Raw genomic sequence first — 110105 nt, 5'->3', positions numbered from 1 at the left:
CATCACGTTGAGTTAGGCGAGCCTAAATCTAAAAAGGTTTTGGTTAGCCTAAGATCGCGAGGCGAGGCGGTTCGTGCGACTGCTATCACTGGTGTGATTGCCGCCGACGACGATAGTCGACTGGGAAAGGCGATGAGACGGCGTGTTTCGCTACGCTCTCGCTCGAGCGATCCGAGTTGTCCGTGCGAGAGATGGCCACGCGAAATAGCATCTTTTTTCGGGACGGAGCGAAACGTTCGGTGTATGAGCTCACACGAGAACCGGTCACAGGGAACAATGGGCCGACACGGTCGGGACCTGATCGCTTCTCTGTTCGACATCGAGCTGGAATACGTCGAGTCGCTGAGTTGGCCGCTCGGCGATCGCGTCACCACCGGCGCGGAGGCGAATCAGCTCTTTCGGTTCGCTCATCAACGGTCTACCCGAACGGTAACAGCCTTCGAGGTGACCGACTACACCTGCGTCCTCCGGCTCCGGACGCCGGTCGGCCGCGAGAAATTCTACGGGATCGCAAACGCCGACATCGTCCCCCGACCAGTTCGGGACGACTGGGTTCGGACGGACTGAGTCGCCGACTCGCGGCGGACTCGAGGGACCCAATCGACGATCAGTTTCATTGCTCTCGATCCGGCAGTCTCGAATATGGAGTACGACGTCGTTCAGGGCGACATCGCCGCACAGTCCGCCGACGCGCTCGTCAACGCGGCCGGCACGAGCCTCCGAATGGGGTCCGGCGTCGCCGGCGCGCTCCGCCGCGGCGCGGGCGAGGCGATCAACGAGGACGCCATGGAAAACGGCCCGATCGACCTCGGCGCGGTCGCGGTCACCGACGCCTACGACCTCGACGCCGAGTATGTCATCCACGCCGCGGCGATGCCCCACTACGGGAGCGGCGAAGCGACCGCGGACAGCATCCGCGACGCGACTCACAACAGCCTCGGGCGGGCCGACGAACTGGGCTGTCGGTCGCTCGTACTGCCAGCGCTGGGCTGTGGTGTCGCCGGGTTCGACCTCGCGGCGGGTGCGGAGATTATCGGCGAGGAGATTGCAGGTTACGAGCCGGACACGCTCGAGGACGTGCGGCTCATCGCCTACAGCGACGAGGAGGAATCAGTTATATCTACACATTGTATAGACAAGTAGGGTAGTAGATCTGGATGGGGGTCTGTCTCTGAGACTAACCAAACCCATATCCACTCCATCATGGAAAGGAATGGCAGGGATCTATCCTCTACAGCAGCCACATCCATCACAACTCAATCCCGCAGTAGAGGGGGAACCAACTCAATCACCACCAATCCCTACGTCAGAGTTGTGACTATGAGGCTGTGAACGTAAGGTTGAATGAGCACCGTAAGCAGTACTGCTGTGCTGAAGTACTGCTACGGAGCGGAGTGACAACCTAAGTGATACAGCCTCACCATAGACATTACAGCAAGACATACCACTACAGCACTCCATCTTACTAACCCCCTATAGTCCCCCTTTCATCTTCCTCATTTACAATGGTTCTTCATGCCCATATCTCTGAGTTACTGAAGTCTATAGGATTGTCTGTGAGAGTTTCTTACCCTAAGACGATGAAATCCACTTAGGATAGAAAAGAATCCAATGAGGATTAAATGAAGTGCCTTAGAATAGAAACTGGAAACATATCACTGACCATTCTCTCGAGTTACATCTGATGAACAGTTACTAATGTCTCTCCATTGTCGTGATAGACCTCTGCTTTCCACCCCATATCCTGCAACTGTTCAATATCATTGCTACTGATTGAGTTGACTCTGAGTGTTAGACATGGATCTGAATACTCAGCGATATCTTGGTTAATAAGAAAATCCATGACTTGACCTTGGCTACAGGGATTTTCCGTATCGTCATTAGCAACTACTGACTGAGACATATATCTGGGTACAAGACCATTATTAATAAATCTATTCATCAATTTAATAAAGATTGTTTTTGTAACCTTTATAGATCACTGTCTCTTTGACTCACTCAGTGATCTGGAAAGGGGTTTGCACTGCTATTACCCTACCTCAAGGGGATGAAAACCACTCTCCAAAACTATCTATAGCGATCTGACGTTTAGCTTTGTAACTTAGAGGATCTGGTCAAAGTTAATTGACTGACCCTCGAGTGTCGCGAACATACGATACTCTGATAGCTCTGTATCAATCTCTTGCTGGCTTTTGGAACTAATCTGGTTATCATCAACCCGTTTCAACTCTGTCGTCTCACATGCTGATAAGTTCATCAACACATATCCGTAGAAACCCGACAGTCATAATATTTTGGACACATACAAGTAAGGGATTAATCAATGTTTCTCACATCAATTGGTAGTTTGTTACCTGACTCTGGATTACAGTGATTTCAGTTACTGCTTTGATACTTAGGAATATCTCATGGAGAGATACCACAACAGTCGTGCAATCACTCACAGAGTGATAGTACACTTGTCTATGAGCCATACTATTGTCTCGAGACAGGTGGATGAAGGTACCCCGTCAAATGTAGGTTGGAAAGGCGTTACCACGGCAGCGGGTTGAGGGGATCGACAAGTCCCTCTCTGGGTAGAATATATCTGACTCAATACACCCCGTCGCAATAGCCATAGGGTTAGATCAGATGGGTGGTTTTATTTCTAAAAATTATTTTATATATCAAGCCACGACAATTGGGGTACAGTGGTTTTGTCTCTAACTCTGCTATTGATGGGGCTCAGTGTATTATAATTACTCAGCCATGTCTGGCCTTATATTATTACAATACCTTATACAAAACTTTTAAGTATCTTGAGAATATACTAACTAATACGTTTCATATATGAAGCGGAATATTAGGAAGATTACTCGAAATCGTGATGGAAAATCTAAAGTGAATTACAGAGGGGACCAAGAAGTCTCTACTGAGGATGAAGATGATCCTATTGAGATTGAGGGATTAGGAGATCTCTCTGATATCGAAAAACCTCTAAAGGAAAAAGAAGTCCTCCACAAGCTGTACTACTCATTTGGCCTCACAAAGAAGGAAATTGCTGAGGAGCTTGATTGTAGCAAGGTAGCAGTCAGTATGCAGATGAACAAATTTGAGATAGGTCAGTAACTCAATCTAAGTCGCCAATATCAGTCATATCTGTAGTTCTATTCTATATGTTGGGTTTGTATTTTCTTTGTAGCCATATTATTTGCAGTTTTGTATAATTGACGTATCTGAGCCAAACTTGCACTCATTGGCTCATATCTCTGTATAGCAGAGATTTGTTCCTAAGCGATTCTTTGTGAATAGGTTGGATTGGTCATGGATATCCAGAAAATCCACTGAGTAAACAAAGAGATGCAGTAAGAAGCAGATTTGAGGATATTATGTGTGAAAACGCTCCTGATTGCGAAGATGATGGTTGTACAGATGAAAGTGATTCGACCAAAATCACTCACAGAGATCTTGAAGGTAACACTGTGACAGAAGAAGTTACCTCTGAGGAATAACCATGTCATATGACTATGAATATCCTTGTAATCCACCTGCAAAGGTAGTGGTCAATGGCAATGATATTCCCACCATCAATGAAGGTGTAATCTCCAAAGCAAGAATTGATGGTCCAATGGATATCAACAGGCTCACTGAAGTCTACTTTCCTGTTGAGTGGCAAGGGCATGATATCTCTGAGGCAATCAAAGCCCTTGATCTGGATAAGGAAAGTATCTGGGAACCTGTTGACGTGAAACTTCTTGACCCTGAGTCTGATCCTGATAATCCAAGATATATTACTTATCACCGTGGCTTTCCTATAGCACAGGGTGCTGGCTCTAAAGGCACTCTCGAGAGGAAATTGCGTATTGCAGATCCAGCACAACTACTTGAGGGAATACCCTTCTCTAAGAGCTACAACTATGATGCTAAAGTAGGGGATATACTCGAGGATATAGCAACAAAGGTTGAAGAGAATCAAGATATTTTCACTGATGTTGCTCATACTCAAATAGACCAAATTCTTAGTACCCAAATTGAAGAAGAGTATGAAGCATGGGGTAAGCCCATTGCAGAGCCTATTGGTGATCTCCTTGGAGCAAGTACTGTAAAGACCTTCAAAGAGAATAAGCATAGTCTGAAAGACGCTATGAAGTATGTATCTAAGCAAGTGAATGGTGAATTTTACTTCACCCCAAATGGGAGTGATCAGGGTAAAATTTCACTTGCTTACGACAAGGAAAGAGAGCGACATTTCTATGCTAATAATGCAGATGGGGATAACAACAATCCTTCACCAACTGTCTCTAAGAACAACGCTCTCTTCGAAATCCAACCTGTTAACACTATAACTGTTAATGGAAAGACCACCAAAGGCCCTATAGATAAAGTCACTGACTTTGTGAACCAAGAAGGTGGTGAATATCCAACTGCAACAGCCACATATCCACCTCTAAAGAAACTTGCTGGACAAGAGTATAAGAAGCCAACTCAAGTTGAAGATGCTTTCAATGAGGGTGAGGCACAGAATATGGCTATAGAAAAACTTGTTGACCACATTGAAGGTGGAGGGACAGGTGAGGTTGTCACAAGACTATTTCCCTACATCAATCCCCACGATAATATCTACACAAAGCCAGCTTGTGCTCACAACCTTGAGGGTGATGTACCTTCACTTGGCTACACAGTCAATGAAGTGACTCATAGGATTGGTTTTGAAGAAGATACAGAGAGGTTTTTCCAGAAAACCCACCTTAGAGTTAATAGTACAGTGTCTGAAGACGATATTGAAGTAAGTAGTAACACTAAGAGTATCTGATTATTCTCTGAGGTTATTGTCCGAAATATCCTAAAGTCAAATAACCAGTAACTCTATCTATACTGAATGTTTTGGCTTGGGTCATGGGTGACTTAGACGAAAGGGGAGTCACAAGACGCAAGTTGCTTGGTGCTGCTGGTGGTACTACTGTAGTTGGAGTAGGAGCATGGGAAGTACTTGGCTGTAACTCCAATGTTGATACTCTCGAGGAAGACGATCTGGGTAGCCAGAAAACTATCACTGGAAGTCTACAAGGGAAGGCACTTGATGGATCTTCAATCACCTTTTCTGGTGATCAAGTGTACGTGAGTGGTGAAATCCCCAGTAGATACCATCAGAAGATTGATGAAACTGAAACAGGATCTTGTCTCACTATCAGTGGTCTTGTCAATGATATCAATGATAGAGATGATAAATTGTATGTATCTATTGGAGTAACGGATATAGAATAGTCCTCACTACGTTTCCAGAGATATGTCTGATATATGTGTCTCACTTGTATGAGGACCCGCTTAGAAATCGCTATAAGGCTGTTAGATGTCAATCAAGGAAGTGGCCTTTTGCCTTAATGCTATCAGTCACATCTTTATTATCCAATCCAAGATATTTTTCCGTTGTATCTACATCTTCATGCCCAAGAGCCTCTTGAATTGTTCTTATATCATGTCCTTTCTCAAGGAGATTCATCCCAAATGAATGGCGCAGTGAGTGGGCTGTAACTTTGTAACGTGGATTTCCGCGCTTATCATGTCCAATCACTTCTTGGATACCTGCATTGTCGGCAGCTTCTTTGATTATCTCGTTTATTCTTTTGCCAGACATTTTCTCTGACTTAGTTGTGAGAAATAGGTAATCAGATCTAATAGAGGGCTTAAACCCATCTCTCTTACCATAGATAAGCCATTCTCTCAATAGAGATTTTGTAGTTGATCCAAAGGTACCCTTTCTATTTTCACCTGTCTTACTATCAGGTATCGTAACAAGGCCTTCATCAATACGTACCTTCTTTATTTTCACGTCTCGAGCCTCATGTCGGCGCATACCCGTTTCTGCCATAATCGAGATAAGAAGTTTATTCCGAGTTACTGGCTCAGGTACATTCTCTATGAGTTGGTTGATTTCCTCTGATGAAAGAGAAATATTCTCACCCCCATACTCTGCTTTCATTGATTTCTCCTTGTTGTTGAGAATATTCATCTCACTTGGTTTGATATATTCACATGGGCTTTCCCAACTATCTTTCCCTAAATTAAAATCTTCAGAGGAATTGCTATCTTGCTCTTCAATCCAACTATAGAAGGAACGAATAGCAGTATACTGTGATCTGATTGATTTGGTTCGGTACCCATCCTGAGACAAATGATAAAGATATTCTTCAATATCTGTTGTAGATACATCTATAAGTGTGCCTCTTTCAGTATTATTCATAATCCACTCTGAATATTGACTAAGTGTGGATTTGTAATTTGCATGGGTAGATTTCTTCCCACGGATCTTCTTTTTTCTCAAAAACTCATCAAGTACATTCACTGCTCATCATCTCCCTTCCAGTAGACTACAACTCCATCAACAGTGTCTTTAGAAATATCTCCCTCTTGTACTGCTATTTCAAGATAGTAGTCAACTGCTGAGCGGTTATAACCAGTTTCCTCAGCAATCATCCCTGCTGTTGAACGAGAGACTTGGTGTCCAGTGGGGGAAGATGTCTTTTTCTCATTAGGGACGTGGCTCAGAACAGTCTGATAGCGTTCTGAATCACTATCTCGAGTCTGTTGACTTTCCTCAATCAGTGCCTCATTCACCTGTCGTAGCTCATCAATTTCCTCACTCAATCCTTTGACTACATTACGAATATCCCCCATTTCATCTTTGAGTGGATCAAGATCTACGTTGATGTTCTGAGATACTCCCTTTCCTTCCTCTCGTCTCATCTGCTGGCTAACAGACACCCTGATTAGATCAGTAAGCGTCTGAAAATCGTCTGACTCACTCACATACTCTTGCCACTCGTCTTTCCTCTCTTCTTCAACCCGCAAGTTTACCTGAACTGTCTCACTCATAGATAGTCTATTGAAGCACCTTGTGTATAAATCTTATAGATAGTCCAAACCACTCCGACGAGGAGCACGACACGATTCGGGCAGCGACCGGGGAGATCGGACGCTCGAAATAATCGAAGCAAGCGAGTCGGACCGTGACTCGAGGCCCCGGTTCCGAGCCGGCCGCTCGACGACCGATGTCGGCGGGGTGGTGTGGTGGTTTCGGTCCCCATCGCCGAACGACCGGCCGATCGTCGGGGCTCGAGCCCCGAGTCAGTCGTCTCGGTGGACCAGTCCGGGCGGCACCGAACAGCCGCAGGGACTGGCCGAGGCCGTCAGGGGGCCGGTCGCGGTGACGAACCCGACCGGCTTGCCACAGCGCGGACAGTCGGGAAGCGATGACATCCCGTCGCCGTCGGCGCTCTCGTCGGGACCGCTACGCATACCGTCTCCCCCGCGAGAGTAATCGGCGCTGCAACGCTGTCGCTGGCCGTGTCGGGCGATTCTGCCGTCGTGCGGGATGTTTATATCCCGGAAGAATCAACGCAAACATGGCTTCAATCCGCTCGGATGGAAGCCACGTCTCGGGTGGCTCTAGCACCCGGGGCATTTCGAGACAGCCCCCTGATTCCGGAGCGCGGCTTCCAGTATACTCGTTGACCTGTTGTGCCTTATATCTACTGCTAGCTGTCTGAAAAGAGCCCGTCAGTTGTGAACCGTGCGCTCTCGCGTTTCCCGCTCGAGATCGAATTCGAGAGCCGCTCGATAGAGACCCCCGCTCTCAGGACAGCGAGAGCCCGCGAATCTCGACGGTGTCGCCGTCCGCGACGCGGCCGATGACCTGTCCGTCGGTTTCGGCCACGAGACTCTCGGCCTGTTCCTCGGGCAGCGCGACGACGAACCCGGTCCCCATGTTGAACGTCCGGTGCATCTCCTCGTCGGTCACGCTCCCCTCCTGCTGGACGAACTCGAAGATCGGCTGGGCCGGGAGCGGGTCCTCGATCGCGTACTCGCGGTCGCCCATCCGCAGCAGGTTCGTCCAGCCCCCGCCCGTGACGTGGGCCGCCGCGCGGACCTCGTGGTCGCGCATCGGCTCGAGCAGGTCCGTGTAGATCCGGGTCGGCCGCAGCAGTTCCTCGCCGATCGACCGCTCGGGGTCGAGCGGGAACTCGTCCGTGTACGCGTGGTCTCGCGTGACGGCCTCGCGGGCCAGCGTCAGCCCGTTCGAGTGGATGCCGTTCGAGGGGAACCCGACGAGCGCGTCGCCGACCTGCGCCTCGCCCTCGAAGATCTCGTCTTTGCCGGCGAGTCCGGCACAGGTGCCCGCCAGATCGAACCCTTTCACGACCTCGGGCATGACCGCCGTCTCGCCGCCGAGCATGGTGAGATCGGCCTGCTCGAGCCCCACCGCGAGGCCCTCGCCGATCTGGTTGGTCAGCTCCTCGTCGGGCTCGTCGATCGCGAGGTAGTCGACGAACGCGACCGGCTCGACACCCGCGGCCACGAGGTCGTTGACGTTCATCGCGATGCAGTCGATGCCGATGGTCGAGAAGTCCTCGATCGCTTCGGCGACCAGTAGCTTGGTGCCGACGCCGTCGGTCGCCAGCGCGAGATACCGGTCGCCGATGTCGATCATCCCGGCGTACTCGGTCCGTAGGCCGCTCCCGAAGGCCTCGAGCAGCGCCGCGGTTGCGTCCTCGCTCGCCTCGATGTCGACGCCGGTTTCGGCGTAGGTGAGTCCCTCCCCGTCGCCTCGCTCGTCGTCCGTCTCGGTCATACCCGAACGACCTCCCGGCGCGAGCAAAAGGTCACCGGTCCAGCGGAGTCGGCATCTCAGAACAGTCCGACACGGAAGAGCACGAAGGCGGCGAGCGCCGCGCTGGGGACGAAAACCAGCGCGAAGACGCCCTTGTGCCACTCGAGGACGGACTTCCCGTCGAGCGGGCCGAAGGGGATCATGTTGAACGCGGCCAAGAAGAGGTTGATCGCGACACCCATCTGTCCGATCATCGCGAGAACTTGGGGGAAAAACCCGGGAGTTGCGGAGAATATCAGGAGCGGGAGAAAGAGCACCGTAAGCAGGAGATTCGTCACTGGTCCGGCAATCGCGATCAAGCCGTTCTCTCGCGTCGTGATCTGGCCGCGGTGGTAGACGGCACCGGGCGCGGCGAAGAGGAAGCCGACCAGTCCACCCATGAGCGCCAGGAGGAGCATCTGATAATCGGCTCTGAACTCGGCGATCTGGCCGTGTTCGATCGCGACGACCTTGTGTGCGATCTCGTGGAGGAGGAAGCCGACACCCACCGTCAAGAAACTCACCAGAACCGAGAGGACGAACGCCCCGAAACTCGCCAGCCCTCTGTGGAATGGCGACCGTATCAACGCGAATGCGACGCTCAGTGCGGTCCACGCCACCGCGAGGTCGCGCAGTTCCGTATCGCTGAACCGCAGTTCCGGTTCGGGTTCGGATTCGTGTTGCTGTGTCGTGCGGTAGCCCATCAGAGGAGCCCCCGGAGTAACTCGAGGCTGTTTTCGGCCCCGGCGACCAGTTCGCCCATCAGCGCGTTGACGCCGCCGATTTCGGGGGCGATCCACGGCAGTACCACGAACGGGAACAGGCCCGTCGCGATCATGCTCCCGATGTTCGTGAGCGCGACGATCATGATGAGCCGGAACAGCGGCACGTCGAACATCGCGTCGAGGGCCTCGCCGACGGGGCGCTCGGTATCGCCGACGATCTCGTTGAGCGTCTGGATGTCCCGGACGTTGACCGGCCGGTGTCTGAGTTCGACGTAGCCGGCGAACCAACCGGGCGCGAGCAGCGGGTTGATGCTCGTCAACCACGCGACCGCCCCGCCGACGCCGGCACTGGACCAGCGCGCGCCGGCCAGTCGCGCCAGCGTGAACGCGAAGACGCCGTTGAACAGGAACCACGCGCCGAACAGCTTCAGCAGGAACGTGTTCCGAACGCCCGCCATGATCAGCAGGAAGAAGAAGGCGAGAAAGCCGACCGTGACGAGATAGCCGGCGATCTTCAGCGGCGAGAACCGGCGGCTCGAGGCGGTTCCCGAAATCGACTCGATCGGGGGGATTTCCTCGGGGTTCAGCAGGTGTCGTTCGATCCCGGCCTTGTGGCCGGCACCGACGACGGCGAGGACGTCGTAGCCCTGTTCGCGGAGTTCGTGGAGGTTGTGTGCGATGTAGGCGTCGCGTTCGTCGATCAGGGCGTTCGCGCCGCGGGGGCTGAACCGGCGGAACTCCTCCATCATGGCGTTGACGACATCGCCGTCGGTCAGTTCTTCCATATCGAGTTCGTCGACATCTTCGACGTCGCCGCTGACGGTGTCGAGGAAGAGCCCGAGGACGGCACCGACGGCGACGCCGACGCCGAGACCGGCCAGCGTCCCGGTCGTCCCGCGGACTGCATAGATACCGGCGCTCTCGACGGTCGAGGCCGAAAACGGGCCGACGAACGTTCCGGTCGCGACGAGCGCGAGACAGCCGCCGATACCGAGGGCGAGTCCGGCGAGGACCCGGGCCGAGAACCCGGAGAGGTAGCCGCCGGTGTACCGCCCGGCGGACTCGAGGGAGGGGAGGAAGACGAGGCCGACGAACGCGCCGACGAGCGCACCGATCACGGCGCCGCCGGCGTACTGCAGTATCGTGGGGTCGGACAGCCCGACTAACAGGAGGTCACCGAACCCGAGCAGCGGGGCGAGAAAGGCGGCGACGAGGAATCCGAAGAGCGCGCCGGCGACGGCGCCGAAGGTGAGCCCGAGCGTTCGGGGATCGGTGACCCCCAGCGCGAGGCCGCCGACCATCTTCAGTTTCTCCGTAAACGAGAGCCGGCTCCAGAACCGTTGGATCGTCACCTGAATGTCGCGGTCGACCAGGGCGACGCCGCTGCCGTTCGCTTCGGCGGCCTCGATGGCCGCCCGCATGTCCGCGCCGGGCTCGATATCGAACTGGTCGCCCAGCCGCGACTGGACGTACGACAGCATCCAGTAGGCCAGAAATTGAAAGACCGTGTTCCCGGAGAGGAGGTCGCCCGCTTCGATGTCGTCGGGCGTCCCGCCCTGCATCTGGCGGTACCGGCCTTCGTCCAGTTCGACGGCGACGACATCGGGGTCCTCGCGATCGATCGTTTCGCGAACTTCGTCAACACTCGCTTGCGAGACGTGTGCCGTCCCGAGGACCTCGACGGAGCCGCGCTCGCGGTCGGGTGGGGCTGGCGGCTCCGGCACGTCGGCCTCGCCTGCATCGCTCATTACTGGCTTCAACTCGGCGGCGACTTTTACCAGTATCGGACACGACACGGAACGAACTGGTGATCGGTTGCGCCGCGACCCGGCGGCGATTCGACCGGCCTTGAGTCCCGAACCCGATCCCGACGCGGTGAAAGCAAGACTGATTGTCGGCGTCGGGAAACGTCCGCCGATGACCGACCTCATGGAGACCGTGATCGAGAACCGGGAGATGGTCCAGCCGAACCACGCGAACATGCTCGACGTCGCCCACGGCGGCAACGTGATGAAGTGGATGGATGAAGTCGGCGCGATGAGTGCCATGCGGTTTTCGGGCGAGATGTGTGTCACCGCGCGGGTCAATCAGATGAACTTCGAGCGGCCGATTCCCGTCGGGGACACGGCCTACATCACCGCCTACGTCTACGACGCGGGCACCTCGAGCGTGCGGGTCCGGCTGGTCGCCGAGCGCGAGAACCTCCGGACACGGGAGCGCGAGCGAACCACCGAGTCGTACTTCGTCTACGTCGCGATCGACGAGGACAACGTGCCGACGACGGTTCCCGAATTAACCGTCAGCACCGCGGAGGGCGAACAACTCCGGGACGAGGCGCTCGCGGACGAGGCGGGACGTGCCGACTGAGAGGACGTGCCTCGAGCGAATAGCGTCGGTCGCGATGAACGTAGACCCCGACCGCGGCCGTACCGGCCGGTCTCACCCCTCGTTCGGCTGCCCGTCTTCGGCGATTCTGTCCTCGAGCAGTTCCGGCATCCACGCGGCGAACCCGTGGTCGCGCCCGTGAGTCCACATCGCGGTCTCGTCTTTGACTCCCGGAAGATCGCTCTCCGCGACGCCGCTTGCGAGAACCGCTCGCTCGTCCACGAGGATCAACTGGCCGGGCCACTTCTGGACGACCGTCTGTAACTCTCGCAGGCTCTCCGTTACCGTGACGCGGGCATCCGGAACGGCCCGTTCGACGCGATCTCTCACTGTGTTCGGCGGCACCTCCACGACGACCGTGACGCCGCGGTCACTGGCTGCCGCCAATCGATCGAGAGCGTCCCGTTCGAGCATCGTCTCGTCGGCGACGATGAAATGGATGCGGTCGTCCGCGCCGTCGATGAGCGTCACCAACTGGTCGGTCACGTGGTCGGTGTTCGAAATCGCCCACACGCCATCGTCCGCTTGGGTCTCGGTCGATTCGACCTTCTCGAGGGCCTCGTCCGCCGCCTCGATGCTCGAGCCGTAGTCTTGGCGCAGTTTCTCGAGTGCATCGGCCTTCGAAACGGCACGGAACTCCCGCGGATCGGACTGCTGGATATCGATGAGGCCGCGCCGATGGAGCCGGTCGACCGTATCGTAGACCCTCGACCGAGGGACCTCGGAGACCTGACTGATGTCTTTCGCCGTTCCCTGTTCGAGACGGGTGAGCGCGACGAAGCATCGCGCCTCATACTCGGTCAGTCCCAACTGCTCGAGGGCCGTGACGGCGGACTCTTCGCTGGGCATAGCGTAGCAAGGGCCTTCAGACGGTTAACCCGTTTGACGGTGACCCCGACTCGAGCGACGGGTCGTTCAGATCCGCTCTCCAGCGACCGTTAGACTGCGGTATCGGAGACCGGTTCCTGAGAGCGAGCGATGGATGCGGGTCGGTGGGAATCGACTGCCGGAACCGTGAAGTAGAACGTGGCTCCGCCGCCGGGTTCGGACTCGACCCAGATCTTCCCGCCGTGGCGTTCGACGATCCGCTCGGAGAGGGCGAGCCCGATCCCGCCCGCACTGGCGTTCCGGTCGTCGGTATCGGTGGGAAGCGTCTCGAACACCTCGAAGATCTGCTCGTGGAACTCGGGATCGATGCCGATCCCCTCGTCGGCGACCGAAAACCGCCATTCGCCGTCCGTGCGTTCGGCGTCCACGTGGATCCGCGGAGGCTCCGCCCCGCTGTATTCGAGGGCGTTGGAGAGCAGATTGCGAAACACCTGCGCGAGCTGGTCCGCGTCCCCCGTCACCGTCGGGAGTTCGTCGGCGGTAATCGTCGCGTCGGTCTCGTCGATCCGCAACTGGAGATCATCGAGCACGCCGTCGAGGACCGCTTCGGTGTCCGTCGGCTCGAGAGGCACGCCGTGGGTGGAGACTCGCGAGTACTCGAGGAGGCCGTCGACCATCGCCCGCATGCGATCGGCGCCGCCGACCGCGAAGTCAATGAACTCCCGTGCGTCCGCGTCGAGATCGTCGCGGTATCGAGACTCCAGCAACTGGAGGTAACTCGAGACCATCCGGAGCGGCTCCTGCAGGTCGTGTGAGGCGGCGTAGGCGAAGTGCTCGAGGCGCTCGTTCGCCGTTCGGAGCTGTTCGACGGTCTCCCGAAGCTCGAGTTCCCGCGTTTTGGCCCGCGCGTCGTGGATGCCGGCGGCGAACCCGGAGACGCTCCCGATCGCGGTGAGGATGAGGACGTTCTGGATCGGATCTCGGAGCCCGGCGGCCAGCGCCGTGAGGCCGAGGAGACAGAGCATCACCCCGATACCGCCGACACACCATTTGACGATGACCGAGTAGACTTCGGGTCGGATATCGTACCTCGGCAACCGGTAGCCGCCGTAGCAGAGAACGAGGCCGGGGCCGCCGACCAGAACGGCCATCACGAGGTCGGTTCCGATCGGCGTCGCCTCGATGCCCGGCAAGAGCGGGTAGCCGAGTGCGAACGCAATGTAGAGGCCCCCGAGGACGACGAGAAATTCCCTCCCGCCGAGAGCGCGGACGCCGTTCGACCGTTCCACGATCCGTCTCTGGCGGCCGAATCGTATCAAGGTGGCGCTCCCGGCGGTTCCCACCGGGTGGTCCTTACTCCGCGTGGGCGTCCTGCGACCGGGGATCCCGCTCTCTGACGTCCTCGAGCAGCGCGTCGAGGGTCCCGCGGGTGTCCGCGACGGTCGCCCCCACGAGCCCGCCGATCGCACCGCCGGTACTCGCTGCGTTTCGGCTGAACAGGCCGCCGATCGCCGCGCCGACGGCGGCACCGATCGCTGCGTATCGGGCACGGAGCAACACTGCGGTAAGACGTTCTCTCATGTGTCGACAATGGTGACTATGACGGATAAATATACCTCTCGAGCGCACGCGTTGGGACTGGTTCGGTACTGCGGACCGATCCGGGATCAGAGGAGTTCGTCGACCGCGGACAACGCCTCGAGGACGTGATCCGGTCTGGCGTCGGCGTCGGCCGCCGCGAGGTCCGCGCGGTCGGTGACGCCGGTGAGGACGAGGGCGGTTTCCATTCCCGCGCGGTTCCCGAGTTCGATGTCGGTGTCGAGCCGGTCGCCGACGACCAGCGTGTCCCGGGGATCGACGTCCAGTCGGTTCATGGCCGCCGCGGCCGCGATCGAGGACGGCTTGCCGAGGATCGCATCGGGCTCGCGGCCGGCGACGGCTTCCATCGCGGCGAGGATCGCGCCCGAGCCCGGCATCTCGCCCTCGTCGACCGGGATCGTCGTGTCTGGGTCAGTGCCGTAGAACGGCACGTCGCCCTCGAGGGCGCGCAGGGCCTCCCAGAGCGTGCCGAAGGAGAACCCCTTGTCGAACGAGCCGAGCACGACCTCGGCCGCCTCGGGCTCGGTCGTCAGGTCGACGGCCGCGTCGTCGAGGATCGCCTCGAGTCGCTCCCCGCCGACGAGGTAGACCGCCGCGTCCGGATGGGTCGCCGCGAGGTACTCCGCCGAGACGGTCGCGGACGTGAGGACGGTGCCTGGGTCGATGTCGATTCCGTGCGGCGCGAGCGTCTCTCTGTAGTGGTCGGCCCCCCGCGTCGGGTTGTTCGAGAACAGCAGCCGCAAACAGCCCGCCGCCTCGAGAGCGCGCAATCCGTCGGTCGCGCCGGGGAGCAACTCCTCGCCTCGGACGATCGTTCCGTCGACGTCGAGGATCACCGCCTCGTAGTCGGTCATCGTCTCCCGGTACGACCGGCCGGCGATTGAGTGTTTGGTTGCCCGTCGCGACGTTCCGGCGAACGCATCTGTCGGGCCGCCGCCCCCGCTCGGTCCCCGTCGGCGCTGGCGCTCGAGGGCTCGAGGCAGTTCGGACCGGTCTCTCGCCGGGAAAGCCCCATACCCTTGCCGACCGAATGAGAATGTATGTCACTCGATGTCGAGATTCCAGACCCGCCGACGCTCCACGGACCGCAGAACCCGAGCGACTACGACGCCGTCGACGAGCCCGAGGAGTGGACGGGCGACGAGGCCCGTCGCGAGGAACTGGCCGGGCTGCTGGAAGCGGGCGCGTGGGAGGACGCCTTCGAGGAGTGGGCCGCGGACACCTACCTGACCGACGGCGAGTTTCGGACCGTCCGCGAACTCGGCTTGCTCGAGTTGTTCGATTTCTACTGGAACCAGTCCGCGTCGGACGTCGGCTACCGGTCGCCGCCGGTTCCGACGGACGCGGAGGGGGCCACCGACCTCGACGACAACGATATCGAGGACATCGAGGAGGAACTGGACTCGCTCGGCCGGATCGTCAGCGACGTACTCGAGAGCGACTACATCGATAGCGACGGGAACGAGTTCGGCTATTCGTGGGAGTGAGCGCGGCGACCCGACGCCTCCGGTGACCGAGCGGTGGCGACTCCGCCCCGATCGCGGTGCCACGCAGGCTCCGGGACGAGGATTTAGTCGCCGACCGTCGAAGCGAGCCGACATGGACGACGAGCGAGACCGCGTCGGTCGGGTGTGTGCGTCTCTCGAGGAGCACCCCCGAGAACTGCTCGAAACGACCCGTCGGCTCGTAGGCGCGGACACCAGTAACCCACCGGGGAACACGCGGACGCTCGCCGAGTGGCTCGAAGACGAGTTCGCGTCGCTCGGCTTCGACTGCGAGCGGTTCGCCGTCGACCCGATGAAACCGAACCTCGTCGCGACGCTGCCGGGCGAACGCGACTTCACGCTCCTGTACAACGGCCACCTCGATACGGTTCCGTTTCGCGAGGCGGAGTGGGAGTCCGACCCGCTCGGTCAGATCGAGGGAGATCGACTGTACGGTCGAGGCGCGACGGATATGAAGGGGGCCATCGGCTCGATGATTCAGGTCGCCCGCGCGTACGATCGGACCGACACCGAGCCGCCAGTCACCCTCCAGTTCGCCCTCGTGAGCGACGAGGAAGTCGGCGGCGAGGTCGGGCTCAGCACGCGGTTACGAAGCGATCGACTGTCCCCCGACGCCTGCGTCATCGGCGAAGCGACCGGCCGACGCGAGAGCAACTCGATCGCGGTCGGCGACCGGGGATACGTCTGGCCCACGATCAGGTACGAGGGCCGCGCGGCCCACGGCTCGCGGCCGATGTTCGGCGAGAACGCGATCGACGCCCTCTACGAACTGGTCGAGACGTGTCGGCGGCGGCTGCGGCGGTTCGACGCGCCGACCGACGGCATCGACGAGGCGATCCTCGAGGAGAGCATCGAGTACTACGCGACCCACCTCGATCGAGAGACCGCGACGGCCCTGTTTCGTTCCCCGACGGTCAACCTCGGCACGTTCAGCGGCGGCAACGCGGTCAACACCGTTCCCTCGAGCGCCGAGGCCACGCTCGACGTTCGCGCGTTGCCGTCGGTCGACGCCGCGGCGATCGTGTCGCTGATCCGGGACTGCCTCGCGGAGCGAGACGGCGCGACGCTCGCGAACGTCACGAGCAAGGCGGGCTCGTACACGGCCCCCGAGTCCGCAATCGTCCGGGCGGTGACGTCCGTCGCCGAGGACGTCCTCCCGACGCCGGTGTACCGGCGGTTCGCGACCGGGAGCGGCGACGCGCAGGTCTTCCGGGACAACGGGGTGCCGACCGTCGAATTCGCGACCGGAACCGGGACGGCACACGCGGTCGACGAGTACACGACCGTCGACAAGCTCCGCCGGAACGCGCTCGTCTACGCTCGGCTCCCCTTCGAGATTGCGCGGGTACGTGGCGACTGACCGGTACTGCCCGGCACTGCCCGCTGCGAGGTGGGAATTCTTATCCGGGAACCCGACCTACGACCGACCATGACACTCGAGGTCGAACCCCCCGAGCCGCCGGAGCTGGAGTTCGTCGACCCGAACGAGTACGAGGACGCGACCGTCAGCGCCGACGGTGCCGAGGAGATCGACTACCGCCGCGAGGAGCTACAGGCGTTCCTCGAGGAGGGCGCGTGGGCGGAAGCGTTCGACGAGTGGCGAGACGACACGGACCTCGAGGAAAACGAGTACGGGATCGCTCGCGACCTTGATCTCTTCGCCGGCTTCGACTTTTTCTGGGACGATTTTGCCGATCGCGTCGGCTACCACGCGCCCGGCATCCCGGAGGACTGGCAGGCTCGCGAGTACCACCCCGACCTCGACACGTGGGGGACGGTCTCCTCGATCAACGCCGAACTCACCGAGTTCGGCCAGATCGTCTCGGTCACGCTCAAAGAGGAGTACGTCGACTGGGAGGCCCAGTACGAACCGCCCGAGGACCTGCCCGATTTCGACTGATCGGTAGCTATCGGCGGGTCGTGCGGGCGACCGCACGACGGAGCGTTATTCTCGAGGGACCGCGATGTTCCGCGTTCGACCGCCGCAGTCGGGACAGGACTCGAGGGACTCCGCTCGCTCCCTGTGGCCACAGTCCAGACACTCGTAGTACGACTGCTCGGGCGTGTACGGATCTTGGTACACCATATCACACATTGGGCCAGCATCGCGAAAAAGCGTTACGGAGAGCCAAACCTGACTATTCATACAACAATAAGTAGCCATATTCGATTAAATACTGGACATTCGTACACTACCTGTCGTCGGGTGAGTTCACCGAGTCGCGACGACCGCGAACGTTTCCGGCCGCTCGCGGGCGAATTCGATATCGAAGCCGACTGACTCGAGCCGGGCCGTCGCCGTCGCGAGGTCGAACCGCTCCTCGAGCGGCGGGCCGGCTGCCGACTCGCCGTCGGCGGACCAGTCGACCGTGACCAGTCGGCCACCGGGCCGGACGACCCGCGCGAGTTCGGCGAGCGCGCCGTCGGTCTCGGCGGCCGGAGCCCTCTCCGCGTCGTCGGTCGTCTGCGGCGCGTACTCGTGGTGAGTCATCGTCGAGTACGCGCCGTCGAGTTGTCCATCGTCGACCGGTAGCGACGACACCTCGGCCGTGACGAACTCGACGGCGTCGGGGACGCCTTTCTCCCGATAGCGGTCGTGCATCGCCGACTGCACGTCCACCGCGTACAGGGTGTCGACGAACGGGGCGACGTCGTCCGCGTAGAACCCCGTCCCGGAGCCGAGGTCCGCTACGACGCCGTCCGCCGCCGGCTCGAGCATCTCGAGTAGTTCCTCGCGGGAACAGTACCGGTAGCGAGACGGGTCCTCGAGGGCGTCGGCGCGGTCGACGGGATACGTGTGAAATCCCATACGACCGCTCCGGACCGCTCGGCCTTCCGCGTTGTGTTACCCTCGGTCGCCGCCTGACTGTGCCACCGTACCACCGCGCCCGTTGACCCACGGACCCGATTGCTTTCCCTGCGTCTGCTACCGGCGGACGGAGACGGGATCGGTGGATACTCGGTCGTCCGGTCGCGACCCACGGACCGAACGAATGTCGGTTCGACGAACGGCCGGACGGCTCGCGCGCTACGACGCCCTTGTCCTGACCGCCGCGATCTGGTTTCTCGCGAAATTTCTCCGCTACGCCTTTCCGCCGCTGTTCGACTCGTTTCAGGCGAGTTACGGCGTCTCCGACGCGGTCCTCGGTACCGCGTTCTCCGGACTGTTGCTCGTCTACGCGGCTATGCAGTTTCCCTCCGGCGTGCTCGCAGACCGGCTCGGCTCGGTGACCGTCATCACGGCGGGCGCAGCCGTCGCGGCTGCCGCCGCGCTCGCGCTGGTCGTCGACTCGCCCTTTGTCGTCCTCGTCGGCGCGATGCTCGTGATCGGAGCCGGCACCGGCGCGCACAAGACCGTCGCCGTCCGCCTCCTCTCTCGAGCCTACCCCGCCCGGACGGGGCGAGCGCTCGGCGTCTTGGACACGTTCGGCGCGCTCAGCGGCGTCGTCGCCCCGGCCGTCGTCGTCGGCGTCGCGTCGCTGGCCCTCGGCCCCGTTGCGGGCTGGCGGCTGCTCTTTCTGGGCGGCGGGCTGGTCGGGGTGGCGCTCGCGGCGGCGTTCCGGGTTCGGGTTCCCAGCCGACTCCCGGACGAATCGAGTGGGGTCGAACCGACCTCGAGCGGGCGCGGCGGCGGAATCGCACAGTACGCGTCGCTCTTCCGCGATTGGCGGTTCTCGACGTTCGCCATGGTGACGATCCTGTTCTCGTTTACCTACAACGGGTTGGTCGCGTTCGCGCCGCGATACCTCACCGCGGAAGCGGGGCTCACGACGGCGACCGCGAGCCTGCTCTACAGTAGCCTCTTCCTCGCGAGTCTGGTACAGCTGGTGACCGGCAACCTCAGCGACCGGGTGGGGCGACTGCCTATCATCGTCGCGACGCTCGGGTTCGCATCGGTCGCGCTGGTCGCGTTCGTTTCGCTGACCGGGACGAGCGACCCGGTCCTACTCGGCGGACTGCTCGTCGCCGTCGGGATCGGCTCGCACGGCTTCCGGCCCGTCAGGGGCGCGTACCTGATGTCCGCCATCCCGGACGATGTCGCCGGCGGGGGACTGGGCGTCGTCCGCACGCTGTTGATGGGTGCCGGCGCGATCGCGCCCGCGATCGTCGGCGCGCTCTCGGAAACCGCCGGCTTCAGGGCCGCGTTCTGGCTGCTCGCGTCGGCCATCGTCGGTGCCACGCTCCTCGCCGGCCTGCTCCTGCTTTCCGAACGAGAGTGATCCCGCTGGGGCGGCGATTTACCGCGTAGCCGTACCCCTCGCCACGACGCCACCCCGCTGCGACGGAATCCTGTGAACAACCATGCAAAGAGTTAACACACTCTCGAGAGTATGGTATCATATGACACTCGAGGAGCGACGCGAGTACGTCTGCGTCCAGTGCGGGCGGCGGGAGACCGTCGGGGACGCCCTCCTCAGCACCTGTCAGCAGTGTGGGGGCGAGATGCGAAACGCCGAGTTGGTCCGCGACTAACGGCCTCCGGAATCGGCCACACCAGTAGCCGCTCCCTCGAGCGGTCGCGCCGTTCCGCCAGCACCCCGGGCGAGGTCGTACCAGACCGCAGTGACTCAGCGAGCGAGCACCACTGTGACTCCGAGCAGCACGAGGCCAACGAGGGCCGCGCTGCCACCGATCACCACATCGCCCGCGAGCGCGGCGACGCTTCCGGCCACGACGCCCGCGCCGCCACCGCCCGCGACGACCGCCTGCGGAAGCGACGGCTCGGCGGTTGCGTCCGCCCGAACGGCCTCGAGGTCTGCCCGGATCGCCTCGAGTTCTTCGGCTTGTTCCGCCCCATCCTCGACATCGTCGACTCGATTCTCGATCGCCTCGATCTGCTGCTCGAGCCCCGAAAGCTGCTCGGCGACCGTCGTCACGCGCTCGTCCATCGAGTCGATATCGTCATCGGCCGCCTGTACGTCGCCACGGAGCGTCTGGACCTCGCCGTCGAGGGTCCGGACGTCGCTATCGAGCGTCTCGATCGCCGAGTCGTCGGGGAGCGAGTCGACGGCCCCAGCGAGGTCGTCGTGATCCGTTCGAAGCGACTCGAGGCGATCGGCGAGTCCCGAGACGTCGTCCTCGATCGCCACGAGGTCCTCGTCACTCGCGGCTGTGTCGGCGATTTCGGCGGCCTCGTCGACCCGATCCGCGAGCGTCGCGAGGTCGTCGCTCACGCCGTCGATATCGGTTTCGACGGCCTCGAGCGTCGACGTGACCGCCTCGAACCGGTCGTCGTGTTCGTCCAGCCGCCGGTCGTTGTCGGCGGCTCGGTCGCCGGTCTCCGAGACCGTCTCGGTGAGCGATTCAGTCTCGCGCTCGAGGTCGGCTTGGAGGGTCTCGATATCGTCCTCGAGCGTCGTTCGGGCCGTCGTCACGCGCTTGTCGAGCGTCGCCTCCACGTCATCAATCCGGCCGGAAACGGTTTCCTCGACCTCGTCGACATCCTCGGAGACCGTCGATCGAACGTCGCTCACCCGGTCATCGAGGGCCGTCCGGATCTCGCTCACTTCCGCCTCGAGCGCGTCGTCGAGGTCGTCCACCTCGTCCGCGACGGCCTCGAGGTCCGTCGCAACGGTATCCACGGACGCGGCCACCGCATCGATCTCGTCGGTCGCGTCGGCAAGCGAGTCGTACACCTCGTCGAGTTCGTCGCCTGCGACCGTTTCGTCCTCGAGCCGTTCGACGGTCGCCTCGAGTCCCGCGAGATCGTCGTCGATCGCGTCCGTCACGGTCTCGATCCGACTCTCGAGGTCCGCGGCCGTCTCGTCGAGTCGCTGCTCGAGCGTTTCCTCGAGTGACCCTAGCTCCGACTCGAGGGAGTCGAGGTCCTCGTCGGTGTCCTCGAGATCGGCCGCCAGTCCGTCGACGGTCTCCACGGCGGCCGTCCGCGACTCGAGGTCATCCAGCATTTCCGAGACGCCCGCGATCGAATCGTCGAGGTCCGACACCGCCGCCTCGAGGTCCGTTAGATCGTCGCTGATCCCATCGACTCGCTCGTCGTCCGCTGCCGTTTCCTCGAGGTCGTCGATCACGTCCCGAACGGCCTCGAGGGCCGCAGCGCGGTCGTCTACCGTCTCGCGGACGGTCTCCAGTTCGTCATCGACGGCCGCGATCTCCTCGTCGACGGTCGATTCGACCGCGTCGAACCGGGCGTCGGTCCGCTCGGATTGCTCCTCGAGCCGGCCGGACACGCTGTCGATCCGCGTGCTCAGTTCCTCGAGTCGGCCGGAGACGCCGTCGATTCGCGTTTCGGCGCGATCGACGGCCGCTTCGAGATCGTCGAGGTCGCCGGTCAGTTCGGAGACGCGGTCGGTCACCTCCTCGAGGGCCGCTTCGGTCGCGGCGGTCTCCTCGAGATCGGTGAGAGTCGTCCGAATCTCGTCGAGGTCCGTCCGGACGGCGTCGAGCCCGTCTTCGACCGCATCCGTCCGCTCGGCGACGGTCTCGAGGTCGGCCGTCGCGTCTGTGAGCCGCTCGTCGAGGGCCCCTCGCTCGTCGGCCGCGGCGGTCTCGACGGCCTCGAGTTCGGCGTCGAGATCGCCCACCTCGTCCGTTAGCGCCGCGAGCGACTCCGAGAGCTCCCCGAGGTCGTCGTCGAGATCCTCGAGATCGTCACCGAGGTCGTCGACCGCGTCGTCGCTCGCGTGGGTTTCGCTCTCGGCCTCGAGATCGGTCAGGTCGTCTGCGAACGACTCGAGGCGCTCGTCGAGTTCGTCGACCGTTTCGGCCGCGGCCGTTCGTTCCTCGATGTACTCGAGGTCGTCGAACAGGGCCTCGAGGTCCTCGCGGACGGACTCGATCTCGGCGTCGCGGTTCGCGAGCCGGTCGAACAACTGGTCGATGGCGTCGTCGGTGCGCTCGGTCGCCCGGTCGGCGGCCGATCCGTCGTCGAACGCGAATTCGGTCGCCCCGCTCGCCGGGGCCGCCTCGTCCGCGCTCGAGGGTTCGTTGGTGCCGTCGGCGTCGCTTTCGGAACCTGCGGCTGACCGGGTGATCGTCACATCGGCCTCGACATCGTCTCGAGCCGCCGCGAGCGCGCCGGTGGCAGCGCTCGTCGCGGGGCCGTCCGCGAGTCGTACACCCCGGACCGAGAACGGGAGCGTCGCCGCGTCGAACCGACCGCCGATCAGGTACTCGACGCCCTCGATCGCGCCCTCGCCGGCGATCGCGATCGGGACGGACAGCCCCTGTTGGACGTCGCTCTCGTCGGCCTCGTCCCGGATCGCGTCGATCAACGCGGCGAGCAGGTCGTCGTAGGCCGCCGCGAGCGCGCTCTCGATCCCGCCCGCGGCCGCGTCCGGGTCGAGCGTGAACTCCTCGAGCACGCCGGCGACCTGCGACGGGGCGTGACCGGTGTCGCTCGCCGCGCGCTCGACGATCCACTCGCGGCCCTTCGGGATCGAAACGGCCATCGCCGGAACGCCGTAGTACGCGAGCGCGGCGCTCGTCGTCTGGGACTCGAGACAGATGCCGAGGCCGGTGTAGTTGTCGGCCGCGAGTTGGTCGTAGACGACGGCGAACCCTTTACTGATCGGCGTCGCATCGACCCCACGGTCGGCGAGGGCCGACTCGACGGCCTCGCGGTGGGCGTCGGTCGACGCCGACGCGTCGGCGAACGGGCCCGGCGTCGTGTAACAGAGTCGGCCATCCGTCGCGTCCGACAGGATGTCGTCAATGAGCGCGTCCAAGACCGCCGTCGCGGACGGTGTCGTCCCCGTCGCGAGTACCCCGTTCTCGAACAGCGATCTGGGCGTTTCCGCCGCTTCCTCAGCGGCCGCTCGAGCGTCCGAGCCGACCGCGTACGTCGTTCCGTCCTCCTCGATCGTGTGGCCCTCCCCCGAGAGCGCCGCGTCGTCGACCGGTATCGCGACCGGCGGGACCGATTCGATCGTCGAGCCGTCGCCCGCGTCGGTGACGGCCCGGATCGCCTCCGGTCCGATATCGAGACCGTAATCCATGTCCTCGGCAACTCGAACCGCCCTCTTGGAAGTTCGCCCCACAGTACCAGATGTGAAAATCGGTCCGCACCCGGTGTCGGTCCGCTCCCAGCACCCTCCGATAGAATTATTTCTCACCCGAGTACCTATTCCATACTCCTCTGAACTTTGACTGTTTTTGAGGGATAATGAAACTGTTACTCGGACCCTATACAGCGTATGAAACGCCATATCTCATTACGTCGCTGGTAGGTCGTGACACACGACGAGCAAAATCCTCCATGTTTATACATCAGGGCAGTGGTGGGTCACGTGTATGTCTGAAACCGGGACGGAGTCCCGTCCGCTGGTCCGACAGCTTCCGGATCCGACCACAGCGTCGAACGTTCGGTACAATCCGTCGCTCGAGGAACTGCGCGAGTTCGCCGAGCCCGCCGAGACGACGACCGAGTTCGGATCGGCGTCGTACGTCAGCGAGGTCCGCTCGCGGAGCGCGGACCTGACGAAAAACGCCGTCGACGACGACTTTACCGACCGCGATCACGAACTCGTTGACGACGCGCTCGACATCGCGGGCGACCGCGAGATGCTCTGCGTCGATCGACTGATGGGGCGTCATTCGGAGGCGGCGTTCTGTTGTCGCCTGTTCGTCCCCGTCGAGCACGCTCGAATCGCCTACGCGTGGGCGAGTCTGTTCGAGCCGACCGACGGACGAGACCCCGATCTCTACACCGTCCACCTGCCCGACTACGACGAAACCGCGATCCGCGTCCGGCCCGACACCGGCGTGACGACCGTCCTCGGAACGGACTACATCGGCGAAGCCAAGAAGTCGTTCCTCCGGCTGTACATGTACCGGATCAAACAGCAGGGCGGCCTCGGGCTTCACGCGGGCAGCAAACGGGTCCGCGTCCGCGACGCTGACGGCGAACTCCAGACCGTCGGACAGGTGTTCATGGGCCTCTCCGCGACCGGCAAATCGACCCTGACCTCCCACGGCTGCTGGCTCGAGGAGCCCGAAGACGCCGCGATGTTGCAGGACGACGTCTGTGGCCTCCTCTCGGACGGCTCCGTCGCCGGCAGCGAGGGCGAGGGGCTGTTCATCAAGACGATCGGCCTCGACGAGGACGAGCAGCCGGAACTCTACGAGGCCGCGACCACCGAGTCGGCGATCCTCGAGAACGTCGCGGTCGACGACGACGGCACCGTCCACTTCGACGAGGACCGCTACACCTCGAACTCCCGGGCGATCATCCGGCGCGACGAACTCGAGAGCGCCGACGAGGAGATCGACCTCGACCGGCTGGATCAGGTCTTCTTCATCACCCGAAACCCGCTGATGCCGCCGGTGGCCAAACTCGACGAGGAGCAGGCCGCCGTCGCGTTCATGCTGGGCGAGTCGATCGAGACCAGCGCGGGCGACCCGTCGCGGGCCGGCGAGTCGATCCGCGTCGTCGGCACGAACCCCTTCATCATCGGTCCCGAGGGCGAGGAAGGGAACATCTTCCACGAACTCATCGACATCCTCGACGCCGACTGTTATGTGATCAATACGGGGTACCTCGGCGAGCAATCGAAAGATATCGGCGTCACCGAGTCCGTGACGATCCTCACCGAGGCCGCCCGCGGCACCATCGAGTGGAGCCACGACGAGCAGATGGGGTTGACGATCCCCGACTCCGTCCCGGGACTCGACATCGAGGACTACTACGTCCCCGACCATGTCGACGATTACGACGACGCGCTCGCAGAGCTGCGCGCCGAACGCCGCGACTACCTCGAGCAGTTCGACCAACTCCGCGAGGAGATCAAAGCGGCCGTCTACTGATCGGCCGCTCCCACGCATCGGCGCGCGAACGACCCCGGCTTTCAGACCCGGTTCGTCCCCGAACTGCGGGGCGGCACTCGCCGCACACGAATACCGTTATATGTGTCGAGTTCTCACGGTTGGGTAATGAGCGCACAGGTACGAAAACCGACCGCGAGAGTATGCGAAGCGTGCGGTCGAGGCGAACAGTGGGACGAAAACCTCGAGGCCTGGCAAATCGCCCGCGACGACGGCGAGAAACAGGTCGGCAATCCACACTGCATTCACGAGTGGGACATCACCGGCACCTTCACGCCCGTCGGCGAGACGGACAGCTGATCGCCGCCCGTCGCCGAGAGCAGTCCTTTTCCCCCGAACGAGCGTAGCGGCTTCCATGCCGACCGTCTACGTGACAGCGCCGCCCGACGCGGCCGACGAACTCGCCGAGACAGTGGTCGAGGAGCGACTTGCCGCCTGCGTCAATCGACTCGAGACGACCTCGACCTATAGTAGCTCTTGAAACGATTCACACACCGATCGCAACGCTATCTTGCGATCGGGTGTGCATTGACTTTCAAGAGCTACTATACCGCTGGGAGGGCGAGATTCACCGCGACGACGAAGTCGTGTTACTCGCGAAGACGACCGACGACGCCTACGACGGCCTCGTCGCGCGCGTGCGGGAACTCCACCCCTACGACGTCCCCTGTATCGAGCGCTTCGACGAGGACGACGTCCTCGAGTCGTTCGCGGACTGGCGGGCGGACAGCGTCGAGTAATCGCGGTCGCGGGGAGCGTACGTCAGTCGCTCACAGACGACGACTGCCCGAATTAGCAACCCTTAAAACTCGCGCACGGGTTGTGACGGGTATGGCTGGAACCATCGAAGTGCTCGTTCCGGGTGGCCAGGCCAACCCTGGCCCACCGCTCGGTCCCGAGCTCGGACCGACCCCCGTCGACGTGCAAGCTGTCGTACAGGAGATCAACGATCAGACCGAAGCCTTCGACGGGACCGAAGTCCCCGTCACCGTCGACTACGAGGACGACGGCTCCTTCGAGATCGACGTCGGTGTCCCGCCGACGGCGGCACTGGTCAAAGACGAGGCCGGCTTCGAGACCGGCAGCGGCGAGCCCCAGAAGGATTTCGTCGCGGACATCTCCGTCGAACAGGTCAAGAAGATCGCCGAGCAGAAACACCCCGACCTGCTCGCCTACGACACGATCAACGCCGCGAAGGAAGTCGTCGGCACCTGCGCCTCGATGGGCGTCACCATCGAAGGCAACGACGCTCGAGAGTTCAAGCAGCGAGTCGACGACGGCGAGTACGACGACGTGCTTGCGGCTGAAGCGGAAGCGTAAGCCGCAAGCGCTCGAAGCGCGAACGAAGAGAGCGCTTCGTTGTCCTCGTGGACGGCGCGGAAGCGTAATCGACGCGCTCGAGACGCGAGCGAGAACCCGTTCTTTCGATTTTCCGTCTTAGAAGAGACGTATCACCGGTTTCCCTCTCTATTGGCTTGTCCACGCGCGAGTGAGTCGTCTCTCGATCGCTCGACGGACCGAGTCGGAGTACCGGCGTTCGACAGCGTCGATGAGACAGAGAAAGCGGCGCTGTGCTGGAGTCGAAGGAACAAGAACGGACCGCAGATTCGCGGCCGACCGGATCGCTAAATCTTGTTTGCGGGTGGGACGGTCCGATCGTCCGGACGCGCCGTCCCGGCCGCACCGAACACGACACGGAGACTTGCGCCGATGCCGAGCACGCCGGCGAGACCGGCGAGGGCGACGGTCACCGGCAGCGACAGTCCGGCGATTCCGCTGAGGAGCGCGCCGACGAGGATGCCGACACTGAACCGGTCGTCGCCGAACCGCGAGGCGACGGTACGGCCGATCGCGACGAAGCCGATCGCCGTCGTCACGGGCAGGACCGTCACCCCGAGAACCACCAGCGGAATGCCGAAGAACGCCCCGAGACTCGAGTCGACGATCAGATAGCCCGTGCTCGCGAGGCCGCCGACGACGAGCAGGCCCGGCACCCCGATACAGATCGAGATGATCGGACTGCGGCGCGCTTTCGTCACGGCCTGTGTGCCGGAGCGCTGGCACAGTCCGAGCACGATCATCGCGACGAGGACGGTCCCCGCGAACTGAATCCCCGCTTGAACGAGCGGCTCGAGCGAGCGATACGCCTCGAATCCACCACCGGACGACAGCGTGGCGACCGAGTCGAACGCCGCCGACCCCATTATAGTATATAAGTCTAATGGCCCCATAGACCTATGTTACATGAACCTGCATTATAGAACTTTCGATCGATGGGACTGTCTCTAATCGATGACTATCGCGGAACGCAGCAGTTCGGTATCCCGGTCTTGACTGCCGCAGTACCGCGTTGGCCGAGCGAGACGGTGAGAACTGCCGTGCGACGAGTGTACTGGCAGTTCGACGGGTTTAAGTTCGGGATGGCACTTGGTCCAAGGGAGACAGGCATCGCCTGTTTCACTGACCCGTAGGAGCAAACCCTGCGTACTACGGAGGTGAACGATGGCAGATTCGGATATTGAAACAGCAGTAGCCCGCGCACTCGAGGACTCGCCGGACCGGAACTTTACCGAGACGGTAGACCTCGCGATTAATCTGCGCGACTTAGACCTGAACGAACCGTCGAACCGCGTTGACGAGTCGATCGTCCTGCCGGCCGGAACCGGCCAGGAGACTCGGATCGTCGTCATCGCCGAAGGAGAGACCGCAGTCCGCGCCGAAGAGGCGGCGGACGAGGTCCTTTCGGTGGACGACGTGGCCGATCTGGACGACGACGACGCGAAGGACATGGCCGACGAGACGGACTTCTTCATCGCCGAAGAGGCGATGATGCAAGACATCGCCCGGCACCTCGGTACCATTCTCGGTCCCCGAGGGAAGATGCCGGACCCGCTCGCGCCCGACGACGACGTCGTCGAAACCGTCAACCGGCTCAAAAACACCGTGCAGCTTCGCTCCGGCGACCGACGAACGTTCCACACGCTCGTCGGCGCCGAAGACATGGACGCCGAGAACATCGGCGACAACATCGACGTTATTCTGCGTCGACTGCACGCCGACCTCGAGAAGGGGCCCCAGAACATCGACGCCGTCTACGTCAAGACGACGATGGGCCCGTCCGTGGAGGTAGCCTAATATGAGCGCACAGGCTGAACGCAAAACCGAGAACCTTCCCCAGTGGAAGCGAGAGGAAGTCGACGAACTCGCACAGATCATCGACGACTACGAGAGCGTCGGCATCGTCGGCATCGCCGGCATCCCCTCGAAACAGCTCCAGGACATGCGCCGCGACCTGTACGGGACCGCCGTGTTGCGCGTCAGCCGCAACACCCTGCAGACGCACGCACTCGAGGAAGCCGGACTCGACGACCTCGTCGAGCACATCGGGGGACAGGTCGGGATCATCGCGACCAACGAGAACCCGTTCTCGCTCTACAAGGAACTCGAGGCATCGAAGACCCCCGCCCCGATCAACGAGGGCGAGGTCGCCCCGAACGACATCGTCATCCCCGAAGGGGACACCGGTGTCGACCCGGGGCCGTTCGTCGGTGAACTCCAGGGAATCGGTGCGAACGCGCGCATCGAAGAAGGGTCGATCCAGGTCATGGAAGACTCGACGGTCCTCGAGGCCGGCGAAGAAGTCTCCGTGGATCTGGCGAACGTCCTCAACGAACTCGGTATCGAGCCCAAGGAGGTCGGTCTCGACCTTCGCGCCGTCATCGCCGACGGCGTCCTCTTCGATCCCGAGGATCTCGACATCGACATCGAGGCCTACCGGAGCGACGTGGCGACGGCCGCCGCTCGCGGACGGAACCTCTCGGTCAACGCGAGTTACCCGACCGAGTCGACCGCGCCGACGCTCGTCGCGAAGGCCACGGGCGAGGCCAAGAGCCTCGGCCTGCAGGCCGCGATCGAGGACGAAGCCCTCATGCCCGACCTCGTCAGCAAGGCCGACGCACAGCTGCGTGCGATCGCTGCCCAGATCGACGACGAGGAGGCGCTTCCTGACGAACTTCAGGACGTTGCGGCGGCCGCCGAGCCGGCGGCAGCCGACGACGAAGACGAATCGGCCGACGACCAGACCGAAGACGACGTTGAGACCGAAGACGCCGATGCTGACGCCGACGATGACGATGACGACGAAGACGACGGCGATGGCGCGGCCGGTCTCGGCGAAATGTTCGGATAACGACTACACGAGGACACAACAATGGAATACGTATACGCTGCACTCATCCTGAACGAATCGGGCGAAGAGATCAACGAAGACAACCTGACGAACGTGCTCGACGCCGCCGGCGTCGACGTCGAGGAGTCCCGAGTCAAGGCGCTCGTCGCCGCGCTCGAGGACGTCGACATCGACGAGGCAGTCTCCGAGGCCGCAGCCGTCCCCGCTGGCGGGGCCGCCGCAGGCGGTGCCGCGGGTGGCGAGGCCGCCGCTGACGAAGGCGGCGACGAAGCCGACGAGGAAGCCGAAGAGACCAGCGACGTGCCGGACACGACGGACGACGACGACGAGGACGACGAGGCAGACGGCGAAGGCCTCGGCGAACTCTTCGGATAACGTCGCGTCGATCCGGTTTCGACGAGCTGTCAACGCCGATTTTTCTTTCGACTCGAGGGCGAGTGGCGACGCCGTCCGTCTCGGACCAGCCCGGCTGCTGGCTTGATCGGCGAGTGCCGATCCGAGAGCCTATAACCGAGGGCGCGGCCAGAGCCGCCGATGCCCGCCTCAGTCGAGGTCGTCACCGAGCCGGCGCTGACACTGCAACTCCTCGCGTGGGTGCTCGCCGGTTCGCTGCTTGGCGGCTGTAGCGGGCTCGTTCCGGGGCTCCACGCCAACAACTTCGCGTTCCTGCTCGCGGGGGCCGCGCCGTCGGTTCCGGGCCCGCCGCTGTTCGTCGGCTGTGCGATGCTCGCCGCGGGCGTCGTCCACACCTTCCTGAACGCGGTCCCAGCGATGGCGCTCGGGGTGCCCGACGCCGAGATGGCGATCACCGCACTGCCGGGCCACCGGCTGGTCCTCGAGGGGCGGGGCTCCGAAGCGATCCGGCTCTCCGCGCTCGGCAGTATCCTCGCCGTGCTTGCGGCGGTCCCGCTCGCCGTCCCCGTGACTCGAGCCGTGACGGCCGCCTATCCGACGATTCGGGCGCACCTGTCGCTCGTTCTCGCGATGGTCGCGGTCGCCTTGGTCGCCTCGGAGCCCACGTGGCGCGGCCGGTTCGGCGGGCTGTGCTCGTTCGCGCTCGCGACCGGCCTCGGCGCACTCACGCTCGATCTCTCGGTGGACGCCCCGCTCGAGGCGGGCGGCACCCTCGCCCCTCTTTTCGCCGGACTCTTCGGTGCGCCAGTGCTGATCGACGCGATTCGCGGGAGCGGTATTCCGCCACAGGACGGTGAGGAGGTCACGACGTCTCGACGGTTCGTCGGGACGACGGCGGTCGCCGGCGCGCTCGCAGGTGCCGTGGTCGGCTACATCCCGGGGATTTCGGCGGCCATCGCCGCCGTCGCGGTGCTGGCGGTCGTCCCCGACGGAGCCAGCGACCGCGGCTACATCGTCGCGACCAGCGGCGTCGACACGGCGAACACCATCTTCGCGCTGTTCGCGCTGGTCGCCCTCGGCCAGCCCCGAACCGGCGTGTTGGTCGCCTTCGAGGAAACGGCCGCGCCGCTCGAGTTACCGATCCTGCTCGCGGGCGTGGTCCTCGCGGGCCTGCTCGGCTTCGCGCTCGTGATCGTCGTTGGGGACGCCTATCTCGAGTTGGTCGGTCGGCTCACCTACTGGAAGATTTCGGCCGCCGTTCTCGCCCTGCTGCTCGTCCTCTCGTACCTGTTTACCGGCCCGCTCGGCGTCGCGATTTTCGCCGCAGCGACCGCGATCGGACTGGTCCCGGTCCGATTGCGGTGCCGACGGGTCCACCTGATGGGCGTACTGATCGGGCCGTTGATGCTGGGTCTCTGATTCGCCGGCGACCGGATTCAGTCGTCGCTCGAGCCGGCCGCTCGAGCGGACGCCACGAGTCTCTCGACGCGCTCCCGCGAGACGGGGTTCGTCGTCTCGCCACCGCGTTTGAGCGCGGTGCCGACGATGACGCCGTCCGCGCCCGCCTCGAGACAGTCGGCGACCGTTTCGCTCGTCACGCCGCTGCCGACGAACACCGGCGCGCGGTCGCCGTCGGGACCGTCAAGCGTCTCGGCGACGCGCTCGATGTTCGCGATCGGCGTCTCCGCGCCGGTTCCGGGGCCGGAGACGATGACGCCGTCGGCCCCGCCCCGCTCGACCGTCTCGAGGGCTGCGCGTCCGATCTCGGTCTCGCCGATCGGCGTCGCGTGCTTGACGTGGACGTCCGCGAGGATCGCGACGTCGGCCTCGAGTCGCTCGCGCAACCGGAGCGTCTCGTGGGCGCGGCCCTCGAGGACCCCCTGATCGGTCGCGGCGCTGCCGACGTGGACGTTGACGCGGACGAAGTCGGCAGCGGCGGCCGCGGCGACCGACAGCGCCGCGGCGGCGTCGTTGCGAAGCACGTTGACCCCGACCGGTACGTCGACGGCATCCGTCAGCGCCGTCGCGAGAGCGGTCATCTCCGCGACGACGTGTTTCGGCACGTCCTCGGGATAGAACGGCGCGTCGCCGAAGTTCTCGAGGATGATGCCGTCGATCCCGCCCGCCTCGAGTCGGGCGGCGTCCTCGAGCGCGCGGGTGCGGACGGCTTCGCGGCCGTCTTCGTTCTCGTCCCCCTCACCGAACCCCGGTGCGCCGGGCAGCGGCGGGAGGTGAACCATGCCGATGACTGGGCAGTCAGTCTCGAACAGGGCCGAAACGGGCGGGCTTGCATCGAACGGACTCGAGGCGGTCATACCGGCTCTCCGCCCGCGATCGGGATAAGTGGTCGTGGGACCGCCGCGGATGCGGTCTGCGACGCGGCACCACAGTAGGCGGCAATGCCATCCCCGTCCGCGGTCGTTTTCCCAACGCCGTGACTACGGTCTGTCGATGACCGACGTACTCTCTCCGCTGTCGGTGGGCGATCTCGAGGCACCGAACCGAATCGCCGTCTCGCCGATGTGTCAGTACTCCTGTGACCCCGACGGGCTGCCGACTGAGTGGCACCGCGTCCACCTCGGGAGCCGGGCCGTCGGCGGGGCCGGCATCGTCATGACCGAAGCGACCGCCGTCTCCCCCGAGGGACGGATCACGCCCCACGACCTCGGCATCTGGAGCGACGAGCACGCGGCCGCGCTCGAGCCGATCACCGAGTTCGTCCGCGAGCAGGGCGGGGTGCCGGGAATCCAGCTCGCCCACGCGGGCCACAAGGCCAGCAAGAAGCGCCCGTGGGATGGCAACCTCCCGATCGGCCCAGACGAGACCGACCCCGACGGCGCGTCGGGCTGGGAAGTCCTCTCGCCGTCGCCGGATGCCTATCCGCCGTTCGACGGCGACCGGCCGGCGATGCGGAAGGCCGACGCCGAGGACATTCAGGGCGTGATCGACGCCTACCGCGCCGCGGCCGAGCGCTCGCTCGAGGCCGGCTTCGAGATCGCCGAGGTCCACGCGGCACACGGCTACCTGCTCCACGAGTTCCTCTCGCCGGTCACGAACACCCGCGAGGACGACTACGGCGGCAGCTTCGAGAACCGGACCCGACTGGTCCGCGAAGTGGTCGCGGCCGTCCGCGAGGTCTGGCCGGACGGCAAGCCGGTGTTCGTCCGTATTTCCGGGACGGACTGGCTCGACGACCGCGACTCGTGGGACATTGAGCAGTCGGTGCGACTGGCCGACGACCTCGCCGAACTGGGCGTCGATCTGGTCGACGTCAGTTCGGGCGGGCTCCACCCCGAACAGGCTCCCCCGGCTGGGCCGAACTTCCAGGTGCCGCTGGCCGAGCAGGTTCGGAAAGGTGCCGATATCGCCGTCGGCGCGGTCGGCGGCGTCACTGAACCCGAACAGGCCGACGCGCTGGTCCGGAACGGCCGGGCCGACCTCGTCCTCGTCGGTCGGGAGTTCCTCCGCGATCCGTACTTCGGGCTGCGCGCGGCCGGCGACCTCGAGCGCGATCCCGAGGCGGCCGCGAAGGAGTGGCCGATCCAGTACCGTCGCGCGGTCCAGCGGTAGTCACCGCAGCCGACTGCGGCGGGTGCCGCCCGCTCAGTCGTTGACTGTCCTGATCCCCGTCTCTTCGGGATTCGGGCCGCTCACCCGAAACCCGGGCTCGTCGCGAGCGGCGTGGACCCGTTGGGGGTAGGGGATCGTGATCCCCTCGCGGTCGAACGCGTCCATGATCGCTTCGATCATCGCCGTCTGGGCGTCGAGCTTGCGTCGCATCGTCGGATCGCCGATCCAGACGCGACACTCGAGGACCACCGCCGACTCGTCGAACCGCTTCGCGATCACCTGCGGGTTGGGCGCGTTCTTGATCTCCTCGAGGTCGCCGACGGCGTCGACGATAGCCGATCTGGCGTCCTCGAGGTCGTCGGTGTAGTCGACGCCGACGTCGACGTCGATCCGGAGCTGGTCGTTCTTCGAGTAGTTCGTCAGCGGACTGTTCGTGACCTGATCGTTGGGGACGAGGACGTGCTTGTCGCCGAACGTCTGGATCTTGGTCGTGAAGATGGTGACATCGGTGACGATGCCGGTCGTCTCGTCGACCTCGATCCAGTCGCCGACGGCGAACGGCCGCGAGAACAGCAGGATGAATCCGGCGAGCATGGCCGTCAGCGTTTCCCGAGCCGTCAGGGCGACGACCGCCGTGATCGCGCCCGCGCCGATGAAGATGTTAGTCAGGTCGATCCCCCAGAGGGTGAGCAAGACGGTCCCGGCGAAGGCGACGATCCCGATATCCGTGACGTGATAGGCGACCTCGCTCTGGTGTTTGGTGAGCGCGTTCGTCTGGGCCAACTTGTCGATCGATCGGTTGACGAACCTGATCGCGAGGTAGGCGGTGACGACCACCCCGGCGCTGATCAGTTGCTGGGCAGCGAGCCACCGGTCGATCAGCATCGTCTCGAGGGTGACCCTGAGCACGTAGGTAACCTGCCAGATCACGCTGAACGTGTAGACGGAGAGGACTACGACGATCGCGAGCACGAGGACGGCGCTCGCCTCGGCGAGTTGCCTGCCGTTGCGACGACGGACGATCGAACGGACGGACGAGGCACCCCTGATCCCGACGGGGAGCAGCGCGACGACCAGCAGGGTCGCGACCACCTGCGCCTCGAACGACGACAGATAGGTCTCTTGCAGCCACGGGATCGGCTCCGGTCGGAGGGGCGCTCGAAGCGGAAAGGGACTCGAGAGGAGACGGGACATTCGGCGTCGATGGTAGCGAGTCGGCGTATTTGAGGGCCACCCCGGCAGTTGCAACCGCCCGATCGCTGTCAGTCGGTCTCGTCGGCTGAACGATCCTTGAGAGACGCCGCGGGCCGATTAGGGTCGGTTAGCGGCCGTCGTAGTCGTCCAGCCAGCCGGTGACCGAGGACTGTAACGCGCCGGTCGTCGTCCCGATGTTCAGCAACTGGTAGCCGTTCCGCGCTTTCTCGTTGACATCGTCCATCCCGAATCCGAGCCCGCCGACCGGTACGCCCGCGTCGACGGCCGCCGACCGAATCGTCTCGACGGCTTCCTCGACCTCGGGATGGTCGACTTCGCCAGGATGGCCGAGCGAGACCGAGAGATCCAGCGGGCCGATGAAGACGAACCCGAGTTCGGGAACGTCGAGGATCGACTCGAGGTCGTCGAGCGCCGACGCGGTCTCTATCGTGACGCCGACGACGACGGAATCGTCTTCGCTCGTCGCGTAGTCGTCGGTGAGTCCCCAGCGGCTCGCGCGCGGATTCGCCATCCCGCGCCGGCCGGGCTCGCCGTCGTACTCGAACCGGCCCGCTCGGACTGCGGCCTCGAGTTCCTCGCTGCTGCCGACCCGCGGAAGGAACACGTTCCGAACGCCCGCGTCCAGCACCTTCCGAACCAGCGACGGATCGGTGTCGGGCACGCGCACCAGTAGCTCCGTGTCGGTGCCGTCGGCCGCCCGCAGGAGCGATTCCAGCGTCTCCGCGTCCCGCGGGCTCGGCCCGCCGTGCTCGAGGTCGATCCAGACGAAGTCCGCGCCGAGGGCCGCGTAGAGTTCGACGACCGCCGGGTTGTACGTGTTCTCGAGGACGCCCAGCGCGACCTCGTCGTTCTCGAGCGTCTCGCGGAGCGCGTTACCGCGCGGTTCCTGACTCATACCGCTGTCTTCCACACCGGCGGGCGACTAAAGTCTGGGGCTGAACGACCTAATTTCTGGGCCAGCCGATCTAAAACGGCAAGTGAAAGCGGATTACTCGTCTTTCCACTTGATCGAACAGCCACGGGAGGGCTGCCACTCGAGGTCGATGTCTTCGCCGGCCAGGACGGCGTCGATCGCTTCGCGGATCTCGAACCGGCTCGGCTCGTCGTCGGGGTTGGGGGCATCGTCGAGTCGGCCGTGGTAGGCCAGTCGGAACTCCCCGCCGTCCTCTCGCGGCTCGGCCGCTCGACTATCCGCGGTGCCACGCGCCGCGCTGTTCTCGAAGAGGAACGGATCCGGCGTACAGACAGCGCCGTACTCGCGGGCGACGGTCTGACTCTCGTCCCGGAGGTAGGCGTCGTACTGGACGTTCCCGTCGTCGACGAACTCCCGCATTTTCTCGAACGAATCTTCGGGGTACTCCTCGGCGTCGTTCGAGTTGATTCCGACAACCGACACGTCGTCGTACTCCTCGGCCAACTCGTTCAGCAGGTCGAACTTCGCCTGCGCGTACGGGCAGTGGTTACACGTGAACACGACCAGCAGCGCCTCGTCGTCGGCGAAGCTCTCGAGCGTGTACGTCTCGCCGTCGACGCCCTCGAGTTCGAACGCCGGCGCGGCGTCGCCGGCCTCGAGTTCCGACTCGGACTCTTGGAGAACCATATCGGATACTTCGAGTCGTTCGTCCTTAATGATCACGTTCGGGGCAGTCGCCTCGCTCGAGTCAGAGACGACCGCGACGACTTACATATTAGTACCCCCGGCCGCATCGACTGGGTATGAAGACGCTCGAGGTCACCGACGAACAGTACGCGTTCATCCAGCACCTCCGCGAGGAAATCTCCGACTCGGTCGTCGGCAAGTACGGCTTCGTCCGCGAACGGGACGCCGTCCAGTTCCTGATCGACAACCTCGACGAGGACATCGAGATCGACATCGACGGCGAGTTCGACTCCTCGGCGACCGACGATGTCGCCGCGTCCGTCGGGGCCGCGATCGAGGGCGACAACGATCCCCACGAACTCGAGGAGGTCTCCTACGTCGAAGGCGAGGCTCCGGCGGCCGACGAGGTTCTCGACGAGGAGGCCGACGACCCCGATTCCGAGTCTGACGGGGTGGACGACGGCTCGAGCGAAGACGAGGCGGACGACAAAGCGGAATCCGACGGCGAATCGGACGCCGACGACAGAGCCGACGGGACCGCAGACGACGACAGCGACGACGGCGGCGACGGTGACGGCTCGGCCGACGACGACGATATGTTAGACGAGATGATGAGCCTGCTCGAGACCCACGACGACAAGTGGGACGAATCGGACTCAGCGGACTACCGGTACACCGTCGAACTCCCCGACGGATCGACCGAACAGGTCCAGACGAAAGACGACGTGCGAGCGCTGCTGTTCAAGAATTACCGATAATTCTCAGTGCAGCGCACGCGTTCGAAAGCGGTCCATCGGACGAATGTCAGAACGCATGACTAACATGCCGTAGTCACAGTCACTATTTCTTGCAGTGAGTATTATACGGCGGACGTGGAACCCTCGGAGCGGTTACAATGGCTCGCCCGCATTGGTTCCAGCTCGAGGAAGAGATTACCTGCCCCAATTGCAATCGACGCGTGCCGATGCAGTCGCGAATCTGTCCGCGCTGTGAGTCGTCGCTGCATTAGAACAGTGGTTCCGGGAGGCGTCTATTCAGTGTCTCTGCAGCCGTTCTCCCGCGAGGTTCCGACCAGCGTCGAAATCGACGGCGAGTAGCAACGCCTTTTTGCCCACCCTGCGATGAGGGTGCATATGAGCGAACGCGAGGTGCTCGAGTTGCTTCGTGAGAACGCGCGCTACTCCGCGGCGGATATCGCGCGAATGACCGACCTCGAGGAAGCCGAGGTCGAGGCGACCATCGAGGAGCTCGAGGCAGCGGGCGTCGTCCGGGGGTACCAGGCGGTCGTCGACTGGGACAAACTGGAAGACGAACGCGTCCGAGCCGAGGTCGAGTTGAACGTCACGCTCGACCGCGAGACGGGCTACGACGATATCGCGGAGCGCCTCGCACGGTTCCCGCAGGTCAAAGCCCTGCGGCTGATCAGCGGCGATTACGACTTCGATATGGAGGTCGAGGGCGACTCCATCCGCGAGGTCTCGCAGTTCATCAGCGAGAAGGTCGCGCCGGTTCCCGAGATCACCCAGACGGTCACCCACTACGTGATGACCTCCTACAAGGAGAACGGGATCGAACTCGGCGACGGCGAGGGCGACGACCGCCTCTCGTTCTCACCCTGACCATGACGTTCGAACTGTCAGACCGCGTGCGAACGGTGCCGCCCTCGGGCATTCGCCGCTTCTTCGAGATCGCCGAGGAACGCGACGAGGTCATCTCGCTCGGCGTCGGCGAACCCGACTTCGCCACGCCGTGGGCGGCCCGCGACGCGGCGATCACCTCTTTAGAGCAGGGAAAGACCTCCTATACGGCCAACCGGGGCAAGCGCGAACTCCGCGAGGCGATCGCGGACTACGTCGCCGACCGGTTCGAACTTGGCTACGACCCCGACGAGGAGATCCTCGTCACCGCCGGCGCGAGCGAGGCGGTCGATCTGGCCTTCCGGGCGTTCGTCGACCCCGGCGACACGGTCGCGATCGCCCAGCCGTCGTACATCTCCTACGAACCCGGCGTCATCTTCGCCGGCGGCGAGGTGCTACCGGTCCCGACGAGGGAGGAGGACGACTTCCGACTCACCGTCGAGGGCCTCGAGGCGGCCGGCGCGGCCGACGCGGACATGCTGGTCCTCTGTTATCCCAACAACCCGACGGGCGCGATCATGCCCGCCGAAGACCTCGAGCCAGTCGCCGAGTTCGCCCGCGAGCACGATCTGACGGTCCTCTCGGACGAGATCTACGCGGAGCTAACGTACGACGGCGAGCACACATCGATCGCGAGCTTCGAGGGGATGCGTGAGCGCACCATCGTCTTCAACGGCTTCTCGAAGGCCCACGCGATGACCGGCCTCCGACTTGGCTACGCCCTCGGTCCCGCCGACGCCATCGGCGCGATGAACAAGATCCACCAGTATACGATGCTGTCCGCGCCGACGACGGCCCAACACGCCGCCCTCGAGGCGCTCGACTCCTGTGCGAACGAGGTCCAAGAGATGGTCGATCAGTACGATCGCCGCCGGCAGTTCGTCCTCTCGCGATTCCGCGAGATCGGGCTGGACGTCTTCGAGGCCAAGGGCGCGTTCTACTGCTTCCCCGAGGTTCCCGAGGGCTTTACCGCCGAGGAGTTCGCCGAGGAGGTCCTGCGCGAGCAGGGCGTCGCGGTCGTCCCCGGCGACGTCTTCGGCGACGGCGGCGAGGGTCACCTGCGGATCTCCTACGCGACCGGGCTCGAGGACCTGCGGAAGGCGCTGAACCGGATCGAGGCCTTCGTCGAAGAACACGTCTGAGGCCGACGACGATATCACGAACAGTTTTTCTCGGTCGCCCGCGCTCTCCGTAGTATGGTCGACTATCGTCCCATTCCGGACGAACGGGACGTGTTCCACGAGTATCGCAGCTACGCGTTCCGGCCCGAGGAAGGGGTTCCGGCGTACGATCCCGCGGACCACGAAACGCCGCGGGACACCCTCGGCTCCCGGCGCGGCGTGTACGAGGACGGGGCGGCTGACGACGCAAAGCCGCGCAGCGTCTGTCGGCACTACTGGCTCGAGTCGCGCGTCCGGGGCGATGTCCATCGAACCGCCGGGCTGGCGTCGGTCGCGACCCCGCCCGAGTACCGCCGTCGCGGCTACGTCCGGCAGTTGCTCGCCCGGTCGCTCGCCGAGTATCGCGACCACGACGTGCGGTTCTCGGTCCTGTGGCCGTTCCGGTATCGGTTCTACCGGCAGTACGGCTGGGATACCTGCACTCGGCTCGTCACTCACGAGTGCGAACCGAGCGTGCTCTCGGTCGCGTCCGACGCCGTCGATCGGGACGCGGGGTCGTTCCGCCGACTCGAGGCCGACGAGTACGAGGCGCTCGAACCGGCCTACGAGACGTACGCCGACCGGTACTCGCTCGCCCTCGAGCGCGACGAGGAGTGGTGGCGACACCGCGTCTTCGCCGGCTCCGAGCGGGACCCCTTCGTCTACGCGTACGAGCGCAACGGGCAGGTACGAGGATATCTCGTCTACACGATGGACGGGACGGACGGCGATCGGACGATGGTCGTCTCCGAACTCGCCGCCATCGATCACGACGCCGTGCTGGCGCTGCTGTCCTTTTGCTACGATCACGAGTCACAGGTTCAGCGCGTTCGCCTCCGCGTGGCCGACGACGTGCCGCTTCGTGCGATCGCTCGAGAGCCGGACCAGATCGAGACGACCGTCGCGGACGGGCCGATGGTCCGCGTCGTCGACATCGCGGAGACGCTGTCCGCAGTCGCCTACCCCGACCGCGACGCGACCGTGACGATCGCCGTCGAGGACCCGCTCGCCGAGTGGAACGACGGCACGTTCCGCCTCGCGGTCTCGGACGGTCGCGCCGACTGTCGCCGACTGCGCGATCACGAGACTCTGCAGTCGTCCGCCGACGTTCGCCTCGATATCGGCGCGCTCTCCCAGCTCGTCGTCGGGTTCCAGTCCGCGGCCGCTCTCGAGCGAACGGGGCGACTCGAGACGACGGACGCGTCGTCGCTCGAGACGATGTCGACGCTGTTTCCCGAAACGACGGTCTTTCTCGGAGACCGGTTTTGAGCAGGTCGGCGGCTCGCGGGGAGTCCATTCGGTTCGGGATGACGGACGGGATTCGCGACCGGGCGGCGAACCATGTTACTGAGAGACACGCCATCGCTCGGCCACGACACTCAAATAGGGGTTTCACAAACTATGTGCTGACTGTCTGTCGATGATGTCAACGGCCGCGAGAGGCGATTGCCTCGGACGCGAAGGGGGGACGAATCCGTCGTCCGACGGGGGTGGCGAGTCGTGACCATGCGATCCGTGCCGATCGTCGACCGGGTGACGGACGCCTTTTTCGCACTCGATACCGGCTTTCGGTTCACGTATCTCAACGAGCGGGCCGAAACGCTGCTCAAGCGCTCCCGCGAGGACCTGATCGGACGGGTCATGTGGGACGAGTTCCCCCAGACCGTCGAGACGCAGTTTCCGGACGGATTCCACCGCGCGATGGACGAACAGGTCCCGGTCTCCTTCGAGATTTATCACACGCACCTCGAGACCTGGTTCGAAGCGCGGGCCTATCCGTCGACGACCGGACTGTCCGTGTACATGCGCGACGTTACCGAGCGGCGGGCACAGGAGACGACGGTGGCCCAACACGCCGCCGTCGTCGAGGCGATCCGGGACGCCGTCATCACGCTCGATCGCAACCGCGAAATCGTCGCGATCAACGGCGCGACCGAAACCCTCCTCGGGGCGGATCGGTCGGCACTGGACGGCGAGCACGTCGAAACTCTGACCGAACTAGCGGGCATCGACGACCAGCACGCCGTCGATATCGGGCAGGCGATCACCGACGTCGATGTCGGCAACGCGGATCGCCGGCAACTCGAACTCCCCTACACCGGTCCGGACGGCGACGACCGGATGGGCGAGTTCCGGTTCGTCCCGATCGAGGACGACACCGCGACCGTCGCCGCCGTCGTTCGCGATATCACCGATCAACACGAGTACGATCGCGTCGTCACGTCGCTCCACGAGATCACCCGCTGGCTCCTCGAGTCCGACGATCCGGAAGAGATCTGTGCGATCTCGGTCCACGCCGGCGGCGACCTGCTCGACCTCCCGATCAGCGGCGTCTGGCTGCTCGAGGAGGAACAGGGCTATCTCGAGCCCGTGGCCGGGACCGCCGGCGCACACGACGAGTTCGGCGGCCTGCCGCGGTTTAACCCCGGCGAAGGCCTCGTCTGGGACGTCTTCGAGGCCGGCGAGGTCGAACGGTTCGACGACCTCGAGACCGTCGGCGAACTCTACAATCCGGACACGCCGCTCCGGTCGGAGATCATCGCCCCGATCGGCACCCACGGCGTCCTCATGACGGGCGCGCTCGACCCCGACCGATTCGACGAGACCGACGTCGACCTCATCTCGACGCTCGTCGAGAACACGCGGGCCGCCCTCGACCGAGCCGATCGGGAACGGGTCCTCCGGGATCGAACCGCCGAACTCGAGCGCCAGACCGAGCGCCTCGAGGCCGTCGCAGACGTGCTCTCGACCGATCTGAAAGACCAACTCACGGCCGTCGCCGACGCGCTCGAGGACGACACGGCCGACGAGTGGGAGTTCCCGCTGGCCGAGGACACCGTCGAAACGACGCTCGACCGCGCCGAGGGCCTCGTCGACGACGTCCGGGAGTTCGCCCGGAACGCCTCGGCCGTCGGTACCCGCAGTCGGCTCCGCCTCGAGTCGGCGATCACCGACGCCGTCAGCGAGTCACGCCTCGACGCGGACAGCGTCATCGTCGACGGTTCGGCCGCGCTCCGAGCCGATCCCGACCGCTTCGTCCACCTCCTCGAGACGGCCTTCGACAGCGCCGTCGCGCGGGCCGACGGCGACGTGAACGTGACGATTCAGATCGGCCTCGTCGGGTTCGAGGACGGCGGCAGTCGCGGCTTTTTCCTCCTCGACGACGCCGCGGAAATCCCCCCGAACGCACACGACCGCGTGCTCGATCCGACCCACGACGACGACACCGCGATCGACGGGCTCGGCCTCGCTCTCGTCCGGGCCATCGCCGAAGCCCACGACTGGGAGTGTACCGTCTCCAACGGCGCGAACGGCGGGACCCGGATCGAGATTCGGGACGTGACGACCCTCGAGCGCCGCCTCGAGTAGGCGGCCGGGACGAGAAGAGCGAGGCGGACTGCTTAGCGGGGGACCGTTCCGGTCATGACGTAATACTCGTGGTGGGGCTCTCGGCCCCACAGCGCCGGGTCCGACAGCGGTTCGTGCTCGATCTCCGTCAGGCCGTTCCGCGCGAGGAACTCGCGGAGGTCGGCGGGCGGGCGGCCGTCGTACATCGGCAACTCGTCGTGGATTGCCTCGTACTCGTCCCACGGCTCGTCGTGGTCCCAGTACCCCTCGATCAGGAGGATGTCGCCGCCCGGTTCGACGACGCGCTGCCACTCGTCGATCGCCGTACTGGGGTTCGGAAGCGTCCAGGTGAGGTGGCGGGCCGTGAGCAGTTCGACGGCGTCGTCGGGAACCGCGAGCGACTCCGCGTCCCCACGGTGGAAGGCAACCGAGCGGTCGGCCCGTTCAGCTTTCGTCCGTGCACGCTCGAGCATCTCCGGGGCGAAGTCCACGCCGGTAACGTCGTGGCCAAGTTCCGCCAGCAGCAGCGACACGACGCCGGTCCCACAGCCGACGTCGAGGGCTCGCAGGGGGTCGTCACCGGTCCACTCGCGGAGAACCGACAGCCACCGCTCGCGCTGTTCGTCAGTGTGGATGCCGTGATGGCTCGCGTCGTCGAACGTCGCGGCGCGGTCGTTCCAGTGCTGTCGGACGAGGTCCTTGACGGCGTCGTCGGTCCGATTCGGTTGTGTCATGTGTGCTCTTTCGTCGGTGTCCCTACTGAACGCACGAGACGATTGTGGACTCGAGGAGGTACAACGCCGTCACTCCCGGACGACGGAGTCGCTCGCAATATCGCGACAGAGTTGGCGGTAGCCGTCCCGGGCCAAGAGCTCCTGCATCGTGTCGTCGACCTCGACCCGGCGGACTGCCAGCCGGTCTCTGAGTTCGGCGTACTCCTGACTCGAGCGGCGTTCGGCCTCGTTCTTCTGATCGTCCAGTAGCGCCTTCTTCGAGGCGAGCGCGAAGAACTCCCGGAGCTGCTCGTCGTAGGTCGTCCGGAGCAGCAGTTGATCGATAACGCCGACCAGTTCGTCCTGCGAAACGGGTTTGACCAGGTAGTCGTCGAACCCCATCTCGATGATCTCGAAGTCGGGCTCGACCGCCGTCACCATCGCGACCCGGCACTCGAGGCCTCGGTCCCGAATCGTCTCGAGGACGGTCGACCCCGAGAGCCCCGGCATCCGCCGGTCGAGGAGGACGACGTCGATCGAGTCGTCGATCGCCGCCAGCGCGTCGGCCCCGTCGGCGGCCCTCTCGACGGTACACTCCTCCTCGAGCCACGCGGTATAGAGGTTCGCGAGGTCGGGTTCGTCTTCGACGATCAGGACGGATGGGGTGTCGGTAGTCATCGGAGCCTCCGAAACTGTTGGTTCGTTGGACTACTCGCGGCGATTGTATATCAATATGTCGGACAATAGACGGCGAACGTGGCAGTGGTGACGGATATTACCGCTTTTCCGTGGCAAATTCTCGAGAATGGAACTCGGATCCGACTCAATTGGTCGCGCCGGTGCGGTCGTCACTCGAGTTCCCGTTCGATCGTCGCGCGTCGCTCGCGGATCGCGGCCGCGTCGGTCTCGATCGTTCGGTCGCCGATCTCGACTGCGAGCGTCCCGTCGTCGGTCGCAGCGCCGAGTTCGACGACGGGCGCGACGCCGTCGAACGCCTCGCGAACTGCCTCGACGGACTCGGTCTGGATCAGCGCGCGACCCGGCTGTTCGCCGAACAGCGCGCCCGCGGGGTCCTCGCTCGGGATCGACACCTCGAGGCCGGCGTCCTCGGTGACCATTTCGGCGAGGGCGACGGCGAGTCCGCCGTGGCTGATGTCGTGGACCGCGAGCGTCGAGTCCGCATCGGCGACCGCGGCCAGCGCCTCGATCAGGCCTGCGGGGTCGTCGGGCAGGTCGGGGAACCGGTCGCTGCCGCCGAACTGCGCGAGGTACTCGGAGCCGCCGAGGCGAGTATCGCCGGCCTCGAGGCCGAGGTCGCCGACGAGAAGCAGGTCGCCCGCGGACTCGACCGACAGCGGCGGCGCGTCGTAGCCGTCCTTGGCGCCGACCATCGCCAGCGTCGGCGTCGGCGGGATGGGTCCCGCGACGGAGTCGTTGTACAGCGAGACATTGCCGCCGACGACCGGCGTCGACAGCGTCTCGCACATTTCCGCGAGTCCGTCGACGATGCCCGTGAAGCCGCCGTACACGTCCGGTTTCTCGGGGTTGCCGCCGTTGAGACAGTCGACCGCGGCCAGCGGCGTCGCGCCCTTGGCCGCGATGTTCGTCGCGTTCTCGAGCGCGATCGCGCGGGCCCCCTCGTAGGGTGCGGCGTCGGTCCAGTTCGGCGCGGCACCCGACGAAATCGCGAGTCCCTGCTGGGCTTCACGGACCGCAATAATGGCGGCGTCGTCGCCCGGCCCGACGCTCGTCCGCACGCCGACCTCGTGGTCGTACTGCCGGTAGACCCACCGCTTCGAGGCGGTGCTCGGACTCGAGACGACGGCGTCGAAGGCCGCCTCGAGGCCGACCTCGGGGCGGTCCGTTTCCGGCTGTGCCGGTTCCTCGGACGCGAGATCGTTCATCGGCGCGCCCTCGCCGAGGAAGTAGGCATCGACGTCGACGACGGTTTCGCCCTCGAACGTGCAGGTGTAGTTGCCGTCGGTGACTTCGCCGATGACCGAGCAGCCGAGGTCGAACCGCTCGGCGATCTCGCGCACGCGGTCGACGTTCTCGGGTGCGACCTCGTAACACATCCGCTCCTGCGATTCGGCGAGCAGGATCTCCAGCGCGTTCATGTTCGGCTCGCGCTGGTGGACCCGCTCGAGTTCGATGTCGGCGCCGAGGCCGCCCTTGGCGACCAGTTCGCTCGAGGCACCGCCGAGGCCGGCGGCACCGAGGTCGCGAGCGGACTCGATCAGGGTCTCGTCGACGAGCGCTTCGTTGGCCTCGATGAGCAGCTTCTCCGAGTAGGGGTCGCCGACCTGCACCGCGGGTCGGTCCTCGGTCTCGGCGTCCTCCGCGAGGTCCTCGCTGGCGAAGCTCGCGCCGCCGAGTCCGTCCCGACCCGTGCCGTTGCCGACGAGCACGAGCTTGTTCCCCGGTTCTTGGGCTTCGGCGGTAACGAGTCGCTCGTCGTCGGTCAGGCCGACGCAAGCGACGTTGACCAGCGGATTGCCCTCGTAATCGGGGTGGAAATCGACGCTACCGGCGACCGTCGGCACGCCGATACAGTTCCCGTAGTGGCTGATCCCCTCGACGACCCCCTCGAAGAGGTACTGCGAGTGGTCGTCGTCGAACTCGCCGAAGTACAGCGAGTCCGCGAGCGCGATGGGGTAAGCACCCATCGAGAGGGTATCCCGGACGATGCCGCCGACGCCGGTCGCCGCGCCGTCGAACGGGTCGACGTAGGAGGGGTGGTTGTGGCTCTCGATGCCCAGCGTGATGTACGTCTCGTCGTCCAACGCGACGACCGCCGCGTCGTCGCCCGGCCCGACGACGACCTGCTCGCCCTCGCTGTCGAACGCCGACAGCAGCGGTCGCGAGGAGCGGTACGCGCAGTGCTCGCTCCAGAGGTTCTCGAACAGCGCCACCTCCGCTCGAGTCGGTTCCCGCCCCAGCTCGGAAACGACGAGTTCGCGGTCCGAATCGGCAAGACTCATTCATCTAGGTGGTGAAAGTCGGTCGGTAAATGGGTTTCTATATGCACGTTCGTGGATACCATCGGACGGTCGCGCGACCGTCGAGTCGCGGACCGAGTCGCTTTTGATCAGGCCGCCTAAACGTGTGCTCGTGCTGTCGGTCGAACTTCACACGCACTCGTCGCTGTCCTACGACGGCCGCGACCCGGTCGAGCTCATCCTGGAGCAGGCCGAAGCCGTCGGTCTCGACGCGATCGCAGTGACGGACCACGACGAAATCGACGCGAGCCTCGAGGCCGCCGAGCGTGCCGCCGACTACGGACTGGTCGGAATCCCGGGCATGGAGATCTCGAGCAAGGCGGGCCACGTGCTCGGGTTGGGCCTCGAGGAAGCCGTTCCGCCCGGCCTCTCCTTCGAATCGACGCTCGAGGCGATCCACGAGCAGGGCGGGCTGGCCGTCGTCCCCCACCCGTTTCAGGAGTCGCGCCACGGCGTGATGGCCCGCATCTCCCGCGAGCAACTCGCGCTGGGCGACGCGATCGAGGTCTACAACTCCCGGCTGTTCACCGGGCGAGCCAACCGACAGGCCGAACGCTACGCCCGGTCGCGAGATCTGCCGATGACCGCCGGTAGCGACGCCCACATCAGCGAGATGGTCGGGCAGGCGGTCACCCGCGTCGACGCCGACGAGCGCTCCGTCGAGGCGATCCTCGCGGCCATCGCGGACGGTCGAACGACCGTCGAAGGAAAGCGAACGCCGTGGCGGATCAGCATCCAGCAGTTCGCCGGCGGCGTCACGCGACGACTGAGCCACGTTTTGAAACTCTTCCAATGACCGAGCCGACGCTCCGCGGTGCCGACCCGACGACGGTTCGTACCGCGCTCGAGGACGACGACCCGTTCCCGGGATCGGCCGGCTTCGCGGGAGCGGTCGACGGCCGCCTCGTTCGCGACGTGCTCGGCCGCGTCCCGCTGTTTGTCGACGGCGCTTCCGAGACTGGCGGCGACCCAGTATGGGCCTTCGAGCCGACCGCACTCGAGGAGCCGACGCTCTTCCCGGCCGGTGCGGCCGCGCCCGCCGACGGCCCGCTGCCCGATCCCGAATCGGGCTGGGCACTGCCGGATCCCGACCCGCTCGAGGGCGACGCTGCGCTCGAGGCGCTCGAGGGTGCGATCCAAATGGCGACCGACGCCGTCCGCGACGACGACCGCGAGATCGCCGTCGCCTTCTCCGGCGGCGTCGACTCCGCACTGGTCGCCGAACTGCTGGACGCCCCCTTGTACGTCGTCGGCTTTCCCGACAGCCACGACGTCGAGGCCGCGCGCACGGCCGCCGACGCGATGGGCCGCGACCTGACCGTCGTCGACCTCGAGCCGGCCGACCTCGAGCGCGCCGTTCCCGAGGTGGCACGGGCGACCGGCCGCACGAACGCGATGGATATCCAGATCGCGCTTCCGCTGTATTTGGTCGGCGAACGCGTCGCCGCGGACGGCTTCGACGCCCTCGCCGTCGGGCAGGGAGCCGACGAACTGTTCGGCGGCTACGAGAAGGTCGTCAGGCTCGACCACCGGGTCGACGCCGAGACGGTCCGCGGGGCCGTCCGCGAACAGCTCCGAAGTCTGCCCGATCAGCTGCCGCGGGACGTGCTGACGATCGAGGCGACGGGGCTGGAGCCGGTCGCGCCGTTCCTTCACGACACCGTGGTCGAGGCTGCGCTTCGACTGCCCGACGACCTGCTGGCCGACGCGGACGAACGGAAGCGCGGCTTCCGCCGGGTCGCATCGCGGTATCTCCCCGACGAGGTCGCAACACGGGATAAGAAGGCGGTCCAGTACGGCAGCCTCGTCGCCCGTGAACTCGACCGGCTTGCTCGGCAGGCCGGCTACAAGCGACGGATGGACGACCACGTCACGAAGTACGTCGCGTCGCTGCTCGAGGACCGCGATACCGACCCGACCGCGTGATTTCCCGGCCGTTCCTCACGACGGCAGCGGGCAGAGACTCGCCGTGAAGACCACCGTCTCGTCGGTCTCGTTTCTCGCACCGTGGTCGACGCCGCGCTCGTGATGGACGACGCCGGGCGCGTCGACCTGTTCGCTTTCCTCGCCCCGTATCACGGTCACCGTCCCCTCGAGCACGTGGAAGACGTTCGTGCTCTCGGCGTGTTCGTGCGCCTCGAGTTCCGCGCCCGGCCCGAGGGCGAAAGCCTTCACGAGGACATCGTCGGTGACGACCAGTTCCGCGGTCACGACCTCGCCGTCTCCCGGCTCGAGGTCGGCGATCGAATCGGCGTATGCGTCGAGCATATCGTCCGATTCGACGGGCGGAACTAAAACGGCGGGGGAGAGACGGGCGAACGCGAGCGACCGGCGCGGCCCGCCTCGAACCGTCGAGATCGCAGTAGAAGAGAGAACGGCTCGCTGCTCCGCACTGCCGCGATGTGCCGACTCAGTCCTCGGTCTCGGTCGGCAGCTTGTTCTGCGGTTCGTACGTGACGTTCTCCGAGACTTTGCGGCGGTTCTGCTCGCCGATCCGGTCGGCGACTTCGCCGACGACGTCCTCGAGGTGACCTTGGACTTCGCTGTCGTCGTCCTTGACGAGCGCCCCTTCGCTGCCGTCGGCACCGAAGTCGGGGTGGATCGGGATGCGCCCGAGCAGCGGGACATCGTACTTGTCGACGATGGTGTCCGCGCCGCCGGTTCCGAACAGCCCGTGCTGGTCGCCACAGGACGGGCAGATGAAGGAGCTCATGTTCTCGACGACGCCCAGCACCGGCGTGTCGTGTTTGTTGAACATCTGGATTCCCTTTCGGGTGTCGTCGAGCGCCATCTCCTGTGGCGTCGTGACGACGACCGATCCGGTCACCGGCATCGACTGGAGCAGGTTCAGCGTCGCGTCGCCAGTTCCCGGCGGCAGGTCGACGATGAGGTAGTCAAGTCGACCCCACTCGACGCCCTCGAGGAACTTCACCATGAACTTGTTGACCATCGGACCCCGGAGGATGGCGGGATCGTCGTCGTCTTCCATCATCATCCCCATGCTGATGAGACGGACGCCGTCCGAGCGGGGCGGCACGATCTCCTCGTTCGGCGTCACGCCCGGATCGCTCTCGGGCGGCAGGATCTGGGGCACGTTCGGCCCGTGGATGTCGGCGTCGAGCAGGCCGACCATCGCGCCGCGTTTCTCGAGTCCGGCCGCGAGGTTGGCCGCAACCGTCGTTTTGCCGACGCCACCCTTCCCGGAGGAGACGGCGATGACGTTGCGAACCTGCGGGAGTACCTCCTCGTCGAAGCCGTGGTCCTCGCCGACGTGCGCTCGCAGGTCGGCCTCGAGACCCGCCTCTTCGACGACATCACGGATCCGGTTGCCCAGTTCCAGTTCGGAGGGGGCATACGGCGCGTTAAACGCGACCGAGATCCGGGCCGTCTCGTCGTCGATCGTGAGGTCGTTGACCAGTCCCAGCGAGATGATGTCCTCGCCGAGGTCCGGGTCTTCGACTGCCTCGAGTTTGATTTCGAGTTCGTGTTCTGTGATACTCATAGTGACTCTGTGCTAGCCGAACGGAGGGGTCGGAACGGGATACGTGTGATGGTTCGGGACTCGAGCGATGGCACTGACGGGCCTGCTGTGTCCGCTATGAAAAAATGGAACCGGTGTTCGGATGCGATTCGAGCGACGGTTACGGCGGACCGACGCTGCTGAACGGTTCCGGCGGGCCGCCGTAGAACACGATGCCGATCAGGACGGTCAGAACGAACATACCGACCCACATCGACGTCGTGAGGCCGACGAGGTAGCTCACGCCGGTCAGTCCGGTCTTCGTGTCGCGGGGTTCGCCGAGGAACCACGCCGCGAGCATGATGTAGACCGGGACCAGGATGACGGCGAAGATGATGTAGGTCCCCTCGTTGGCGAAGCCGGTGAAGCCGGCAGTACCGTCGTAACCGTGGTACAGGAGTTCCGCCGGGATCGTTGTCAGTGCTGAGTTCATGCTTCCACCTCGGGTTCGGTCGCTTCCTCACTGTGCTCGTGGTCGCCGCGCAGGTGTTCGACCGCGTGGAGTTCGACCACCGGAACGAGCTTCGAGAGATTGAGGAATAAAAGTGCAACCAAGGCGGCCGTGCCGACGAGCGACAGCCACTCGATCGCGCTCGGGAAGTACTCCCCGGGAACCGCTTCGTAGATGTTGAAGTGCGGGTCCATGAACCCCTCGACGACGAACAGGACCTTCTCGGTCAGCGTCGCGGTGAGGACCGCAACGCTGGCGATGAGCGCCCGCTTCTTGCTGAACAGCGCCGGGCGGATTCCCTGCACGAAGATGTACACGAGCGTGGCGAACACCATCCCCATCGCGACGCGGTAGATGGGGTTGGAGATCTTCGCTTCGGTCGCGTGTGCCTGGTCGAGCGGTCCGAGGAACGAACCGTTGAGGATCGTTTGGAGCTGGAACCAGAGGAACAGCAGGGAGAAGAACCCGAGCCACAGGAGCAGCCCGCGGAAGATGTCGTCGGTGATGATGTGATCCCATCCGTAGGCGCGACGGAAGGCGTAGGAGATGATAATCACGCCGCTGATCGCCGACATCAGCGCGATGCTCAGGAACATCGGTCCCTGAATCGCGCCGGTCCACGCGGGCATCGCCGGGAGCACCGAGAACAGCCACGGAATCACGCCGCCGTGGAGCAGGAGCGGTGCCATGATGATGACCGCGGCCGCGAGCCACCAGACCATCCGATCGATGATCTTGTCTTCCTTCTTGGTGTAGCCGATCGTCAGCGTGCCGTAGATCAGCCCGTAGAGGTCCGGAAGCTGAAAGCTACCGATCTTCGGGGCGTACGACGGGAGCTGATCGCGCAGCCGAGCGACGTCGTAGCGCAGCGTCAGGCCGAGGTAGGTCGCCGACAGCACGAAGTAGGCCGTAATGACCGTCACGTCCCATACCAGCGGCGAGTTGTTGACCGTGATGTGGTAGTGACCGATGACGCTCGTGACCATCCGGTCTGGCCGGCCCATGTGGACCAGGATGTAGAAGCCGGCGGCCGAGAGGCCGCCGATCGTCGTCATCTCCGCGATACGGGCGATCGGCAGGTACCGATCCATGCCGAGCAGGCGGACGGCGGCCGAGAGGATGATGCCGCCGTGGGCGACGCCGACCCACCAGATGAACGCGCCGATGTACAGCCCCCAGGTCGAACCGCCACCGGAGCCCCAGTCGCCGAGGCCGGTGACGATCAGCCCTTGCTGGAGCTGGTAGGCCCAGGCCACGAGGAAGGCCACGAGGCCGAGGGCCGCAGCGCCGTACATGATGAAGTACTTCGTCGTGAGCGTGTTGATCGGCCGGAGGATGTCCTCCTCGGACGGCATCTTCGTGCTCATAACGACACCCCGTCAACGCGGCCGACGGTCCCTTCGTCGAGGATGTCTTGTCGCTTGTCGACGAGGTCTCCTACGTCCTCGTACTTGGTCGGCCCCTCGACCTGTTCGGCCTCCGGTCCGGGTTCCTGACCGAGGTAGGTGATGTTCGGGTTCGTCCCGATGTCCTCGAGCAGCTTGAACTTCGCGCTGGGGTTGCCGGCGAACTGCTGGAGTCGGACCATCGCGTCGTCGGATTCGCCCGAGCCGAGCTGTAGTTCGGCGAGGACGTCCTCGCTCTCGAGGTCGACGTAGCTTTCGAGCGTCTCGAGCACCTCGAGGATCGTCTCCTGTTTCTGGAGGATCGTATTGTTCTCCTCCTCGCCCGGATCGGTCTCGGTGTCCCGACTGACGATCTCGATCGCCTTCATGATGCTGACGAGTTCGGTGGTGAGGTCCTCGACGGCCTCGGTCGCGGACGCGAGGTCGTCGTCCTCGCTGAGGTTCTCGTCGAGCGTGTCGGGCGAGGGCACGTCGCGTTCGACGTCGATGACGGCCCGGCTCTTGATCGGGTGCTCGCGGTGCTGGGAGGGATCGCTCTTTTCGTCCTTGACGTTCCCGAACTGGATCGCGTTGGGCGGGCAGACCTCCTCACACGCGGACGTACCGACCTTTTCGTCGCCCCGTTTCCCGTCCTGGTGGGACGGACACATCGTACACTTGCTCATCGTTCCGCGGGGCGCACGGCTGTCGACCCAGCGCTCGCCGTGCTCGTACTCGCCCATCGTGTGACTCTCGTCGAGTTCGCTGTAGTCCGTATCGGGCTCGTCCCACTGGAAGTAGTTGACCCCGTAGGGACAGGCGACCTGACAGTACCGGCAGCCGATACAGACGTCGTAGTCGGTCAGGACGAGGCCGTCCTTGTCGCGGGTGTGACGGGCCGTCGTCGGACAGACCTTCTCACAGGGAGCGTCCGTACAGTGCTGGCACGGTCGCACGAGCATGTTGAAGTCGGATTTGCCACCGACTACGTCGGGTTGCGGGGACGAAGAAGACGTGAGTTCGTCCTCGAATGCCATGACGTACATCCAGTTGACCCCCTGATCGAGGCTGTTTTCCTGGGTACAGGCAGTCATACAGGAGAGACAGCCGTCACAGCGTTCGAGGTCGATCGTCATCCCCCACTGGGTGTCGCTGTGTTCGGTGGTCTCCGAGTGGCCGCCTTCAGCGGCGCTGAGGCTCTGTTCGGGTGGGTCGTGGGTGGCACCGAAGGCACCCACTCCGACGGCCGCCGCGCCGACGCCCATCTTCTTCATCGTCTCGCGGCGGGTCTCGCCGCCGTCGCCGTCGAAGGCATCGAGCATGTTGGAGGCGGTTCCTTTCGCCTCCTCCTGTGCCGCCTCGTAGGCTTCCTTGGTCGGGCGTTCGTCCTCGCCGAACTCCTCCATCACGTCCTCGTGATAGCGCTCGTGGAATTCGGACTCGGAGAGTTCGCCCTTCGTGACCCGCATCGCGTCCTGGGCCATCTCCATACCGAGGTCGCTGTCGTACTCGGTATCGTCGAGCATCGTCTCGAGTTCGTCCTCCCACTCTTCGCCGAGCGGGTGGAATGATTCATCGTCCGTACTCATTAGATCAGAACACCTCTGAATATGACGCTGGTGTCATGCTGGTTGTACTCGAAAGCATGCACTTCAAATCGTTCATTTGTTGCTCCTCGTTCCCCGTCTCACAACCGTACTCGGATGAAGTATCGAGTCGATTTCCAGCGCGTGAGAATCGATGCGAACATATTCGCTGTTTTAAGACAGGGCGCGAGATGGGATCGACAGCGAACCGGGCTCGAGCCGGGCGACGGAGGGCTGAACCCCCTCAGTTTTCGGACCGCGGTCGGGAGAAAAAGAGACTCGTTGTAATCGAACGGCCCGCCGTCACGGGACACGTGCTCGATCGGCGAGCGATCCCGAGAGACTCGACTCTCACCACACCGACGTGCCCCTATCTACGTGCTCGCGAGTTCCTCCTCGAGCGGCTCCTCGCTGTCGACGCTCGGCAGGTCCTCGACGAACCGCTTGATGATCGCCTCCTCGGCCCGGTGGAGCGTCTCGCTACAGGTCGACTTGGCGATGTCGAGGTGGTCGGCCAGTTCGGTCAGCGACGAGCGCCGCGGGGTGTCGTAGTATCCCTCGTCGACGGCCGCGACGATCACCTCGAGCTGGCGTTCGGAAAGCAGTTGGCTCTCGTGGAGTCGCTCGCGGACGTGTTCGATCCGGTACTGCAGGCCGAAGTGCTCGAGCTGTTCGGCGAGTTCGGCCAGCCGCTCCCGGGAGCCGGTCACGTCGATCGTCGCCTCGCCGTCCTGAATCTCGACCGGGAGCTCGATCGGCATCCCCGACTCTCGAGAGGAGAACAACAGGAGCGGGGCGGTCGTCTCGAAGTGGACCGTCGCCTCGTTGTCGCTCCACTGGGCGAGCGTGAGTTCGGTGAGTTGCGGATGCTCCTCCATGCCCTCGATCACCTCGGGGACGGCGGGACCGGCGATGCGGACGAGCGCGAAGCCGGAGTCGGCGCCGGGGACGGCCGCGAGGACCCGGAAGGTCGACTCGGGGTAGTCCGTCGAAAGCTGCTGTATCCAGACCTCCTCGGGCAACGTGAGAGTGAGTGTGGCTTGAGCCATACGAACGTGTTCCGCTCGAATCTATATGCCGGTGGTTACGAATATGTTCGGCGAATTCCTGCCGAGCGGGAAGATCGATAGCGACGAACACGTTCGGACGAACGACCAACCGGTCGCGACTCGAACGCGAGACCGATGGCAACCGAATCCACAGAACGAACGCTGGACGTCAGAGAGATCGACGGCCCGCCGTTCGACGATATCACGGCCGCACTCGAGAAACTCGAGGCGGAACAACGACTGCGGCTGATCGCTCCCTTCGAGCCGGAGCCGCTCTACGAGGTGCTCGAAGACCGCGGGTTCGCTTACGAGAGCGAGGAACGCGACGGCGGCGTCTGGCACGTACTCATCGAACACGCGTAACCGACCGAATCGCTACCCGAACATATTCGCGCAAACGTCGATGCATCGCTCGTCCCGAGTACGACTCGCATGACGCGACTCGATGTCAGGGACGTTCCGCCGGTGAACCGCCATCCGAAAATCCACGACGCGTTCGACGCCCTCGAGCCGGGCGAGTCGCTGACGATCGTCAACGACCACGAACCCAAGCCGCTGTTCTACGAGTTCGAGGCCGAGGTCGACAGCTTCGACGCTGACGGCTACGAGGTCGAACGGGTCGCCCCCGACGAGTTCGTCGCCACGTTCCCGAAAGTAGAGGCATAGCGGGGCGTCACAATCGACGGTATCGACCCCGTCGGTTTTCACAGAACCGTCTCGACCGTTGGTTTCCACAGAACCACATCGCGGCCGAACACGTACGGGACGAAAGATAGCTATCGGGCGATCGAACCGGCACGTATGCCCTCACCCACTACCGTCGTCGACCGCACCGACGCACCGAGCGATCGACCACAGGAGACCCTCGACGTGCGGTCGCTCGGCCCGCCGAACCCGCTCCAACAGACCCTCGAGCGACTCGTCGAGCTGCCCGACGAGACGGTCCTGATCCAGCGCAACGACCGCGTCCCCCAGTTTCTCTACCCGAAACTCGAGGATCGTGGCTACGCGTACGAGACCGCCGAACTCGAGGACGAAGTCGTGACGGTCATCTGGCGGGACTGACCGCCGCTCCCTCCGCGAGGTGCTCGCGAAGCAGGGCCGTCACGTTCTCGGCTGCTTCGTGGGGCACCCAATGGCTCGTCTCCGGGAGTAACTCGAGGCGGCTCTCCCGACAGAATCCCGTGCTGTCGATCGCCAGTTCGGGGACGAGCGCCGCGTCGTCCTCGCCCCAGACGACGAGCGTCGGCGCGTCGACCCGCTCCGTCGGCGGACTCGACGGATGCCGTGCGGCCGCTCGATACCAGTTGAGCATTCCCGTGAGCGCCCCGTCTCGATCCCACGCGCGCCGGTAACGGTCCAGATCGGCGTCGCTGAACGTCCCCGGCGCGGCCGTGCCTCGAAGCGCTCGCTCGAGTAGGCGGTAGTCGTCGTACCGACAGGCGAGTTCGGGCAGCCGCGGGAGCTGAAATCCCATCGCGTACCAGCTCCGGCGCAGCTGTTCGGGGTTCGAGCGGAGCTGCCGGCGATAGGCGGTCGGATGGGGCGCGTTGACGACGGCGAGCCGATCGACCGTCTCGGGATATCTGCGCGCGAGGTCCCACGCGACCATCCCGCCCCAGTCGTGGCCGACGACGTGGGCAGTCTCGCGTCCCTCGGTCGCGATCAGGTCGGCGATGTCCGCCGACAGTTCGCGGGTTCGGTACGCCCGGACGCCGTTCGGCTTCTCGCTCAGATTGTACCCGCGCTGGTCGGGCACGAGCACTCGGTAGCCGGCCTCGACGAGCGGCGCGATCTGGGCCCGCCAGCCGTACCAGAACTCGGGAAAGCCGTGGAGCAAGACGACTAGCGGATCGGCTTCGTCACCGGCGACGACGGCGTGTAACTCGACTCCGTCGGCTGTCCGAACCGTCGACTCCGCGTCGATCGTCGGCGGAACGACGGACTCGAGTTCCGTCCTCGGTACCGTCGATGGCTCGTTCGATTGCATCGTCGCTTCCTGCACTGCGAACCGCCATATCGATTGGGAGGGAGCCATCGTCAGCGTCCGGCCTCGAGCGGTCGACAAACGAGTTCCGAGCCATCGGTGAACGGCCGGAAACCGTCTCAGACGGGGCTCGACTCGAGACGTCTACGACGAAGATCCGTGAGCGGGAATCGCCCGCCCGCGTCGGCTCCTTTTCTCGGTCGGAACCGTCTGATACCTGCTGGTCCGAACGGCTCGGGAGCGCTCGAGTGCGGTCCGGACGCGACACCGAACGGCGACGCCGGCTGCTGCCCGGTCTCAACGTGTGACTCGTCGGCTGCGTTATCCGAACAGTGCCTGCGTGCCGTTAGGTCCAGACGTCGAGACAGTCGGTCGAACAGAAGTGGAGTTCGACGTCGTCCTGTCCGTCCGGCTCGACGTAGGTCGTTAACGTGTACGCGACCTCGTCGGCGTCGCAGTTATCGCAGTCCATACTGGGTCGATCGCCATCATCGGGCTTGAGTATACAGTTATTATACCGATTGCACTCGAGCTATCGTCCCGGTAATACCGTGTTAGAAATCGGTAATACGGTATTGAGCCAGCGGCTCGGCGTGCGGTTTGACGGCGGAGTCGGCCCGTGGCTTCGTCCTTGGCCTCGAGCGACTCGTGAGGAGACTCGGATCGTCACCTCGACTCGCCCCGAGTGGCCGACGATCGCGCGTAGCCAACGCGATGTGGTGCGTACAGCGGCGGGAACGAAGCGAGGGCCGACAGACGAGCACACGGCCGCGATCGCGCCGGCGGTATCGAAACCCTTACTCTCTGGAGGCCGGTGCGAACACGTATGAGCGACGACGCCGTCAGTCCCGAGGAGGTCCGCCACGTCGCGGAGCTGGCTCGCGTCGACCTCGCAGACGACGAGGTCGACCGGTTCACCGGGCAGTTCGCGGACATCCTCGAGTACTTCGAGACGCTAGACGAGGTGCCGGAAGTCGACCGCGACGCCGACCTCGCGAACGTGATGCGACCGGACGAGGAACGGGCCTCGCTCGACAGCGAGGAGGCGCTTCGAAACGCACCAGAGACCGAGGACGGCTACTTCAAGGGGCCGAACGTCTCGTAACCATGTCCGAGAACATCTTCATTACCGAGGAGCGGATCGACGGCAGCGAGGACGGCCCGCTCGCCGGCAAAACGGTCGCGGTCAAGGACAACATCTCGACGGCCGGCGTCCGGACGACCTGCGGCTCGCGGATGCTCGAGGACTACGTCCCGCCCTACGACGCGACGGTCGTTTCCCGCCTGAAAGACGCCGGCGCGACCATCGTCGGCAAGGCCAACATGGACGAGTTCGGGATGGGGACGACCACCGAAACGTCGTACTTCGGCGAGACGGACAACCCCGCCGCACCGGGCCACGTCCCCGGCGGCTCCTCGGGCGGCTCCGCAGCCGCGGTCGCCGCCGGCGAGGCCGACCTCGCGCTCGGCTCCGACACCGGCGGTTCGGTCCGCTGTCCCGCCGCCTTCTGCGGCGTCGTCGGTATCAAGCCCACGTACGGGCTGGTCTCGCGGTACGGCCTCGTTGCCTACGGCAACAGCTTAGAGCAGATCGGTCCCTTCGGCGAGACCGTCGAGGACGCCGCCTCGCTGCTCGACGTGATCGCCGGCAGCGACGACCGGGACGCGACCACCCGCAGCGAGGGCGACGATGCGAGCTACGCCGACGCCGCCACCGGCGACGTCGACGGGCTCAGTATCGGCGTTCCCACGGAGCTACTCGAGGGGGCCGACGAGGGCGTCGTCGAGACGTTCTGGGACGCCATCGGCGAGTTGGAGGACCGCGGCGCGGAGTATCACGAAGTTAGCCTGCCATCGGTCGAACACGCCGTCGAGGCCTACTACGTGATCGCGATGTCCGAAGCGTCCTCGAACCTCGCGCGGTTCGACGGGGTTCGATACGGCCGCTCCGGCGGCTACGACGGCAACTGGAACGAGGCCTTCGCGACGGCCCGCGAAGAGGGCTTCGGCGACGAGGTCAAGCGACGGATCCTGCTGGGGACGTACGCGCTCTCGGCGGGGTATCACGACAAGTACTACAAGAAGGCACAGGACGCTCGTGCGTGGGTCAAACAGGACTTCGACGAGGCGCTCTCGGAGGCCGACGTGCTCGCGAGTCCCACGATGCCGGTGCCGCCGTTCGAACTCGGCGAGAGCCTGGACGATCCGCTCCAGTTGTACCTCGCCGACGCGAACACCGTCCCCGTGAATCTCGCGGATCTGCCGGCCATCTCGGTTCCGGCGGGCGAGACCGGTGGCCTTCCCGTCGGCCTCCAACTCGTCGGCCCCGCCTTCGGCGAAGAGCAGCTGATCCAGGCTGCGAGCGCGCTCGCCTAACCGCCGCCGACCTCGAGGCGGGCCAGGTGCGGTCGATGGTGCCGCCGCACACACATAACGGATAAACTTTTATACCATTTCGTGATAGTAGTGGTACCGAACGAATCATTCGGATCGAATGTCATGAACCTCACACAGGATCACGAAGTCGAGTTCGACGAATTCTCGCGGGCATGCGACCTCGTCGAGGCGTATTTCGGCGAGACCGTCGACGACGTCGCGCTGTCCGCACCCGTCTCGCGTCGCCAACTCATCGCCGTCCTCGCTCGCGCACAGCTCTCCGGCCGCCAGCTCGCGATCGACGGGCTGACCGAACAGGGAGAGGTCGTCTACCAGACCAACGACGAGACGCTGCTCTGGCTCGACGGCGGGTTCTGGACCGATATGCGCGGCCAGCACCACTTAGAGCCCGACGAAGGGCGGGCCGCACGCGAAGTCCACCGTCGTCTCATCGAAGCCCTCGACGGCGACGTTCCCCATTACAACCGCGAACGCGACCCGTTCGTTCTCATCGAGCGATTCGATCTGTACGAGTAGCTCCGGCGGTTTGTTATCTGAAAACGGCGTGTTTCGGGGACCGATCGACCGGATCGGACCTGAGAACTGTCGTTACTCCTCGTAGGCGAGGTTCATGATCCACTGCGAGAAGGCGTCGCTGTTGGGATCGACCTCTTCCTCGCCGATAAAGGGCGAGAGCATGTCACCGGCCATCAGGAGGGTGAAATCCAGATCGCGGGCGGTCGGCGTGATGTAGTAGGTGTTGTGCCCGTCGTAGACGGTGTCCTCGCGATCGACGAGTTCCTTCTCGACGAGCGACTCGACGATCCGGCTTCCCTTCCGCGAGGAGACGTCCAGTTCCTTCCAGAAGTCGCTCTGGTGAATGCCGCCGGACTCACGAACGAGTTCGAGGCCGGCCCGTTCGTCCTCGGTGAGTTCGGCTTCGGCCGCGGAAACGCTCACGGTGACCACCTCGCCGTGTGCGTCGCTACTGGCAGGAGTGCGTCCATATCCACAACAGAGTGAGCGAGCCGCTTAAATGTGCCCTTCCCCCTCGAGCGACGGGTCGTCGCCGTCGTCGGCCTCCCCGGTGCGGCGCTCGGTATCGACACCGGCGGCGGTGCCCGGATCGTCGAGGTCGGGGAGGTCGACGTCCTCGTAACGCGTCCGACAGGGTGGTCCCGGCGCGTAGGCGTAGCGCGTCGTCTCGTGGCCGAGCGCGATCAGCGACGACGATCGAGTTCCGAATCCGTCCCGGTGGATGCAGACGCCGTACTCGTGATCGCCGAGGACGCCGGCGGCGCGCTCGAGCCAGTCCGCGGCCGTCTCTCCCGATTCGACGGCGAGCGTCTCTCGAACCGCTCGAGCGTTGGCCGCCTGCTCGCGGCTCGCATCCGGGCGGATCGAGGGTGCGTCGACATCGTCGTCGACGGCGACGTTGACGACGACGTGGACCCCCGGATCGAACTCGGTCAGGGCGAGGTCGCCGTCCCACTGGTAGCAGAACGCCTCGGTCGCGTCGGCGACGACGAGGTAGAAGCCGCCGTACTCGTCGGCCGCGGTGGCGTCCTCGACGATCGACTTCGCGTCCGCCGCGGATCTGGCTGCGAGGGCGTCGGCGACGAGCAGTCCGCGAGAGCGCTCGCCGGCGAGATCGGCGTCGGTCCACTTGTTCGTGATGCCGACGACAACGCCGAACTCGTTGTAGCCGATCCACGTCCCGCCGGCCTCGGCGTCGCGGGGCGCGACGATCACCGGATCGTCGTCGTAGACGGCGGGCGGCCTCGACTCGCGCTCGAGCGCCTCGTCACGGTTTGCGGCGACCGCGACCGGTGCGTCCTCGAAGACCCGCCAAGCGAGCGTGAGCGTACACACGGCTCGCGGTAGGGGTGCCAGCGCCTTAACTCCGAGTCCGGCGGCAGTCTGTGGGGCGGAGAACAGCCGAAACTACGTCGATTCGGTCACGTCCGTTCCGTCCTCGAGCAGCCGCTGCCGGACCGCGTCCCGGTCGACGGTCCCCGAGGCCGTCCGGGGGAGCGCGTCGGTGATGCCGATCGTCTTCGGACATTTGAATCCGGCGAGGCGGTCGTCGCAGTGGGCGCGCAGGGATCGGGGCTCGAGCGAGCCATCGTCGCCCGCGTTCGTCTCCGGGTCGGGGACGACGAGCGCCGCGACCCGTTCCCCCCACTCCTCGTCTGCCAGCCCGACGACCGCGGCCGCGTCGACGCGAGGGTGCGATCTGAGAGCCGCGACGACTTCGCCGGGGTCGACGTTCTCGCCGCCGGTGACGATGCGGTCGCTGCGGCGGTTGAGGATCCACAGCCGGCCGTCCCGATCTCTGTAGCCGATATCGCCGGTGTGGAGTCCGCGCTCGTCGAACGCCGCCGCAGTCGTCTCCTCGTCGAGATAGCCCGGCGTCACCGTCGGCCCCGAGACGACGAGGTCGCCCGGCTCTCCGGGCGCGACCGGCTCGCCGTCCTCGAGGACGGCGACGTCGGTACAGAGCAGCGGCTGTCCGACGGTCCCCTCGTGCGTGCCGGTCTCCGCGGGCGTCGCCGTCGCGATTTGGGACGCGGTCTCGGTCATGCCGTAGGTCGGATGGACCGGAACGCCCGCGTCGCGACAGCGCTCGAGCAGGTCGTCCGACGCGGGCGCGCCGCCAAGCAGGACGAACCGCAGCGCGTCGGTCGGCTCCCAGCCGGCGTCGAGCAGCCGCTTGCACATCGTCGGGACGAGTGAGACGCCGGTCGCGTCGTACGCTGCGAGCGCGTGTGCGGTCGTCTCCGGCCCGAACTCCCGCTGGATCACGACGGTGGTGCCGTACAGCACCGACCGGATGACGGGTGCCAGTCCGCCCATGTGATACATCGGGAGACAGCACAGCCACCGGTCGTTCGGATCGACCCCCAGCCGGAACGCCGAGGCGGTCGCGCTCGCGACGAGGTTGCCGACGGTCAGCCTGACGGCCTTCGGCTCGCCGGAGGTCCCCGACGTGAACATGATCAGTTGGGTGTCCTCGCGCTCGAGGGCAACCGGCTCGATGGACCGCGATTCTTGCTCGGCCTGTGGTTCAGGCGCGGATTCGGACTCGAGGACGACGGCAGGACCGGATCCGCCGTTCCTCTCCGACGGAATCAGCGGCTCCGTCCGATCGGCATTCGGGTCGTCGACCGAGCGCACGGCGACCGCGGAGTCGGCCGCGATCTCGAGTGCGATCTCTTCGGTGCTCTCCTCACAGACGATCGCGGCGAGATCGGTCCGGTCGACCTTCGACGCGAGTTCGCCGGCCGTCTCGCGGACGTTCAGCGGGACCGCGGTCGCCCCGGTCCGCATCGCGGCGAAAAACAAGGTCGCGAAGGCGGGTCTGGTGTCCATGAGAACGCCGATCCGGTCGCGATCGCTTTCCGCGGTCGCGGTGATCAGCCCGGAGGCGGCGCGGTCGACGCGGCGATCGAACTCGCGGAAACTCCACGCCGCTCCGGTTTCGATGTCGATCAGGGCCGTCCGCTGGGGCGTCGCCGCCACGCGGTGGGCGACCGGATCGCGCGTCGGCCAGTCGACGGGCTCGCCCGTCATGGCTTCCAGACACCCTGCACGCCGAGTCCCTTCGCTTGGGGGACGACCGCCGACCCCTTCTCGAGCAAGACGGGGTCCCGTCCCAGATCCGTCGCGAGCAGTTCGCCGGTCGCGAGCCCGCAGGCGGGCACGTCGGGAATCGCCGCCGCGAGGTGGACCGCGCCAGTCCGCGCGACGACCCCGTCGATGGTCGTCGTCACCAGCGGCGTGATATCGAGTTCCGTCAGCCACGCCGCGACCTTGCGCGCGACGTCGATGCCGCCCAGCGCCATCGGTTTCAGGACGACCACGTCCGCCGCGTCGGCCTCGCAGATCGAATCGACGCCGTGCTCGAGCAGCCCCTCGTCGAGGGCGATCGAGACCCCGTGGTCCCCCGCTCGGAGGTCGGCGTGGCCCTCGAGCGCGCCCGCTGGAAGCGGCTGTTCGAGGATCGAAACGCCGAGTTCCCCGAAGGCCTCGAGGGCCGATTCGGCCTCCTCGTAGGTCCACGCCTCGTTCGCGTCGGCCCGCAGTTCCGTGGTCTCGCCGACGCTGTCGCGCACCCGGCGGACGCGCTCGATGTCTTCCTCGACGCTCCGGAGGCCGACTTTCAGCTTGCAGCAGTCGAATCCGCGGTCGACGGCCTCGCGGGCCTCGGTCGCGGTCTCGGCCGGCGAGCCGTCGCCGATCGTCGCGTTGACGGGAACGCGGCCGACCATCGGCCCCTGCCCGAGATAGCGATAGAGCGGCGTCGAGTCGCGGGTGGCCTGTAGATCCGCGAGGGCGAGCGACAGCGCGTGCCGGGCCGCGACCTGCCGGTCGACCGTCTCGAGGGCCTCGCTCGGTCCGTCAGTTCGAATCGCCTCCCGTGCGCGCTCGAGGGCCTGCTCGCAGTCCTCGCGGGATTCGGTCCAGCCCGGCAGCGGCGTCGCCTCGCCGTAGCCGACGGCGGGTTCGTCGCCGGCGTCGGACGCGTCACTTCCCTCGTCGACCAGCCGAACGAGAAACCCGTCCCGGGAATCGATCGTTTCGCCCGCCGTCTCGAACGGCTCGGCGAGGTCGAGCGAAAAGGGGCGGTACTCGAGCGCGAGGTCGTCGTTTGGGGTCATAGCACCACCAGTCCTCCGGCGAACGTGATCGCGTACATCGCGAGCAGTTTGCCGGTCCCCTCGAGGGCCGGGTTGAGCGCTTCGCCGTCGGTTCGCGTACAAACGGTCTTCGCGACCATCGCAGCGTAGGGCAGCGTGGCGAGCGGCAACAGCACGCCCGGGCCGAACCCCGAACCGAGCCAGAACCAGACCGGGACGACGTAGGCGAGCGCGAGCATGGCCGCGTACTCGAGGCGGCTCCACCGGTACCCCAGTCGGACCGCGAGGGTCCGTTTGCCGGTCTCGGCGTCGGTCTCCAGATCGCGGACGTTGTTCACGACGAGGATCGCCGTCGAGATGCCGGCGACGGGCAGGCTCGCGACGACCGCTTCGCGCGTGACCGTTCCCGCCGGAATCGTCGTCGCCAGCGGCTCCGCGAGGACGGCCGCGGCTTGTACGTAGTACGTTCCCGTCACCGCGACGAGGCCGAAGAAGACGAACACGAAGAGATCCCCGAGTCCGTGATAGCCCAGCGGATAGGGGCCGCCGGTGTAGGCCCACCCGCAGAAGACGCTCACGAGCCCGACGACGAGGATCGGAAGTCCCCCGACGTAGACCAGATACGTCCCGGTGAGGATCGCCAGCCCGAACGTCACGAGGGTCGCGAGCTTGACCTGTTCGGGGGAGATGAGCCCCGACTGGGTGACGCGGGTAAAGCCCTCGCGGTCCTCGGTGTCCGCACCCTTGATCGCGTCGTAATAGTCGTTCGCGAAATTCGTCCCGATCTGTATCAGCGCCGACCCGACGAACGCCATCACCGCCGGCAGCGGCGCGAACACGCCCTCAGTGGCTGCGAGTCCCGTCCCCACGATGATCGGGGCCGCAGCCGCGGGCAAGGTCTGGGGGCGGGCCGCCATCAGCCACGCCTTCGTCCGTGATATCTCGACCTCGGCCGAACTCATGGCTCGAGTGTCCCACTCGAGAGAGTGTCAACGTTGGCATTGCGAGTCGCCACCCGCGAGCGAACGATTAGTCGGGAACGGATAGCTCGAGTGCATCCATCTCGAAAAACGCCGTTTCGTACCCCTGATGGCGCGCCGTCTGCGGGGGCGATTCGATCTCGATCCGCACTGAGTCACCGGCTCGGATATCGGCGAGCGAGCGCCCGTAGTGCAGCCCCAACTCGCCGTCGAGCGTCTGGACGAGTTCGACCGGGCCGTCGCCGACCGGCTCACCGTCGCGCTCGATACCGGCGCGCAGCGAGGTATTGGTCAGCGGCACGCGGTTGTACGGCGTCCGCAGCGAGACGAGCAGGTACCGACCGTCGCCGTCGGCGAGCCGTGAGCCGGACTCGAGCAGCGTGACCACGAAGGCCGCATCGCCGCTTCTGGGGAGTTCGTCAGCGGACGCCTCGGTGTCCGCGTTCGGATCGACCAACCGCGTTCCGGGATAGTCGTCGGCCGGCGGGAGCGCGGAGTACGGAATGTCGGCTCCCATCCCGTCCATCCCTCCGTCGCTGCCGCCGGTCATCGGCTCGAGCGCGCCCCGCTCGCCCCACCGCTCCCGATCGAGCAGTTCGATGCCGTCGACGACATCCTCGCGAAAGGCCTCGTCGTAGGTGAACTCGAACGCCGCGGTCCCGCCGTCGGTGAACCGGCCCTCGAGGGAGCCGGTTCGACGGGTCGGCAGCGGCGGCAGGTCGACGGTGACGGAGTAGGTTCCGTCGGCTGGCAGGGAGACGTTGTCGCCGAAGTGCAGCCCCATCTCCTGGGAGAGCATGGGCCACAGCGGCCGTGATGTGACCTGCTCATCACCCTTCGTGATGGTTACCGTCGGTTCAGCAGTGCCCGGCAGGACCGTTTTCGTCTCCCGATCCCAGCAGACGAGCATGAGATGGACGCCGCGACCGGACTCGGGTTCGACCAGTCGGCGGTCGGTTCCGGTGACGACCCAGAACGGATGCGGGTAGGACAGCATCGGTGCCAGCAGGTAGTCGCCGGCTTCGACCGGCTCGAGCGCTCGCATCGACTTCCGGTGTCCGGGGAGGTAGACCGCCTCCGGCGGGTCCTCGAGCATCGGGATCGGTGCGGTGCCCGTGACATCATCGTCGCTATAGCCCCCGTTTTCGCGGTCGCCGCTCTCGTTCCGACCGTCGGGCTCGCTACCCGGAGCCGCACAGCCGGCGGTGAGCGCGGCCGAAATCGGGACCGCCCGTCGGAGGACCGTTCGACGATTCATGGTCGAGTCACTCGAGTCAGTATCACTCAGTCGCTCAGTAGTGCCACGGGAAGTCGTCGAAGTCGGGCTCGCGGCCCTCGACGAAGGCGTCCCGTCCCTCCGCCGCTTCGTCGGTCATGTAGCCCAGTCGCGTCGCCTCGCCGGCGAAGACCTGCTGGCCGACCATCCCGTCGTCGGTCATGTTGAACGCGTACTTGAGCATCCGCATCGCCGTCGGGCTCTTGGCATTGATGCGCTCGCCCCACTCGAGGGCGGTTTCCTCGAGTTCCTCGTGTGGGACCGCCTCGTTGACCATGCCCATGTCGGCGGCTTCCTCCGCCGAGTAGGTCTTCCCGAGGAAGAACACCTCGCGGGCCTTCTTCTGGCCGATCTGTTTGGCGAGGTAGGCCGAGCCGAAGCCGGCGTCGTAGCTCGCCACGTCGGGATCGGTCTGGAGGAACTTGGCGTGGTCCTCGCTCGCGATGGTGAGATCGCAGACGACGTGCAGCGAGTGGCCGCCGCCGACGGCCCAGCCCGGCACCACGGCGACGACGACCTTCGGGATGTGCCGAATCAGACGCTGCACCTCGAGAATGTGTAGCCGCCCCTGTTCCGATGCTCGCTCTTCGTCGCCCTCGTACTGGTAGCCGTCCTCACCGCGGATCGTCTGATCGCCGCCGGAACAGAAGGCCCAGCCGTCGTCTTTCGAGGACGGCCCGTTCCCGGTCAGCAGGATACAGCCCACGTCGGTCTGGCGCTTGGCGTGGTCGAGCGCGTCGTACAGCTCGTCGACGGTCCCCGGCCGGAAGGCGTTGCGAACGTCGGGCCGATCGAACGCGATCCGAACCGTGCCGGAGTCGACCGCGCGGTGGTAGGTGATGTCGCTGAACTCGTCGTTCAGGTCCGCGACCGGCTCCCAGCGCTCGGGGTCGAACAGTTCCGAAACCATTGGGTCGACGTTGGTCCGCGGCCCGTGAAATAGGTTCGCGTCACGCTCGAGTGATTCGAATGGGCGCTCCGATCCCGCGTCCGCGGTAGGACGGTGGCGTCTTCGCCTGTCGAGCCGGCCCGGCGGAGTAACGCAGCGAGTGGCGTAGGATCTCGAGTCGGGACCGATCCGACCGTTCTCACTCTCGAGTCGCGTTCAGTCCCTGCTGAATGTCGACGGCGTAGCGCTCGTCGATCTCGATCGGCGCGGGACTGTTTCGAACAGTGTTCGTTGCAACGACGCCTGCCTCGCCCGATCGGATCCGAATCCCGGCGTCAGCGGCGTCGCTGATCGCGTTCCCGGTCACGGTGAAACTGTACGGATGCGCCGTCCCCCGGGCGGCCTCGTCGTCGCTGTCGGCCGGGACGGTGCGAGCGAGCACGCCGACCGGACAGTTATCCACCTGATTGCCGGAGATCGTGATATCGGACGAGCGCGCCAGCGGCGTGCCGGCGATTTCCTCGCGGACGTGGGTCTCCTTGTACTCGATCTCGATGCCCGCCTCGCCGCCGGGGTCGGGGGCGTACTCCTCGAGGTCGCGACAGACGTTCCCGACGATCGCGCCCTGCTGGGCGGGCGAACAGGCGATGAGGCTGTGGCCGCCGTCGACGACGACGTTGCCGTAGACCGAGAAGTTGCTGACGTTGTAGGTAGCGATGTTGTTGTAGGTCACGCCGGCGACGTAGTTCCGTGCGACGACGACGTTGTCCGAACGGCGCAGATCCCGGTCGCTTCCGGTCGGCGCGGCTCGGGCGGTGATGCCGTACCAGTTGGGATCGAGCACCTCGTTGCCGACGATCTGTACGTTCGTACACCGAGAGAACGAGATCGCCATCTGGAAGCCGTCGACGGTGCGGTTGTTCGCTACCAGCAGACCGTCACAGTCGTCGGCCTGGATGGCATGGTTGTCGAGTTGCGTTCCGTTCGCATCGAACTCGACGTTGGCGATCGTCACGTCGTCGCCGCGGGCACGGAGCAAGTCGTGACCCGATGGTTCGTCGCTCGTCGTCCCGTCTTCCCCACCGGCGACGACGAACCGCGTTCCCTGCTGGCCGACCAGCGCCGTGTCGTCGCCGATCGTAGCCGGGCCGCCGAACTGGAAGTCCCCACCGCCCGCGACGACGGTGCCGCCGCTCGAGGCGAGGTCGTCGAAGGCGTACTGGAACGCCGCCTCCGCGGTGCCCTCGGTCGAGAACGCGACGCGGCCGGACGCGGCCTCGAGGACGAGGTAGCCGGCGCCGCCCTCGTTGCGACTGCGTCCCGGACCACGGTTCCACCCGCCGCGGCCCTTCGCCCCGTTGCCGTTCGGTCCGCGGCCGTCGCTGCGGACGACGTAGTAGCTCGCACTCGAGAGCGTGTCACCGCCGCGTCCTCGCGCTTCGCCGAGCCCGGTCAGCGCGCTGATTCCGGCGGTCGCTCCGAGGCCGCCGAGGAACGTCCGGCGCGTCGACTGTCCGAACCGCTGGCCGCTGGTGACGGTGGTGTCGTTGGACATCACCCGTCACTGCCGGTGTATCAGTCATAGATTCTTATAATAGATCTATTATTGAATGTCGTGACGTCCTATTCGTACCATACCAGTCATGAGAAGCGTATAGCAAACTCGTCCGATCGCTGCACAGCGGTTCGAATAGCGTCACGGTGACCGAGGCGGTCGGGCCCCGGCCTCGAGTCGCGTTTCGATCGAGCGCTGAGGTCGAGACGGCACGGCGCACCGTTCACGAACCAGGATAACCGCTTTCAGATGCCTACTGGTCCGATATCGACACTAGAGAAGTAACACTCCGTCTCAGACCCGCCCCGTATTTGATATAGCGCTATACGATCTATCAGTCCGAGAGACGACGCAACGAAACGCTGCGTTCGCTTTCCAGCCAGCCACCACGACGATCATCTAAGCCGATTGATTTTTTAGCCGGCCGTTCGACTCCGAAGTCGATGGGCGAGACGTACTACGACGTCCTCGAGGTCGATCCGGAGGCCACTCGAGACGAGATCGAGTCGGCCTATCGGGAGCGCGTCCTCGAGACGCATCCGGATCACTCCGACGACCCCGACGCGGCCGAGCAGTTCCAGCGGGTGACGACCGCGAAGTCGGTGCTTACCGACGGAACCGAACGCGCCCGCTACGATCGGCTCGGCCACGAGTCGTACGTCGGACTCGCCCGAGGCCACGGAACTCGCGATAGCGACGGCTCGAGCCACGAGGGCGGTGAATCAGCGCAGTCGGATTCGGAAACTCGCCGAACGACGCGGCAGACATCAGCCAGCGGGGAGACAACGGCGGCGGGGACGGAAACGTCATCGACGGGGTCCGCGGAATCGTCCGGAGCGGCGAGCGAGTCGTCGGAGACCGACGGCAAGCGGACGAACGCGAACGCTCGAGGGCCGAGCGAGTGGGCCGAACGGGTGCGAACCGACTCCGATAGCACGCAGACCGGGGCCGACCGCACCGATCGGGAGGAGAGCCATCACGCTCGGCAACGGTCCGAGCGACGCCGCCAACGTGCGAAGCAACGAGCGGCCGGGGACTGGCCGTTCGAGAGCGGCGATCCCAGCCCCTCGAGCGGGACAACTGCCACAGCACCGGGAGAGGCCGAAGACACGCAGGACACAGAAGAGGCGGAGTATTCGGTCCACGATTGGGACGGCGAGGTCGACCTCGAGTGGGAGGGGCCGGCGCTCGATCGGACGACGGCGGTGTCGGTCGGTGCCGTCGCGTTGCTGTATCCGCTGTTCGTCGCCGCGAGCCTCACGCCGCTGTTTTCGCTGCCGGTCAACGCGATCATCGCCGCCTGTACGCTCGCGCTGGTCGGCTACCTGCTGACGATGCCCCGAATCGCGGCCGCGGCCTTTGGCGGCTGGAGCGTTTTCTTTCCGGTCGGCATGGCGTGGTCGTCGTTCGTCGATCCGCTCTCCCTGTTCGGATTGCTCGCGCTCGGATTTGCGTGGATTCCGTTCGGCTACGCCGTCGCGCTCTGGTGGCTACTGCGGCCGTAACATCGCTCGCCGTGAATAGAATTCCGACTCGAGGTTAGTCCGCTCCGTCGCCCGCCGTTCCGAGGTCGCTCGCGACCGCGGTTTGCACGCGCTCCGCGAGTGCGTCGCGCCGCCGGTGGTTCGCTTCGGAATCGAACTCAATGGCGATGAGTTGCGTTCCCGCCGCCTCGAGCGATCGGCGGTAGGCGGCCGCGAAGTTCGCGGGGGTCACACGCTCGAACTCGATGTCGTATACGTCGGCGAGATCCTCGAACTCGAGGCCGTGGGGCGTCTTGAACTGGTCGGTAAACGGCGGGTCGAACGCCTCGATCGGGAGTTTGTGGAAGATGCCGCCGCCGTCGTTGTCCAGCAACACGATCGTGGCGTCGACGTCGCACCGGTCGACCGCGAGCAGGCCGTTCGAATCGTGATAGAGGGACAGGTCGCCGGTCGCGAGCACCAGCGGCTCGTCGGCCGCGCTGCCGGCCCCGAGCGCCGTGCTCACGATGCCGTCGATACCGCTGGCGCCGCGGTTCGCGAGCACGGTCAGATCGGCGGCTCGAGGCCGGGCGAATCGGTCGGTATCCCGGATCGGCATGCTGTTCGAGACGAAGACGGTCGCCGGGTCCGGCGCGTTCGAGAGCACCGATGCGAGGATCGCACCCTCGAACGGCTCCGACTCGAGCGCATCGGGAGACAGCGCCTCGTCGCGGATTTCCCAGTGTCGGCGTTCGGCCGCATCGAATTGGGCCTGCCACTCGGCGTCGGTCCGGTCGGCTCCGGGGTCGCTGTCTGCGTCGCCGAGCGCCTCGAGCAGTCCGTCGACGACGGCGCCGGGTTCCGCCGCGAGCAGATCCGTCGCGGTGAACGTTGCCTCGCGCCACGCGCCCGCGGGATCGACGAGGAACTGTCGGGCGTCGGCGTCGCGGAGCCAGTGGCGAAGCGGTTTCGACGTCGGCGAGGCCCCGAATCGGAGGACCGCGTCCGGCGGCGGAAGCTCCTCAACGTAGGTGTCGTAGCCGCCGTAGATCGAACGCGATTCTCCGTTCCTGTTCCCGTCGCCGCCCTCGCCGTCGCTCTCGGTTTCGTCCTCGCGCTCGACGTGCGGGCCGAACCGCAGCCCCGAAAGCGGGTCCGCGAGGATCGGCGCGCCGAGTCGATCCGCGAGGTCGGTCACGGCCGCGGGCTCGAGGTCGGCGAGCGCCGTCGGATCGGCGGGTCCCGCGACGATCAGCGGCCGATCGGCGGCCTCGAGCGCACCCAGTAGCCGTCGGTGGTCGTCCGCTGCGAGCGTCTGCGTCCCACCAGTGGTTTCGACGAACGGGCCGTCGCGTCCCCGCCCGGCCACCGTCTCGGCGAACGAGTCGGGCACGTCGCCGGGCACCTCGAGCGGCTCGAGGGGCTTGCGAAACGGACAGTTGAGGTGGACGGGACCGGGTGGAATCCCGGTCGTTTCCGAGAGCGCTCGAGCCGCGGTCGTCCGGAGACTCCGCACCTTCCGCTCGTCGGGTTCGGGATCGGGTAGCTCGGCGTCCCACCGGACTGCGTCGCCGTAGAGTTTGACCTGATCGACGGTCTGGTTCGCGCCGCTGTCGCGCAACTCCGACGGCCGGTCGGCGGTGAGAACCAGCAGCGGGACGCGGGCCTGATCGGCCTCCATCACGGCGGGATGGAAGTTCGCCGCCGCGGTCCCCGAGGTACAGACCAGCGCCGTCGGCTCGCCGGTCCGGCGGGCGCGACCGAGCGCGAAGTAGGCCGCCGAGCGCTCGTCTAAATGCGAGTAGACGTCGATGTCCGGGTGCTCGGCGAACGCGACCGTCAGCGGCGTCGATCGGCTCCCGGGCGCGAGACAGACGGCCTCGAGGCCGCCCGCCGCGAGTTCGTCGACGAGGATACGACCCCACAGGGTCGCGCGGTTCGGTGCGCTCATCTCAGGTGTTATCGCAGTTCATCGAGGATCGGTCGGAACTTCAGTTCTACCTCCGGCCACTCTTCGTCGGGATCGCTGTCGGCGACGATCCCGTTGCCGGCGAAGAGCGTCACGGTCCCGTCGGCCGCGACGCCCGAGCGGAGCGCGACCGCGAATTCGCCGTCACCGTCGGCGTCGAACCAGCCGACGGGCGCGGCGTACCAGCCCCGCTCGAAGGGCTCCGTCTCGCGAATCGTCTCCCAGGCCGCGTCCGGCGGAACGCCGCCCACTGCGGGGGTGGGATGTAACGCCTCGACGAGTTCGAGGACGTGTCGATCCCCCTCGAGTCTCGCTTCGATCGGCGTCCGGAGGTGCTGGATCGTCGCCAGCCGGCGGATCGTCTGCTCGCGGACGGTGAGTTCGCGCGCGAGGGGCTCGAGTTGGTCGCTGATCGCGTCCGCGACGAGCCCGTGTTCGTGCTGGAACTTCGCGTCGGCACGCATCCGTTCGACGTGTTCCTCGTCTTCGGCCGGCGTCTCGCCGCGGGGGACCGAGCCGGCGAGTGCCTCCGTCTCGACGCGGTCGCCGCGTTTCGAAACCAGCCGCTCGGGCGGCGCGCCGAAGAACGTGCCGCCGATCCCGTGGCCGACCAGAAACCGGTAACAGTTCGGGTACCGGCGGCGCAGTCGCTCGACCGTCGCGGGTACGTCGATCGGCCCCTCGAGTTCGACGGAAAGCGCCTGTGCGAGGACGACTTTCGTCAGCGTTCCGTCGGCGATCCGCTCGAGGGCGGTCTCGACCTGTGTCGTCCAGTCGGCCTGCGAGGTCGTCCGCCGGGTCGCGGCGACGCCGGGCGTCGAGCCGCTCGGTCGCATCGCCGGCAGGTCCCGCAGGCGCTCGTGCCAGCGCTCGAGGCGGTCGTCGGCCTCGTCGGCCCGGTTCCCGACGGCCGTCAGCCACGTCCCGTCGTCGGTTCGAGTGACGAGTACTTGCGGGACGACAAAGGAGGCCGCGTCGAACCCGGTCCACGGCGGGTCCGGCTCGTGGCCGTCGTGAAACGACACGCCGCCGACGGCGCGCGGCCGGGCCGCCTCGGGGCCGTCGTGTGCGAGTCCGTCGAACGCGCGCCTCGCTTGCGTTCGAATTCGATCGAATCGGTCGGTGCCGGCCGCGGTAACCCGCGCAGCGACGCCCCGACCGACGAGTTCGAGACCGTCGGGTGTGGCCCACTGGACGCGGGACTCGGCGCTGCCGTCGAGTATCGCGCTGAAAGAGACGTCCTCGAGTTCGCGGCTCCGGCTCACGAGGCCGTCAGCCTCCCCAGCCGGATCCGTCCCACCCGCCAGTCGACCATCGCCCGACGATCGATCCATCGACCACAGGTCAGGACCGCCTCGCCTTCAGCCTAACTATTCACCGAGCACTAACTGTACCGCTCTTCCTGCCACGGGTCCGCGGTCTGGGAGTACCCCCGTCGCTCCCAGTAGCCCCGCTGGGACTCGGTGAGAAACTCGACGCCGTCGACCCACTTCGCGCCCTTGTAGGCGTACCTGTGGGGCGTGACTACCCGGAGCGGGCCGCCGTGGTCGTCCGGGAGCGACTCGCCGTCGAATTCCCACGTGAACAGGACCTCATCGCGCATGCAGTCCTCGAGCGGCAGGTCCGTCGTGTAGTCGTCCATCGCGGAGAACATGACGTGGACCGCATCATCGTGAACGCCGGCCCGCTCGGCGAGTTCGGGGAACGACACCCCGGTAAACGTACAGTCGAACTTGCTCCAGCCGGTCACGCAGTGAAAGTCCTGTCGCTGGGTGACACTCGGCAGGTCCCGGAACTCGTCCCACGAGAAGGAGAGTTCCTCGTCGACCGCACCGGTGACGGTGAACTCCCACGTCTCGGGGTCCCAGTCGGGCGTCCCGCTCTTCGAGAGGACGGGAAACGCGGACGTCTCGCGCTGTCCGGGTGGCAGTCGCTCGTCGCCGAACTCCTGATAGAGGTCCGTAACGTCCGTCGCGTCCATGTCCGTGGGTACGTCCCGACGGATGTAGGTGTGACGCATCGGCCCTACTCTCGACCGGTTCCGCAGACGGTCGCCGCTCGACGCGGACACTCGCGGCGTCGGTCCAGCGAAAACCGCGCCGATTCGGCCCCTCGATCCGAACCGTTGCGACGAACGCGCGGCCGGCCCTCGACTAACCCCGAATTGGGCTGACGAGAACGGGTTCGAAACTGATCGAAACAGTCCGTTGGTTGGCACTACTCGGGGGTTTCTCGCGAAACCCTCGCCATCCCTTAGTACAGTCTCGCCGAGAGAAATCAGTGCATGGCGAGCAGACAACAGATAACGGAACGAGAGATGTCCGGACAGGCAGCGGAAGAAGTCGGTGAACAGGCGATGGGGCCTGCGTTCATCGCGTCGGCCGCAGCGGTCGGCCTTTCGCTATACTACTTCTTCATGCGCGGGGAGCGCCAGCTCGGCGCGTTCATCGGCCTCTGGCCGCCGACTATCCTGGCGTTCGCGAGTTACTTCAACCAGCGCAAGATGCGCCAGCAACTCGACACACTGACCCAGCCCGGGACGAAGCTGAAGAACGCGTTCGACTCGATGATGGGTAACCGCTAAGCGACCCGCGTCGCCGACTTCTCATCCGCACATGGTTCCCGCGACGGCTTCGACCTCGCTCGAGCCGCCTACCCGTTCGACGAGTGCATGCTTCGTTCCGGCCGCTGTCAGTCCCCGTCAAACCTAAATACCCCCTCGCCGAAAGCCGAATCAGATGCCGAAAGTAGAGATCACCATACCGGAGCACCTCGAGATGCAGATCGCCCAGATGGTCGAACGCGGCGAGTTCGTCAACCGCGAGGAGGCGATCGAGGACCTCCTTTCGACGGGCATCAAGGCCTACAAGACCAGTGGACCCTCCGACGAAGAGGAGGGAGCAGGAACCGGCGGGACCGGCTTCGAAGACGACGGCATGATGGGCCACGACGACGAGTACGTCTTCTAGCTTATATCCCGACCGCGAGCAACGGAATTCCGAACGCAACCACCGCGCCGATCAGCGCGACGAGAGCGCCGATCAACACGGCTCGCGACGAGTAATCGCTCATCGGTGCGGTCGTTCGCTCGGCGTCGAGATCGTGCCCGACATCGGCTCCCGTGTCGTCACCCTCGGGGGTTTCAGTGTCGTCTGCCATACGTGCTCGTTCTCGGTTCGATCACTTAAGAACACCTACACGGATCGTCGACTCGAGCGCCGGCGTCGGGTCGTCTCGGCTCGCGAACACGATCCAGACCCCTTTACTACCCCCAGTGCGAACTGTGCGGTAGTAACCACATGGTATTGACCAAGCGAGTCATCCCGTGTATCGACGTGGATCTCGACGAGGACGGGAACCCGGCGGTCTACACCGGCGTCAACTTCGAGGATCTGAAGTACACCGGCGATCCGGTCGAGATGGCCAAGGCCTACAACGAGTCCGGCGCGGACGAGTTCGTCTTCCTCGACATCACCGCCTCCGCGGAGGGCCGCGAGACGATGCTCGACGTCGTCGAGCGCGTCGCCGACGAGGTCTTCATCCCCCTCACGGTCGGCGGCGGCATCCGCACTACCGAGGACATCAAAGAGACCCTGCGCGCCGGCGCGGACAAGGTCTCGATCACCACCGGCGCGCTCGAGCGCCCCGAACTGATCAACGAGGGCGCGAAAGCCTTCGGTAACCAGTGTATCGTCATCAGCGTCGACGCGAGACGACGCTTCGACGAGCAGGGCGAGAACTATGTCGAAATCGACGGCGAGTCCTGCTGGTTCGAGTGTACGAAAAAGGGCGGCCGCGAGGGGACCGGCATCGACGTCCTCGAGTGGGCTCGAGAGGCCGAGTCCCGCGGCGCGGGCGAACTCTTCGTCAACTCGATCGACAAGGACGGCACCAAAGACGGCTACGACCTCCCCCTGACGGAAGCCGTCTGCGACGCCGTCGATACGCCGGTCATCGCCTCCTCTGGCTGTGGCGGTCCCGAGGACATGTACGACGTGTTCACCGACGCCGGTGCCGACGCCGGCCTCGCGGCCTCGATCTTCCACTTCGACGAGTACTCGATCGAGGAGACGAAGGCCTACCTCGACGAGCGCGACGTTCCCGTTCGTCTCTGACAGCGGCCGATTCGACCGCTATCCGTCGCTTTCGTACACGGTCCACTATATTTATATACACCCAGTTTCCTTCGGCTATTAATGGAGTGGCGATGCACGTGGTGTGGGAAACCGCACGCGGAAGACGATCCGCCCTGTGACGACTGCGGCCACAACGCATTCGAGAAGGCGGTCGTCCGCGAGGGGGACGCCGAGTCGACGGACGCGTCGGCCGGCACGATCGATACCGGAACGAGCTACGTCTGGACCTGTTCGGACTGCGGCCGCGAGCACGTCAAGCACAATCCGCCGTGCTCGCGCTGTGGCAACCCGACTCTCGAGAAGACCGAACAGACCTACGACGATGTCGATCGGGATCTCGACGCGCCGGGCTGGCTGGGAGTCGCCAAACCGTACCTGCCCGTGGTCGCCGTCGTCGTCCTGATCGGCGCGCTGTTCGCCACCGGGATCGTCTCACCGACGATGATAAACGGGATTTTCACGCCGGATCCGCCCGATGCGCCCGGTGACGGAACCGAGGCGGCGGGGATCGACCTCGAACGGACTGAGGAGTTGATCCACGACCGCCTCGAGGACGAGCGCGCCGACTCGCGGACGTACGACGACGGCCTCGCAGCGTACGCGGAGTACCACAATCGCGCGTACGTTGCGATCGAGTACGAGGATGCCAGGGTCGAGGCGGTATCGCTACGGGACTTCGGGATCGACTGTCGCGGCACGCTCGAGGAAGGCCAGCTACCGGCCGCCCTGTCGACGGCGAACTACGATGACGAAGCCGCGCTCGCCGACGGCGTCGTCGATTTCATGCGCTCGGGCGACGGCGTCACTGGGTCCGGATACGACGGCGAGGGGATCGATCTCCACGCCGTCGACGGCTCGATCTACGTGTTCTACGCGACGTGCTGATCGGGCCGTTTCGATCGAACGTCCTCTGAGGGGAGGGTCCGACTGAAACGATGCCGTCGAGTGAGACCGGTGACTCGCGGACCGACGTGTTCGACCGTCCAATACGCTTATCCCTCCGCGGTCGTGCTCTTCTATCAGTGAACTGGCGGTGTACGCGGTGTGGCAAACCGCACGCGGAGAACGACCCGCCCTGTGACGACTGCGGCCATAACTCGTTCGAGAAGGCGGTCGTCCGCGTCGACGAGGAGAACGGATCCGGGCCCGGGAGCGACGGCGCTCCCGATGCGGATCGCGAGCCGATCCCCTCCGGGACCGTCGAAACGGGGCCCGACTACGTCTGGGCCTGTCCCAACTGCGGGCGGGAACACGTCCGGAACACCCCGCCCTGTTCTCGCTGTGGCAACCCCGACCTCGAGCGGGTCGAGCAGACCTACGAGGGGCTGGAACGCGATCTGGACACGCCGAGCTGGTTCGAGGTCGCAAAGCCCTACCTGCCGATCTTCGTCGTCATCGGCGTGATCGTCGCGCTGTTCGCGACGGGGATCGTCTCACCAACGATCCTGCCGGGGATCGGTCCGCCCGACGCGCCGGGACAGGGCTCCGAGGCGTCCGGACTCGATCTCGAGGCCGTGGACCGAGCGGTCCACGACCGGCTCGAGGAAGAACGAGAGCCCGCGGACCGGCGGACGTACGACGACGGACTGGCGGCGTACGCGGAGTCCGAGAACCGCAGGCTCGTCGTGCGCGACTTCGAGGACAGAAATCCGGATGGAGCGAGCGCCGACGAGTTCGATCACGACTGCGAGGCCCCGGTACACGGCGTACCGACGGTCCTCACGGCCATCTCGGTTGACGACTACGCCGACGAATCGGGACTCGCCGAGGACATCGCTTCGGCGTTGCTCTCGCAGTACGGCGACGATATGCGGACCGGGTTCGACGCCGAAGGTGTCGACGTTCACGTCGCGCCGAACGGGGATGTCTACACCGTCTACGCGGCGTGCTGATCGATGACAGTCGGCTGATGCATCGTTTCGGCGTCGCAGTTCGTCGGTGACGACAGCTCGTTATCTCGCTGTAAGACGTGACCGAACCGAAACGTGACCCGAGCAACGAGCGGAAAAAGAACGATCGAGAGCGCTGCGATCGACCGCCGGCCGCGTCGGCGTCTTATGCGGCCGCCTCGAACGCGTCCCGGAAGGAGTTCGCCTTCTCGCGGACCGCGACGGCGGCTTCCTCGAGACACTCGAGGGGGTCCGCGCCCTCGGTCTTGATCGTCAGGATCGGCTCGGTCTGGCCGCCCGACTGTTCGGGATTGACGTCGTAGGTCGCTGCGCTCACGTCGTCGTGCTCGAGCAGCGCGCCCTTGAGCACGTTCATGAATGTGTGATCCTCGCCGGCGATTTCGATCGAGAGTTCGTCCTCGGTGCTCTCGGTGACCCGCAGTTCCATGTCACGCAGTCCGTTCGTCGGCTGCTTGTACCTTTCGAAGCCGCCGCTCGAGGACCGCATGCGAAGGCAAATCACTATACGCCGCCGTTCGAACCACGGGACATGCTCTCGCTTGCGGCCCTGCTGACGGTCGTCGTCGCCGCGGCGCTGGTGGGGTCGATCGCGGTCGTCAGACGGGTTCACCGGCCGACCCGACGCTGGCGCGACGTACTCGAGTCGCGGCTCGTGTACGGGGTCCCGTGGGGGTCGCTGATCGTGATCGCGTTCGTGGTCTGTGTCTATCTGTTCGTCCAGGACGGTATCGCGGACATATCCGATCCGGTGACGATCCCCTACCGCAGCTGGTCGTACTTCTATCCGCTGGGGATGGCCACGGCGGCGTTCTCCCACGCTGGGCTGAGCCATCTCCTCGGGAATCTGGCCGGGACGGTCGTCGTCGCACCGCTCGTCGAGTTCGCGTGGAGCCACTACCCGGACGACCGGGACCCCGAGCGGCCCGACTCGTGGCGGACGAATCCGCGGCTGCGGGCGTTCGTGCTCTTTCCGCTGGCCGTCGTCGCCGTCGGGCTGGCGACCAGTCTCTTCTCCCTCGGCCCCGTGATCGGCTTCTCGGGCGTCGTCTTCGCCCTCGCCGGCTTCGCCGTCGTCCACTATCCGATCGTCACGATCGTCGGCACGCTCGGCGTCCAGAGCGTGCTTTTGCGGCTCTATTACGCGCTTCGGGAGCCGATCAACGTCTACACCGCACAGCCAAGCCCGCCGTCTGCACCCTCGTGGGCCGGCATCGCCATTCAGGGCCACGCGCTCGGGCTCTTCATCGGCTTCGTCCTCGGCATCGCGCTCCTCGAGCGCCGTGGAACCCGTCCCAATCCGCTGCGACTCTGGCTCGCCGTCCTCCTCTTTGGTTTCTCGAAGCGACTGTGGGCGATCTACTGGTTCGGCGGCGAGAACACGTACATCCTCTTTCAGGGGCCGGGCGTCGTCGTCGTCTCGATACTCGCGCTCGTGGTCACCCTCTCGATGACCGCCTCCGAGACGCCGCTCGTCCCGGCGCGACTCGAGGAGCTGTTCGCCGGATCGGAGCGGGCGAATCCGCGGTCGAACGGCGGGGTCCAACCATCGATCGATCGGTCGTTCGAACTCGCCGGCGGTCCCGCCGACGGAGCCGTCACCGCCCGACTCGAGCGCGTTCGCGAACTCGTGTCGGGGGCTCGAACGCGGGCCACCGAAGCCGCCGATTCGAGCGCGCTGTCGGACCTAACACGCAGACGGGCCGCGTTTCTCGCGGTCGTCGCCGTCCTCGCGATCCTCGCCGGGGTCGCGATCCCCGCCAGTTTCCTCGTCGTCGAGGACGCGACCGCGTCCTCGGACGCCGCCGTCCAGATCGAGGACTACACCGTCGAGTACGTCGAGGGCGTTCCGAACGGGCTCGTCTCCGGGATCGGCATCGAGGCCCTCGAGAGCGACGACGGCCTCGAGTCCAGCGGGGTAATCGTCGCCAGCGAGCAACGAAACGTCTGGCTCGAGGCGGTCAGCGCCCAGCGGCTCTCCTTTACCGGCGAGGAGACGGTCACCGTCGGCGGCCCCGGCTGGCGCGAGGCGGTCCACGTCGAACGCACCGGCTGGGAGCCCGTCGGCAACGAGACCGTCTATCAGGTCTGGCTGTGGGAAGACGGCGAGGATCGACGGCTCGCACACGAGTCCAACGAGTCCCGCGCGGAGGCGACGATCGCCGGCCGGAACGTGACGATCGACTCCGCCGACGGCGAGTTCGTCCTCGAGGTCGACTCGAGCGGAACCGCCGTCGCGACGACGCCGATTCCCGGGGAAAACGAAACGGCGACTGCGGGCGGGCTCACCTTCGAGCGCAGCAACGAGACGGTCTACGCGTCTGCCGACGGAACGCGTGTCGCGGTTGCAAGCGAGGAGACGTACGATGCGGTCGGCTAAGGTCCGGTGGCGACGCAGTCGATTACCGATACTTTTTACTCCATTTCCGTATTGGTTATTCGTATGTCATTAGATCGAGCGACCCGTCGCCGTCTCGCTGCGACGGGTCGAACGATACTCGTTGGCCGCCGTCCGACCGTCTCCCTTGCCGCCGTTATCCTTGCCGCCGTATTCGCACTCGCGACCGCGGCAGGCGTCGGGATGACCGCCGGAAGCGATCGCGTCGCCGACGCGGCCGTCGAAACGTGGCGCGGAGCCACGCTCCATTACGAGGTCATCGGTGCCGCCTGCCTGCTCGTCGGCGTCGCCGCGCTGAGTGCCGCTCTCAAGGCCGGATTCGTCCCGACGTTCGCGCTGGTCGCCAGCGTCCCGTTCGGCGTCGGACTCGCGCGGTACGGCACTGAATACGCGGTCGGACACATGACCCTGATCGTCTCGTTGCCAGAGGCGGTCGCCGACGGGACGGGCGCTGCACTCGTCGTCGGCCTCCCGCTTGCAGTACTCGGATTCCTCGTCGGGACCGCCGTTAGACGCGTCGCCGGCAGCACTCGGGGTAATTCCGGCCCTCCACTCCGCCCTGACCGAAGCTAACCCGTTACTCCCACTCGATCCGGAAGACCTCGGCCTCGAGCGTTTCTCGGGCTTCGGTGTGGAACTCGAATCGCTTCGCGATCGGAAACTCGGCTCGGAACGCGTGGGTCACGTCGCCGCCCCCGTCGGCGGCGAAGGACTCGACGAACTCCTGACTCCCCTCATTGTGGATCGTGTACGAGACCGACGCGATCTCGCGCGCCGTCTCGAGGAAGTCCCGATCGGCGTGGCGATTCCCCCGCTGGGCACCGAACGGCGGGTTCGAGAGCACGGTCGCGTCGGTCGTCGAAAACGGGTGCCGAGTGACATCCCCGCGGAGCCACTCGATCGCGCGTCCGCGGACACCATCATCCCCAGCCGTCCGTTCGTTCCGACGAGCCAACGCGAGCGCGTCCGGGTCCACGTCGATCCCCGCGACCCGCTCGGCACCGGCGAGCGACGCCGCGATCGCGAGCATCCCGGTCCCGGTGCCCAAGTCGACGACCCGCCGCTCGAGGTCGTCCTGCAATCCGGCCAGATGACAGAGGTGTGCGGCGAGTTCCGCCGGCGTCAGATACTGCTCCAAGCCGGCGCTGGGATCGGAGAAGTCAGCGACCGACTCGAGTCGGCGGGCGAGCGTGCGCCGAGCGAGGCCGGCCATCTCACGCGTCGACGGCGATCGGCCCCTCGAGTTCGAACGCGAGTCCCTCGCGGTCGGCCCGTTCGGCACAGGCCGCCAGCGCGGGGCGGACTTTCTCGGGGTCGGCGACGTCGTCGACGGTGACGGTCACCGTCCCGACGCCGAGGAAGGAACCGGCACGGACGTAGCCCCGAATGCGGTCGATTTCCGCTTGGGTCGCCAGCGAGCAGTCCTCGTCGAAACAGGCCTCGACGGTCAGTTCGGCGGGGACCAACCCTTCCGCGGTCAGTTGGCCCTTGAAATCGCGGAGGTACTCCGGCGACGTCGACTCGAGCGCGTCGGCCTCGAGGGCGACGGGGGTGGCGTCTGCGGGCTGACAGCGGTCGATCGCACGGGCATGGGATGACGTCGTACTCATTGCCAGTGCATACATGGCTTGCATACAAAAAGGTTGGTGAATACGCAGTAGTAATACACTCGAGCCGATGTGACGCCGCCACGAGAGGCGGCCGATCCACCGATCGAGAACGTCCCGGTTTCGCGACAGTTTCGAATAGAGTTAAGGATGCCCCGGGAAAGTTACAGGTATGGACGAGTGTCCACGGTGTGGGGGAGCCATCGAAGAACTCTCGCTCGGTGACGTGTCGACGGTGACGTGTTCCCGCTGTGGGTACGCCGACGTGCCCGTCGAACATCTGCCCGCCGGCGAGGAACCGGAATCCTGGCGAGACGCGTTCAACCGTTTTTACAAGGAGTGAGCCGGCCGCGACGGCTCGAGCCACGGCGGTCCGTTCGAGTCGATTCGTGACTCGAGTCGTCACTCTTCGAGACGTGAGTGGCAAAAGAACGCAAACCGCACTGCCGACGGATTACTCGTTTGCGGCTGCCGCTTCCGCTTCGTCGTCCGCGGCGTCGTGGTCGACGTCCTCGTCGGAGCGGGCCGCGACGAGGCCACCGCGTGCGACGCTGTAGAGCGGTTCGTTCGCGTGCGTGACGCCGCTGATCGAGAACGGAATGTTCGCGTCCTCGAGGTGGTCCTTGAACAGCGCCTCGAAGCCGCTGGGGCTCGAGGTGCCGCCGGTGACGACGACGGGCACGTCCAGACCCTCTTCGACGTCTTCCTCGTCGACCTCTTTGACGATGTTCTCGATGACGTAGTCCAGCAGGTTCTCGTAGTAGATCGAGAGCGCGCCTTCGACGCCGCCGACGTCGGTCGTGAAGTCGAGTTCGAAGTCGTCCTCCTTGATCGAGGTGACCTTGTCGACGGGCGTCCCCGTCGCGCGGGCGGCCTGCTCGTCGACCCAGTCGCCACCGCGGGCGACGGAGAACTTCATGACGGGGACCGCGTAGTAGGAGAGACAGACGTTCGTCATCCCGGCACCGAAACTGATCCCCAGTCCGGTGAAGTTGTTGTCCGCGAGTTCGCTGTAGATGACGGACATCCCCTCGTTGATCGGTTCGGAGTCGTATCCCATGTCGTCGAGGAACGACTCGATCGTCTTCTGGTGGTACAGCGTCGAGAGATCCGAGTCGATCGGATCCGCCGGGGACGAGAAGTAGAGCTTCTCGTCGGAATAGGCGGGCTCGCCGACGACCTGCTCGATGATGAGCTTCATCATCGGGATCGCGCTCTGCTCGTCGTTCGAGAGGATCCCGTGTTTCATCGGGCGGCGGGTCTCCTTGTTGAAGATGTTCGCGAAGTTCAGGGCGTCGTCGCCGACGACGTAGACCTTGTCGTCCTTCCGAATGTGGAGCACTTCGCTTCGCGAGAGCATCTGCTCGGCCATATCCGAGTACTCGATCTCGACGAATGAGTTACGCTGTTGCACGAAAACTGTATCGTTCCCATCCTGTTGTGCTGACAGGATGTTCATCGTTCCAACGTCCAGGCCTTTGGCCATGTGTGGGCAAGGCCACCGACGGATTATAAATCTATGTGCGCCACTTTCGGAACTGATACTACGGCACAATCGGCTATTACTTTCTCCCCCCGTATTTTAATTCCTTTTTACGAGGTCACGGAACCGTTCGAGCAGCCCCGAAAACGGTTTCGTCACGGTGTCGACGGCACCGTCGTCGTCGGCCGTCGCCAACTCTTCCGCGCGCTGCTGTTCGCGGAGCTCTTTGAGCTTCGCCGTCTGGTCGTCGACCGTCGATTGCGAGGTCGTCTCCTTCGTTTCGCCGCCTTTCAGCCCCTTGAGACCGTTGACCTGTGCGTCGACCCCCGACGAGCGGGTCGTCGTGGTCCCGGCGTCGGTGTCGATGCTGACGTCGTCGAGATCGTCGCTCGAGAAGTTCAGGCGTTTGTGCTCGGTCTTCTCGACGCCGCCCCACGAGAGTTCGACGCCGTCCATCGCGTCGTCGATGTCCTGCTGGATCTCCGCGTCGGTGAGTTCGGGGTCGTCGTCGGTGTCATCGTCTTCGATCGCGACGACATCGGCCTGCTGGGCCATGTCGAGGTAGTGAGCGATGAGCGCCGCACCCGTCGAGGCGGTGATGCCGGCGAGTCCGACGGCGTAGGTCGCGATGACTTCGACAGTGTAGTCGTTGCCGTAGCCGTTCCAGTTGTCCGGATAGGCGACGAGGAAGCCGACGATCGCACCGATCGTGACGGCGACGCCGGCGATCGACGTGTACAGCATTCGCCGTTCCGAGGGCAGGAGCACGACGATCCCGAGCATCGTCACGGGGAGTGCCATCATCGCGAGCGCGTACGCGGGGCCGACCCACGCGAAGTAGCCGCCGGATCGCGCCTCGAACGTATTGCCCCACAGAAAGAGCAAGAGCCCGATAATTGCCAGCCCGATCCCGCCGAGAAAGAGTCCGAAGCCGACGTAGACGTCGGTCCGGTCCTCGGGTTCACCGATGTATCGACGATAGAGGTCGAAGAGATAGCCGTCTGCGGCCTGTTCCGCTGCCATTAGCCCACCGTTTACACTCCAGTACTATGACTGTTGGGACGGGAAATGAACGACGCCGATCGTCGCGGCCGCCACGATCGAATTCGGCCGCGGACGCAACCCGCATCGAGGCTGTCGCCCCGTCTCGGGGCCGGCCAGCGACCCCGCTCGTTGGCCCACGGAAGTGCCGAGACACTCGTTACCTTCGGACACGAACTCGACGGAACGACGGCGAATTCGTGGGGCTCGAGACAGCGTGCAGTATATACGTCCGTGGTCGTTAGAACGGTCAATGAGTCAGGAGTCGGAATACACCGAGGGGGACCTCCGGAACACCGGAATGCAGTTGAAACACGATCGCGAGTGGGATTACGAACTCGAGACGATCGTCGACGCGATCGAAGAGCGGGACGCGACGAAGGTCGGACTGCAGTTCCCCGAGGGGTTAAAGCGCCGCGGACCGGCCGTCGCGGACGACCTCCGGACGCTGGCCGATGACGACGTGACGTTCATGCTCTCGGGACAGCCCTGCTACGGCGCCTGCGATCTCGACACCTACCTGATGAAACGCACCGACGTGTTCGTTCACTTTGGGCACTCCCCGATGAAGGACACGGACAAGGTGATCTACGTGCCGCTGTTCTCGAACGTCGAGGTCGAGCCGATCATGGAAGAGTCCCTCGAGACCCTCGAGCCACCGGAAGAGACCGAGGGCGTTGGGCTCGTCACCACGGCCCAGCACATGAACCTGTACGACGAGATGAAGGCGTTCTTAGAGGAGCGGGGCTACGAGGTCCAGAGCCGCCGCGGCGACGAGCGACTGACCCACGAGGGACAGGTGCTCGGCTGCAACTACGCGAGCGCGGACGTGCCCGCGGATCAGGTGCTCTACGTCGGCGGCGGCAAGTTCCACCCGCTCGGGCTGGCGATGGAACACCCCGACAAGCACGTCGTCATCGCGGACCCGGTCAACAACGTCGTCACCGTCGCGGACACGGACAAGTTCATGAAACAGCGCTACGGTGCCATCCACCGCGCGATGGACGCCGAGAAATGGGGCGTCATCTTTTGTACCAAGATCGGGCAGGGCCGCTGGGAAATGGCCCAAGAGATCCTCGAGGACAACGATAACGCCTACCTTATCACGATGGACGAAGTGACGCCGGACCGCCTGCGGAACTTCGACATGGACGCGTTCGTCAACACCGGCTGCCCGCGGATCACGACCGACGACGGGCCGCAGTTCCACAAGCCGATGCTCACGCCCGGCGAGTACCGGATCGCCGTCGGCGACGAGCCGCTCGACAGTCTCTCGTTCGATACGTTCCACGGGACGTGGTAGGTGGCGGAACCGCTGGTTGATCACGCGCCGACTATCTCGTTTTCGACCGATCGAATTCGTTCCGGAACCGATGAGCGTCACTGGTCGAGGAGCCTCAGACTCGGTTGTATATTCGACAGACGGATCGAAATAGGACACTACGATCATCGGAAAATTAGTATATATAGTTGAATATCGCTCTAAAGAAGGGTAATACTTCACTGATTCCAAAGTGGTTTGGAGCAGTTCTTTTGGACGCTAGTCCCCGACCAGTAGTTGATGAGTAACTCAGATCCGAGCGGATCCGCGGTCGCCGCCCGCGACGACTATTTCGCCGCCCTCGCCGACGCCCGCCGCCGAACCGTCCTCCGTCTCGTCCACGAACGATCGCCGCAGGGGATCGAGAAAGACGATCTTGCGTTCCGGCTCGCGGCGGTAACATCGGATAAACAGCTCGCGTCGGTCACCGACGACGACCACCAGCGAGCGCTCGTCGACCTCCACCACCGACTGGTACCCCGCTTGACGGACGCCGGCCTCCTCGAGGAGACCGACGGCGACCTGATCCGGACCACCGACCACCGGGCGTTCGACGAACCCGGATTTGAGGCGGCCGTCTCGGGTCACCGGACCGACGACGCTGAGGAACTCGACGCCGTCTTCGAGGCGCTCGCCGATAGCCGCCGGCGGACCGTCCTCGCCGTCCTCAGCGATCAGTATCACCCGATCGCGACCGAGACGCTCGCCCGCGATATCGCGGCGCGCGAAGACGACGTGACCGAGCGCGAGGTCTCGGGGGAACGCGTCGACGAGGTACTGGCCTCCCTCGTCCACGTCCACCTGCCGCTGTTGAGCGACGCCACGCTCGTCGGCTACGATGACGACGCGGACCGCGTCTCCTACGAGGGCCACCCCGCCGTCCGCGCCGAGTGGATCCAGCCCGCTGATAGCGCGCCGGCGACGACCGGCGATGCCGGCACCGACGCAGTCGCGGACAGCACGGCCGGGACGGATGTCCGCACGCTCGACGGCCGGGACACGATCATCGCGACCGGCCAGTCCCTCTGCGAGCGAGCGGAGGACGAACTCTTCCTGATGTTCACGACGACAGGGCTGCTCGAGGAGGGCTGTTTTCGCCGGATCGAGGACGCGGTCGATCGCGGCGTCGACGTCTATCTCGGCTCGCGCGACCCACGTGTCCGCGACCTCGTCCGCGAGCGTGTGCCCGAGGTCGTCCTCTGGGAGCCCCAACTCGACTGGCTCAACCTGCCGCCCGAGGGCGAGTCGGTCGGCCGACTGGTGTTCGCCGACCGCGATGCGGTCATGCTGGGGACGCTCGGGCAGCCGCTGCCGGGCGACGGCGAGTACGCCGAGACCGCGATTTTGGGCGAGGGACCACACAACGGGCTCGTCGCCCTCATGCGCCAGATGCTCGGCTCGCGACTCGACGGCCCCGACGCCCAGAGCGCGGATCGCCGCTCGCAGTTCCCGCTATAATACCGTGGCCACACGTCCGCTCACAGCGCCGGTCGCTTTTCTCTCGGACTGACTCTCGTTTCGCGACACGCATCGGCACGTCGACCCGTCAACAGAGACGACAACATTTACCCAGTCGGTCCTCACACCCTCGAGTATGACCCAAAGCGACTGGGGAGACTGGCTCGTTCGCGACGTCGAGGACGCCGATCCGGACGGGGTCGCGGTCTGGTATCTCGGCTGTAACGGCTTTATCGTCAAAGGCCGCGAGGGAACGACGATCTTCATCGATCCGTACGTCGGACTCGGGAGCCCGCCCCGGACGATTCGCATGATTCCCGTGCCGTTCGATCCGGACGACGTCGATGCGGCCGACGCCGTCTTCGCGACCCACGAACACACCGACCACGTTCACGGCCCGAGTCAGGCACCGATTCTCGCGAACACGGGCGCGACCTTCTACGCGCCCGACGATAGCCTCGCGGTCGCCCGCGAGGACGAGAACTGGACCGACGAGTGGGACGTAACCGACGACCAACTGACCGAAGTCACCGAGGACGAGACACTCGAGGTCGGTGAGTTCACGGTCCACGTCGAGGCGGCGACCGACCCCGACGCGACCCACCCCGTGAGCTACGTACTCGAGCACGACGCCGGAACCTTCTTCCACGGCGGTGATACGAAACCAAGCGACGAGTTCGAGCGGATCGGCGACGAGTACGAGATCGATCTCGCGGCGCTCGCGTTCGGAACCGTCGGGCAGATCCCCGACAAACGGACCCGTGAACCGAAGCGGACTCGCTGGTACAACGACGAGAACCAGCTCGTCGAGTGTGCCGCGGCCCTCGAGTGCGAGCGACTCCTGCCGAGCCACTGGGACATGTGGAAGGGGCTCACCGCCGATCCGACGGCGCTTCACCACCACGCGAACAGCTTCGAGTATCCGCGTCGACTCGAGATCCGCGAGATCGGCGATCGCGTCGATCTGTAGAACCTATCTACAGACAGATATGAGTCCGTCCGCACAATTTATAGTAATGGTATGGTAACGTTGGTTCCATATGAGTAGCACCGCCGACACGGACGACGTGATAGAGGTCAGTTCAGACGGGATAGCCGTCCGAAAGACGTTCGCAGCGGACGAGTTTCCCGTCCCCGCGATCCGATTCCAGATCGAGTCCGATCGCGACGAGCCGGTCACGTTTCAGCTTTCAGAGGAGATCCCCGAATCGTTCCCGATGGACAAGGTGGGGTTCCATCCGGACTATCACAGTGACGACTGGACGGCGTTTCAGGACAACCACGTCGAGTTCACCGCGACGCTCGAGCCCGGCGACCGACTCGAGACGGTCTACGGGATCCAGATCGACGACGAGAGCCGGGCCGCGGCGTTCCTCACCGAGCCGACGATCGTCGAACGCAACGCGACCGACGACGGCGCGGCGGACGCCGACGAGGTCGACGACGAGGTCATCGGTAACATTGTCTCCGAGGACCGGAATCAGGCCGTCAAGGACATGATTTCCGGCGAATCGGACACCGTCCCCGGGCTCGAGGACGGCGAGGACGACGCCGATTCGGCGGCGGACGCGAGCGGTACCACGGCCGCGGGGACCGACGGGGAATCCACCGACGAGACGGCGGACGAATCGGACGGCCTCGACCTCGATCTCGGTAACGTCGATCCGGACCCGGTCGATGTCGAGACGGATGCGGACGACGGCGACGCGGCGGACACGCCGGATATCGATCTCGGATTCGAAGAGGAAGAGATTCCGGAACCGGAGGACGACACTGACGACGGCGACGCCGACGAGTCCGTCGAACTCGATTTCGGGACTGAAACCGACGAGTCCGACGACACGCCCGCGGACGAGACGGCCGACGAACCCGACGCCGCCGACGAGCCCGAAATCGAACTCGATCTCGAGGAGGCGGCCGCTGCTGCCGACGAGGACGCGGCCGACGAATCGACCGCGGAATCGGACGCCGTCGACGACCTCGAGACGGAGACGGCGGAACCGGACGACGAGGGATCGACCGACGCGACGGACGACCTCGAGTCGACCGAACCGGTCGCCGAAACCGAGTCGGATTCCGACGAGGTCGGCGAGACCACACCCGACGACACGGACGACGCGGCGGCAGACGAAGCGGACGAGTCCGCGCTCGAGGAAGACGTGGTCGTCGACGAGGAGGCCGTCCTCGACGACGAACCGGACGCGGCCGACGGCGACGACGAAACGGACGCCGAGTCCGCGGCTGCCGAAGCCGACACGGATGCGACGACGGACGAATCGCTCGAGGCAACGGCTGACACCGAGTCCGAACCCTCGGTCGACGAGGACGCGGCGGCCGCTGCGGCACCGAATCCCGATCCCGATTTCGGCGGATCGATCGCCGCCCGTCTCGCGACCGAAATCCGCGACGGAACGATCGACGACGACGATCTCGAGACCATTCAGGCGGAACTCGACCTCGAGACTTCGGGGCCGGACATCGCGAAAGTCGAGCACCTCCAGAGCCGCGTCGAGGAGGTCGCGGCCTACACGGATGCCCTCGAGACGTTCCTCGAGGAGAACGGCACCGGCGCGCAACTCATCGAGGAGCTCCAGACCGATATCGACGCCCTCGAGGACGACCTCGCGTCGATGGACGACCGACTCGAGGGGACCGAGACCACGGTCGACGATATCGAAGGCGACGTCGCCGACCTCACCGACTGGAACGGCGACCTCGAGACCGATCTGCGTGCGGTCGGCGACGATGTCGACGAACTCGAATCGGACGTCGACGTGCTCGCTGACGATATCGACTCGGTCGACGATGATGTCGAAACGGTTGCGGACGACCTCGACGCCGTCGAGGACACCGTCGACACGGTCGAGAACGATCTCGAACGCGTCGGGGAAGACGTCGAATCCGTCGAAGAAGAGGTCGAAACCGTCGAAGACGACCTCGAGACCGTCGAGGACGAACTCGAGGCCGTGCGAGAAGACGTGACCGATATTCAGGAGTGGCGCGACCAGCTCGGATCGATGTTCTCGGACTGACTCGGTTCGCGAATCTCGGCCCCAGGGCTCGCGACTCTTCCGGAAACACAACTCGTTTATCCGTCGCCGATGGAGAACCGATCGATGGGCGAGACGATACCGATCGCTGTTCCACGCAAGGGGCGACCCCTCGAGTCGGTTCTCGACCGGCTCGCGGATCGCCTCGATGTCCCCGACCTCGCGGACGACATTACGTCGACGCTCCGCCACGAAAAGGCACTCACGAAGGGGTCGATCGATCCCGACGAGGAGGACGTCTACCATCGTCTCGCCGACTACAGCGCCGTGGACGATCCGACCGAACCCGAATACACGCTGTTGCGGGACGACCGCGCCGGGAAGCCCCGCCGGATCGTCTTCGACAGCGTCACGATCCCGCTGACGAATATCGAGGGTGTACCCGACGACACGGCGATCCAACTCGTCGGCCGCGAGGAGCCGTTCCGTTCCCTTCGGACCCACGAGTTCGCGCTCGGGTTCGACAGCGCCGATCTGGTCCTCGAGGAAGTCGTCGAACTCCGGCCGGAGCCGCTCAACCGGATCGCCGACGTAAACGCCCGGATCAATCCCTCCGATACCGATGTCCAGGTCGTCACCGGCCTCGGCGATACGGTCTACCACACGCTGTTAGCGTCGCCCGAGGTCGCTCCGTCATCGGAATCGCTCGACCGGGACTTCCTCGAGGCCTACGAGGGGCCGCTCTGCATCGAACCCAGATACGAACGGCTCGTGCAGGCGGTCCTCGGCACGCGGACGCTCGACGGCGTCGACTTTCGCTACCCCGAGGAGGGCCGCGAGGAGGAGGCGGCCATCGCCGACGCGGGGCTCGGCGTCTATCTGACCGTCACCGGCTCGACGGCTCGCGATCACGGGCTCCTGCTCGGCGAACAGCTCTTTCCGAGTGAGACCGTGTTGCTCGAAAACACGGCCGAAACCACCGAGACGGTCGATCTCGTTCGCTCCCTGTTGAACGGGGGCGACCTCGAGACGGAACTCGCCGTCGAGCCGTAACCTGCGTTCTTTCGGATCGTCGATGCCGCTTTCTGCCGGTCGCTCCGTCGAACTGACCGAAGGGAGAGTCTACGGTAGCCGAAGTCGGTACTGCCGGCCCACCTCGCCGTACTGCTCCGTCGTTGGTTGAGAATCCACGGTCTCACCCCTGCTACGGTCGTGACTGGAGAACGTTCCGCTTCCGGGGACTCACTTCGCTATCGATGTCGACACCGATGCAGCGGACGGTTCCTTCGACGGTGTCGACGACCGATCGCGTTCACCATTCGGGGGCGAAGTCGATATAGCGGTATGAAATTTATCTGTACTGTCTCGAGCGCGCCGGTTACGGATACTTGTAGTAAATATCTACAGTAATATGCGTCGGACAGCCGAAATCGCCCGTCTGCAGCCCCAACCGTGACTCGGGTCGCCGACAGTGAGAACCAGCGGGACTGATTCCCCTACTCGGTGATAGCGTAGATGTTCTCGAGGTAGGTCTCGCGAACGCGGTCGCCCCAGTTGTGGGTATAGGTATCGATCACGTCGCCGGCGACGTCGCCGCGGAGGTACTGGACGATCCCCCGGTCGCCGGTCCGATCCCGCAGGTGCGTGGTGAAGAAGTGCCGGAAGTAGTGGGGGGTGACGTTCTCTTGGGTCCCGCCACCGGTCCGGTACCAGCCGTAGTCACGAGCGTGTTTTTCGACGATATAGCGGACGTCCGACGGCTCGAGCCGTTCACCCCACGAGTCTCTGGTATCGAGAAAGAGCGGCCGCGCCGTCGAAATCGCGTCCGGACGGATCGCCAGCCACTCGAGTAGCGCCCGCTGTAGTTCGGCGTCGACGGGGACGACCGTGTCCCGCTTTCGCTTGTTCGAGGCCGTCCGTTCCTCGCCGTTGACGGCCGTCCCGCGGGTCGGCTCGGAGGAAACGAACAGCGACGACGGCCGGCGCTCGAGTCCGACGCGCGGAGACCACTCGCAGTCGAGTTCCGCCTGCACGGACTCGAGATGGAGATCCCGCAGATCGAGGTTACACAGCTCTCCGACGCGCATTCCCGTCTTCAGGAGGGTAACGATAACGGCCCGCTCGAGGGGATGGTCGATCGAACCGAGGAACGACCGCATTTCGCCGACGGAGAGATCCCGTCTCGTCGGGTTGGTATCGATCGATTCGGACATCTCCTCCATGACGAGCGCCATCGGGTTGGCATCGAAGACACCGACGCGGGTCATGTAGTCGTAGAATCGGTTGAGATAGGACGCGTAGCTCGCGATCGTACTCGACTCGAACTCGCCGCGCAGCGAGTGAATCCAGGCCATACACTCCCGTCGCTCGGCCGCACCGACCGCGTCCGCGTCGAAGCGCTCGCGGACGAAGGCCTCGAACTGCCGGAGCACCCGTTCGTAGGCCTCGAGCGTGCGGTCGCTCTTGCCGTGATAGCGCTGGTCGTCGAGGAAGTACTCGATGGGTCGGTCACGTCCTCCGGGGTGTCGGTCCCGGATTCAGTCGCCATCGCCACCACCGTCGATCGTCGTGTACCCGCCGTGGCGACCGCTGTATCGAATCCGGTTTGCCGACTGGAGATCCTCGAGCGTCTCGTCCAATCGCGACTCGATGTCGTCCGAGACCGCCTCGAGGAGTTCCTCCCAGAGTACGGATCGGATTCCAGCAATTCGAGGACCCGTGTCTCGAGGTCGTCACCCTGGGGGTAACGCTTTCGGAACGGATTATAATTTCTGTGACAATTCTTGTCTCCAATCGCCTATCTTTCGGCTTGAGCTACTCCCGGTGACACTCATATATTTATTTGTGATGGCAGTACTATTCGGTAGCAACTATGGGGCCGCGATAACAAATAATATATTCATATTGTGCCATCTGTGGCACTACGGTACCAAATAAATACCCTTATTTGTGAAAGTAGGGAAGACTGAAGTGACGACAGTTCAATTGTGGGCGTATGGCTTCCGATGATCGAACTGCCGTGAAAACCTACGTCCCGCAGTATCAGAAGGAGAAGTGGGCTGAACACGCTGACGAACTCGAGATGAGCCAGAGCGAGTTCGTCCGAACGATGGTTCAAGCCGGCCGCAGTGATTTCGGTATCCCCTCAATGGACAACCTGGTTTCCAATGCTGAGGAGTCAACGGAGTCGAATGACGACGGCTTTCAGGATCGAATTCTCGCTCTACTCGAGCGGGAAGGCGTCTTGGATTGGGACGAACTCGTTGACAGACTCATTGACGATATAGAAGAGGACGTAGACACGGCGTTAGGACAGCTTCAAGACGACAATCTCGTTCGATACAGTGGTCGTAAGGGAGGATACGTTCGGACCAGCAATGAGTGAACGAGCAGAGTCGATCGACTACTTCCTCGCGGATATCGAGCAACACGGTCGTAATAAACGGACAGTTTCAGCGTATCAACGCGTTCTTTCTCGTTTTGAGGGGTTCCTCTCCGATCGGTTCGGAAAAACGCCTACAGAAGCCGGCTATCGGGATTGTATGGCCTTCACTCATGAGCTGCGTTCACAATACGCAGAGAGTACGGTCGCGAGTTACGCATCGTACTTGAATCGCTTTTATGGATATCTCGTTCGCGTCGGACGACACGACGAGAACCCAATGGAACTCGTTTTAGAGGAAATGAACGAGTCGATTGAGTCGAATCCATCTCGCAGAGACATTCAGCTCACAGATATGCGCGACTTCGTCGCAACCGTCCGTCATCCCCTTCATAGGGCGGTTATATTGACGTTATTGAAGACGGGGATTCGGTCTGGAGAGCTGTGCAACCTCGATCTAATCGATCTAAATCTCGATCACGAAGCCGCCTACTGGCATCCACGAGCTCAAATTGACGCCGGACCGAATTCGATCTACATTTCGCCGGATCATTCGTATGGAAAAGAATCGGAAGGAGCCGTGCGAACAGCCTCCAACAAGCGTAAACGTGAAACTATCATTCCTGTCGATAGCGAACTCGAGAATGCACTTCTTCGCTGGCTCGCGATTCGGCCTGATTCAGTTTCCGAAACCGATCCGCTGTTCGCTGGGACTGTCGACCGATGGGGAGAACGGATTACGATCGATATGGTGCATCACATCGTCGAACAGTACGCCACTGAGTACGGGTGGTATCGAACCGGTGGCGGGGCGGCAGAGAATGTGACGCCCCACTACTTCCGGCACTTCTTCACAACACATCTACGGGATCGGACCGGCGATCGTGGCGTTGTGAAGTATCTCCGTGGCGACGTTGCAAGCGATATCATCGACACCTACACCCACAACTGGGGGGATCGGGTTCGTGAGACGTATCTCGATAATATTTACTCGCTCACGTCGAACCCTGGTCAGATATTTTGAATACGTTTTTCCGGTAATCGTCTTCAAGCGATAGATAATCAATGTCCGCACCTGCTCCTTGACCGAGGATGTACTTTCGATGGACCGGACGGCCATTAAATCGTTCTTCGAAGAAGTATCGCAAAGAAACCGGGGTTAAGTTCTTCATCTCATTGTTTTCGGAATACAGCCCGTGATCCCGTCCTATTTTCTCAAATACGTATCGGACTGTGGATGGATCGATCCGCTCACCCCATTTTTCCTTCGTTTTAACGAATAGGGCATCGGTATGCGGATTATCCGGCCGAATTGCTATCCACCTCAGCAAGATGTCTTCCAGTTCGGAATCGGCCGGAATGACGGTGCGTTCCTTTCTCTCACGACGATTGCTATACGGGATTGCTCCACCATATCGTATCTGTAGGCCAGATCCGGACAGTTCCGGGAGGGTGTCTGTAGTATCACTTTTGACGAGAGCAACGTCCGTGAGATCGAGGTTGCATATCTCGCCAACTCCGATTCCGGTTTTTGCGACAATACCGATAAGAGCAAGATGAAGCGGATGCCGAGTAGACCTACAAACGGTCGAAATTGCCTCTGTAGAGAAAATTTTCCGTGAAGTTGATTCCGGTGACGAATCACTCTCTTCCTTCCATCGGTGGTTATGGGCGGACCGATGACACGGCCGACAAAGGGTGACCAAATTCGTCACTTGATTCGTTCCCTGACCGCTAATGGGGACGATATGGTGGACGACTAAATTACTTCCTTCCCCACAGTTTCGACAACTCCCGTTATCACGTTCCAGTACTTGCTCACGGATCTTGAACCAATCGTGTCCGTGAAGTCGCTCACCCATAGTAATTCATTATCGCCTTTTCACTTCAAGGTGTACGACAGTTTGTAAATCATATATGGCTATATCGATTTCCGTCTGATTGTGGACCGTGACTACTCCCACCAGCCACATCCATTTTTCCGTAGAGTGGATCCTCCCCGCGGTCAACACTCGAAGTTACAATTCGGATACGCACGGCGATAAAACAGATCTGGTGGGAGGTTGTGGACTTAGTAGGCGCTTTCGAACAGTACGAGGACAAGGGCGGCGACCACCGCTGGCGACTGCGCCACCGAAACGGCAATATACTGGCCGACGGCAGTCAGGGGTACGCTGACCGGACCGGCGCCGTCGACGCGGCGGCCGAGCAGGGGACTCCGGTATCGGGCCAACATCGCCGGAAGGAGTCGCTGGAGCGCCCCCGCGGTGAACGCTGTGTAGCGTCCGCCGCCCTGGCAGTCGATCGCGACTTTCGTGTGCTCGTCGCTCTTTCCGATGGCCGTTTCGGAGTCTGCGTCATGTAACTACCCTCTCGAGCGGCCGGCATCGGTCCTCGCTGCCCGATATCGGTGCTCACCCGTCGTCGCCGGGCTCAGTCGACGGCTCGTCGTCCGCCGACTCGTCGCCACTCGAGTCACCAAACCACTGTCCGACCGTCCGTTCGCGCTGGCGCGCGCGGAGTCGGTCCTGTAATCGCTCTTCGATGAGGGCCTGCATCTCGAGTCCCCGCTTTTCGTCCACGTCGTAGGCGATCGCGGCCCGCCCGAGGAGCGACGCGGAGCTTGCGGTGTCGGCCGTCACGCTGGCGAGTCGGCGTCGACGCTGGAAGATCGTCGCCTGATGGATGACGGCCTGCACCCGGTAGTAGGGGACGACTTTGGTCGTCCGTCGCCAGAAGCCCGTGCGGGTGAGAAAGTATCGGTCACCGATTCGGTACCCTCGGTTCGACCACTTCAGATGAGCGGCGACCGGGACGAGGACGGCGAGCACGGCGAGGACGTACCACTGCCGGACGACCGCCGTATACCGCGCCAGCACGTACGCACCGCCGACGATGGCGGCGACGACGAGCGAATACCGGACCGCGTACCGCTCGCGCGCCCGTCGCGGCGGGGACTCGAGGTCGATCGGGCCGAACGGTTCGATCGCCCGCGCGAGTTCGGCCACGCGATCGGCGTCGGCGAGCGGAATCGCGGACTCCGTCCCGCGGGAGTCGGACTGGCCGGGCGCGTAGCCGGCCGTCTCGACGCTCAGTGCGGCGTAGCCGAACCACCGGAACGGGATCGACTCCGAGACGGTGAGCGTCTGAACCTTCTCGAGGGGGATCGTCCCGCTGTAGCGCTGGAGGAGCCCGCGTTCGTAGTAGAGTTCGTCGCCGACGCGGGTGAGTCGGAAGCCGTAGTACCGGGTGAAGGTAAGCGCCGCGCTGATGACCCACGCGGCGAGCAAGAAGAGGACGAGTCCCCACGCGAGCGTGAGCAATCCCGATTCCGGACCCGGGAGCCCCGCGATGCGGTCGGTCGGGAGCAACGTCGCGGGATCGAAGCCGCTGGCGAACGAGAGCGCGATGCCGCCCAGCAGACTCGCCCCCGGATCGATGGTGAAGATACTCAGAATCGCGAGTTCGTGCGGCCGAATCTCGAACAGGAGTTGCTCGTCTTCGTCGATCTCCCGTTCGCTCTCCGTCGCCTGCGCTCCCGTTTCGGTGGGACTCGAGTCGGTCGCGTCGGCAGTTTCGGCGCTCGCGCCGCGCCGGAGTCGTCGCCTGAGCCGGTGGGCCTCGTCCTCGGCGACGTACTGCAGGCTGACCTCGGTCTGGCCACCGCCCGCGGTCTCGATGTGGACGGCGGCGATACCGAGAACGCGACCGATCACGTTCTGTCTGATATCGACGTTCTGGATCCGTCCGACGGGGAGTTCGCGGTCCCTGCGAGCGAACACCCCGGAGGTGACGTCGAATGTGTCGTCGGTGAGTTCGTACCGGAACCGTCGGTAGTACGCGAACTCGTAGATGATTCCTGTGATGATGCCGATCGCGACGAGCGCGCCGACCGACAGCAGATCGGTCCCGTTCCCGCCCGGCGAGACGACGATGCCGACGACGAAGAACAGGAAGCCGGTGTTGAGGCTCCGCGAGAGCGATCGGACGGCGACTGACGCCGGGTGGAGCGACCTCATACGGCGTCCTCACCCGCGCTCTCGATCGCGAGTCGGCGAAGCGATTCCTGTACTTCCTCGGCGCGAGCCGGCGTCAGCCCGGGGATCGCGACGTCCGAACTCCGTGAACCGGCCGTGTAGACCACGACGGTCGCGAGACCCGTGGTTCGCTCGAGCGGCGACCGCCGGGAGTCGACGTGCTGGACGCGGACGTAGGGGGCGACGGTCTTGACTCGGGTGAAGACGCCGCGTTCGATGTAGAGGTCGTCGTCCCGGAGTTCGAACCGCCAGACGCCGTAGCGTCGCCACGCCACGAGCACGCGCACCACGGCGAGGACGACGGCGATCGCGACGGCGGCGGGCACGAGGATCGACGGCGCGCTGTCCCAGAAATCGGTCCGCGTGAGGGCGATCGCTGCGCCCACGAGGAGGCCACCGAAAATCACGGCTCGAACGATCGCGAGGGCGATCCAGACGACTCGCACTCGCGGAGTGAGCCGTTCCATACCTATCGTGCGGGCACTACCCGATTAAAGGGTGGGAAAGCGGCGGTGGTTCTCACGACGTGAAAGGCACGCTGGCCGCGGGTAATCGACGGACCCGTCCGCAGCGAGGGGACACGCCGTCGTCCGAGGAAGTTCGGATCGCCACGACACAGACGAATCTCTCGAGCCATCGCTCACGGGCGGAATACGAGAGAAGCGAGTCGCGATTCGAGGGGGTTACTGCGTCGCCGTTCGGACATCCCCGACGCGATAGAGGTCCTCCTGTAGTCCGTCTCCCTCGCAGTCCTCGTTCGGACACTCGTAGTGCCAGCCGTCTTCCGTCGCAGTGCCCTCCTGGAATCGCTCCCCGCATACCTGACAGAGGAGTTGTCCGTTTTTACACGTATCCCGGTGTAACTCGAGGGCAAGTTCGGTCTGGAACGACTGGTTGCAGTTGCGACAGGTGTGCATATTTCGTCTGACGCGAGCCTCCGCCAAAACTGCTTGGGTTCTTTTATTACATCGAATTGTGCCCTGATTCGGCTCCACTGCGCCGATTTGGTCGATCCGGTCCGGGAAAAAAGAACGACAGAATCGGCAGTTTACTCGTGCTCGAGTATTCCGCTTGCTGTCAGATCACACGGATCATGCCGTATGGGAACAACCATCTCATCGTTGTATCAGAACCTCGAGTGATCGTGAGAAAGACGGCGAGGAACGACGGTCCGCGAGCAGTCGACTCGATCGAGCGGTATGCGGTGAGCGATGAACGGGACGGAGAACAGGAGACGATGAAAGCGGGCGGGCGGTGAGCGGGAGACGGCTCCCGGTTCAGTCGTCCTGCCCGAGGATGCCGCGCTCGGCCATCTTCCGGGGATCGAGCACCTCGTCGGCCTCCTCCTCGTCGAGGTAGCCCTTCTCGAGGACGACTTCGCGGACGGTCTTGTCCTCTTTGAGGGCGGCCTTGGCGACCTCGCTGGCCTTGTCGTAGCCGATGTGGACGTTCAGCGAGGTGGCCATCGCCATCGACTGCTCGACGCGCTCCTCGCAGTACTCCTCGTTGGCCTCGAGTTTCCGGACGAACCGCTCGCCGAAGACCTGACTCGCGTTCGAGATGAGCTCGGCCGACTCGAGGAAGTTGTGGGCGAGCACGGGCTTGTAGAGGTTCAGGTCGATCTGGCCCTCCGCGGCGCCGGCGGAGACGGCGGCGTCGTTGCCGACGACCTGCTTGTGGACCTGATTGACGGCCTCGGCGACGACGGGGTTGATCTTGCCGGGCATGATCGAGGAGCCGGGCTGGTTCTCGGGCTGTTCGACCTCGCCGAGTCCGTTGCGCGGGCCCGAGGCGAGCAACCGGAGGTCGTTGGCGATCTTGTTCAGCGAGCCGGCGACGGTCCGGAGTGCGCCGTGGGCCTCGCTCATCGCGTCGTGGGCGGCCTGGGCTTCGAAGTGGTTGTCGGCCTCGCGGAACTGGACGCCGGTCTCCTTCGTGATGTACTCCGCGGCGCGGCCGGGGAACTCCTCGTGGGTGTTCAGGCCGGTCCCCGTTGCGGTGCCGCCGAGCGCGAGTTCGCCGAGGTGATCGCGAACTTGGTCGACGCGGGCCAGTCCCTTCTCGACCTGCGTGCGATACCCGCTGAACTCCTGACCCAGCGTGACCGGCGTCGCGTCCTGCAGGTGCGTTCGGCCGGTCTTGACGACGTCGTCGAACTCCTCTTCTTTCTCTTCGAGCGCTTCGCGGAGGGTATCGAGTGCCGGAATGACGTCCTTCTCGACGGCCTCGAGCGAGGCGACGTGCATCGCGGTCGGGATGACGTCGTTGCTCGACTGGCCGTAGTTGACGTGGTCGTTGGGGTGGACGAGGCGGTCGCCGATTTCGCTGCCCATGAGTTCGGCGGCGCGGTTGGCGATGACCTCGTTGGCGTTCATGTTCGAGGACGTCCCCGAGCCGGTCTGGAAGATGTCGACCGGGAACTGGTCGTCGTGCTCGCCGGCGATGACCTCGTCGGCGGCCTCGATGATCGCCTCGGCGACGTCGTCGTCGACCAGACCGAGATCGCGGTTGGCCTGTGCGGCGGCCTTCTTGACGACGCCGAGCCCGCGGATGAACCGACGGCTGAACGTGATTCCCGAAATGGGGAAGTTCTGGATCGCGCGCTGGGTCTGTGCGCCCCAGTAGGCGTCCGCGGGAACCTGCATTTCGCCGAGGCTGTCGCGTTCGACTCTGTAATCCTCGCTCATGTGCGGTGCGTTGACGGTCGGGTGCGTAAAATCCACCGGTCTGGTTCTGTGTCCCGATTCGGGACCCCGCGTAACCGTCCCGACGTGCACCGTGTCGGGATCTCAGTGGGCATCCGGCCAACTCCTATCAAATTAAACCATTCACTCAGAACATAATTAATTTTGGAAACTATTAAGTAGGACCCATACAATCTATCATGTGTGATTCGCAGTGACTAACGCTAACAAGGTACCACGGAGAACGGTGCTGAAAGGGGCAGGTGCAGCTGGACTCGCCGGACTCGCAGGATGTACGGGCGGTGGGGGAAGCGATACGCTCGAGCTCCTCCACGGCTGGACCAGCGGCGACGGTGCCGAGGCCGCCGACGCGCTCTTCTCGGCGTTCGAGGACGAGCACTCGGACATCGACTACAACGAGAACCCGATCGGTGGCGGTGGAAACACGACGCTCGACCAGACGGTCTCCAACCGCCTCCAAGGCGGCGACCCGCCGAGTTCGTTCGCCGGCTGGCCGGGTGCGAACCTGGAGCAGTACGGGGACGCCGTCGGCGACATCGAGTCGGAGGTCTGGGACGAGGCCGGCCTGAAGGACACCCACGTCGAGGAAGCGATCGAACTCTGCCGGCACAACGACGGCTTCTCGGCGGTCCCGCTCGGCTCTCACCGCCTGAACGACCTCTTCTACAACGTCGAGGTCCTCGAGAGCGCCGGCGTCGATCCGGAGTCGATCGACAGCGCCGACGCCTTCATCGACGCGCTCGACGCCGTCGAATCGGAGACCGACGCGACGCCGTTCGGGTTCTCGCTCGCGACGTGGTGTATCCTCCAGACGTGGGCGCAGACGATGCTCGGCGAACACGGCTACGAGGCCTACATGAACTTCATCGAGGGCAACGGCGACGAGAGCGCCGTCCGCGACACTTTCGAGAAGCTCGAGCAGCTCCTCGGCTACATCAACAACGACGCGGCCTCCGTCGACTTCACCGAAGTCAATCAGGACCTCATGGGCGGCAACGTCGCGTTCGTCCACCAGGGCAACTGGGCCGCCGGCGCGTACATCGCGGATGACAGGGATCTCACGTACGGCGAAGATTGGGATGCGATCCGGTACCCCGGTACGGAGGATTACTACACCCTCCACATCGACTCGTTTATCTACCCGAGCGACAATCCGACGCCCGACGACACCGCGACCTGGTTACAGTTCGTCGGCTCCGAAACGGCGCAAGTCGCGTACAACCAGTACAAGGGGTCGATCCCGACGATACCGGACGCGGCTACCGACGAGTTCAACCCTTACCTCACGGAGACGATCGAGGACTTCAATAACGTCTCGGAGAAGCCGCCGACGCTCGCACACGGCCTCGCCGTTGACACGAACACGCAGGCCGACCTCGAGGAGGTCCTCAACAACAACTTCGCGGACCCCTACGACGTCGACGGTGCGACGAGCGGGTTCATGGACGACATCTAACTCGCTTCAAGACTATGAAACGTTTTTTCGAATTACTGCGTAGCGTTCGGCGTAAGCGACGCGTCAGGACGGACGGGGGGACCGCCGAGGAGCGCTCGACGCTCCGCCGCTGGCTCGACAGCGATATCGTGCAGTCGTCGCCGTTCTGGCTGCCGCCGTTCCTGTTGATGGGCTTTTTCGTCTACGCCGCGATCGGCTGGAACCTCCTGCTCTCGCTGACGGAGTACTCGGGATTCGGAGATCCGGACTACGGCAATCTGAGTCTCCAGAACTACTGGGCGATGTTGGACGATCCGGGGATGTGGTCGGCGACGTGGAACACGTTCGTTCTACTCATCGGATTTACGATCGTCTGTCTGATCGTCGGTCTCCTGTTAGCGCTGCTGCTCGACCGTGAGATTCGGTTCGGCAGGTCGTTTCGGACGATCTACCTCCTCCCGTTCGCCCTCTCGTTCATCGTCACGGCGCAGTTCTGGCGGTGGATGTACAACGTGAACAACGGCATCATCAACCAATTCATCGGGCTCTTCGGTCTCGGACCCTACAACTGGCTGGGGAGTCCCAACCTCGTGTTAGGGGCGGTGATCTTCGCGCTCGTCTGGCAGTTCAGCGGGTACACGATGATTATCTACCTCGCCGCGCTCCGGTCGATTCCGAACGACCAGTACGAGGCCGCACGAGTCGACGGTGCGAGCACGGTTCGGATGTATTGGCGCGTGATCGTTCCGCAGTTGCGGCCGGCGACGGTCAGCGCGTCCGTCGTCCTCGTGCTGTTCGCGCTGAAGGCCTTCGACTTCCTGTACGCGACCTTCGACGGCTACCGACCCCGCCGCGGGGCCGACATCCTGGCGACCAAAATGGTCCGCGAGTCGTTCGGCCGATCCGAGTGGGCGTACGGGTCGTCGATCGCGATCATGCTGTTCGCGGTGTCGCTGGCGGTCATCGCGCCGTATCTGTACAACCAATACAAGCGAGGGAACCTATGAGCGAAAAGACAGTTACTACCGAGGAGGCGACGGCGACGGAGCACGCGACCAGCGGGATTTCGATTAGCCGCGTGGGACTGTACGCGACGCTGATCGGTCTCGTCGGGTTCTACCTGATCCCGATCGAATCCGGACTCGTGACGTCGATCAAAACGTCGACCGCACTCCAAGAGACCTTCCCGTTCCTTCCGCCCCTCTCTGCGAGCGGGATTACGGTCGAGAAGTGGCAGGTCGCGTTCGATTTCCTCGCACCCGGGATGGTGAACAGCATGCTGTTCACCATCCCCTCGACGATCCTGTGTGCGATCCTCGGCAGCATGGCCGCCTACGGGCTGACGCTCGTCGACTGGCGCGGTCAGATGGCCGTGCTGGCGCTGTTCATCGCGGGCATTTTCGTCCCGTACCAGGCGGTGATCGTTCCGCTCTTCCAGTTCTGGAGCCAGTACATGCAACTGGGCGCACGGCTCTCGTTCCTGTGGGGGCTCCCGCTGCTCGAGCCGCACTACGCGACGATCCTCGAACTGATCATCACGCACACGGCGTACGGGATCCCGATCGTGACGCTGCTGTTCCGCTCGCAGTACAAGACGATGTCCGAGGAGATGATCGAGGCCGCGAGGCTCGACGGCGCGTCGGTCTGGCGGGTCTACCGACGGATCGTCCTGCCGCTGTCGATACCGATGTTCGCGGTCGTGTTCATCTTCCAGTTCACCCAGATCTGGAACGAGTTCCTGTTCTCGCTGACGATCATCGGGAGCACCAACAACCCGGCCGCGTCCGCGACCCTCATTCTGTCCGGGCTCGGCCAGTCGATGGAGGGAACGGACTACCCGCTCCGAATGGCGGGCGCGTTCATCACGGCGCTTCCGACGCTGCTCGTCTACGTGCTGTTCGCCGACAAGTTCGCGGAGGGAGTACAGACATGACCGATCGACAACAAGCGGTATCGAACCGGAGGATTTGACGATGGCAGAAACTCAACTCGACGACGTACGAAAAGTATTCACGGAAAACGACGGCAACGAGATCGTTGCCGTCAACGATGTATCGATCGATATCGATGACGGGGAGTTCCTCGTTCTCGTCGGCCCCTCGGGCTGTGGCAAGTCGACGACGCTGCGGATGATCGCGGGCCTCGAGACGATTTCGGACGGCGATATTCGCCTCGACGACCGGGTGATCAACGACCTGCCGGCGAAAGAACGGAACATCGCGATGGTGTTCCAGTCCTACGCCCTGTACCCGCACATGACCGTTCGGGAGAACATGGCGTTCGGACTCGAGGAGTCCACCGACCTCCCGGACGACGAAATCGCCGCGCGGGTCGAAGAGACCGCCGAAATGATGGGGATCGATCCCCTGCTGGACCGGAAGCCGGAGGAGCTCTCGGGCGGCCAGCAACAGCGAGTCGCGCTCGGTCGCGCGATCGTCCGGGAGCCGTCCGTATTCCTGATGGACGAGCCGCTGTCGAACCTCGACGCCAAGCTCCGGGCCCAGATGCGGACCGAACTCCAGCAGCTCCAAGAGCAACTCGAGACGACGACGGTCTACGTCACCCACGATCAGACGGAAGCGATGACGATGGGCGACCGAATCGCCATCCTCAACGACGGTGAACTGCAGCAGGTCGGGACGCCGCTCGAGTGCTATCACGAGCCCGCGAACGTGTTCGTCGCGGACTTCATCGGGGAGCCGGCGATGAACTTCTTCGACGTGACGCGCCGCGATGCGGACGGCGACGGGGCCGTCCTCGTCGACGAGAACCTCGAGTACACCGTCTCGAACGACATCGCGACGGCGGTCGGCGATCGAGACGACCTCGTCCTCGGCGTGCGTCCGGAAGACATCAATATCGAACGCAGCGAGGGAGACCAACGGCGGGCGAACGGCCACACCGTCCCCGCGACGGTCACCGTGGTCGAACCGACCGGCGACGAGAACATCGTCTATCTCGCACTCGACGACGACGAGAACGAGACGCTCATCGCGACGATCGACGGCATGACCCGGATCGACGCCGGCGAACGCGTGATGGTTCACCTTCCCGAGGACGCGATTCACGTCTTCGATGCGAAAACCAACGAGGCACTCCACAACCGCCGCGTCGAGAGCAACGAGCCGCGAATGCCGAACGTCTGATCGGCGAGGTCGGGACCGGGTCCCACGGTTTCCGGACGGTTCGCAGTACTGTTCTTCGTCCGTCGCGAGTTTCGGTCGACTGCCGTCCCGTGGCTACGACGTCGGGTCACTGCCCGCCGCTCGAGCGTAGCCGACGCCGACGATGCGGGCGCTCGCGACGAGAAGGTAAGCGGCGGCCGCGGCGGCGATCAACCCCAGTGCGTCGCCGCGACGAACGGACGTGACGGCGAGCCACACCGCGAGAACGACGGCCGAGAAGCCGGCGATCCATCGGAGGAAGTACGCCGGGGCGGTCAACACGGGGAGTAACGTCTCGGCCTCGACGGCCGTTCGCAGGCGTCCGGTCGAGGCGTTCGCGGTGACCGCGGCCGGGTACGTGTACGCACACGCGACGAAGAAGAACAGCGACGCGGTCGACGAGACGAGCGAGAACAGGCCCGCGCCGTTCTCGAGTGCGAGCGCCGCCGGCGTCACGGTCAGCGACCGGGCCAGGAGGACGATCGACGGGACGAGGAACACGATCGACAACGCGAGCGACTCGAGACCGGGCCGGACGACCGCCCGGACGGACGGCTGCGATCGCTGCTCGGCACCCCCGAGTACGAACGCCGTCGTCCCGAAGAGGACGACGACGCCGAGAAACGAGACGAGCGCGGGGATGAGCGCGACGATCGACGACGAGAACGCCGCCGCGTACCGCAGCCCGACCGCGATCGCGACGACACAGACGCTACTTCTGAGCAGCGCTGCCCGTCCGAACGTATCATTAACTGGGTACCGAAGCGCATCGGCGATCATGCCTCCCCGGCGATGGTCCTCGATCGGCCGACCGATGCCTTCTGGATCCATACGGAGCGAGTGGAACGGTCAGGGCAAAAGCGACGTGGTCTCTTGGAGCCAGAGTTCGCCGGGCCTCGAACCGGACTCGAGACCGTTTTGACTCTACCGATCAGGTGAAATCAACCGATAGCCCGACGTCGTCTCGAGCGCGTTTTCGCAGGGCAACCTGCAGATGCTCCCGACTGGTTTCGTGGACGGCACGCGCGTCCTCGAGGTCGATATCGTAGATCGTCGGCGTCCCCCAGCTGAACGTCCGTGAGCTGGCGGTGTCGACGGCCAGCGACGCCAGCCCGAGTCGCCGCTGGAAGACCGACCGCTGCGTCGAGACCGTCTGGATCCGGTAGTAGGGGATCACGGTCGTCCGCCGGTTCCAGAACCCGGTCCGGATCACGAGGTGGTCCTCGCCGACGAAGTAGCCCAGATGGACGTACTTCAGGTGCGCCGCGGGCGGCACCGCCGCGAAGACGACCGCGGCGAGATACCAGCGCTCGAGGGTGTAGACCTGCGCGAGCCCGAACGCGATCGCGACGATGACGGCAGCGACGATGGAATAGCGGACGAGATAGCGCCGGCGGGCGAGCGTCGGCGGCCGCCGGAACTGCGGCGGCTCGACGCCGGTGAGGTTTTCGGCGAAGCGGCGGATTCGGGCCGTGTCGGCGAGGGGAACGGCCGACTGGCTGCCGCCGCTGCTCTCGGGGCCGTAGCCGGCGGTCTCGACCCAGAGGCCGGCGTAGCCGAGCAGTCGCTGGAGGGGGTTGTCGGTGATCGTCACCGCCTGAATCTTATCGGCGGGGATCGACCCGCTGTAGCGCTGGAACAGCCCGCGTTCGTAGACGAAGTCCTCGTCGGCCCGCCCTAACTGGAAGCCGTAGTACGCGATGAACGTGTAGCCGGCGTTGAGGACGTACGTGACCGCGATCCCGTTGATCATCGAGATCAGCGTCAGGATGCCGTAACTGCCGACGGAGCCGCTATCGAGGTCCGCCGGGCCGCCGAACGGCTGGGCGACGGCGACGAGGAAGTCGAGGATGGGCCCGCTCGCGAAGGCAAAGATGAAGAGAAGTCCCGCGGCGGCGGCCGGCCGAAACGACGAGAGCGAGTACAACAGGAGTTCCCGCGGCTCGAGGGCGAACAACCGCTGTCGTCGGGTACGGGCGGGCTGGGTCTCCTCGCGGGTCCGGTCCGCGGACGGCGTCCGTCCGGACTCGGACGCTGAATCCGGCGTGTCGTCGGCACGAGCCGCCTCATCGGGAGACGGCTCGCTATCGGTACCGGTGTCAGTGCCAGTGCCAGCGCCGGTCTCGGCCTCGGCCGAATCCGCCTCGCGCCGGCGCTGTTTCACGGCGGCGGTTCGGCGCCGAATATCGCGTTGCAGTCGGTTCGCTTCCGCCTCGCTGACGAATCTGAGCGTCGCCTCGGTCTCGCCGCCGCCGGCGGTCTCGATCGAGACGACGGCGAGTCCGAGCACCCGCTGGAGAACGCCCTGTGCGACGTCGACGTTCTGGATGCGACCGTAGGGGATCTCGCGGGACCGCTGGGAGAGCACGCCAGACGTCACGTCGAAGGTGTCCGCGGTGACCCCGTAGGTGAACCGATAGTAGTACGCGAGGCCGTAGCCGATACCGGCGACGAGGCCGATCGGGACCAGCAGTAACAGCGCATCGCTGTCGATGCCGAGCACGCCGGAACCGAGACCCGTGAGGAGGACCGGAATCGAGAACCCGGTCAACCCACGCTGAAGCGCCATCGACACCGCGCTGAGCGGATGTAAGCGATTCATCTCAGACGGCATCCTCGGCCTCGCTCTCGACGGCCAGTTCGCGGAGCGTGTTCTGCAGGCTCCGGGCGCGGTCCGGCGTCAGCCCCGGAATCCGAACGTCGGCGTTTCGGGACCCGGCCGTGTAGACGACGACGCTCGAGAGGCCGAGCACGCGCTCGACGGGACCAAACTGGGTGTCGACGTGCTGGACTCGCACGAACGGGACCGCGGTCTCGACGAAGGTAACGACGCCCCGCTCGAGGTAGAGGGCGTCGTCCTGGAGTTCGAACTGCCAGACCTGATAGAGCCGGACGGCGTAGACGACGCCGAGAACGAACGCGACTGCGACGACCGCGGCGATCGCCGCCGGCGGCACGGAGATCGAGACCGGGAGCACGGTGGGGAGCCACTGGTCGAGAACGACGAGGGCGACGGCGAGAACGGCCGCGGCGAGCGCGCCGCGGGCGATCCAGAGCAGTCGGATGCGGGGATGCAGCGATTCCATATCTGATACATGTCAAGACTGGTGGATAAAGCTACGGTTCCGGGGATACGCCGCGAGTCTCGCAGGTATCGGCTCGCCGACGGCGAGTCTCGAGCGCCGGTCAGTCGTCAGCGGGGACCGTGAGCACGGGGACCGACACCGATTTGCGGACCTGCTCGGTGACGCTCGTCGGCGAGAGAAATCGGCGGAGACCGGTCCGATTCGGTTCGCCCAGAACGACGAGATCCACGTCATTGTGTCTCGCGTACCGGACGATTTCCTCGACGGGGTCGCCGTATCGGAGCCGTTTCGTGACCGACACGTCGGTTTCGGCGGCCGCGTCGCCGACCGCATCCAGCGCTGCCTCGGCGCTCTCTTCCCGGCGCTCGACCACCATATCCCACCGGTCGACGGACGCGTTCATCGGGACGACCGACAGCGTCTCGACGCGCCCGTTGTGGCGGGCGGCCTCCGCGACGGCGACCGCCCCGACCGCGTCGTCGGTGTCGCCGTCGGTCGCGACGAGAACGCGGTCGAAGGTCTCTGCGCCGGTGGACTGTGCATCTGCAACCGCAAGACCGCTACTCGAGGTCGATTCGTTCGGTTCTCTCGAGGACGATGCCATTACGTCGTCGTACCGGGCGGAGAACGATATATCTGTCCAGAAAAGTATGCATACCGGGTCAAAATTTCATTCCTCGCGTTCGAATCGCTCCGTGAAGTCGCTGCACGGCGTGAAACGAGTCTTCGGGGCCGGAATTCGTTCCCCGCGGAACCCGGCCGGACGCGGCTATTCGGCCTCGAGGTCGTCGTACTCCTCGGGGGTGTACGTCGACAGCTCGAGGGCGTGGATGTCGGTGGTCATGTGATCGCCCAAAGCGTCGTAGACCTCTTGGTGTTGCTGGACCAGCGGCAGGTCCTCGAAGACCGGCGAGACGACCGTCGCGGCGAGGTGGTCCTCGTCGTGTTCGTCGCGTGCGTGCGTGACCGTGGCGTCGGCGTCCTCGAGGTTCGACTCGATGATCTCCTCGACGTCGGCTGGCTTCATAGGGGAGCGTTGGTCGCTCGCGGCAAAAGCGCCGCGGTCGCGGTCGGTGGCGTACCCGGTTCAGAACGGCACGTCGTCGGGCACGTCGCGTCCCGACGATCCCCCGGCCATCCCGTCGAATCCGGTGCTGACATCGACGTAGTCGATCGGATCGATCTCGGCGGGCAGCCGCTGCTGGATCGCCTGGGTCGTCATCGAACTGACGCCGCAGCCGCTACAGGCCCCGGACAGGGCGATCGAAATGCGTCCCTCCTCGAGGTCGACCTCGGTGATCGCGGACTCGCCGCCGTGGGCCTCGATCTGGGGGAAGTTCCGGCGGAGGAACAGCGATACGTCTTCCCGGACGGCGTCCTCGGCCGACTGCTCCGGCTCGGACTGGCTCATGGGCGAGCCAAGGGGCCGGAACGGTATATACTGTCGGGCGAACCGATTCTTGCCGGGATCGCGGACGGACAAACGCGGCAACTCGAGCCGCGATGGCGGCGGCTTTATGCCCGCTCGCGACGCCGTCGCCGCTATGTCACTGGCAGCCGAGACGCGACGGGCAGTCGACCGCCGCCCCTTCCTCCGGACCGCCCTGCGGGCCGGCGTCGTCAACTACACCGCCGCCGCTCGCACCCTCGCGGTCGACGGCGAAACCGACGCCATCGCGACGGCGCTACGCCGGTACGCCGACGAGTTACCGGCCTACGAGACCGAGTCGCGGGACGTTCGCGTGCGAATGGAAAGCGGAATCGGGCCGCTCGAGGGTGGGGCGGACGACGCGGACACGGACGGAGCGGGCGCGGACGGCGAGGCCGACGACCGGCTCCTCCGCGTCGGCGGGACGGCCGTCGGTCCCTGCGACGGCGATCGGACCGCGATCGTCGCCGCCGGCGAGGTCGATACCGCGGCGCTCGCCGACGTGCTGGCGCGGCTTTCGCTCGCGGACATCTCCCCGACCGCGGCGGGCGTCGCCGACGGAACGCTGGTGGTCGTCGTCGACCGACTCGAGGGTGCGAACGCGCTTCGGACGGTCGAAGACGCACTCGAGGGTGTGGCGGTTCGGTCGGCGTGACGGACGGGAGACCGGCGCGGTATGAGGAATAGACGCGGAGTCGGGGCGAACCCTCGGACGGGGTTCGGTTCAGTTCTCGCTGCTATCGTACGCGTCGCTGAACTCCCACTCGCGGCGGAGGAGTTCTTCGACGCCGTGCTCGAGGATGACCTCGCCGAGGATCGTCGCGCTGTAGTACGTGTACAGTCCCTCGCTGTCCCGTTCGGTCCGGACGCGCTTTTCGATCAGCCCCACGTCTCGGAGTTTGCCAAGGTGGTAGTGGAGGGTACTGTCGTCGACGTCCATCATCGAATCGAGTTCCGTGGGGGTCAGTTCGTCCGTCCGAGAGAGTCGATAGACGATCTCGAAGCGGGTCCGGTTCCCGACTGCGGCCTGCATCTCGAGGTATTCCTCGAGTGAGAGGACGCTTCGCTCCGGGAGGAGGTCGTCCGGATCGTCCGGAGCGTCGTCGACTCGAGTGTGTTTCGTCCCCATCGTATCGATGACTTCTCGTTCTCGGTTTTTAGTCT

General features: G+C 64.5%; 113 protein-coding genes and 4 pseudogenes (1 of these 117 cut by a window edge). 55 read left to right on the top strand and 62 right to left on the bottom strand.

Going from position 1 to position 110105, the window contains the following annotated elements:
* Positions 1-3: the 5' end (the start) of a hypothetical protein gene (locus tag FEJ81_RS23180; RefSeq protein WP_175416403.1), read on the bottom strand. Its footprint begins 165 nt before the window's first position; 3 of the gene's 168 nt are visible here — the first part of the coding sequence; the start codon lies at positions 1-3; the stop codon falls past the left edge of the window.
* A 240-nt stretch (positions 4-243) separates the two neighbouring features.
* Here FEJ81_RS23180 and FEJ81_RS11090 point away from each other — a divergent pair, with 240 nt between their 5' ends.
* Together FEJ81_RS11090 and FEJ81_RS11085 are read left to right on the top strand one after the other, a co-directional pair.
* Positions 244-567 (top strand): hypothetical protein, encoded by a 324-nt coding sequence (locus tag FEJ81_RS11090; protein ID WP_138245351.1) that lies wholly within the window; start codon positions 244-246, stop codon positions 565-567.
* A 75-nt stretch (positions 568-642) separates the two neighbouring features.
* Positions 643-1143, top strand: a complete 501-nt coding sequence (locus FEJ81_RS11085; protein WP_138245350.1) for a macro domain-containing protein — start codon at positions 643-645, stop codon at positions 1141-1143.
* Positions 1144-1675: 532 nt separating this feature from the next.
* Here FEJ81_RS11085 and FEJ81_RS11080 read toward each other — a convergent pair.
* Positions 1676-1903 carry a hypothetical protein gene (locus tag FEJ81_RS11080; protein ID WP_138245349.1) on the bottom strand — a complete coding sequence of 76 codons (228 nt, stop codon included), beginning with the start codon at positions 1901-1903 and terminating at the stop codon, positions 1676-1678.
* A gap of 926 nt (positions 1904-2829) precedes the next feature.
* On the opposite strand from FEJ81_RS11080, the gene FEJ81_RS11075 reads away from it, so the two are divergent.
* The 3 genes from FEJ81_RS11075 to FEJ81_RS11065 all read left to right on the top strand — a co-directional run bounded on the left by FEJ81_RS11075 (position 2830) and on the right by FEJ81_RS11065 (position 5244).
* A complete protein-coding gene (locus tag FEJ81_RS11075; protein WP_138245348.1) occupies positions 2830-3108 on the top strand; it encodes an RNA polymerase sigma factor in 279 nt (92 codons plus the stop codon).
* A 385-nt stretch (positions 3109-3493) separates the two neighbouring features.
* A complete protein-coding gene (locus tag FEJ81_RS11070; RefSeq protein ID WP_138245347.1) occupies positions 3494-4792 on the top strand; it encodes a hypothetical protein in 1299 nt (432 codons plus the stop codon).
* Positions 4793-4875: 83 nt separating this feature from the next.
* A complete protein-coding gene (locus FEJ81_RS11065) occupies positions 4876-5244 on the top strand; it encodes a hypothetical protein (RefSeq protein WP_138245346.1) in 369 nt (122 codons plus the stop codon).
* An 88-nt stretch (positions 5245-5332) separates the two neighbouring features.
* Here FEJ81_RS11065 and FEJ81_RS11060 read toward each other — a convergent pair whose 3' ends face one another.
* From FEJ81_RS11060 to FEJ81_RS11040, 6 genes are all read right to left on the bottom strand, one after another.
* Complete coding sequence (locus FEJ81_RS11060) at positions 5333-6322, bottom strand: tyrosine-type recombinase/integrase (protein ID WP_138245345.1); 990 nt, start codon at positions 6320-6322, stop codon at positions 5333-5335.
* A complete protein-coding gene (locus FEJ81_RS11055; RefSeq protein ID WP_138245344.1) occupies positions 6319-6852 on the bottom strand; it encodes a hypothetical protein in 534 nt (177 codons plus the stop codon). Before FEJ81_RS11055 ends, FEJ81_RS11060 begins: the two co-directional genes overlap by 4 nt.
* A 252-nt stretch (positions 6853-7104) precedes the next feature.
* On the bottom strand, positions 7105-7275 hold the full coding sequence (locus tag FEJ81_RS23175) for a hypothetical protein (protein WP_175416402.1): 171 nt from the start codon (positions 7273-7275) through the stop codon (positions 7105-7107).
* 337 nt (positions 7276-7612) lie between these two features.
* The gene (gene purM, locus FEJ81_RS11050) at positions 7613-8608 is read right to left on the bottom strand and encodes a phosphoribosylformylglycinamidine cyclo-ligase (RefSeq protein ID WP_138245343.1); all 996 of its coding nucleotides are present in this window, start codon (positions 8606-8608) and stop codon (positions 7613-7615) included.
* 56 nt (positions 8609-8664) lie between these two features.
* Entirely contained in the window at positions 8665-9330 is a 666-nt protein-coding gene (locus tag FEJ81_RS11045) for a zinc metalloprotease (RefSeq protein ID WP_138245342.1), read from the bottom strand.
* Positions 9330-11099, bottom strand: a complete 1770-nt coding sequence (locus FEJ81_RS11040; protein WP_138245341.1) for a TraB/GumN family protein — start codon at positions 11097-11099, stop codon at positions 9330-9332. The genes FEJ81_RS11045 and FEJ81_RS11040 overlap by 1 nt, the downstream gene beginning before the upstream one ends.
* 169 nt (positions 11100-11268) lie before the next feature.
* Between FEJ81_RS11040 and FEJ81_RS11035 the strand changes: the two genes are divergently transcribed.
* On the top strand, positions 11269-11718 hold the full coding sequence (locus FEJ81_RS11035; RefSeq protein ID WP_138245340.1) for an acyl-CoA thioesterase: 450 nt from the start codon (positions 11269-11271) through the stop codon (positions 11716-11718).
* Positions 11719-11790: 72 nt separating this feature from the next.
* Here the strand turns inward: FEJ81_RS11035 and FEJ81_RS11030 are convergent, their stop codons facing one another.
* The 4 genes from FEJ81_RS11030 to FEJ81_RS11015 form a co-directional block, all read right to left on the bottom strand.
* The gene (locus FEJ81_RS11030; protein ID WP_138245339.1) at positions 11791-12585 is read right to left on the bottom strand and encodes a TrmB family transcriptional regulator; all 795 of its coding nucleotides are present in this window, start codon (positions 12583-12585) and stop codon (positions 11791-11793) included.
* An 89-nt stretch (positions 12586-12674) separates the two neighbouring features.
* Positions 12675-13856 (bottom strand): ATP-binding protein, encoded by a 1182-nt coding sequence (locus FEJ81_RS11025; RefSeq protein ID WP_138246764.1) that lies wholly within the window; start codon positions 13854-13856, stop codon positions 12675-12677.
* A gap of 61 nt (positions 13857-13917) precedes the next feature.
* Positions 13918-14145: a glycine zipper 2TM domain-containing protein gene (locus FEJ81_RS11020; protein WP_138245338.1), complete on the bottom strand. Its 228-nt coding sequence runs from the start codon at positions 14143-14145 to the stop codon at positions 13918-13920.
* 86 nt (positions 14146-14231) lie between these two features.
* The gene (locus FEJ81_RS11015; RefSeq protein WP_138245337.1) at positions 14232-15017 is read right to left on the bottom strand and encodes an HAD-IIA family hydrolase; all 786 of its coding nucleotides are present in this window, start codon (positions 15015-15017) and stop codon (positions 14232-14234) included.
* A 186-nt stretch (positions 15018-15203) separates the two neighbouring features.
* Between FEJ81_RS11015 and FEJ81_RS11010 the strand changes: the two genes are divergently transcribed.
* The 3 genes from FEJ81_RS11010 (at position 15204) to FEJ81_RS11000 (ending at position 17568) form a co-directional block, all read left to right on the top strand.
* Complete coding sequence (locus FEJ81_RS11010) at positions 15204-15650, top strand: hypothetical protein (RefSeq protein ID WP_138245336.1); 447 nt, start codon at positions 15204-15206, stop codon at positions 15648-15650.
* A gap of 112 nt (positions 15651-15762) precedes the next feature.
* Positions 15763-17028 carry a M20 family metallopeptidase gene (locus tag FEJ81_RS11005; protein WP_138245335.1) on the top strand — a complete coding sequence of 422 codons (1266 nt, stop codon included), beginning with the start codon at positions 15763-15765 and terminating at the stop codon, positions 17026-17028.
* A gap of 69 nt (positions 17029-17097) precedes the next feature.
* Positions 17098-17568 (top strand): hypothetical protein, encoded by a 471-nt coding sequence (locus FEJ81_RS11000; protein ID WP_138245334.1) that lies wholly within the window; start codon positions 17098-17100, stop codon positions 17566-17568.
* Between the two features lie 45 nt (positions 17569-17613).
* Here FEJ81_RS11000 and FEJ81_RS10995 read toward each other — a convergent pair whose 3' ends face one another.
* Positions 17614-17754: a rubrerythrin-like domain-containing protein gene (locus tag FEJ81_RS10995; RefSeq protein ID WP_138245333.1), complete on the bottom strand. Its 141-nt coding sequence runs from the start codon at positions 17752-17754 to the stop codon at positions 17614-17616.
* A gap of 126 nt (positions 17755-17880) precedes the next feature.
* Complete coding sequence (locus tag FEJ81_RS10990) at positions 17881-18477, bottom strand: class I SAM-dependent methyltransferase (RefSeq protein WP_138245332.1); 597 nt, start codon at positions 18475-18477, stop codon at positions 17881-17883.
* A gap of 184 nt (positions 18478-18661) precedes the next feature.
* On the opposite strand from FEJ81_RS10990, the gene FEJ81_RS10985 reads away from it, so the two are divergent.
* Positions 18662-19888 (top strand): MFS transporter, encoded by a 1227-nt coding sequence (locus tag FEJ81_RS10985; protein ID WP_138245331.1) that lies wholly within the window; start codon positions 18662-18664, stop codon positions 19886-19888.
* A 121-nt stretch (positions 19889-20009) separates the two neighbouring features.
* Positions 20010-20141 carry a rubrerythrin-like domain-containing protein gene (locus FEJ81_RS10980; protein ID WP_138245330.1) on the top strand — a complete coding sequence of 44 codons (132 nt, stop codon included), beginning with the start codon at positions 20010-20012 and terminating at the stop codon, positions 20139-20141.
* 95 nt (positions 20142-20236) lie between these two features.
* Here FEJ81_RS10980 and FEJ81_RS10975 read toward each other — a convergent pair whose 3' ends face one another.
* Positions 20237-23626, bottom strand: a complete 3390-nt coding sequence (locus tag FEJ81_RS10975) for a disk-shape morphogenesis protein volactin (RefSeq protein WP_138245329.1) — start codon at positions 23624-23626, stop codon at positions 20237-20239.
* A 295-nt stretch (positions 23627-23921) separates the two neighbouring features.
* On the opposite strand from FEJ81_RS10975, the gene FEJ81_RS10970 reads away from it, so the two are divergent.
* The 4 genes and pseudogenes from FEJ81_RS10970 to FEJ81_RS10950 all read left to right on the top strand — a co-directional run bounded on the left by FEJ81_RS10970 (position 23922) and on the right by FEJ81_RS10950 (position 26771).
* Complete coding sequence (locus FEJ81_RS10970; RefSeq protein WP_138245328.1) at positions 23922-25433, top strand: phosphoenolpyruvate carboxykinase (ATP); 1512 nt, start codon at positions 23922-23924, stop codon at positions 25431-25433.
* Positions 25434-25559: 126 nt separating this feature from the next.
* Positions 25560-25751: an HEWD family protein gene (locus FEJ81_RS10965; protein ID WP_138245327.1), complete on the top strand. Its 192-nt coding sequence runs from the start codon at positions 25560-25562 to the stop codon at positions 25749-25751.
* A 55-nt stretch (positions 25752-25806) separates the two neighbouring features.
* A pseudogene (gene cutA / locus FEJ81_RS24410) lies at positions 25807-26191 on the top strand (divalent-cation tolerance protein CutA).
* Between the two features lie 91 nt (positions 26192-26282).
* On the top strand, positions 26283-26771 hold the full coding sequence (locus FEJ81_RS10950) for a 50S ribosomal protein L11 (RefSeq protein ID WP_138245325.1): 489 nt from the start codon (positions 26283-26285) through the stop codon (positions 26769-26771).
* Positions 26772-27076: 305 nt separating this feature from the next.
* On the opposite strand, the gene FEJ81_RS10945 is transcribed toward FEJ81_RS10950, so the two are convergent.
* The gene (locus tag FEJ81_RS10945) at positions 27077-27655 is read right to left on the bottom strand and encodes a hypothetical protein (RefSeq protein WP_138245324.1); all 579 of its coding nucleotides are present in this window, start codon (positions 27653-27655) and stop codon (positions 27077-27079) included.
* Positions 27656-27953: 298 nt separating this feature from the next.
* Here FEJ81_RS10945 and FEJ81_RS10940 point away from each other — a divergent pair, with 298 nt between their 5' ends.
* The 4 genes from FEJ81_RS10940 (at position 27954) to FEJ81_RS10925 (ending at position 31413) form a co-directional block, all read left to right on the top strand.
* Entirely contained in the window at positions 27954-28586 is a 633-nt protein-coding gene (locus FEJ81_RS10940; protein ID WP_138245323.1) for a 50S ribosomal protein L1, read from the top strand.
* A 1-nt stretch (position 28587) separates the two neighbouring features.
* Positions 28588-29640, top strand: coding sequence for a 50S ribosomal protein L10 (locus FEJ81_RS10935; RefSeq protein ID WP_138245322.1), 1053 nt, complete (start codon positions 28588-28590; stop codon positions 29638-29640).
* 21 nt (positions 29641-29661) lie between these two features.
* Entirely contained in the window at positions 29662-30015 is a 354-nt protein-coding gene (gene rpl12p, locus FEJ81_RS10930; protein WP_138245321.1) for a 50S ribosomal protein P1, read from the top strand.
* A 159-nt stretch (positions 30016-30174) separates the two neighbouring features.
* Positions 30175-31413: a tripartite tricarboxylate transporter permease gene (locus FEJ81_RS10925; RefSeq protein ID WP_138245320.1), complete on the top strand. Its 1239-nt coding sequence runs from the start codon at positions 30175-30177 to the stop codon at positions 31411-31413.
* 17 nt (positions 31414-31430) lie between these two features.
* On the opposite strand, the gene FEJ81_RS10920 is transcribed toward FEJ81_RS10925, so the two are convergent.
* On the bottom strand, positions 31431-32309 hold the full coding sequence (locus FEJ81_RS10920) for a BtpA/SgcQ family protein (RefSeq protein WP_138245319.1): 879 nt from the start codon (positions 32307-32309) through the stop codon (positions 31431-31433).
* A gap of 136 nt (positions 32310-32445) precedes the next feature.
* Between FEJ81_RS10920 and FEJ81_RS10915 the strand changes: the two genes are divergently transcribed.
* On the top strand, positions 32446-33564 hold the full coding sequence (locus tag FEJ81_RS10915; RefSeq protein ID WP_138245318.1) for an NADH:flavin oxidoreductase/NADH oxidase: 1119 nt from the start codon (positions 32446-32448) through the stop codon (positions 33562-33564).
* 33 nt (positions 33565-33597) lie between these two features.
* On the opposite strand, the gene FEJ81_RS10910 is transcribed toward FEJ81_RS10915, so the two are convergent.
* From FEJ81_RS10910 to FEJ81_RS10900, 3 genes are all read right to left on the bottom strand, one after another.
* The gene (locus FEJ81_RS10910) at positions 33598-34758 is read right to left on the bottom strand and encodes a mechanosensitive ion channel family protein (protein WP_138245317.1); all 1161 of its coding nucleotides are present in this window, start codon (positions 34756-34758) and stop codon (positions 33598-33600) included.
* 127 nt (positions 34759-34885) lie between these two features.
* Positions 34886-35674, bottom strand: coding sequence for an HpcH/HpaI aldolase family protein (locus FEJ81_RS10905; protein WP_138245316.1), 789 nt, complete (start codon positions 35672-35674; stop codon positions 34886-34888).
* Between the two features lie 93 nt (positions 35675-35767).
* A complete protein-coding gene (locus FEJ81_RS10900) occupies positions 35768-36379 on the bottom strand; it encodes a thioredoxin family protein (protein WP_138245315.1) in 612 nt (203 codons plus the stop codon).
* A gap of 116 nt (positions 36380-36495) precedes the next feature.
* Here FEJ81_RS10900 and FEJ81_RS10895 point away from each other — a divergent pair, with 116 nt between their 5' ends.
* The 5 genes from FEJ81_RS10895 to FEJ81_RS10875 all read left to right on the top strand — a co-directional run bounded on the left by FEJ81_RS10895 (position 36496) and on the right by FEJ81_RS10875 (position 42545).
* A complete protein-coding gene (locus tag FEJ81_RS10895) occupies positions 36496-37137 on the top strand; it encodes a hypothetical protein (RefSeq protein WP_138245314.1) in 642 nt (213 codons plus the stop codon).
* Positions 37138-37512: 375 nt separating this feature from the next.
* Positions 37513-37998 carry an Lrp/AsnC family transcriptional regulator gene (locus FEJ81_RS10890; protein WP_138245313.1) on the top strand — a complete coding sequence of 162 codons (486 nt, stop codon included), beginning with the start codon at positions 37513-37515 and terminating at the stop codon, positions 37996-37998.
* Positions 37999-38000: 2 nt separating this feature from the next.
* Positions 38001-39158 carry a pyridoxal phosphate-dependent aminotransferase gene (locus FEJ81_RS10885; RefSeq protein ID WP_138245312.1) on the top strand — a complete coding sequence of 386 codons (1158 nt, stop codon included), beginning with the start codon at positions 38001-38003 and terminating at the stop codon, positions 39156-39158.
* Positions 39159-39212: 54 nt separating this feature from the next.
* Entirely contained in the window at positions 39213-40445 is a 1233-nt protein-coding gene (locus FEJ81_RS10880) for a GNAT family N-acetyltransferase (protein ID WP_138245311.1), read from the top strand.
* Positions 40446-40682: 237 nt separating this feature from the next.
* Entirely contained in the window at positions 40683-42545 is a 1863-nt protein-coding gene (locus tag FEJ81_RS10875) for a PAS domain-containing sensor histidine kinase (RefSeq protein WP_138246763.1), read from the top strand.
* 32 nt (positions 42546-42577) lie between these two features.
* Here the strand turns inward: FEJ81_RS10875 and FEJ81_RS10870 are convergent, their stop codons facing one another.
* From FEJ81_RS10870 to purL, 3 genes are all read right to left on the bottom strand, one after another.
* The gene (locus FEJ81_RS10870; RefSeq protein WP_138245310.1) at positions 42578-43258 is read right to left on the bottom strand and encodes a class I SAM-dependent methyltransferase; all 681 of its coding nucleotides are present in this window, start codon (positions 43256-43258) and stop codon (positions 42578-42580) included.
* Between the two features lie 69 nt (positions 43259-43327).
* Complete coding sequence (locus FEJ81_RS10865) at positions 43328-43915, bottom strand: response regulator (protein ID WP_138245309.1); 588 nt, start codon at positions 43913-43915, stop codon at positions 43328-43330.
* A gap of 170 nt (positions 43916-44085) precedes the next feature.
* Positions 44086-46218 (bottom strand): phosphoribosylformylglycinamidine synthase subunit PurL, encoded by a 2133-nt coding sequence (purL, locus tag FEJ81_RS10860; RefSeq protein ID WP_138245308.1) that lies wholly within the window; start codon positions 46216-46218, stop codon positions 44086-44088.
* Positions 46219-46348: 130 nt separating this feature from the next.
* Between purL and FEJ81_RS10855 the strand changes: the two genes are divergently transcribed.
* Together FEJ81_RS10855 and FEJ81_RS10850 are read left to right on the top strand one after the other, a co-directional pair.
* Entirely contained in the window at positions 46349-47032 is a 684-nt protein-coding gene (locus FEJ81_RS10855) for a PHP domain-containing protein (protein WP_138245307.1), read from the top strand.
* Positions 47029-48162 (top strand): asparagine synthase C-terminal domain-containing protein, encoded by a 1134-nt coding sequence (locus FEJ81_RS10850; protein WP_138245306.1) that lies wholly within the window; start codon positions 47029-47031, stop codon positions 48160-48162. The genes FEJ81_RS10855 and FEJ81_RS10850 overlap by 4 nt, the downstream gene beginning before the upstream one ends.
* A gap of 15 nt (positions 48163-48177) precedes the next feature.
* On the opposite strand, the gene FEJ81_RS10845 is transcribed toward FEJ81_RS10850, so the two are convergent.
* The 6 genes from FEJ81_RS10845 to FEJ81_RS10820 form a co-directional block, all read right to left on the bottom strand.
* Positions 48178-48504, bottom strand: coding sequence for a cupin domain-containing protein (locus FEJ81_RS10845; protein ID WP_138245305.1), 327 nt, complete (start codon positions 48502-48504; stop codon positions 48178-48180).
* A gap of 142 nt (positions 48505-48646) precedes the next feature.
* Positions 48647-49738: an Mrp/NBP35 family ATP-binding protein gene (locus tag FEJ81_RS10840; RefSeq protein ID WP_138245304.1), complete on the bottom strand. Its 1092-nt coding sequence runs from the start codon at positions 49736-49738 to the stop codon at positions 48647-48649.
* Positions 49739-49877: 139 nt separating this feature from the next.
* The gene (locus FEJ81_RS10835; protein WP_138245303.1) at positions 49878-50189 is read right to left on the bottom strand and encodes a hypothetical protein; all 312 of its coding nucleotides are present in this window, start codon (positions 50187-50189) and stop codon (positions 49878-49880) included.
* The gene (nrfD, locus tag FEJ81_RS10830; RefSeq protein WP_138245302.1) at positions 50186-51574 is read right to left on the bottom strand and encodes an NrfD/PsrC family molybdoenzyme membrane anchor subunit; all 1389 of its coding nucleotides are present in this window, start codon (positions 51572-51574) and stop codon (positions 50186-50188) included. Before nrfD ends, FEJ81_RS10835 begins: the two co-directional genes overlap by 4 nt.
* Positions 51571-53181: a 4Fe-4S ferredoxin N-terminal domain-containing protein gene (locus FEJ81_RS10825; protein ID WP_138245301.1), complete on the bottom strand. Its 1611-nt coding sequence runs from the start codon at positions 53179-53181 to the stop codon at positions 51571-51573. The genes nrfD and FEJ81_RS10825 overlap by 4 nt, the downstream gene beginning before the upstream one ends.
* Positions 53182-53552: 371 nt before the next feature.
* Positions 53553-54227, bottom strand: a complete 675-nt coding sequence (locus FEJ81_RS10820) for a helix-turn-helix domain-containing protein (protein WP_138245300.1) — start codon at positions 54225-54227, stop codon at positions 53553-53555.
* Positions 54228-54362: 135 nt separating this feature from the next.
* On the opposite strand from FEJ81_RS10820, the gene FEJ81_RS10815 reads away from it, so the two are divergent.
* The 3 genes from FEJ81_RS10815 (at position 54363) to FEJ81_RS10805 (ending at position 55292) form a co-directional block, all read left to right on the top strand.
* Positions 54363-54590, top strand: a complete 228-nt coding sequence (locus tag FEJ81_RS10815) for a DUF2249 domain-containing protein (RefSeq protein ID WP_138245299.1) — start codon at positions 54363-54365, stop codon at positions 54588-54590.
* Positions 54591-54659: 69 nt separating this feature from the next.
* Entirely contained in the window at positions 54660-54893 is a 234-nt protein-coding gene (locus tag FEJ81_RS10810; RefSeq protein WP_138245298.1) for a DUF2249 domain-containing protein, read from the top strand.
* 135 nt (positions 54894-55028) lie between these two features.
* Positions 55029-55292, top strand: coding sequence for a DUF2249 domain-containing protein (locus FEJ81_RS10805; RefSeq protein ID WP_138245297.1), 264 nt, complete (start codon positions 55029-55031; stop codon positions 55290-55292).
* On the opposite strand, the gene FEJ81_RS10800 is transcribed toward FEJ81_RS10805, so the two are convergent.
* Together FEJ81_RS10800 and FEJ81_RS24185 are read right to left on the bottom strand one after the other, a co-directional pair.
* Complete coding sequence (locus FEJ81_RS10800; protein WP_138245296.1) at positions 55276-56217, bottom strand: alpha/beta fold hydrolase; 942 nt, start codon at positions 56215-56217, stop codon at positions 55276-55278. The genes FEJ81_RS10805 and FEJ81_RS10800 overlap by 17 nt on opposite strands.
* A 343-nt stretch (positions 56218-56560) precedes the next feature.
* Entirely contained in the window at positions 56561-56686 is a 126-nt protein-coding gene (locus FEJ81_RS24185; protein ID WP_267877905.1) for a hypothetical protein, read from the bottom strand.
* A 354-nt stretch (positions 56687-57040) separates the two neighbouring features.
* On the opposite strand from FEJ81_RS24185, the gene gatC reads away from it, so the two are divergent.
* The 3 genes from gatC to FEJ81_RS10785 all read left to right on the top strand — a co-directional run bounded on the left by gatC (position 57041) and on the right by FEJ81_RS10785 (position 59127).
* Positions 57041-57319, top strand: coding sequence for an Asp-tRNA(Asn)/Glu-tRNA(Gln) amidotransferase subunit GatC (gene gatC, locus FEJ81_RS10795; protein ID WP_006430053.1), 279 nt, complete (start codon positions 57041-57043; stop codon positions 57317-57319).
* Between the two features lie 2 nt (positions 57320-57321).
* The gene (gatA, locus tag FEJ81_RS10790; protein ID WP_138245295.1) at positions 57322-58590 is read left to right on the top strand and encodes an Asp-tRNA(Asn)/Glu-tRNA(Gln) amidotransferase subunit GatA; all 1269 of its coding nucleotides are present in this window, start codon (positions 57322-57324) and stop codon (positions 58588-58590) included.
* Positions 58591-58713: 123 nt separating this feature from the next.
* On the top strand, positions 58714-59127 hold the full coding sequence (locus FEJ81_RS10785) for a hypothetical protein (RefSeq protein ID WP_138245294.1): 414 nt from the start codon (positions 58714-58716) through the stop codon (positions 59125-59127).
* Between the two features lie 72 nt (positions 59128-59199).
* Here FEJ81_RS10785 and FEJ81_RS10780 read toward each other — a convergent pair whose 3' ends face one another.
* From FEJ81_RS10780 to FEJ81_RS10745, 8 genes are all read right to left on the bottom strand, one after another.
* Positions 59200-59550 (bottom strand): helix-turn-helix transcriptional regulator, encoded by a 351-nt coding sequence (locus FEJ81_RS10780; protein ID WP_006430056.1) that lies wholly within the window; start codon positions 59548-59550, stop codon positions 59200-59202.
* Between the two features lie 72 nt (positions 59551-59622).
* Positions 59623-60462, bottom strand: coding sequence for an NRDE family protein (locus FEJ81_RS10775; RefSeq protein ID WP_138245293.1), 840 nt, complete (start codon positions 60460-60462; stop codon positions 59623-59625).
* Between the two features lie 72 nt (positions 60463-60534).
* Entirely contained in the window at positions 60535-62163 is a 1629-nt protein-coding gene (locus tag FEJ81_RS10770) for a class I adenylate-forming enzyme family protein (protein WP_138245292.1), read from the bottom strand.
* Positions 62160-63251, bottom strand: a complete 1092-nt coding sequence (locus FEJ81_RS10765; RefSeq protein ID WP_138245291.1) for a mandelate racemase/muconate lactonizing enzyme family protein — start codon at positions 63249-63251, stop codon at positions 62160-62162. Before FEJ81_RS10765 ends, FEJ81_RS10770 begins: the two co-directional genes overlap by 4 nt.
* The gene (locus tag FEJ81_RS10760; protein WP_138245290.1) at positions 63248-64192 is read right to left on the bottom strand and encodes a 1,4-dihydroxy-2-naphthoate polyprenyltransferase; all 945 of its coding nucleotides are present in this window, start codon (positions 64190-64192) and stop codon (positions 63248-63250) included. The genes FEJ81_RS10765 and FEJ81_RS10760 overlap by 4 nt, the downstream gene beginning before the upstream one ends.
* A gap of 67 nt (positions 64193-64259) precedes the next feature.
* On the bottom strand, positions 64260-65468 hold the full coding sequence (locus FEJ81_RS10755; RefSeq protein ID WP_138245289.1) for a DUF7350 domain-containing protein: 1209 nt from the start codon (positions 65466-65468) through the stop codon (positions 64260-64262).
* A 34-nt stretch (positions 65469-65502) separates the two neighbouring features.
* Entirely contained in the window at positions 65503-66396 is an 894-nt protein-coding gene (locus FEJ81_RS10750) for a 1,4-dihydroxy-2-naphthoyl-CoA synthase (protein WP_138245288.1), read from the bottom strand.
* Positions 66397-66574: 178 nt separating this feature from the next.
* Positions 66575-67930: a right-handed parallel beta-helix repeat-containing protein gene (locus FEJ81_RS10745; protein ID WP_138245287.1), complete on the bottom strand. Its 1356-nt coding sequence runs from the start codon at positions 67928-67930 to the stop codon at positions 66575-66577.
* 443 nt (positions 67931-68373) lie between these two features.
* Here FEJ81_RS10745 and FEJ81_RS10740 point away from each other — a divergent pair, with 443 nt between their 5' ends.
* Complete coding sequence (locus tag FEJ81_RS10740) at positions 68374-69435, top strand: J domain-containing protein (RefSeq protein ID WP_138245286.1); 1062 nt, start codon at positions 68374-68376, stop codon at positions 69433-69435.
* Between the two features lie 34 nt (positions 69436-69469).
* Here FEJ81_RS10740 and menD read toward each other — a convergent pair whose 3' ends face one another.
* Genes menD through FEJ81_RS10725 form a run of 3 tightly spaced genes read right to left on the bottom strand, consistent with a single transcriptional unit; the run spans position 69470 to position 73382 of the window.
* Positions 69470-71344, bottom strand: a complete 1875-nt coding sequence (gene menD / locus FEJ81_RS10735) for a 2-succinyl-5-enolpyruvyl-6-hydroxy-3-cyclohexene-1-carboxylic-acid synthase (RefSeq protein ID WP_138245285.1) — start codon at positions 71342-71344, stop codon at positions 69470-69472.
* 8 nt (positions 71345-71352) lie between these two features.
* A complete protein-coding gene (locus tag FEJ81_RS10730) occupies positions 71353-72696 on the bottom strand; it encodes an isochorismate synthase (protein WP_138245284.1) in 1344 nt (447 codons plus the stop codon).
* 50 nt (positions 72697-72746) lie between these two features.
* The gene (locus tag FEJ81_RS10725; RefSeq protein WP_138245283.1) at positions 72747-73382 is read right to left on the bottom strand and encodes a sulfite oxidase-like oxidoreductase; all 636 of its coding nucleotides are present in this window, start codon (positions 73380-73382) and stop codon (positions 72747-72749) included.
* 264 nt (positions 73383-73646) lie between these two features.
* On the opposite strand from FEJ81_RS10725, the gene FEJ81_RS10720 reads away from it, so the two are divergent.
* Together FEJ81_RS10720 and FEJ81_RS10715 are read left to right on the top strand one after the other, a co-directional pair.
* On the top strand, positions 73647-73946 hold the full coding sequence (locus FEJ81_RS10720) for a hypothetical protein (protein WP_138245282.1): 300 nt from the start codon (positions 73647-73649) through the stop codon (positions 73944-73946).
* 154 nt (positions 73947-74100) lie between these two features.
* Complete coding sequence (locus FEJ81_RS10715; RefSeq protein ID WP_006180851.1) at positions 74101-74331, top strand: ribbon-helix-helix domain-containing protein; 231 nt, start codon at positions 74101-74103, stop codon at positions 74329-74331.
* A 1-nt stretch (position 74332) separates the two neighbouring features.
* Here the strand turns inward: FEJ81_RS10715 and FEJ81_RS10710 are convergent, their stop codons facing one another.
* Positions 74333-74521, bottom strand: a complete 189-nt coding sequence (locus tag FEJ81_RS10710; protein WP_138245281.1) for a DUF7550 family protein — start codon at positions 74519-74521, stop codon at positions 74333-74335.
* Positions 74522-74661: 140 nt separating this feature from the next.
* Here FEJ81_RS10710 and hisF point away from each other — a divergent pair, with 140 nt between their 5' ends.
* The 3 genes from hisF (at position 74662) to FEJ81_RS10695 (ending at position 77390) form a co-directional block, all read left to right on the top strand.
* Positions 74662-75477 carry an imidazole glycerol phosphate synthase subunit HisF gene (gene hisF, locus FEJ81_RS10705; protein WP_138245280.1) on the top strand — a complete coding sequence of 272 codons (816 nt, stop codon included), beginning with the start codon at positions 74662-74664 and terminating at the stop codon, positions 75475-75477.
* 81 nt (positions 75478-75558) lie between these two features.
* On the top strand, positions 75559-76383 hold the full coding sequence (locus FEJ81_RS10700) for a hypothetical protein (RefSeq protein WP_138245279.1): 825 nt from the start codon (positions 75559-75561) through the stop codon (positions 76381-76383).
* Positions 76384-76520: 137 nt separating this feature from the next.
* Entirely contained in the window at positions 76521-77390 is an 870-nt protein-coding gene (locus FEJ81_RS10695) for a hypothetical protein (protein WP_138245278.1), read from the top strand.
* A 163-nt stretch (positions 77391-77553) separates the two neighbouring features.
* Here the strand turns inward: FEJ81_RS10695 and FEJ81_RS10690 are convergent, their stop codons facing one another.
* The gene (locus tag FEJ81_RS10690) at positions 77554-77835 is read right to left on the bottom strand and encodes a DNA-directed RNA polymerase subunit L (protein WP_138245277.1); all 282 of its coding nucleotides are present in this window, start codon (positions 77833-77835) and stop codon (positions 77554-77556) included.
* A 102-nt stretch (positions 77836-77937) separates the two neighbouring features.
* On the opposite strand from FEJ81_RS10690, the gene FEJ81_RS10685 reads away from it, so the two are divergent.
* Entirely contained in the window at positions 77938-79785 is a 1848-nt protein-coding gene (locus FEJ81_RS10685; protein ID WP_138245276.1) for a rhomboid family intramembrane serine protease, read from the top strand.
* A 63-nt stretch (positions 79786-79848) separates the two neighbouring features.
* Positions 79849-80376 (top strand): hypothetical protein, encoded by a 528-nt coding sequence (locus FEJ81_RS10680; protein ID WP_229504702.1) that lies wholly within the window; start codon positions 79849-79851, stop codon positions 80374-80376.
* Positions 80377-80380: 4 nt separating this feature from the next.
* Here FEJ81_RS10680 and FEJ81_RS10675 read toward each other — a convergent pair whose 3' ends face one another.
* Entirely contained in the window at positions 80381-81016 is a 636-nt protein-coding gene (locus FEJ81_RS10675) for an METTL5 family protein (RefSeq protein ID WP_138245275.1), read from the bottom strand.
* 1 nt (position 81017) lies between these two features.
* Entirely contained in the window at positions 81018-81413 is a 396-nt protein-coding gene (locus FEJ81_RS10670) for a hypothetical protein (protein WP_138245274.1), read from the bottom strand.
* A 169-nt stretch (positions 81414-81582) separates the two neighbouring features.
* On the opposite strand from FEJ81_RS10670, the gene FEJ81_RS10665 reads away from it, so the two are divergent.
* Positions 81583-81753: a zinc finger domain-containing protein gene (locus tag FEJ81_RS10665; RefSeq protein WP_006430077.1), complete on the top strand. Its 171-nt coding sequence runs from the start codon at positions 81583-81585 to the stop codon at positions 81751-81753.
* 111 nt (positions 81754-81864) lie between these two features.
* On the opposite strand, the gene FEJ81_RS10660 is transcribed toward FEJ81_RS10665, so the two are convergent.
* Positions 81865-82896 carry a disk-shape morphogenesis protein volactin gene (locus tag FEJ81_RS10660; protein WP_138245273.1) on the bottom strand — a complete coding sequence of 344 codons (1032 nt, stop codon included), beginning with the start codon at positions 82894-82896 and terminating at the stop codon, positions 81865-81867.
* A 96-nt stretch (positions 82897-82992) separates the two neighbouring features.
* Entirely contained in the window at positions 82993-83916 is a 924-nt protein-coding gene (locus FEJ81_RS10655) for a cell division protein CdpA domain-containing protein (RefSeq protein WP_138245272.1), read from the bottom strand.
* A 271-nt stretch (positions 83917-84187) separates the two neighbouring features.
* Between FEJ81_RS10655 and dph2 the strand changes: the two genes are divergently transcribed.
* The 5 genes from dph2 to FEJ81_RS10630 all read left to right on the top strand — a co-directional run bounded on the left by dph2 (position 84188) and on the right by FEJ81_RS10630 (position 90756).
* Positions 84188-85237, top strand: a complete 1050-nt coding sequence (gene dph2 / locus FEJ81_RS10650) for a diphthamide biosynthesis enzyme Dph2 (protein WP_138245271.1) — start codon at positions 84188-84190, stop codon at positions 85235-85237.
* Positions 85238-85495: 258 nt separating this feature from the next.
* Positions 85496-86713 (top strand): DUF7344 domain-containing protein, encoded by a 1218-nt coding sequence (locus FEJ81_RS10645; protein WP_138245270.1) that lies wholly within the window; start codon positions 85496-85498, stop codon positions 86711-86713.
* 136 nt (positions 86714-86849) lie between these two features.
* The gene (locus tag FEJ81_RS10640) at positions 86850-87683 is read left to right on the top strand and encodes an MBL fold metallo-hydrolase (RefSeq protein ID WP_138245269.1); all 834 of its coding nucleotides are present in this window, start codon (positions 86850-86852) and stop codon (positions 87681-87683) included.
* 70 nt (positions 87684-87753) lie between these two features.
* The gene (locus FEJ81_RS10635; RefSeq protein WP_138245268.1) at positions 87754-89745 is read left to right on the top strand and encodes an AAA family ATPase; all 1992 of its coding nucleotides are present in this window, start codon (positions 87754-87756) and stop codon (positions 89743-89745) included.
* 84 nt (positions 89746-89829) lie between these two features.
* The gene (locus tag FEJ81_RS10630) at positions 89830-90756 is read left to right on the top strand and encodes a hypothetical protein (protein ID WP_138245267.1); all 927 of its coding nucleotides are present in this window, start codon (positions 89830-89832) and stop codon (positions 90754-90756) included.
* A gap of 443 nt (positions 90757-91199) precedes the next feature.
* Here FEJ81_RS10630 and FEJ81_RS10625 read toward each other — a convergent pair.
* Together FEJ81_RS10625 and FEJ81_RS23755 are read right to left on the bottom strand one after the other, a co-directional pair.
* Positions 91200-92251 (bottom strand): annotated as a pseudogene (locus tag FEJ81_RS10625) (tyrosine-type recombinase/integrase).
* Positions 92241-92446, bottom strand: a pseudogene (locus FEJ81_RS23755) (DUF5805 domain-containing protein); the annotation flags it as partial. The pseudogenes FEJ81_RS23755 and FEJ81_RS10625, both read right to left, overlap by 11 nt.
* Positions 92447-92698: 252 nt before the next feature.
* Here FEJ81_RS23755 and FEJ81_RS10615 point away from each other — a divergent pair.
* Together FEJ81_RS10615 and FEJ81_RS10610 are read left to right on the top strand one after the other, a co-directional pair.
* Entirely contained in the window at positions 92699-93088 is a 390-nt protein-coding gene (locus FEJ81_RS10615; protein ID WP_138245265.1) for a DUF5805 domain-containing protein, read from the top strand.
* Positions 93081-94109, top strand: a complete 1029-nt coding sequence (locus FEJ81_RS10610) for a tyrosine-type recombinase/integrase (protein WP_138245264.1) — start codon at positions 93081-93083, stop codon at positions 94107-94109. Before FEJ81_RS10615 ends, FEJ81_RS10610 begins: the two co-directional genes overlap by 8 nt.
* On the opposite strand, the gene FEJ81_RS10605 is transcribed toward FEJ81_RS10610, so the two are convergent.
* Complete coding sequence (locus tag FEJ81_RS10605; protein ID WP_138245263.1) at positions 94081-94947, bottom strand: site-specific integrase; 867 nt, start codon at positions 94945-94947, stop codon at positions 94081-94083. The genes FEJ81_RS10610 and FEJ81_RS10605 overlap by 29 nt on opposite strands.
* Before the next feature lie 218 nt (positions 94948-95165).
* On the opposite strand from FEJ81_RS10605, the pseudogene FEJ81_RS24335 reads away from it, so the two are divergent.
* A pseudogene (locus FEJ81_RS24335) lies at positions 95166-95450 on the top strand (YegP family protein); the annotation flags it as partial.
* A gap of 49 nt (positions 95451-95499) precedes the next feature.
* Here the strand turns inward: FEJ81_RS24335 and FEJ81_RS10595 are convergent.
* From FEJ81_RS10595 to FEJ81_RS10580, 4 genes are all read right to left on the bottom strand, one after another.
* The gene (locus FEJ81_RS10595; RefSeq protein WP_138245262.1) at positions 95500-97104 is read right to left on the bottom strand and encodes a PH domain-containing protein; all 1605 of its coding nucleotides are present in this window, start codon (positions 97102-97104) and stop codon (positions 95500-95502) included.
* Positions 97101-97589 carry a PH domain-containing protein gene (locus FEJ81_RS10590; RefSeq protein WP_138245261.1) on the bottom strand — a complete coding sequence of 163 codons (489 nt, stop codon included), beginning with the start codon at positions 97587-97589 and terminating at the stop codon, positions 97101-97103. The genes FEJ81_RS10595 and FEJ81_RS10590 overlap by 4 nt, the downstream gene beginning before the upstream one ends.
* A gap of 216 nt (positions 97590-97805) precedes the next feature.
* Positions 97806-98039, bottom strand: a complete 234-nt coding sequence (locus FEJ81_RS10585; protein ID WP_138245260.1) for an HVO_2901 family zinc finger protein — start codon at positions 98037-98039, stop codon at positions 97806-97808.
* 360 nt (positions 98040-98399) lie between these two features.
* Entirely contained in the window at positions 98400-99809 is a 1410-nt protein-coding gene (locus FEJ81_RS10580) for a class II fumarate hydratase (RefSeq protein ID WP_138245259.1), read from the bottom strand.
* Positions 99810-100053: 244 nt separating this feature from the next.
* Between FEJ81_RS10580 and FEJ81_RS10575 the strand changes: the two genes are divergently transcribed.
* Genes FEJ81_RS10575 through FEJ81_RS10560 form a run of 4 tightly spaced genes read left to right on the top strand, consistent with a single transcriptional unit; the run spans position 100054 to position 104408 of the window.
* The gene (locus FEJ81_RS10575) at positions 100054-101283 is read left to right on the top strand and encodes an ABC transporter substrate-binding protein (RefSeq protein WP_138245258.1); all 1230 of its coding nucleotides are present in this window, start codon (positions 100054-100056) and stop codon (positions 101281-101283) included.
* A gap of 14 nt (positions 101284-101297) precedes the next feature.
* Positions 101298-102269, top strand: coding sequence for a carbohydrate ABC transporter permease (locus FEJ81_RS10570; RefSeq protein WP_138245257.1), 972 nt, complete (start codon positions 101298-101300; stop codon positions 102267-102269).
* Positions 102266-103195: a carbohydrate ABC transporter permease gene (locus tag FEJ81_RS10565; protein ID WP_138245256.1), complete on the top strand. Its 930-nt coding sequence runs from the start codon at positions 102266-102268 to the stop codon at positions 103193-103195. Before FEJ81_RS10570 ends, FEJ81_RS10565 begins: the two co-directional genes overlap by 4 nt.
* Positions 103196-103235: 40 nt before the next feature.
* Complete coding sequence (locus FEJ81_RS10560) at positions 103236-104408, top strand: ABC transporter ATP-binding protein (RefSeq protein ID WP_138245255.1); 1173 nt, start codon at positions 103236-103238, stop codon at positions 104406-104408.
* 93 nt (positions 104409-104501) lie between these two features.
* Here FEJ81_RS10560 and FEJ81_RS10555 read toward each other — a convergent pair whose 3' ends face one another.
* The 6 genes from FEJ81_RS10555 to FEJ81_RS10530 all read right to left on the bottom strand — a co-directional run bounded on the left by FEJ81_RS10555 (position 104502) and on the right by FEJ81_RS10530 (position 108923).
* Complete coding sequence (locus tag FEJ81_RS10555) at positions 104502-105257, bottom strand: DUF4013 domain-containing protein (protein WP_229504701.1); 756 nt, start codon at positions 105255-105257, stop codon at positions 104502-104504.
* A gap of 100 nt (positions 105258-105357) precedes the next feature.
* Positions 105358-107028: a PH domain-containing protein gene (locus FEJ81_RS10550; RefSeq protein ID WP_138245254.1), complete on the bottom strand. Its 1671-nt coding sequence runs from the start codon at positions 107026-107028 to the stop codon at positions 105358-105360.
* Position 107029: 1 nt separating this feature from the next.
* Positions 107030-107512, bottom strand: coding sequence for a PH domain-containing protein (locus FEJ81_RS10545; protein ID WP_138245253.1), 483 nt, complete (start codon positions 107510-107512; stop codon positions 107030-107032).
* A 100-nt stretch (positions 107513-107612) separates the two neighbouring features.
* Entirely contained in the window at positions 107613-108116 is a 504-nt protein-coding gene (locus FEJ81_RS10540) for a universal stress protein (protein ID WP_138245252.1), read from the bottom strand.
* A gap of 165 nt (positions 108117-108281) precedes the next feature.
* Entirely contained in the window at positions 108282-108539 is a 258-nt protein-coding gene (locus FEJ81_RS10535) for a BolA family protein (protein ID WP_138245251.1), read from the bottom strand.
* A 60-nt stretch (positions 108540-108599) separates the two neighbouring features.
* Positions 108600-108923 carry a NifU family protein gene (locus FEJ81_RS10530; RefSeq protein ID WP_006430125.1) on the bottom strand — a complete coding sequence of 108 codons (324 nt, stop codon included), beginning with the start codon at positions 108921-108923 and terminating at the stop codon, positions 108600-108602.
* Between the two features lie 106 nt (positions 108924-109029).
* Between FEJ81_RS10530 and FEJ81_RS10525 the strand changes: the two genes are divergently transcribed.
* On the top strand, positions 109030-109596 hold the full coding sequence (locus tag FEJ81_RS10525; protein WP_138245250.1) for a DUF7523 family protein: 567 nt from the start codon (positions 109030-109032) through the stop codon (positions 109594-109596).
* 69 nt (positions 109597-109665) lie between these two features.
* Here the strand turns inward: FEJ81_RS10525 and FEJ81_RS10520 are convergent, their stop codons facing one another.
* The gene (locus tag FEJ81_RS10520) at positions 109666-110070 is read right to left on the bottom strand and encodes a winged helix-turn-helix domain-containing protein (RefSeq protein ID WP_138245249.1); all 405 of its coding nucleotides are present in this window, start codon (positions 110068-110070) and stop codon (positions 109666-109668) included.
* Positions 110071-110105: the final 35 nt, after the last annotated feature.

The sequence above is a fragment of the Natrinema versiforme genome, assembly GCF_005576615.1.
Taxonomy (GTDB): Archaea; Halobacteriota; Halobacteria; order Halobacteriales; family Natrialbaceae; genus Natrinema; species Natrinema versiforme_A.
The sequence above is the reverse complement of the archived record's forward strand: the minus strand, read 5'-3'. Positions and strand labels throughout refer to the sequence as shown.

What these genes read in the sequence shown, in the direction of transcription:
- FEJ81_RS11090 (WP_138245351.1), top strand. Translation starts at nt 244, where the DNA reads ATGAGCTCACACGAGAACCGGTCACAGGGAACAATGGGCCGACACGGT.
- FEJ81_RS11085 (WP_138245350.1), top strand. Translation starts at nt 643, where the DNA reads ATGGAGTACGACGTCGTTCAGGGCGACATCGCCGCACAGTCCGCCGAC.
- FEJ81_RS11080 (WP_138245349.1), bottom strand. Translation starts at nt 1,903, where the DNA reads ATGTCTCAGTCAGTAGTTGCTAATGACGATACGGAAAATCCCTGTAGC.
- FEJ81_RS11075 (WP_138245348.1), top strand. Translation starts at nt 2,830, where the DNA reads ATGAAGCGGAATATTAGGAAGATTACTCGAAATCGTGATGGAAAATCT.
- FEJ81_RS11070 (WP_138245347.1), top strand. Translation starts at nt 3,494, where the DNA reads ATGTCATATGACTATGAATATCCTTGTAATCCACCTGCAAAGGTAGTG.
- FEJ81_RS11065 (WP_138245346.1), top strand. Translation starts at nt 4,876, where the DNA reads ATGGGTGACTTAGACGAAAGGGGAGTCACAAGACGCAAGTTGCTTGGT.
- FEJ81_RS11055 (WP_138245344.1), bottom strand. Translation starts at nt 6,852, where the DNA reads ATGAGTGAGACAGTTCAGGTAAACTTGCGGGTTGAAGAAGAGAGGAAA.
- FEJ81_RS23175 (WP_175416402.1), bottom strand. Translation starts at nt 7,275, where the DNA reads ATGCGTAGCGGTCCCGACGAGAGCGCCGACGGCGACGGGATGTCATCG.
- purM (WP_138245343.1), bottom strand. Translation starts at nt 8,608, where the DNA reads ATGACCGAGACGGACGACGAGCGAGGCGACGGGGAGGGACTCACCTAC.
- FEJ81_RS11045 (WP_138245342.1), bottom strand. Translation starts at nt 9,330, where the DNA reads ATGGGCTACCGCACGACACAGCAACACGAATCCGAACCCGAACCGGAA.
- FEJ81_RS11040 (WP_138245341.1), bottom strand. Translation starts at nt 11,099, where the DNA reads ATGAGCGATGCAGGCGAGGCCGACGTGCCGGAGCCGCCAGCCCCACCC.
- FEJ81_RS11035 (WP_138245340.1), top strand. Translation starts at nt 11,269, where the DNA reads ATGACCGACCTCATGGAGACCGTGATCGAGAACCGGGAGATGGTCCAG.
- FEJ81_RS11030 (WP_138245339.1), bottom strand. Translation starts at nt 12,585, where the DNA reads ATGCCCAGCGAAGAGTCCGCCGTCACGGCCCTCGAGCAGTTGGGACTG.
- FEJ81_RS11020 (WP_138245338.1), bottom strand. Translation starts at nt 14,145, where the DNA reads ATGAGAGAACGTCTTACCGCAGTGTTGCTCCGTGCCCGATACGCAGCG.
- FEJ81_RS11015 (WP_138245337.1), bottom strand. Translation starts at nt 15,017, where the DNA reads ATGACCGACTACGAGGCGGTGATCCTCGACGTCGACGGAACGATCGTC.
- FEJ81_RS11010 (WP_138245336.1), top strand. Translation starts at nt 15,204, where the DNA reads ATGTCACTCGATGTCGAGATTCCAGACCCGCCGACGCTCCACGGACCG.
- FEJ81_RS11005 (WP_138245335.1), top strand. Translation starts at nt 15,763, where the DNA reads ATGGACGACGAGCGAGACCGCGTCGGTCGGGTGTGTGCGTCTCTCGAG.
- FEJ81_RS11000 (WP_138245334.1), top strand. Translation starts at nt 17,098, where the DNA reads ATGACACTCGAGGTCGAACCCCCCGAGCCGCCGGAGCTGGAGTTCGTC.
- FEJ81_RS10995 (WP_138245333.1), bottom strand. Translation starts at nt 17,754, where the DNA reads ATGGTGTACCAAGATCCGTACACGCCCGAGCAGTCGTACTACGAGTGT.
- FEJ81_RS10990 (WP_138245332.1), bottom strand. Translation starts at nt 18,477, where the DNA reads ATGGGATTTCACACGTATCCCGTCGACCGCGCCGACGCCCTCGAGGAC.
- FEJ81_RS10985 (WP_138245331.1), top strand. Translation starts at nt 18,662, where the DNA reads ATGTCGGTTCGACGAACGGCCGGACGGCTCGCGCGCTACGACGCCCTT.
- FEJ81_RS10980 (WP_138245330.1), top strand. Translation starts at nt 20,010, where the DNA reads ATGACACTCGAGGAGCGACGCGAGTACGTCTGCGTCCAGTGCGGGCGG.
- FEJ81_RS10975 (WP_138245329.1), bottom strand. Translation starts at nt 23,626, where the DNA reads ATGGATTACGGTCTCGATATCGGACCGGAGGCGATCCGGGCCGTCACC.
- FEJ81_RS10970 (WP_138245328.1), top strand. Translation starts at nt 23,922, where the DNA reads ATGTCTGAAACCGGGACGGAGTCCCGTCCGCTGGTCCGACAGCTTCCG.
- FEJ81_RS10965 (WP_138245327.1), top strand. Translation starts at nt 25,560, where the DNA reads ATGAGCGCACAGGTACGAAAACCGACCGCGAGAGTATGCGAAGCGTGC.
- FEJ81_RS10950 (WP_138245325.1), top strand. Translation starts at nt 26,283, where the DNA reads ATGGCTGGAACCATCGAAGTGCTCGTTCCGGGTGGCCAGGCCAACCCT.
- FEJ81_RS10945 (WP_138245324.1), bottom strand. Translation starts at nt 27,655, where the DNA reads ATGGGGTCGGCGGCGTTCGACTCGGTCGCCACGCTGTCGTCCGGTGGT.
- FEJ81_RS10940 (WP_138245323.1), top strand. Translation starts at nt 27,954, where the DNA reads ATGGCAGATTCGGATATTGAAACAGCAGTAGCCCGCGCACTCGAGGAC.
- FEJ81_RS10935 (WP_138245322.1), top strand. Translation starts at nt 28,588, where the DNA reads ATGAGCGCACAGGCTGAACGCAAAACCGAGAACCTTCCCCAGTGGAAG.
- rpl12p (WP_138245321.1), top strand. Translation starts at nt 29,662, where the DNA reads ATGGAATACGTATACGCTGCACTCATCCTGAACGAATCGGGCGAAGAG.
- FEJ81_RS10925 (WP_138245320.1), top strand. Translation starts at nt 30,175, where the DNA reads ATGCCCGCCTCAGTCGAGGTCGTCACCGAGCCGGCGCTGACACTGCAA.
- FEJ81_RS10920 (WP_138245319.1), bottom strand. Translation starts at nt 32,309, where the DNA reads ATGACCGCCTCGAGTCCGTTCGATGCAAGCCCGCCCGTTTCGGCCCTG.
- FEJ81_RS10915 (WP_138245318.1), top strand. Translation starts at nt 32,446, where the DNA reads ATGACCGACGTACTCTCTCCGCTGTCGGTGGGCGATCTCGAGGCACCG.
- FEJ81_RS10910 (WP_138245317.1), bottom strand. Translation starts at nt 34,758, where the DNA reads ATGTCCCGTCTCCTCTCGAGTCCCTTTCCGCTTCGAGCGCCCCTCCGA.
- FEJ81_RS10905 (WP_138245316.1), bottom strand. Translation starts at nt 35,674, where the DNA reads ATGAGTCAGGAACCGCGCGGTAACGCGCTCCGCGAGACGCTCGAGAAC.
- FEJ81_RS10900 (WP_138245315.1), bottom strand. Translation starts at nt 36,379, where the DNA reads ATGGTTCTCCAAGAGTCCGAGTCGGAACTCGAGGCCGGCGACGCCGCG.
- FEJ81_RS10895 (WP_138245314.1), top strand. Translation starts at nt 36,496, where the DNA reads ATGAAGACGCTCGAGGTCACCGACGAACAGTACGCGTTCATCCAGCAC.
- FEJ81_RS10890 (WP_138245313.1), top strand. Translation starts at nt 37,513, where the DNA reads ATGAGCGAACGCGAGGTGCTCGAGTTGCTTCGTGAGAACGCGCGCTAC.
- FEJ81_RS10885 (WP_138245312.1), top strand. Translation starts at nt 38,001, where the DNA reads ATGACGTTCGAACTGTCAGACCGCGTGCGAACGGTGCCGCCCTCGGGC.
- FEJ81_RS10880 (WP_138245311.1), top strand. Translation starts at nt 39,213, where the DNA reads ATGGTCGACTATCGTCCCATTCCGGACGAACGGGACGTGTTCCACGAG.
- FEJ81_RS10875 (WP_138246763.1), top strand. Translation starts at nt 40,683, where the DNA reads ATGCGATCCGTGCCGATCGTCGACCGGGTGACGGACGCCTTTTTCGCA.
- FEJ81_RS10870 (WP_138245310.1), bottom strand. Translation starts at nt 43,258, where the DNA reads ATGACACAACCGAATCGGACCGACGACGCCGTCAAGGACCTCGTCCGA.
- FEJ81_RS10865 (WP_138245309.1), bottom strand. Translation starts at nt 43,915, where the DNA reads ATGACTACCGACACCCCATCCGTCCTGATCGTCGAAGACGAACCCGAC.
- purL (WP_138245308.1), bottom strand. Translation starts at nt 46,218, where the DNA reads ATGAGTCTTGCCGATTCGGACCGCGAACTCGTCGTTTCCGAGCTGGGG.
- FEJ81_RS10850 (WP_138245306.1), top strand. Translation starts at nt 47,029, where the DNA reads ATGACCGAGCCGACGCTCCGCGGTGCCGACCCGACGACGGTTCGTACC.
- FEJ81_RS10845 (WP_138245305.1), bottom strand. Translation starts at nt 48,504, where the DNA reads ATGCTCGACGCATACGCCGATTCGATCGCCGACCTCGAGCCGGGAGAC.
- FEJ81_RS10840 (WP_138245304.1), bottom strand. Translation starts at nt 49,738, where the DNA reads ATGAGTATCACAGAACACGAACTCGAAATCAAACTCGAGGCAGTCGAA.
- FEJ81_RS10835 (WP_138245303.1), bottom strand. Translation starts at nt 50,189, where the DNA reads ATGAACTCAGCACTGACAACGATCCCGGCGGAACTCCTGTACCACGGT.
- nrfD (WP_138245302.1), bottom strand. Translation starts at nt 51,574, where the DNA reads ATGAGCACGAAGATGCCGTCCGAGGAGGACATCCTCCGGCCGATCAAC.
- FEJ81_RS10825 (WP_138245301.1), bottom strand. Translation starts at nt 53,181, where the DNA reads ATGAGTACGGACGATGAATCATTCCACCCGCTCGGCGAAGAGTGGGAG.
- FEJ81_RS10820 (WP_138245300.1), bottom strand. Translation starts at nt 54,227, where the DNA reads ATGGCTCAAGCCACACTCACTCTCACGTTGCCCGAGGAGGTCTGGATA.
- FEJ81_RS10815 (WP_138245299.1), top strand. Translation starts at nt 54,363, where the DNA reads ATGGCAACCGAATCCACAGAACGAACGCTGGACGTCAGAGAGATCGAC.
- FEJ81_RS10810 (WP_138245298.1), top strand. Translation starts at nt 54,660, where the DNA reads ATGACGCGACTCGATGTCAGGGACGTTCCGCCGGTGAACCGCCATCCG.
- FEJ81_RS10805 (WP_138245297.1), top strand. Translation starts at nt 55,029, where the DNA reads ATGCCCTCACCCACTACCGTCGTCGACCGCACCGACGCACCGAGCGAT.
- FEJ81_RS10800 (WP_138245296.1), bottom strand. Translation starts at nt 56,217, where the DNA reads ATGCAATCGAACGAGCCATCGACGGTACCGAGGACGGAACTCGAGTCC.
- FEJ81_RS24185 (WP_267877905.1), bottom strand. Translation starts at nt 56,686, where the DNA reads ATGGACTGCGATAACTGCGACGCCGACGAGGTCGCGTACACGTTAACG.
- gatC (WP_006430053.1), top strand. Translation starts at nt 57,041, where the DNA reads ATGAGCGACGACGCCGTCAGTCCCGAGGAGGTCCGCCACGTCGCGGAG.
- gatA (WP_138245295.1), top strand. Translation starts at nt 57,322, where the DNA reads ATGTCCGAGAACATCTTCATTACCGAGGAGCGGATCGACGGCAGCGAG.
- FEJ81_RS10785 (WP_138245294.1), top strand. Translation starts at nt 58,714, where the DNA reads ATGAACCTCACACAGGATCACGAAGTCGAGTTCGACGAATTCTCGCGG.
- FEJ81_RS10770 (WP_138245292.1), bottom strand. Translation starts at nt 62,163, where the DNA reads ATGACGGGCGAGCCCGTCGACTGGCCGACGCGCGATCCGGTCGCCCAC.
- FEJ81_RS10765 (WP_138245291.1), bottom strand. Translation starts at nt 63,251, where the DNA reads ATGACCCCAAACGACGACCTCGCGCTCGAGTACCGCCCCTTTTCGCTC.
- FEJ81_RS10760 (WP_138245290.1), bottom strand. Translation starts at nt 64,192, where the DNA reads ATGAGTTCGGCCGAGGTCGAGATATCACGGACGAAGGCGTGGCTGATG.
- FEJ81_RS10755 (WP_138245289.1), bottom strand. Translation starts at nt 65,468, where the DNA reads ATGAATCGTCGAACGGTCCTCCGACGGGCGGTCCCGATTTCGGCCGCG.
- FEJ81_RS10750 (WP_138245288.1), bottom strand. Translation starts at nt 66,396, where the DNA reads ATGGTTTCGGAACTGTTCGACCCCGAGCGCTGGGAGCCGGTCGCGGAC.
- FEJ81_RS10745 (WP_138245287.1), bottom strand. Translation starts at nt 67,930, where the DNA reads ATGTCCAACGACACCACCGTCACCAGCGGCCAGCGGTTCGGACAGTCG.
- FEJ81_RS10740 (WP_138245286.1), top strand. Translation starts at nt 68,374, where the DNA reads ATGGGCGAGACGTACTACGACGTCCTCGAGGTCGATCCGGAGGCCACT.
- menD (WP_138245285.1), bottom strand. Translation starts at nt 71,344, where the DNA reads ATGAGCGCACCGAACCGCGCGACCCTGTGGGGTCGTATCCTCGTCGAC.
- FEJ81_RS10730 (WP_138245284.1), bottom strand. Translation starts at nt 72,696, where the DNA reads ATGGATCGATCGTCGGGCGATGGTCGACTGGCGGGTGGGACGGATCCG.
- FEJ81_RS10725 (WP_138245283.1), bottom strand. Translation starts at nt 73,382, where the DNA reads ATGCGTCACACCTACATCCGTCGGGACGTACCCACGGACATGGACGCG.
- FEJ81_RS10720 (WP_138245282.1), top strand. Translation starts at nt 73,647, where the DNA reads ATGGCGAGCAGACAACAGATAACGGAACGAGAGATGTCCGGACAGGCA.
- FEJ81_RS10715 (WP_006180851.1), top strand. Translation starts at nt 74,101, where the DNA reads ATGCCGAAAGTAGAGATCACCATACCGGAGCACCTCGAGATGCAGATC.
- FEJ81_RS10710 (WP_138245281.1), bottom strand. Translation starts at nt 74,521, where the DNA reads ATGGCAGACGACACTGAAACCCCCGAGGGTGACGACACGGGAGCCGAT.
- hisF (WP_138245280.1), top strand. Translation starts at nt 74,662, where the DNA reads ATGGTATTGACCAAGCGAGTCATCCCGTGTATCGACGTGGATCTCGAC.
- FEJ81_RS10700 (WP_138245279.1), top strand. Translation starts at nt 75,559, where the DNA reads ATGGAGTGGCGATGCACGTGGTGTGGGAAACCGCACGCGGAAGACGAT.
- FEJ81_RS10690 (WP_138245277.1), bottom strand. Translation starts at nt 77,835, where the DNA reads ATGGAACTGCGGGTCACCGAGAGCACCGAGGACGAACTCTCGATCGAA.
- FEJ81_RS10685 (WP_138245276.1), top strand. Translation starts at nt 77,938, where the DNA reads ATGCTCTCGCTTGCGGCCCTGCTGACGGTCGTCGTCGCCGCGGCGCTG.
- FEJ81_RS10680 (WP_229504702.1), top strand. Translation starts at nt 79,849, where the DNA reads ATGTCATTAGATCGAGCGACCCGTCGCCGTCTCGCTGCGACGGGTCGA.
- FEJ81_RS10675 (WP_138245275.1), bottom strand. Translation starts at nt 81,016, where the DNA reads ATGGCCGGCCTCGCTCGGCGCACGCTCGCCCGCCGACTCGAGTCGGTC.
- FEJ81_RS10670 (WP_138245274.1), bottom strand. Translation starts at nt 81,413, where the DNA reads ATGAGTACGACGTCATCCCATGCCCGTGCGATCGACCGCTGTCAGCCC.
- FEJ81_RS10665 (WP_006430077.1), top strand. Translation starts at nt 81,583, where the DNA reads ATGGACGAGTGTCCACGGTGTGGGGGAGCCATCGAAGAACTCTCGCTC.
- FEJ81_RS10660 (WP_138245273.1), bottom strand. Translation starts at nt 82,896, where the DNA reads ATGGCCAAAGGCCTGGACGTTGGAACGATGAACATCCTGTCAGCACAA.
- FEJ81_RS10655 (WP_138245272.1), bottom strand. Translation starts at nt 83,916, where the DNA reads ATGGCAGCGGAACAGGCCGCAGACGGCTATCTCTTCGACCTCTATCGT.
- dph2 (WP_138245271.1), top strand. Translation starts at nt 84,188, where the DNA reads ATGAGTCAGGAGTCGGAATACACCGAGGGGGACCTCCGGAACACCGGA.
- FEJ81_RS10645 (WP_138245270.1), top strand. Translation starts at nt 85,496, where the DNA reads ATGAGTAACTCAGATCCGAGCGGATCCGCGGTCGCCGCCCGCGACGAC.
- FEJ81_RS10640 (WP_138245269.1), top strand. Translation starts at nt 86,850, where the DNA reads ATGACCCAAAGCGACTGGGGAGACTGGCTCGTTCGCGACGTCGAGGAC.
- FEJ81_RS10635 (WP_138245268.1), top strand. Translation starts at nt 87,754, where the DNA reads ATGAGTAGCACCGCCGACACGGACGACGTGATAGAGGTCAGTTCAGAC.
- FEJ81_RS10630 (WP_138245267.1), top strand. Translation starts at nt 89,830, where the DNA reads ATGGGCGAGACGATACCGATCGCTGTTCCACGCAAGGGGCGACCCCTC.
- FEJ81_RS10615 (WP_138245265.1), top strand. Translation starts at nt 92,699, where the DNA reads ATGGCTTCCGATGATCGAACTGCCGTGAAAACCTACGTCCCGCAGTAT.
- FEJ81_RS10610 (WP_138245264.1), top strand. Translation starts at nt 93,081, where the DNA reads ATGAGTGAACGAGCAGAGTCGATCGACTACTTCCTCGCGGATATCGAG.
- FEJ81_RS10605 (WP_138245263.1), bottom strand. Translation starts at nt 94,947, where the DNA reads ATGGGTGAGCGACTTCACGGACACGATTGGTTCAAGATCCGTGAGCAA.
- FEJ81_RS10595 (WP_138245262.1), bottom strand. Translation starts at nt 97,104, where the DNA reads ATGAGGTCGCTCCACCCGGCGTCAGTCGCCGTCCGATCGCTCTCGCGG.
- FEJ81_RS10590 (WP_138245261.1), bottom strand. Translation starts at nt 97,589, where the DNA reads ATGGAACGGCTCACTCCGCGAGTGCGAGTCGTCTGGATCGCCCTCGCG.
- FEJ81_RS10585 (WP_138245260.1), bottom strand. Translation starts at nt 98,039, where the DNA reads ATGCACACCTGTCGCAACTGCAACCAGTCGTTCCAGACCGAACTTGCC.
- FEJ81_RS10580 (WP_138245259.1), bottom strand. Translation starts at nt 99,809, where the DNA reads ATGAGCGAGGATTACAGAGTCGAACGCGACAGCCTCGGCGAAATGCAG.
- FEJ81_RS10570 (WP_138245257.1), top strand. Translation starts at nt 101,298, where the DNA reads ATGAAACGTTTTTTCGAATTACTGCGTAGCGTTCGGCGTAAGCGACGC.
- FEJ81_RS10565 (WP_138245256.1), top strand. Translation starts at nt 102,266, where the DNA reads ATGAGCGAAAAGACAGTTACTACCGAGGAGGCGACGGCGACGGAGCAC.
- FEJ81_RS10560 (WP_138245255.1), top strand. Translation starts at nt 103,236, where the DNA reads ATGGCAGAAACTCAACTCGACGACGTACGAAAAGTATTCACGGAAAAC.
- FEJ81_RS10555 (WP_229504701.1), bottom strand. Translation starts at nt 105,257, where the DNA reads ATGGATCCAGAAGGCATCGGTCGGCCGATCGAGGACCATCGCCGGGGA.
- FEJ81_RS10550 (WP_138245254.1), bottom strand. Translation starts at nt 107,028, where the DNA reads ATGAATCGCTTACATCCGCTCAGCGCGGTGTCGATGGCGCTTCAGCGT.
- FEJ81_RS10545 (WP_138245253.1), bottom strand. Translation starts at nt 107,512, where the DNA reads ATGGAATCGCTGCATCCCCGCATCCGACTGCTCTGGATCGCCCGCGGC.
- FEJ81_RS10540 (WP_138245252.1), bottom strand. Translation starts at nt 108,116, where the DNA reads ATGGCATCGTCCTCGAGAGAACCGAACGAATCGACCTCGAGTAGCGGT.
- FEJ81_RS10535 (WP_138245251.1), bottom strand. Translation starts at nt 108,539, where the DNA reads ATGAAGCCAGCCGACGTCGAGGAGATCATCGAGTCGAACCTCGAGGAC.
- FEJ81_RS10530 (WP_006430125.1), bottom strand. Translation starts at nt 108,923, where the DNA reads ATGAGCCAGTCCGAGCCGGAGCAGTCGGCCGAGGACGCCGTCCGGGAA.
- FEJ81_RS10525 (WP_138245250.1), top strand. Translation starts at nt 109,030, where the DNA reads ATGCCCGCTCGCGACGCCGTCGCCGCTATGTCACTGGCAGCCGAGACG.
- FEJ81_RS10520 (WP_138245249.1), bottom strand. Translation starts at nt 110,070, where the DNA reads ATGGGGACGAAACACACTCGAGTCGACGACGCTCCGGACGATCCGGAC.